The 113,244-nt window shown below is 59.6% G+C and carries 116 protein-coding genes, 1 tRNA gene, 1 pseudogene and 1 riboswitch (2 of these 119 running past the window's edge); of the genes and pseudogenes, 56 read left to right on the forward strand and 62 right to left on the reverse strand.

Annotated features, from left to right (window positions below; genetic code table 11):
• Positions 1-15: the 3' end of a YciI family protein gene (locus tag IE087_RS06765; protein WP_189368550.1), read on the forward strand. 288 nt of this gene lie to the left of the window's left edge; only the last 15 of its 303 coding nucleotides appear in the window; its start codon lies beyond the left edge, outside the window; its stop codon occupies positions 13-15.
• 67 nt (positions 16-82) lie between these two features.
• Here IE087_RS06765 and IE087_RS06770 read toward each other — a convergent pair.
• Positions 83-157, reverse strand: a tRNA-Val gene (locus IE087_RS06770).
• Between the two features lie 60 nt (positions 158-217).
• Positions 218-520 (reverse strand): HU family DNA-binding protein, encoded by a 303-nt coding sequence (locus IE087_RS06775; RefSeq protein WP_229801298.1) that lies wholly within the window; start codon positions 518-520, stop codon positions 218-220.
• Here IE087_RS06775 and IE087_RS06780 point away from each other — a divergent pair.
• Positions 519-773: a hypothetical protein gene (locus IE087_RS06780; RefSeq protein WP_189368551.1), complete on the forward strand. Its 255-nt coding sequence runs from the start codon at positions 519-521 to the stop codon at positions 771-773. The genes IE087_RS06775 and IE087_RS06780 overlap by 2 nt on opposite strands.
• 152 nt (positions 774-925) lie before the next feature.
• Here IE087_RS06780 and lon read toward each other — a convergent pair whose 3' ends face one another.
• Positions 926-3,334 (reverse strand): endopeptidase La, encoded by a 2,409-nt coding sequence (lon, locus tag IE087_RS06785; protein ID WP_189368552.1) that lies wholly within the window; start codon positions 3,332-3,334, stop codon positions 926-928.
• 552 nt (positions 3,335-3,886) lie between these two features.
• Complete coding sequence (gene tgt / locus IE087_RS06790) at positions 3,887-5,014, reverse strand: tRNA guanosine(34) transglycosylase Tgt (protein WP_189368553.1); 1,128 nt, start codon at positions 5,012-5,014, stop codon at positions 3,887-3,889.
• 193 nt (positions 5,015-5,207) lie between these two features.
• On the opposite strand from tgt, the gene IE087_RS06795 reads away from it, so the two are divergent.
• Entirely contained in the window at positions 5,208-6,119 is a 912-nt protein-coding gene (locus tag IE087_RS06795; protein WP_189368554.1) for a hypothetical protein, read from the forward strand.
• 200 nt (positions 6,120-6,319) lie between these two features.
• Entirely contained in the window at positions 6,320-7,696 is a 1,377-nt protein-coding gene (gene rimK, locus IE087_RS06800) for a 30S ribosomal protein S6--L-glutamate ligase (RefSeq protein WP_189368555.1), read from the forward strand.
• A 2-nt stretch (positions 7,697-7,698) separates the two neighbouring features.
• Here the strand turns inward: rimK and IE087_RS06805 are convergent, their stop codons facing one another.
• Positions 7,699-8,739, reverse strand: coding sequence for an SH3 domain-containing protein (locus tag IE087_RS06805; RefSeq protein ID WP_189368556.1), 1,041 nt, complete (start codon positions 8,737-8,739; stop codon positions 7,699-7,701).
• Positions 8,740-8,959: 220 nt separating this feature from the next.
• Between IE087_RS06805 and IE087_RS06810 the strand changes: the two genes are divergently transcribed.
• The 5 genes from IE087_RS06810 (at position 8,960) to IE087_RS06830 (ending at position 12,518) form a co-directional block, all read left to right on the forward strand.
• On the forward strand, positions 8,960-9,322 hold the full coding sequence (locus IE087_RS06810; protein ID WP_189368557.1) for an SUF system Fe-S cluster assembly protein: 363 nt from the start codon (positions 8,960-8,962) through the stop codon (positions 9,320-9,322).
• A gap of 87 nt (positions 9,323-9,409) precedes the next feature.
• Complete coding sequence (locus tag IE087_RS06815) at positions 9,410-10,615, forward strand: glycerophosphodiester phosphodiesterase family protein (protein WP_189368558.1); 1,206 nt, start codon at positions 9,410-9,412, stop codon at positions 10,613-10,615.
• Positions 10,616-10,928: 313 nt separating this feature from the next.
• The gene (locus IE087_RS06820; RefSeq protein WP_189368559.1) at positions 10,929-11,798 is read left to right on the forward strand and encodes a LysR family transcriptional regulator; all 870 of its coding nucleotides are present in this window, start codon (positions 10,929-10,931) and stop codon (positions 11,796-11,798) included.
• A 14-nt stretch (positions 11,799-11,812) separates the two neighbouring features.
• Complete coding sequence (locus IE087_RS06825) at positions 11,813-12,193, forward strand: HesB/IscA family protein (RefSeq protein ID WP_189368560.1); 381 nt, start codon at positions 11,813-11,815, stop codon at positions 12,191-12,193.
• Between the two features lies 1 nt (position 12,194).
• Complete coding sequence (locus tag IE087_RS06830) at positions 12,195-12,518, forward strand: TfoX/Sxy family protein (RefSeq protein ID WP_189368561.1); 324 nt, start codon at positions 12,195-12,197, stop codon at positions 12,516-12,518.
• An 11-nt stretch (positions 12,519-12,529) separates the two neighbouring features.
• On the opposite strand, the gene IE087_RS06835 is transcribed toward IE087_RS06830, so the two are convergent.
• Both IE087_RS06835 and IE087_RS06840 read right to left on the reverse strand, forming a co-directional pair.
• Positions 12,530-13,162 carry an HD domain-containing protein gene (locus IE087_RS06835; protein ID WP_189368562.1) on the reverse strand — a complete coding sequence of 211 codons (633 nt, stop codon included), beginning with the start codon at positions 13,160-13,162 and terminating at the stop codon, positions 12,530-12,532.
• The gene (locus IE087_RS06840; RefSeq protein ID WP_189368563.1) at positions 13,159-14,064 is read right to left on the reverse strand and encodes an isopenicillin N synthase family dioxygenase; all 906 of its coding nucleotides are present in this window, start codon (positions 14,062-14,064) and stop codon (positions 13,159-13,161) included. Before IE087_RS06840 ends, IE087_RS06835 begins: the two co-directional genes overlap by 4 nt.
• Positions 14,065-14,150: 86 nt before the next feature.
• Between IE087_RS06840 and tpiA the strand changes: the two genes are divergently transcribed.
• Positions 14,151-14,897, forward strand: a complete 747-nt coding sequence (tpiA, locus tag IE087_RS06845) for a triose-phosphate isomerase (protein WP_189368564.1) — start codon at positions 14,151-14,153, stop codon at positions 14,895-14,897.
• Between the two features lie 105 nt (positions 14,898-15,002).
• Here tpiA and IE087_RS06850 read toward each other — a convergent pair whose 3' ends face one another.
• The 5 genes from IE087_RS06850 to IE087_RS06870 form a co-directional block, all read right to left on the reverse strand.
• The gene (locus tag IE087_RS06850; RefSeq protein WP_189368565.1) at positions 15,003-16,541 is read right to left on the reverse strand and encodes a TRAP transporter large permease; all 1,539 of its coding nucleotides are present in this window, start codon (positions 16,539-16,541) and stop codon (positions 15,003-15,005) included.
• Between the two features lie 4 nt (positions 16,542-16,545).
• A complete protein-coding gene (locus tag IE087_RS06855) occupies positions 16,546-17,235 on the reverse strand; it encodes a TRAP transporter small permease (RefSeq protein WP_189368566.1) in 690 nt (229 codons plus the stop codon).
• Between the two features lie 75 nt (positions 17,236-17,310).
• On the reverse strand, positions 17,311-18,309 hold the full coding sequence (locus IE087_RS06860) for a DctP family TRAP transporter solute-binding subunit (RefSeq protein ID WP_189368567.1): 999 nt from the start codon (positions 18,307-18,309) through the stop codon (positions 17,311-17,313).
• A gap of 244 nt (positions 18,310-18,553) precedes the next feature.
• The gene (locus IE087_RS06865; protein ID WP_189368568.1) at positions 18,554-19,783 is read right to left on the reverse strand and encodes a sigma-54-dependent transcriptional regulator; all 1,230 of its coding nucleotides are present in this window, start codon (positions 19,781-19,783) and stop codon (positions 18,554-18,556) included.
• Positions 19,780-21,513 (reverse strand): sensor histidine kinase, encoded by a 1,734-nt coding sequence (locus IE087_RS06870; protein ID WP_189368569.1) that lies wholly within the window; start codon positions 21,511-21,513, stop codon positions 19,780-19,782. The genes IE087_RS06865 and IE087_RS06870 overlap by 4 nt, the downstream gene beginning before the upstream one ends.
• Positions 21,514-21,578: 65 nt before the next feature.
• Here IE087_RS06870 and IE087_RS06875 point away from each other — a divergent pair, with 65 nt between their 5' ends.
• Positions 21,579-22,745: a cytochrome P450 gene (locus IE087_RS06875; protein WP_189368570.1), complete on the forward strand. Its 1,167-nt coding sequence runs from the start codon at positions 21,579-21,581 to the stop codon at positions 22,743-22,745.
• 222 nt (positions 22,746-22,967) lie between these two features.
• On the opposite strand, the gene IE087_RS06880 is transcribed toward IE087_RS06875, so the two are convergent.
• A complete protein-coding gene (locus IE087_RS06880; RefSeq protein WP_189368571.1) occupies positions 22,968-23,435 on the reverse strand; it encodes an Lrp/AsnC family transcriptional regulator in 468 nt (155 codons plus the stop codon).
• Positions 23,436-23,575: 140 nt separating this feature from the next.
• Between IE087_RS06880 and cysG the strand changes: the two genes are divergently transcribed.
• The 10 genes from cysG to IE087_RS06930 all read left to right on the forward strand — a co-directional run bounded on the left by cysG (position 23,576) and on the right by IE087_RS06930 (position 33,221).
• Entirely contained in the window at positions 23,576-24,991 is a 1,416-nt protein-coding gene (gene cysG, locus IE087_RS06885) for a siroheme synthase CysG (protein ID WP_189368572.1), read from the forward strand.
• The gene (locus tag IE087_RS06890) at positions 24,991-25,290 is read left to right on the forward strand and encodes a DUF2849 domain-containing protein (RefSeq protein WP_189368573.1); all 300 of its coding nucleotides are present in this window, start codon (positions 24,991-24,993) and stop codon (positions 25,288-25,290) included. The genes cysG and IE087_RS06890 overlap by 1 nt, the downstream gene beginning before the upstream one ends.
• Complete coding sequence (locus IE087_RS06895) at positions 25,290-26,954, forward strand: nitrite/sulfite reductase (RefSeq protein ID WP_189368574.1); 1,665 nt, start codon at positions 25,290-25,292, stop codon at positions 26,952-26,954. Before IE087_RS06890 ends, IE087_RS06895 begins: the two co-directional genes overlap by 1 nt.
• 120 nt (positions 26,955-27,074) lie before the next feature.
• Positions 27,075-27,773: a phosphoadenylyl-sulfate reductase gene (locus tag IE087_RS06900; RefSeq protein ID WP_189369291.1), complete on the forward strand. Its 699-nt coding sequence runs from the start codon at positions 27,075-27,077 to the stop codon at positions 27,771-27,773.
• Positions 27,770-28,180 (forward strand): DUF934 domain-containing protein, encoded by a 411-nt coding sequence (locus tag IE087_RS06905; RefSeq protein ID WP_189368575.1) that lies wholly within the window; start codon positions 27,770-27,772, stop codon positions 28,178-28,180. Before IE087_RS06900 ends, IE087_RS06905 begins: the two co-directional genes overlap by 4 nt.
• 114 nt (positions 28,181-28,294) lie before the next feature.
• A complete protein-coding gene (locus tag IE087_RS06910) occupies positions 28,295-29,146 on the forward strand; it encodes a ferredoxin--NADP reductase (RefSeq protein WP_189368576.1) in 852 nt (283 codons plus the stop codon).
• A gap of 374 nt (positions 29,147-29,520) precedes the next feature.
• On the forward strand, positions 29,521-30,513 hold the full coding sequence (locus IE087_RS06915; protein ID WP_189368577.1) for a TRAP transporter substrate-binding protein: 993 nt from the start codon (positions 29,521-29,523) through the stop codon (positions 30,511-30,513).
• Between the two features lie 58 nt (positions 30,514-30,571).
• On the forward strand, positions 30,572-31,069 hold the full coding sequence (locus tag IE087_RS06920; protein WP_189368578.1) for a TRAP transporter small permease: 498 nt from the start codon (positions 30,572-30,574) through the stop codon (positions 31,067-31,069).
• Positions 31,066-32,340, forward strand: coding sequence for a TRAP transporter large permease (locus tag IE087_RS06925; protein WP_189368579.1), 1,275 nt, complete (start codon positions 31,066-31,068; stop codon positions 32,338-32,340). Before IE087_RS06920 ends, IE087_RS06925 begins: the two co-directional genes overlap by 4 nt.
• Positions 32,341-32,348: 8 nt before the next feature.
• Positions 32,349-33,221, forward strand: coding sequence for an isocitrate lyase/PEP mutase family protein (locus IE087_RS06930; RefSeq protein ID WP_189368580.1), 873 nt, complete (start codon positions 32,349-32,351; stop codon positions 33,219-33,221).
• A gap of 314 nt (positions 33,222-33,535) precedes the next feature.
• Here IE087_RS06930 and IE087_RS06935 read toward each other — a convergent pair whose 3' ends face one another.
• The 7 genes from IE087_RS06935 to IE087_RS06965 are packed head-to-tail and all read right to left on the reverse strand — an operon-like array spanning position 33,536 to position 40,573.
• A complete protein-coding gene (locus IE087_RS06935) occupies positions 33,536-34,315 on the reverse strand; it encodes an HpcH/HpaI aldolase family protein (RefSeq protein ID WP_189368581.1) in 780 nt (259 codons plus the stop codon).
• A complete protein-coding gene (locus IE087_RS06940; protein ID WP_189368582.1) occupies positions 34,312-34,716 on the reverse strand; it encodes a RidA family protein in 405 nt (134 codons plus the stop codon). Before IE087_RS06940 ends, IE087_RS06935 begins: the two co-directional genes overlap by 4 nt.
• A gap of 3 nt (positions 34,717-34,719) precedes the next feature.
• Positions 34,720-36,747: an alpha-ketoacid dehydrogenase subunit alpha/beta gene (locus IE087_RS06945; protein WP_229801299.1), complete on the reverse strand. Its 2,028-nt coding sequence runs from the start codon at positions 36,745-36,747 to the stop codon at positions 34,720-34,722.
• 6 nt (positions 36,748-36,753) lie between these two features.
• On the reverse strand, positions 36,754-38,070 hold the full coding sequence (locus IE087_RS06950) for a TRAP transporter large permease (RefSeq protein WP_229801300.1): 1,317 nt from the start codon (positions 38,068-38,070) through the stop codon (positions 36,754-36,756).
• On the reverse strand, positions 38,070-38,573 hold the full coding sequence (locus tag IE087_RS06955) for a TRAP transporter small permease subunit (protein WP_189368583.1): 504 nt from the start codon (positions 38,571-38,573) through the stop codon (positions 38,070-38,072). The genes IE087_RS06950 and IE087_RS06955 overlap by 1 nt, the downstream gene beginning before the upstream one ends.
• A gap of 56 nt (positions 38,574-38,629) precedes the next feature.
• Positions 38,630-39,637: a TRAP transporter substrate-binding protein DctP gene (gene dctP / locus IE087_RS06960; RefSeq protein ID WP_189368584.1), complete on the reverse strand. Its 1,008-nt coding sequence runs from the start codon at positions 39,635-39,637 to the stop codon at positions 38,630-38,632.
• Between the two features lie 36 nt (positions 39,638-39,673).
• Positions 39,674-40,573: a beta-keto acid cleavage family enzyme gene (locus tag IE087_RS06965; protein WP_189368585.1), complete on the reverse strand. Its 900-nt coding sequence runs from the start codon at positions 40,571-40,573 to the stop codon at positions 39,674-39,676.
• A 121-nt stretch (positions 40,574-40,694) separates the two neighbouring features.
• Here IE087_RS06965 and IE087_RS06970 point away from each other — a divergent pair, with 121 nt between their 5' ends.
• Positions 40,695-41,558, forward strand: a complete 864-nt coding sequence (locus IE087_RS06970) for a LuxR C-terminal-related transcriptional regulator (protein WP_229801301.1) — start codon at positions 40,695-40,697, stop codon at positions 41,556-41,558.
• Between the two features lie 155 nt (positions 41,559-41,713).
• Here IE087_RS06970 and IE087_RS06975 read toward each other — a convergent pair whose 3' ends face one another.
• From IE087_RS06975 to IE087_RS06985, 3 genes are all read right to left on the reverse strand, one after another.
• Positions 41,714-42,847, reverse strand: a complete 1,134-nt coding sequence (locus IE087_RS06975; RefSeq protein WP_229801302.1) for an aldo/keto reductase — start codon at positions 42,845-42,847, stop codon at positions 41,714-41,716.
• A 47-nt stretch (positions 42,848-42,894) separates the two neighbouring features.
• Positions 42,895-43,461, reverse strand: coding sequence for a nuclear transport factor 2 family protein (locus IE087_RS06980; RefSeq protein WP_189368588.1), 567 nt, complete (start codon positions 43,459-43,461; stop codon positions 42,895-42,897).
• Between the two features lie 90 nt (positions 43,462-43,551).
• A complete protein-coding gene (locus IE087_RS06985) occupies positions 43,552-44,439 on the reverse strand; it encodes a LysR family transcriptional regulator (RefSeq protein WP_189368589.1) in 888 nt (295 codons plus the stop codon).
• A gap of 97 nt (positions 44,440-44,536) precedes the next feature.
• On the opposite strand from IE087_RS06985, the gene IE087_RS06990 reads away from it, so the two are divergent.
• The 3 genes from IE087_RS06990 to IE087_RS07000 all read left to right on the forward strand — a co-directional run bounded on the left by IE087_RS06990 (position 44,537) and on the right by IE087_RS07000 (position 46,807).
• Positions 44,537-44,725 (forward strand): EamA family transporter, encoded by a 189-nt coding sequence (locus tag IE087_RS06990; protein WP_189368590.1) that lies wholly within the window; start codon positions 44,537-44,539, stop codon positions 44,723-44,725.
• Complete coding sequence (locus IE087_RS06995; RefSeq protein WP_189368591.1) at positions 44,715-45,461, forward strand: EamA family transporter; 747 nt, start codon at positions 44,715-44,717, stop codon at positions 45,459-45,461. Before IE087_RS06990 ends, IE087_RS06995 begins: the two co-directional genes overlap by 11 nt.
• A gap of 68 nt (positions 45,462-45,529) precedes the next feature.
• Positions 45,530-46,807, forward strand: coding sequence for an adenylate/guanylate cyclase domain-containing protein (locus tag IE087_RS07000; RefSeq protein WP_189368592.1), 1,278 nt, complete (start codon positions 45,530-45,532; stop codon positions 46,805-46,807).
• A 346-nt stretch (positions 46,808-47,153) separates the two neighbouring features.
• Here the strand turns inward: IE087_RS07000 and IE087_RS07005 are convergent, their stop codons facing one another.
• On the reverse strand, positions 47,154-48,086 hold the full coding sequence (locus IE087_RS07005) for a translation initiation factor 3 (protein WP_189368593.1): 933 nt from the start codon (positions 48,084-48,086) through the stop codon (positions 47,154-47,156).
• Positions 48,087-48,264: 178 nt separating this feature from the next.
• Between IE087_RS07005 and infC the strand changes: the two genes are divergently transcribed.
• Entirely contained in the window at positions 48,265-48,837 is a 573-nt protein-coding gene (infC, locus tag IE087_RS07010; RefSeq protein ID WP_229801303.1) for a translation initiation factor IF-3, read from the forward strand.
• A 67-nt stretch (positions 48,838-48,904) separates the two neighbouring features.
• On the opposite strand, the gene IE087_RS07015 is transcribed toward infC, so the two are convergent.
• Together IE087_RS07015 and IE087_RS07020 are read right to left on the reverse strand one after the other, a co-directional pair.
• Entirely contained in the window at positions 48,905-49,210 is a 306-nt protein-coding gene (locus IE087_RS07015; protein WP_189368594.1) for a phasin family protein, read from the reverse strand.
• A gap of 198 nt (positions 49,211-49,408) precedes the next feature.
• Positions 49,409-49,732 carry a hypothetical protein gene (locus IE087_RS07020; RefSeq protein WP_229801304.1) on the reverse strand — a complete coding sequence of 108 codons (324 nt, stop codon included), beginning with the start codon at positions 49,730-49,732 and terminating at the stop codon, positions 49,409-49,411.
• Between the two features lie 209 nt (positions 49,733-49,941).
• On the opposite strand from IE087_RS07020, the gene IE087_RS07025 reads away from it, so the two are divergent.
• Positions 49,942-50,691 carry an SDR family NAD(P)-dependent oxidoreductase gene (locus IE087_RS07025; protein WP_189368595.1) on the forward strand — a complete coding sequence of 250 codons (750 nt, stop codon included), beginning with the start codon at positions 49,942-49,944 and terminating at the stop codon, positions 50,689-50,691.
• On the opposite strand, the gene IE087_RS07030 is transcribed toward IE087_RS07025, so the two are convergent.
• From IE087_RS07030 to IE087_RS07055, 6 genes are all read right to left on the reverse strand, one after another.
• Positions 50,688-50,942, reverse strand: a complete 255-nt coding sequence (locus IE087_RS07030) for a hypothetical protein (RefSeq protein ID WP_189368596.1) — start codon at positions 50,940-50,942, stop codon at positions 50,688-50,690. The two genes, IE087_RS07025 and IE087_RS07030, sit on opposite strands and share 4 nt — an antisense overlap.
• Before the next feature lie 236 nt (positions 50,943-51,178).
• On the reverse strand, positions 51,179-51,970 hold the full coding sequence (locus IE087_RS07035; RefSeq protein WP_189368597.1) for an FAD binding domain-containing protein: 792 nt from the start codon (positions 51,968-51,970) through the stop codon (positions 51,179-51,181).
• 93 nt (positions 51,971-52,063) lie between these two features.
• On the reverse strand, positions 52,064-54,427 hold the full coding sequence (locus tag IE087_RS07040) for a xanthine dehydrogenase family protein molybdopterin-binding subunit (RefSeq protein ID WP_189368598.1): 2,364 nt from the start codon (positions 54,425-54,427) through the stop codon (positions 52,064-52,066).
• Positions 54,428-54,517: 90 nt separating this feature from the next.
• Positions 54,518-55,003 carry a (2Fe-2S)-binding protein gene (locus tag IE087_RS07045; RefSeq protein ID WP_189368599.1) on the reverse strand — a complete coding sequence of 162 codons (486 nt, stop codon included), beginning with the start codon at positions 55,001-55,003 and terminating at the stop codon, positions 54,518-54,520.
• A gap of 117 nt (positions 55,004-55,120) precedes the next feature.
• Complete coding sequence (locus IE087_RS07050) at positions 55,121-56,113, reverse strand: molybdopterin-binding protein (RefSeq protein WP_189368600.1); 993 nt, start codon at positions 56,111-56,113, stop codon at positions 55,121-55,123.
• The gene (locus IE087_RS07055) at positions 56,110-57,078 is read right to left on the reverse strand and encodes an XdhC family protein (RefSeq protein WP_189368601.1); all 969 of its coding nucleotides are present in this window, start codon (positions 57,076-57,078) and stop codon (positions 56,110-56,112) included. The genes IE087_RS07050 and IE087_RS07055 overlap by 4 nt, the downstream gene beginning before the upstream one ends.
• A gap of 163 nt (positions 57,079-57,241) precedes the next feature.
• On the opposite strand from IE087_RS07055, the gene IE087_RS07060 reads away from it, so the two are divergent.
• From IE087_RS07060 to grxD, 3 genes are read left to right on the forward strand one after another with little or no spacing between them, the layout of a single operon-like run.
• Positions 57,242-57,484, forward strand: coding sequence for a BolA/IbaG family iron-sulfur metabolism protein (locus IE087_RS07060; RefSeq protein WP_189369296.1), 243 nt, complete (start codon positions 57,242-57,244; stop codon positions 57,482-57,484).
• Positions 57,484-57,729 (forward strand): hypothetical protein, encoded by a 246-nt coding sequence (locus IE087_RS07065; protein WP_189368602.1) that lies wholly within the window; start codon positions 57,484-57,486, stop codon positions 57,727-57,729. The genes IE087_RS07060 and IE087_RS07065 overlap by 1 nt, the downstream gene beginning before the upstream one ends.
• Positions 57,726-58,088 (forward strand): Grx4 family monothiol glutaredoxin, encoded by a 363-nt coding sequence (grxD, locus tag IE087_RS07070; protein ID WP_189368603.1) that lies wholly within the window; start codon positions 57,726-57,728, stop codon positions 58,086-58,088. The genes IE087_RS07065 and grxD overlap by 4 nt, the downstream gene beginning before the upstream one ends.
• A 102-nt stretch (positions 58,089-58,190) precedes the next feature.
• Here grxD and IE087_RS07075 read toward each other — a convergent pair whose 3' ends face one another.
• The gene (locus IE087_RS07075; protein WP_189368604.1) at positions 58,191-58,583 is read right to left on the reverse strand and encodes a cell division protein ZapA; all 393 of its coding nucleotides are present in this window, start codon (positions 58,581-58,583) and stop codon (positions 58,191-58,193) included.
• Positions 58,576-59,067: a hypothetical protein gene (locus IE087_RS07080; RefSeq protein ID WP_189368605.1), complete on the reverse strand. Its 492-nt coding sequence runs from the start codon at positions 59,065-59,067 to the stop codon at positions 58,576-58,578. Before IE087_RS07080 ends, IE087_RS07075 begins: the two co-directional genes overlap by 8 nt.
• Positions 59,068-59,340: 273 nt before the next feature.
• Here IE087_RS07080 and tkt point away from each other — a divergent pair, with 273 nt between their 5' ends.
• Positions 59,341-61,356 carry a transketolase gene (tkt, locus tag IE087_RS07085; protein WP_189368606.1) on the forward strand — a complete coding sequence of 672 codons (2,016 nt, stop codon included), beginning with the start codon at positions 59,341-59,343 and terminating at the stop codon, positions 61,354-61,356.
• A gap of 76 nt (positions 61,357-61,432) precedes the next feature.
• On the opposite strand, the gene IE087_RS07090 is transcribed toward tkt, so the two are convergent.
• Positions 61,433-62,389 carry a DUF808 domain-containing protein gene (locus tag IE087_RS07090; protein WP_189368607.1) on the reverse strand — a complete coding sequence of 319 codons (957 nt, stop codon included), beginning with the start codon at positions 62,387-62,389 and terminating at the stop codon, positions 61,433-61,435.
• A gap of 205 nt (positions 62,390-62,594) precedes the next feature.
• Between IE087_RS07090 and gap (IE087_RS07095) the strand changes: the two genes are divergently transcribed.
• From gap (IE087_RS07095) to IE087_RS07125, 7 genes are all read left to right on the forward strand, one after another.
• Complete coding sequence (gene gap, locus IE087_RS07095; RefSeq protein ID WP_189368608.1) at positions 62,595-63,596, forward strand: type I glyceraldehyde-3-phosphate dehydrogenase; 1,002 nt, start codon at positions 62,595-62,597, stop codon at positions 63,594-63,596.
• 74 nt (positions 63,597-63,670) lie between these two features.
• Positions 63,671-63,814 carry a hypothetical protein gene (locus IE087_RS07100; RefSeq protein ID WP_189368609.1) on the forward strand — a complete coding sequence of 48 codons (144 nt, stop codon included), beginning with the start codon at positions 63,671-63,673 and terminating at the stop codon, positions 63,812-63,814.
• A 143-nt stretch (positions 63,815-63,957) separates the two neighbouring features.
• The gene (gene gap, locus IE087_RS07105) at positions 63,958-64,962 is read left to right on the forward strand and encodes a type I glyceraldehyde-3-phosphate dehydrogenase (RefSeq protein WP_189368610.1); all 1,005 of its coding nucleotides are present in this window, start codon (positions 63,958-63,960) and stop codon (positions 64,960-64,962) included.
• Between the two features lie 132 nt (positions 64,963-65,094).
• A riboswitch (cobalamin riboswitch) is annotated at positions 65,095-65,309 on the forward strand.
• 104 nt (positions 65,310-65,413) lie between these two features.
• Positions 65,414-65,818, forward strand: coding sequence for a DUF1636 family protein (locus tag IE087_RS07110; RefSeq protein WP_189368611.1), 405 nt, complete (start codon positions 65,414-65,416; stop codon positions 65,816-65,818).
• Entirely contained in the window at positions 65,815-66,597 is a 783-nt protein-coding gene (locus IE087_RS07115) for an ABC transporter ATP-binding protein (RefSeq protein WP_189368612.1), read from the forward strand. Before IE087_RS07110 ends, IE087_RS07115 begins: the two co-directional genes overlap by 4 nt.
• Positions 66,598-66,609: 12 nt before the next feature.
• On the forward strand, positions 66,610-67,545 hold the full coding sequence (locus IE087_RS07120; protein ID WP_189368613.1) for an ABC transporter substrate-binding protein: 936 nt from the start codon (positions 66,610-66,612) through the stop codon (positions 67,543-67,545).
• A complete protein-coding gene (locus IE087_RS07125; protein WP_189368614.1) occupies positions 67,542-68,597 on the forward strand; it encodes a FecCD family ABC transporter permease in 1,056 nt (351 codons plus the stop codon). The genes IE087_RS07120 and IE087_RS07125 overlap by 4 nt, the downstream gene beginning before the upstream one ends.
• A gap of 38 nt (positions 68,598-68,635) precedes the next feature.
• Here IE087_RS07125 and coaD read toward each other — a convergent pair whose 3' ends face one another.
• The 3 genes from coaD to IE087_RS07140 all read right to left on the reverse strand — a co-directional run bounded on the left by coaD (position 68,636) and on the right by IE087_RS07140 (position 70,728).
• Positions 68,636-69,127 carry a pantetheine-phosphate adenylyltransferase gene (gene coaD / locus IE087_RS07130; protein ID WP_189368615.1) on the reverse strand — a complete coding sequence of 164 codons (492 nt, stop codon included), beginning with the start codon at positions 69,125-69,127 and terminating at the stop codon, positions 68,636-68,638.
• 80 nt (positions 69,128-69,207) lie between these two features.
• Positions 69,208-69,642 (reverse strand): CBS domain-containing protein, encoded by a 435-nt coding sequence (locus tag IE087_RS07135; protein WP_189368616.1) that lies wholly within the window; start codon positions 69,640-69,642, stop codon positions 69,208-69,210.
• Positions 69,643-69,816: 174 nt separating this feature from the next.
• Positions 69,817-70,728, reverse strand: a complete 912-nt coding sequence (locus IE087_RS07140) for a LysR family transcriptional regulator (RefSeq protein WP_189368617.1) — start codon at positions 70,726-70,728, stop codon at positions 69,817-69,819.
• A 122-nt stretch (positions 70,729-70,850) separates the two neighbouring features.
• Between IE087_RS07140 and IE087_RS07145 the strand changes: the two genes are divergently transcribed.
• The 6 genes and pseudogenes from IE087_RS07145 to mmsB all read left to right on the forward strand — a co-directional run bounded on the left by IE087_RS07145 (position 70,851) and on the right by mmsB (position 76,247).
• On the forward strand, positions 70,851-72,350 hold the full coding sequence (locus tag IE087_RS07145) for a CoA-acylating methylmalonate-semialdehyde dehydrogenase (protein ID WP_189368618.1): 1,500 nt from the start codon (positions 70,851-70,853) through the stop codon (positions 72,348-72,350).
• A gap of 1 nt (position 72,351) precedes the next feature.
• Positions 72,352-72,786 (forward strand): hypothetical protein, encoded by a 435-nt coding sequence (locus IE087_RS07150; protein ID WP_189368619.1) that lies wholly within the window; start codon positions 72,352-72,354, stop codon positions 72,784-72,786.
• Positions 72,787-72,847: 61 nt separating this feature from the next.
• The gene (locus IE087_RS07155) at positions 72,848-73,990 is read left to right on the forward strand and encodes an acyl-CoA dehydrogenase family protein (RefSeq protein ID WP_189368620.1); all 1,143 of its coding nucleotides are present in this window, start codon (positions 72,848-72,850) and stop codon (positions 73,988-73,990) included.
• A complete protein-coding gene (locus tag IE087_RS07160) occupies positions 73,987-74,337 on the forward strand; it encodes a RidA family protein (RefSeq protein ID WP_189368621.1) in 351 nt (116 codons plus the stop codon). Before IE087_RS07155 ends, IE087_RS07160 begins: the two co-directional genes overlap by 4 nt.
• Positions 74,334-75,284: pseudogene (locus tag IE087_RS23715) on the forward strand (enoyl-CoA hydratase/isomerase family protein); the annotation flags it as partial. The gene IE087_RS07160 and the pseudogene IE087_RS23715, both read left to right, overlap by 4 nt.
• A gap of 90 nt (positions 75,285-75,374) precedes the next feature.
• The gene (mmsB, locus tag IE087_RS23720; RefSeq protein WP_308425455.1) at positions 75,375-76,247 is read left to right on the forward strand and encodes a 3-hydroxyisobutyrate dehydrogenase; all 873 of its coding nucleotides are present in this window, start codon (positions 75,375-75,377) and stop codon (positions 76,245-76,247) included.
• A gap of 3 nt (positions 76,248-76,250) precedes the next feature.
• Here the strand turns inward: mmsB and IE087_RS07170 are convergent, their stop codons facing one another.
• From IE087_RS07170 to IE087_RS07215, 10 genes are all read right to left on the reverse strand, one after another.
• Entirely contained in the window at positions 76,251-76,508 is a 258-nt protein-coding gene (locus IE087_RS07170; protein WP_189368623.1) for a hypothetical protein, read from the reverse strand.
• A gap of 186 nt (positions 76,509-76,694) precedes the next feature.
• Positions 76,695-77,402, reverse strand: a complete 708-nt coding sequence (locus IE087_RS07175) for a head GIN domain-containing protein (RefSeq protein WP_189368624.1) — start codon at positions 77,400-77,402, stop codon at positions 76,695-76,697.
• A 73-nt stretch (positions 77,403-77,475) separates the two neighbouring features.
• The gene (gene uvrA, locus IE087_RS07180; protein ID WP_189368625.1) at positions 77,476-80,358 is read right to left on the reverse strand and encodes an excinuclease ABC subunit UvrA; all 2,883 of its coding nucleotides are present in this window, start codon (positions 80,356-80,358) and stop codon (positions 77,476-77,478) included.
• An 87-nt stretch (positions 80,359-80,445) separates the two neighbouring features.
• Positions 80,446-81,615: an MFS transporter gene (locus IE087_RS07185; RefSeq protein ID WP_189368626.1), complete on the reverse strand. Its 1,170-nt coding sequence runs from the start codon at positions 81,613-81,615 to the stop codon at positions 80,446-80,448.
• Between the two features lie 41 nt (positions 81,616-81,656).
• Complete coding sequence (locus IE087_RS07190; protein ID WP_189368627.1) at positions 81,657-82,055, reverse strand: hypothetical protein; 399 nt, start codon at positions 82,053-82,055, stop codon at positions 81,657-81,659.
• Between the two features lie 78 nt (positions 82,056-82,133).
• Complete coding sequence (lpdA, locus tag IE087_RS07195; protein WP_189368628.1) at positions 82,134-83,531, reverse strand: dihydrolipoyl dehydrogenase; 1,398 nt, start codon at positions 83,529-83,531, stop codon at positions 82,134-82,136.
• A 144-nt stretch (positions 83,532-83,675) separates the two neighbouring features.
• On the reverse strand, positions 83,676-84,254 hold the full coding sequence (locus IE087_RS07200; protein ID WP_189368629.1) for a DUF924 family protein: 579 nt from the start codon (positions 84,252-84,254) through the stop codon (positions 83,676-83,678).
• Positions 84,255-84,351: 97 nt separating this feature from the next.
• On the reverse strand, positions 84,352-85,623 hold the full coding sequence (locus IE087_RS07205) for an MFS transporter (RefSeq protein ID WP_189368630.1): 1,272 nt from the start codon (positions 85,621-85,623) through the stop codon (positions 84,352-84,354).
• 93 nt (positions 85,624-85,716) lie between these two features.
• Positions 85,717-86,769 carry a tRNA preQ1(34) S-adenosylmethionine ribosyltransferase-isomerase QueA gene (gene queA / locus IE087_RS07210; protein ID WP_189368631.1) on the reverse strand — a complete coding sequence of 351 codons (1,053 nt, stop codon included), beginning with the start codon at positions 86,767-86,769 and terminating at the stop codon, positions 85,717-85,719.
• 21 nt (positions 86,770-86,790) lie between these two features.
• On the reverse strand, positions 86,791-90,210 hold the full coding sequence (locus IE087_RS07215) for an AsmA-like C-terminal region-containing protein (RefSeq protein WP_189368632.1): 3,420 nt from the start codon (positions 90,208-90,210) through the stop codon (positions 86,791-86,793).
• Between the two features lie 72 nt (positions 90,211-90,282).
• Here IE087_RS07215 and IE087_RS07220 point away from each other — a divergent pair, with 72 nt between their 5' ends.
• The 6 genes from IE087_RS07220 to IE087_RS07245 all read left to right on the forward strand — a co-directional run bounded on the left by IE087_RS07220 (position 90,283) and on the right by IE087_RS07245 (position 95,856).
• A complete protein-coding gene (locus IE087_RS07220) occupies positions 90,283-90,744 on the forward strand; it encodes a peroxiredoxin (RefSeq protein WP_189368633.1) in 462 nt (153 codons plus the stop codon).
• Positions 90,741-91,562 carry an alpha/beta fold hydrolase gene (locus tag IE087_RS07225; protein ID WP_189368634.1) on the forward strand — a complete coding sequence of 274 codons (822 nt, stop codon included), beginning with the start codon at positions 90,741-90,743 and terminating at the stop codon, positions 91,560-91,562. Before IE087_RS07220 ends, IE087_RS07225 begins: the two co-directional genes overlap by 4 nt.
• The gene (locus IE087_RS07230) at positions 91,559-92,368 is read left to right on the forward strand and encodes a ferritin-like domain-containing protein (protein WP_189368635.1); all 810 of its coding nucleotides are present in this window, start codon (positions 91,559-91,561) and stop codon (positions 92,366-92,368) included. Before IE087_RS07225 ends, IE087_RS07230 begins: the two co-directional genes overlap by 4 nt.
• A gap of 178 nt (positions 92,369-92,546) precedes the next feature.
• Positions 92,547-93,878: a M23 family metallopeptidase gene (locus tag IE087_RS07235; RefSeq protein WP_189368636.1), complete on the forward strand. Its 1,332-nt coding sequence runs from the start codon at positions 92,547-92,549 to the stop codon at positions 93,876-93,878.
• Positions 93,868-94,377, forward strand: a complete 510-nt coding sequence (locus IE087_RS07240; protein WP_189368637.1) for a bactofilin family protein — start codon at positions 93,868-93,870, stop codon at positions 94,375-94,377. Before IE087_RS07235 ends, IE087_RS07240 begins: the two co-directional genes overlap by 11 nt.
• A gap of 12 nt (positions 94,378-94,389) precedes the next feature.
• A complete protein-coding gene (locus IE087_RS07245; protein ID WP_189368638.1) occupies positions 94,390-95,856 on the forward strand; it encodes an MFS transporter in 1,467 nt (488 codons plus the stop codon).
• Between the two features lie 111 nt (positions 95,857-95,967).
• Here IE087_RS07245 and IE087_RS07250 read toward each other — a convergent pair whose 3' ends face one another.
• Both IE087_RS07250 and IE087_RS07255 read right to left on the reverse strand, forming a co-directional pair.
• Complete coding sequence (locus tag IE087_RS07250) at positions 95,968-96,528, reverse strand: peptidylprolyl isomerase (RefSeq protein ID WP_189368639.1); 561 nt, start codon at positions 96,526-96,528, stop codon at positions 95,968-95,970.
• Positions 96,518-97,027 carry a peptidylprolyl isomerase gene (locus IE087_RS07255; RefSeq protein ID WP_189368640.1) on the reverse strand — a complete coding sequence of 170 codons (510 nt, stop codon included), beginning with the start codon at positions 97,025-97,027 and terminating at the stop codon, positions 96,518-96,520. The genes IE087_RS07250 and IE087_RS07255 overlap by 11 nt, the downstream gene beginning before the upstream one ends.
• Before the next feature lie 129 nt (positions 97,028-97,156).
• Here IE087_RS07255 and IE087_RS07260 point away from each other — a divergent pair, with 129 nt between their 5' ends.
• The 6 genes from IE087_RS07260 to IE087_RS07285 all read left to right on the forward strand — a co-directional run bounded on the left by IE087_RS07260 (position 97,157) and on the right by IE087_RS07285 (position 103,395).
• Positions 97,157-98,344 carry a phosphoglycerate kinase gene (locus IE087_RS07260; protein ID WP_189368641.1) on the forward strand — a complete coding sequence of 396 codons (1,188 nt, stop codon included), beginning with the start codon at positions 97,157-97,159 and terminating at the stop codon, positions 98,342-98,344.
• Positions 98,345-98,422: 78 nt separating this feature from the next.
• Positions 98,423-99,196 (forward strand): SDR family NAD(P)-dependent oxidoreductase, encoded by a 774-nt coding sequence (locus IE087_RS07265; protein WP_189368642.1) that lies wholly within the window; start codon positions 98,423-98,425, stop codon positions 99,194-99,196.
• A 93-nt stretch (positions 99,197-99,289) separates the two neighbouring features.
• A complete protein-coding gene (locus tag IE087_RS07270) occupies positions 99,290-99,589 on the forward strand; it encodes an FtsB family cell division protein (RefSeq protein ID WP_189368643.1) in 300 nt (99 codons plus the stop codon).
• A 125-nt stretch (positions 99,590-99,714) separates the two neighbouring features.
• On the forward strand, positions 99,715-100,704 hold the full coding sequence (gene pdhA / locus IE087_RS07275; protein ID WP_189368644.1) for a pyruvate dehydrogenase (acetyl-transferring) E1 component subunit alpha: 990 nt from the start codon (positions 99,715-99,717) through the stop codon (positions 100,702-100,704).
• A 15-nt stretch (positions 100,705-100,719) separates the two neighbouring features.
• Positions 100,720-102,084 carry a pyruvate dehydrogenase complex E1 component subunit beta gene (locus tag IE087_RS07280; RefSeq protein WP_189368645.1) on the forward strand — a complete coding sequence of 455 codons (1,365 nt, stop codon included), beginning with the start codon at positions 100,720-100,722 and terminating at the stop codon, positions 102,082-102,084.
• Positions 102,085-102,096: 12 nt separating this feature from the next.
• A complete protein-coding gene (locus tag IE087_RS07285; protein WP_189368646.1) occupies positions 102,097-103,395 on the forward strand; it encodes a pyruvate dehydrogenase complex dihydrolipoamide acetyltransferase in 1,299 nt (432 codons plus the stop codon).
• Positions 103,396-103,465: 70 nt separating this feature from the next.
• Here IE087_RS07285 and cysE read toward each other — a convergent pair whose 3' ends face one another.
• The 12 genes from cysE to IE087_RS07345 all read right to left on the reverse strand — a co-directional run.
• The gene (gene cysE / locus IE087_RS07290) at positions 103,466-104,275 is read right to left on the reverse strand and encodes a serine O-acetyltransferase (RefSeq protein WP_189368647.1); all 810 of its coding nucleotides are present in this window, start codon (positions 104,273-104,275) and stop codon (positions 103,466-103,468) included.
• A gap of 196 nt (positions 104,276-104,471) precedes the next feature.
• A complete protein-coding gene (locus IE087_RS07295; protein WP_189368648.1) occupies positions 104,472-108,422 on the reverse strand; it encodes a baseplate multidomain protein megatron in 3,951 nt (1,316 codons plus the stop codon).
• Positions 108,422-108,871, reverse strand: a complete 450-nt coding sequence (locus IE087_RS07300; RefSeq protein WP_189368649.1) for an NlpC/P60 family protein — start codon at positions 108,869-108,871, stop codon at positions 108,422-108,424. Before IE087_RS07300 ends, IE087_RS07295 begins: the two co-directional genes overlap by 1 nt.
• A complete protein-coding gene (locus IE087_RS07305) occupies positions 108,868-109,755 on the reverse strand; it encodes a phage/gene transfer agent baseplate hub protein (RefSeq protein WP_189368650.1) in 888 nt (295 codons plus the stop codon). The genes IE087_RS07300 and IE087_RS07305 overlap by 4 nt, the downstream gene beginning before the upstream one ends.
• Positions 109,755-110,387: a DUF2460 domain-containing protein gene (locus IE087_RS07310; protein WP_189368651.1), complete on the reverse strand. Its 633-nt coding sequence runs from the start codon at positions 110,385-110,387 to the stop codon at positions 109,755-109,757. Before IE087_RS07310 ends, IE087_RS07305 begins: the two co-directional genes overlap by 1 nt.
• 23 nt (positions 110,388-110,410) lie before the next feature.
• Positions 110,411-111,076, reverse strand: coding sequence for an RcGTA-type gene transfer agent tail tape measure protein (locus IE087_RS07315; protein ID WP_189368652.1), 666 nt, complete (start codon positions 111,074-111,076; stop codon positions 110,411-110,413).
• Positions 111,073-111,279, reverse strand: coding sequence for a rcc01693 family protein (locus IE087_RS07320; protein ID WP_189368653.1), 207 nt, complete (start codon positions 111,277-111,279; stop codon positions 111,073-111,075). The genes IE087_RS07315 and IE087_RS07320 overlap by 4 nt, the downstream gene beginning before the upstream one ends.
• Positions 111,276-111,593: a gene transfer agent family protein gene (locus IE087_RS07325; RefSeq protein WP_189368654.1), complete on the reverse strand. Its 318-nt coding sequence runs from the start codon at positions 111,591-111,593 to the stop codon at positions 111,276-111,278. The genes IE087_RS07320 and IE087_RS07325 overlap by 4 nt, the downstream gene beginning before the upstream one ends.
• Positions 111,593-112,012, reverse strand: coding sequence for a phage major tail protein, TP901-1 family (locus tag IE087_RS07330; RefSeq protein ID WP_189368655.1), 420 nt, complete (start codon positions 112,010-112,012; stop codon positions 111,593-111,595). The genes IE087_RS07325 and IE087_RS07330 overlap by 1 nt, the downstream gene beginning before the upstream one ends.
• Positions 112,013-112,024: 12 nt before the next feature.
• A complete protein-coding gene (locus tag IE087_RS07335; protein ID WP_189368656.1) occupies positions 112,025-112,450 on the reverse strand; it encodes a DUF3168 domain-containing protein in 426 nt (141 codons plus the stop codon).
• Positions 112,447-112,785, reverse strand: coding sequence for a head-tail adaptor protein (locus IE087_RS07340; protein WP_189368657.1), 339 nt, complete (start codon positions 112,783-112,785; stop codon positions 112,447-112,449). The genes IE087_RS07335 and IE087_RS07340 overlap by 4 nt, the downstream gene beginning before the upstream one ends.
• Positions 112,782-113,244 carry the 3' portion of a head-tail connector protein gene (locus tag IE087_RS07345; protein WP_189368658.1) on the reverse strand. It continues 134 nt past the right edge of the window, so only the last 463 of its 597 coding nucleotides appear in the window; its start codon lies beyond the right edge, outside the window; the stop codon is at positions 112,782-112,784. The genes IE087_RS07340 and IE087_RS07345 overlap by 4 nt, the downstream gene beginning before the upstream one ends.

Raw genomic sequence — 113,244 nt, forward strand, 5'->3', positions numbered from 1 at the left:
CCAAGGGCGGTCTGACTCGCCGCAACTGAATTCTACCGAAAAACAGGTCGTGAAAGATCAACTACACCCAAGAAAGGTGGGATGGTGGGTGATAACAGACTCGAACTGCTGACATCTTCGATGTGAACGAAGCGCTCTACCACTGAGCTAATCACCCAAAGTCCGCGCGTCTTAGCCAACTGCACCAGACCATGCAAGGCCCCCCGAACGCAATTCTCTATTCGGCAGCGGCCTTGTCCGCGGCAGTCGTTGTGTCCGCGACTGCAGGCGCATCATCACCAGCCGTCTTCGCATCCGAAGGGTCATTTTGACGAATGCGCGCAATCAGCAACCGGCCCGAGGCCAGCTTCTTCTCACGATTGATCTTGACCTTGCCCATGGGCTGCAGGTTCAGGGCCCGCCCGTCTCCGAGGGCTTCACCAAGCACAGCAAGGGTCGCTTCAACGGCTGGCTTGATGTCCTTTTTCTTCATGCCGCTGCGGGCAACCACAGCGTCAATAAGTTCCTTCTTGCGCATCATGGGCCCTGCAACCACCGGCGTGGGCGCATCAACCACAACCGGTGATGCCGCTGCCGGCGCTGCCTTGGTCGCCGTCTTGGCCGGTGCCATGCGTTTGGACGCCGTTTTGGCTTTTGAGGTCGTCTTCGGCTTCGCAGCCGTTGACTTTGACGTGGTTGTCCGGCTTGGCGCCGTTGTGCTCTTTGCTGCGGATTTGGTGGTGCGAGTTGCCATTGTGGCCTCTTCCGTTCTTGGGTGCTCATCGCTTGCATAGCGCGGAAAACTGACTCAATCCACAAGTTCGCAACAAATCGATTAAAACAACTTTGATTGTCGCGGTTTTGGCAACAGGCAGGTTTAAATAACAAACAATAAGAAAAAAGGCGCAAAAGCAAATTCTTGCGCGCCTTTCTTCATTTATTTTTGTCAGTGAGCCGTTGCACTGGCACCGCTGTCACGCGCCGCCGCCGCAGCCGCCGCTGCCGCTTCCTCCGCTGCCTCGTCCCATTCGATAGAATCCGGTTTTGAGACCAATGCGCGTTCCAGAACCTCGGTCACGTGGGTGACAGGGATGATCTCCAAGCCCTCTTTCACGTTGTCCGGGATGTCGGCCAGATCCTTCTCGTTCTCTTCAGGAATGAGAACGGTCTTGATCCCACCGCGCAGGGCCGCAAGCAACTTCTCCTTCAATCCACCGATCGGCATGGCATTGCCGCGCAAGCTGACCTCGCCCGTCATGGCGATATCCTTGCGCACTGGAATTCCGGTCAGAACAGACACGATAGACGTCACCATCGCCAAACCGGCACTGGGCCCATCCTTTGGCGTCGCACCGTCCGGCACGTGTACGTGGATGTCGATCTTGTCGAACTGCGGCGGCTTCACTCCGATTTCGGGGCTGATCGACCGGACATAGGACGAAGCGGCGTCGATGGATTCTTTCATCACATCGCCCAGTTTACCGGTCGTCTTCATTCTGCCTTTGCCGGGCAGCTTCAGCGCCTCGATATGCAGCAGGTCACCGCCTACGGATGTCCAAGCCAGACCAGTGACAACGCCAATCTGGTCATCCTGTTCAGCCAACCCATAGCGATGCTTACGCACACCCAAGAAATCGTCTAGATTTTCAGAGGTTACAACTACTTCTTCAACCTCTTTCTTGACGATCTTGGTCAGCGATTTCCGCGCCACCTTGGCAATCTCACGCTCAAGGTTCCGCACGCCAGCCTCGCGGGTATAGTAGCGAATGATATCGCTCAGCGCTTCATCGGTCAGCTCGAACTCTTTGGCCTTCAGACCGTGGTTTTTAACCTGCTTCGCGATCAGGTGCTGCTTGGCAATCTCGGATTTTTCATCCTCGGTGTAGCCCGCCAGCGGAATGATTTCCATCCGGTCCAACAACGGCCCAGGCATGTTGTAGCTGTTCGACGTGGTCAGGAACATCACGTTCGACAGGTCATATTCCACCTCCAAGTAGTGGTCGACAAACGTGCCGTTCTGTTCCGGGTCCAAGACCTCAAGCATGGCTGATGCGGGATCACCACGGAAGTCCTGCCCCATCTTGTCGATTTCGTCGAGCAGGATCAGTGGGTTCGTGGTTTTCGCCTTTTTCAGCGCCTGAATGATCTTGCCAGGCATCGAGCCGATGTATGTCCGGCGGTGACCGCGGATTTCCGACTCGTCACGCACACCGCCCAACGAGATGCGAATGAACTCGCGCCCCGTGGCCTTGGCAACTGACTTGCCGAGCGAGGTTTTGCCCACGCCCGGAGGGCCGACCAAACACATGATCGGGCCTTTCATCTTCTTCGATCGCTGCTGTACAGCAAGGTACTCGACGATCCGCTCCTTGACCTTTTCAAGGCCATAGTGATCGGCATCCAGAATGTCCTGCGCCCGGCCAAGGTCCTTCTTCACGCGGGATTTCACACCCCACGGGATCGACAGCATCCAGTCCAGATAGTTGCGCACAACCGTGGCTTCTGCGGACATGGGCGACATGTTCTTGAGCTTTTTCAGCTCCGCCTCAGCCTTGTCCCTGGCCTCTTTCGACAGCTTGGTTTCTGCGATTTTCTCTTCAAGTTCAGCAACTTCGTTCTTGCCGTCCTCGCCATCACCCAGCTCTTGCTGGATCGCCTTCATCTGTTCGTTTAGGTAATACTCGCGCTGCGTCCGCTCCATCTGGGACTTCACGCGGGTCTTGATCTTCTTCTCGACCTGCAGGACCGACATTTCGCCCTGCATCAGGCCATAGACCTTCTCAAGCCGCTCGCTCACTGCCAGCGTCTCAAGCAGGTCCTGCTTCTGATCAACCTCGATGCCCAGATGCCCGGCCACAAGGTCAGCCAGCTTTGCAGGCTCGGTCGTCTCTCCGACAGCGGCCAGCGCCTCTTCGGGAATGTTCTTCTTCACTTTGGCATAGCGCTCGAACTCGTCTGCAACAGACCGCAGCAGGGCTTCGGTCGTGGCAACGTCACCCGGCATCTCAGTCAGATACTCGGCACGCGCCTCAAAGAAGTTGTCATTGTCCAGATATTCGGTGATGCGCACCCGCGCCTGCCCTTCAACCAGCACCTTCACGGTGCCATCGGGCAGTTTCAGCAGTTGCAACACATTCGCCAGCACCCCGGCTTTGTAGATGCCAGAGGCTTCCGGGTCGTCGACGGACGGGTCAATCTGGCTCGACAGCAGGATCTGCTTGTCGTCGGCCATGACCTCTTCCAGCGCGCGGACCGACTTGTCGCGGCCCACGAACAGCGGCACGATCATGTGGGGGAAAACCACAATATCGCGCAGCGGCAGCACCGGGTAAGAGGCGTTCAAAGGCTCTTGCATGCTCTTTTCCTTATCATTGGCAAGACAACGTGGCCCCGCTCTGCGGCAACCGTTTGCTGTCTCCGTGCTTCGGACTGTCTGATCTGTGATCCCAGCCCCTCGGTTTCAAGGTGTATCCTGACGTGCGCAGACCAAGGGTGCAATGGGGCCAAGCAAACTGTCCCCAGATTTTTGGCACAATTTGTCGCGGAAAGACGGTCTGCACCCCCAAGATACGGGCCTGCCCAGCGCACTGCGGCAATCTGCACAAACACATTTACTTGATCCTTCAGCATCAAAACCGCTGTGCGTGCAAACTTGGGCTGCCGTTGGTGCGACTTGACCGTCGCCGGGGATGGTGGGCGGGGCGTCGTGGCGCTCCAAGCGACACGCGCGCCGTCAATCATCAGTCACACCAGAGTCAGGACCGCCAAAACGGATACAGAGAACCAAACAAACGAAAAAACAACAAATGGCATGGCGGTCCCTCCCCAGGGTGCGTGACTGCCATGAATATAAGCCACACATGCCATGCACACGATGGGGGAATTCCTGACCATCGCTCCCCTTTTGTCACAAAGGGTCGATATCCCCCTCGGCCCGCATGGCATGGAAATTGGCTTGCCACGCCTCGAACGTCCCCGCCGCAATCGCGTCACGCATACCCGCCATCAGCTCCTGGTAATAATGCAGGTTGTGCCAGGTCAGCAGCATGCCCGAGATCATCTCCTGCGCCCGGAATACATGATGCAGATAGGCCCGCGAATATCCCCGGCAGGCTGGACAGCTACAATCTTCATCCAGGGGGCGCGGATCATCGGCGTGACGCGCATTCTTGATGTTGACCACACCGCGCCGGGTAAAGACCTGCCCGGTCCGCCCGGACCGTGAAGGCAGCACACAATCCATCATGTCAATGCCACGCGCCACGGCACCAACGATGTCATCCGGTTTGCCAACCCCCATCAGGTAACGCGGCTTGTCCTGCGGCAGCTGCTCCGGCGCATAGTCCAGACAACCAAACATCGCCTCCTGCCCCTCACCCACGGCCAGACCGCCAACGGCATAGCCCTCAAACCCGATCTCCTTCAGGGCGTCCGCACTCTCGGCGCGCAGGTCTTCCTCAAGCCCACCCTGCTGAATACCAAACAAGGCGTGGCCCGGACGGTCCCCAAAAGCATCGCGCGACCGCTGCGCCCAGCGCATCGACAGACGCATACTCTCGGCAATCCGGTCCCGATCGGCTGGCAAAGCGGGGCATTCGTCGAAACACATCACGATGTCTGAGCCCAGCAGGCGCTGGATTTCCATCGACCGCTCCGGCGTCAAGGCATGCTTGGACCCGTCGATATGGGATTTGAAAGTCACCCCTTCCTCGGTCAGCTTGCGCAGGCCAGCCAGGCTCATCACCTGGAACCCGCCGCTGTCGGTCAGAATGGGCCGATCCCAATTCATGAATTTGTGCAAACCGCCCAGACGGTCGATCCGCTCAGCGGTCGGGCGCAACATCAGGTGATAAGTGTTGCCCAGCAGAATATCGGCCCCAGTGGCACGGACACTCTCGGGCAGCATCGCCTTGACGGTCGCGGCTGTCCCCACCGGCATAAAGGCAGGCGTGCGGATGTCCCCCCGCGGTGTGGTGATGGTTCCGGTGCGGGCACGGCCATCTGTGGCGTGCAAATCAAATGAAAATCGGGTCATGGCCCTTCATGCCGCGCAGACGCAGAAATTCCAATACCCCGCGAAACAGACGCAGAAAGACCCCGCAATCGCCCAATGGCGGCGCGTTTCGCGCCCGGTTTTAGACAAATTGTATGGATACGCCTCCGTCCTGAACATTTTTATCCCGTGCCCGATCCCGGGCATGGCCCATTCACAACGACGAGGCCTCGCCATGAGCAGCGCAGGACAGCCCCCAACAACGGTCACCATTGACGATACCGGCAACGACCAGAATTGGACCACAATCACGAACAGCTACGACTGTTCCGGCTTTTTGGTGGCCACAAACACCATCATGGACAATGGCAGCACGGTGTCTGAAACGTTTTTCGGCCCCCAGCGGCTCAGCCTGACCGTCACGGACACCAGCGCCAACAATGCAAACTGGGCCTCGCGCACAACCGAATGGAACTGGCAAGGTCAGAAAACAGCTCGAACAATTGAATACGATAATGGCGACGAACGGATCGAACGGTTCGACGCAGTGACGGGCACGCGCACACAACGCACCGATATCGATGGCAACGACGACAAACCCTGGACTTCGATCACAACTAGCTACGATGCAGCGACCGGCGCACGTATCGGCTCGGAAAAAGTACTCGACAACGGCCGCATTGAAACCCTGACATTCGATGCCGATACCGGCGTTCGCACCAGCCGGACACTGACCGATGGCGGAAACGACAATCCCTGGCAGTCCAAATCGTTGACCTATGACGCCAACACGGGGCAACTGACGGAAAGGGAAACCGTTTTTGATGACGGTCGTACCGACACCATCACTTACCAGAACGGCAAGAAAGCCTCTCAGGTTCTGACGGATGGTGACAATGACACGTTCGACTGGGTGACGCGCGAAACCACCTATGATGCCAACGGTCGCCTTGCCCTGGCCCAAGAGGTGCGCGACGATGGCGATCTTGTTGTCGAAACCTATGCCGGTGGCCGACTGACCGGGCAGACTACGTTTGACAATTCTGGAAACGAGGCCTGGCACGTTGAAGAGGTGACATTCAACACTGCAGGCGATGTCGTAGACACAACCTACTACGATGAATCGGGCAATCTTCTGATCTTCTGATCTTGCACGCGCGCCGGCCTTCCGCCGGATTGGCAAGGACCACACGCCGCCTCGCGTCGAGGCGGCGTTTCGTGTTGTGCCCACCCATCTGACCTACGCACTGGTCAGCTTTTCGCCCTGCGCGCAGCCTGTCCGTTGTGGGCGGCCACCACCCACGCTACGGTGTCAGAAAAATAAAGACACGAGACTACGGGGACAACATGGACACACTGAATTTCGGCTGGGAAGAATGGGTGTCACTGCCCGAACTGGGATTGCCCGCACTCAAGGCCAAGATCGACACCGGCGCGCGTACCTCGGCGCTCCATGCGCACGATATCGAAGTGTTTGGACCCGCCAAGCAACCCAAGGTCCGGTTCAACGTCCACCCCATCGCAGGCAAGGACCACGTGTCGATCACCTGCTCAGCGCCGATCCTCGACCGGCGTGAGGTCACGTCTTCCAATGGTGAGGCAGAACTGCGCTACGTGATCGAAACCCGGCTGGATGTGGGTGGTCAGTCCTGGCCCATCGAGGTCACGCTGACAGACCGCTCTTCCATGACGTCGCGCATGCTCCTTGGGCGTCAGGCCTTGCAGGACCACATTACGATCACAGCCTCGGAAAAGCGACTGCAGCCCGAACTCAGCTACGATGTTTACCATTCATCGGCGATGCGGAAAGTGGCCCCGGCCCGCTCCCTCCGCATTGCCGTCCTCAGCCGCGAAAATAACTACTCGACACGCCGTTTGGTGGAAGTGGGTGAAGCGCGCGGCCACACGGTCGAGGTGATCGACACCACCCGCTGCTACATGGCGATCAACTCAATGGCGCCCGAGGTGCACTACGATGGCAAGCGCCTGCCCCGCTACGACGCCGTGATCCCCCGCATCGGCGCCTCCATCACCGCCTATGGCACAGCCGTGATCCGGCAGTTCGAGACCACGGGCACCTATTGCGTGAACGGCAGCGCCGGGATCACGGCCAGCCGGGACAAGCTGCACGCCCACCAGATCCTCGCCTCGAAAAAGATCGGCATGCCCACCACTGCCTTTGCGGCCTCGCCCAAGGACACGGCCAACATCATGGGGCTCGTTGGCGCCGCACCCGTGATCGTGAAACTGCTGGAAAGCACCCAAGGCAAAGGCGTTGTGCTGGCAGAAACCAAGAAAGCGGCGGAATCGGTGATTGACGCGTTCCGTGGCCTGCGCGCCAACTTTCTTGTGCAGGATTTCGTCAAGGAAGCGGCAGGCGAGGACATCCGCTGCCTCGTCGTGGACGGCAAGGTCGTGGCCTCAATGAAGCGCACCGGGGCGGAGGGCGACTTCCGCTCGAACCTGCATCGCGGCGGCAGCGCCACATCCGTACGGATCAGCAAGGCAGAGCGTGATGCCGCCGTCCGGGCCGCTCGGGTCTTCGGGCTGGGCAAGGCGGGCGTTGACCTGCTGCGGTCCGAAAGCGGCCCCAAGGTGCTGGAAGTGAACTCAAGCCCCGGCTTCGAAGGGATCGAAAACGCCACGGGCAAAGACATCGTGGGCAAGGTTTACGACATGATCGAAGCGCGGGTGAAACCCAAGCCCGTGCGACGACGGGGATAAGGTCAACCGACGCGCCGCAGCTTTTCTGTCAGAACCCAACCCGTCGCGTACTCGCCTTTGTGGTCAAGGTATCGAACTTTCGAATACCCGGTTCCAAGCTCCCCGTATTGCACGATGTGTACACGTGTGCCTTCCGTAAGGGCATACAGCAACTCGGATGCCTCTCGCGGCTGAGCGCGCACATTCAACCCCGTCTTTTCGCCGTCCAACGTGTCAAAGACTTCGACCTCGACAAGCTCTTTCAATGTGACTGTCGGTGTCCCCAAGGGTGTGACAATCACCACAGGCGGTGCCGGCAAAACCTGTTCAGAGATCGCTGTCTCGGCGACGGGCGCGGTCGCGCCTTGCGCCACATAAGGCTCAACAGTTGTGAACAAGGCGCAGGCGGCAGATATTGCTGCAAATGCCCACAGGCTTTTTTCCTTCCAGGTCCAGCTCCGTTTCCGCAACTCTTCCTCGACGGCTTGTTTGATAGAATTTTGAAGTGCATCAATTGGCACTGGCGCGTTGCCATCATTGGCCGCACCGCGTTCTCGGACAGCCTGATGATACGCCGCGAGATGCGCCCCAAGGGCGTCCGGGTTCAGCGTCGCCTGCAAAACCTCTTCTGCACCGTCTTCCGCCGACAGAATGCGCTGGCTCGTGCCCAGATCTCGACCAAACACAGAGGTAGCGGGGTCGGACATCCGTGACGGTCGTGCGCCTTCGCTAGGGACCTCGCCAATATTGCCGATACCTTCGGTCGCCAGAACGGCTGGAGCTTTGGCCAATATCCGTTGTGCGGCACGCACAAAATCCCCAGCGAGCGCGTCAACTGCCGCAGCAACGCGGACCGAAATTGCGGAAACAGACTCTCGCAAACGCCGATGCAATGGTACGGGTGCCGTGGCGGCAGCGGCGGACGTAACCCATTGCTCACTGATCCAGCCCAAAATTGCCAATTCAACATCAGGTCGCACAATTGGCATCTGACGCATGGCAAGAACATTCGGAAAAGCGCGCACCATTTCATTTCGGAAATCGCTTAAAACAAATTCAGTCATATCAATTCAACTTGCACTTTTTTTCTTGATATTCTCGCAAGGGGCATCCGGCAAACGATAATGCACAACTCCAGTCCCAGACCGCACCGGCAATTGATCAACTCATAGCTTTGTCGAAAGTCACCCATAAACTGATGGCTCGAATGCAAACCATGGGCGACCCTTTACCGCCCTCGCCGCGTTCCCTATATAAACACTCAGGAACAAATCCGGGGATCCCATGAACCAGCCCACCGAACAGATGGAAGGCACGCCGCTGATCGCGCCCTCGTCCACCGATCACCCGCTGCACGAGGCGGTTGTTGAAGCCTGCCGTACGGTCTATGACCCCGAAATCCCCGTGAACATCTTTGAGCTTGGCCTGATCTACACAATCGACATCAATGCCGAGAACGAGGTGAAGGTGATCATGACACTCACCGCCCCCGGTTGCCCCGTCGCGGGCGAGATGCCCGGCTGGGTCGCAGACGCCATTGAACCCCTTCCAGGTGTCAAACAGGTCGATGTGGAACTGACATGGGAGCCGCCCTGGGGTATGGAAATGATGTCGGACGAAGCGCGGCTCGAACTCGGTTTCATGTAAGCGTCACAAAACCATCACGAACGCATTGGGAAACCGTCATATCGGCGCTTCATCCTGAATGGGTAAAGACCGCCGAAGGATTCTCAAATGCGCCTTACTGCAGCCAGCGTTCTGCTTGCCATGGCCCCCGCCACGGTGATGGCCGAAACCATCACCATCGACTACGGCCCACGCCCCGCCTACCTGATCGACAAGCTGCCCGAGGGCGATCTGAAGACAAAACTGCAAAGCTGCCAGGGCCAGACACCGGCCAAGACTGACTTCTCCATTGGTCATCGCGGTGCCCCGATGATGTTTCCCGAACATACGGTGGAATCGAATGTGGCGGCGGCGCGCATGGGGGCCGGTATCCTGGAATGTGACGTGACCTTTACCAATGATCATGAACTGGTCTGTCGGCACGCGCAAAACGACCTGCACACAACCACCAACATCCTGCTGACCAATCTGGCCAGCACATGCGCCACCCCCTTCTCGCCCGCCAGTGGCGATGCAGAGGCGACTGCCGAGTGCCGCACATCCGACCTGACACTGGCCGAGTTCCAGACGCTGACACCAAAAATGGACAGCGCAAACAAGGCCGCCACCACACCAGAAGAGTATCAGGGCGGTGTCGCGGGCTGGCGCACCGACCTTTACACCAACGGCGCACAACTGATGACACATGCCGAGTCGATTGCACTGTTCAAATCACTCGGCACCAAGTTCACGCCCGAGCTGAAGTCACCCTCGGTCGACATGCCCCACAACGGCTTTTCCCAAGCCGACTATGCCCAAAAGATGATCGACGAATACAAGGCCGCGGGTGTCCCTGCGACAGACGTATGGGTGCAAAGCTTTGACCTAAACGACGTGCTCTACTGGATTGAAAACGAACCTGAATTCGGAGCGCAAGCCGTCTATCTCGACGACAGCTACAACGTTGATGGCTTCGACCACAACGATCCCGCAACCTACCCGGACAGCATGGTCAGCCTCTATGACCGCGGCGTGCGCTACATCGCGCCGCCCATGTGGATGCTGGTGACGATGGAAAACGGACAGATCGTGCCCTCGGCCTACGCCAAGGAAGCCAAGGACGCCGGCCTGAACATTATCACGTGGACGCTGGAACGCTCTGGCCCATTGGGCAATGGCGGAGGTTGGTATTTCCAATCCATCGCGGACGCGACAACGCATGACGGCGTGTATTACGAACTGCTGGATGTGCTGGCACAGGATGTGGGCGTTGTTGGCGTCTTCTCCGACTGGCCAGCCACGGTAACGTACTACGCCAACTGCATGGGCCTGTAACCCCGTACCCGGCGCCATCCCCCCGCGCCGCCACAGGTCTGCAAAGGGCCGCCGATCCCCCGGCGGCCCTTTTTTGCTGGTGTCACAAACGGCGCAATATCCACATCAAAACCCGGCGGCGGCGCTGACTGCGCTTGCGAATTCGCTCCTCCTCTTGCATTTTTGCAAACAGGTCTTGCTCCTTTGCATAAAGGCTGTTCATTTCCAGTGACTTGTAAGGGTGCAGCATAATCACTCCTTTCGTTGACAATGCCAATATGGCAGGGGTTGTACGGCATTGTCAGACCTCGGATTCGCACCTACATTTGCAATCATGCAAATCACCGACTGGACAGATTACGGACTATTCGCCTCCGTGGCCCGCCACGGCTCGCTCGCACGCGCAGCCCGGGAAACCGGGCTGAGCCAAGCGACTCTGTCGCGGCGCATGACAGCTTTGGAACAACGCACAGGCCGCAGGCTTTTTGCCCACGGTGCCGCGGGCTATACCCCCACGACCGAGGGACGCGCCCTACTCGAACAGGCCAAAAAGATGGAGGCCGCCGCCCGCGGCATCGCCCATTGGTCCGCCGCACAATCCGGCGCACCTCGCGTACGCATCTCTGCTGGCACGTGGACCACGCTCTACATCTCGCGGCACCTTGCCACCTACTGGACTGACGGCGATCGCTGGACGCCGGAATTTGTCAGCTGCAACCTCGACATGGACATCGAACGACGCGAGGTCGACATCGGCATCCGAAATCGCCGCCCCGACCACGACTGGCTCGCCGGCCGACGTACCGGGCACGTTGAACACGCCGTCTATGCCATGTCCGAGGACATTCAGGGCTGGATCGGCCCCAGCGACGATACCGCCACCCTGCCCTCCGAGGCATGGACGGTGGCCAATCACGGCTCCGAACTTGTGGCTGTTTCAAATGACCCACTGGTCCGCATGGCATTGGCACAAAGCGGCGTGGGACGCGTCGTACTGCCCACTTTTGCGGCTGATACCGCCCCCGGCCTTGTCCGCGTGTCTGGCATCATCGACGCCCTCACGGCCGAAGAATGGCTGGTCTGCCATCAGGACACCCGCCACGACCCGGCGATCCGCGCCGCACTCGATGCCATCAGCGGTTTTCTCAAGCGTCAGCGCCCCTTGCGCGAAGATGCCCAAAGCCCTACTTTAAAAGTCGGATAAGCAAAGAGGCTCCCATGTTCTCGATCCCCGGCAAAAACGCCGTCAGCATCACCCCACGCGCCGCCGCGCAAATCTCCAAACTGATGGAGAAAGAAGGCCATTCAGGCCTCCGTATCGGCGTGAAAAAGGGCGGCTGCGCAGGCATGGAATACACCATGGAATATGTGGAAGAGGCTGATCCCAACGACGAAACCGTCGAACAGGATGGTGCCCGCGTCATGATCGCGCCCATGGCGCAGATGTTCCTCTTCGGCACCGAAATCGACTATGAAACCTCGCTGCTCGAATCCGGGTTCAAATTCAACAATCCCAACGTGACAGACGCCTGCGGCTGCGGCGAAAGCATCTCGTTCAAGGACGTGGACGAGTTGGCAGCAGAGCAGAACGCGGGCTGACATGGCCCTGACCGACGAAGAGGTCGAGCACGTGGTCGATCTCTTTTCCGGCGTCGGTTCCCTCTCTGCCCGCAAGATGTTCGGCGGAATTGGCGTTTATTCCGATGGCACGATCTTTGCCGTGATGATGCGGGACGGTCGCCTCATGCTGAAAGGCAAAGGCGACATGATCCCCCGGTTCGATGAGCTTGGAATGGAAAGATGGACCTACCAGCGGCCCGGCAAATCCGAAACCGCGATGCCCTATTGGATCATGCCTGACAGCGCTCTCGAAGACGCCGAAGAAGCCTCCGCCCTAGCGCGCGAGGCCCTTACGCACCTGTAAGGCGATCCCCTCTATACACGCGCTTCCCGCGCCAGGGTCTCCTGAAACACCCGCATGAACGCCACCCGCTCCTCAGCCATGGCACGAGCTGGCGCCGTGTTCAATGTCTCGGCCACGCCGAACAACTTCACCTGGAAATGATCCAGTGCATAGGCGCGGTCATCCAGTTCCCGATCTGCGGCCAGCGGATCCAGGCCATGCACCAACCCGGCGCCCATTTGCCCCGCCACGTTGAAACAGCGCGCAATGCCAAGCGCTCCCAACGCCTCCAAACGGTCCGCGTCCTGTAGCACCTGCGCCTCAAGCGTCTCACACGGCACGGCAGCCGAATAGCTGTGGGCGCGAATGGCATGGGCCACCGCGTCCTGCCCTGGCAGACCCCGCGCCGACATCCACGCGACCGCATGATCCGCTGACAAGGCCGCAGCCTCAATCCGACGTGGATCATCCTTGGGCACATTCACGATATCATGCAGATAGGCTGCGATCGTCAGCACATCACGGTCGACAGATGTGTCCAACCCATCCGCGATCCGCTGGCAATTTGCCCAAACGCGCCGCACATGCCAGATGTCATGCGACCCGTCATTCTGCGCTCCCCAAACGCGTAGGACTTCCGCTTCAAGATCACCCTGTAAGCTCATGATTTTACTTTCAGATGCACATAGGTTTCTTCAAACCGCGCGCTCAGATGATCCCCCGCAAGCATCACCTCACCGGTACCTTCCGGAGCGACATTGGTGTCATAGGTCGGATTGAAAAACAGCGGGATTGAGATGCGCTCGGCCAGGCCACCGACAACCCGGTGCGGTGTCGCCTTGACCTGCCCGCCGGTCCAGAATTCCAGCATCTCACCGAAGTTGATGATGAACTCACCGGGTGGCGCGCTGACCGGAATCCACCCGCCGCCCCGCTTGCGCACCTCCAACCCCGGCGACCCATCGGTTGCCAGCAAGGTCAGACAGCCATAATCGGTATGGGTCGCAATCCCGAAATCCTTGGCGCCCGCCCAATCGGGACGCGCCGGATAGAAATTGCCGCGCAACAACGCCATGGGCGTCTCGAACGCCCCATCAAAATGGGCTGGATCAGCGCCAATGGACCGTGCAATGGCAGTCAACAACCTCTTCGCGACACTCAAAGCATCGTCATAGTACTTTGAAATTACGCCCTTAAACGCAGGATCATCCGGCCACAGGTTCGGCGCATAGAACCGCTTGCCCCCAAGGAGATGTCCCTCAGGCAACTGGAACCCCACATCGAAAAACTGCTTGTAGTCAGGGTTCGCATCAGGATCGACCTGCTCTGACCCCGGCGCGCCCCAGCCCCGGTTCGACCCGGTGCGGGCCATATCCACCGCCCGCTTCTGCGCCTCCGGCAAGTGAAAGAACGCGCGATAAGTCTCAATCGCCTCCTTCACACGTGCCGCCGACAACGCGGTATTGTGCACCGTGGCAAAGCCCACCCCGGTCGCGGCCTCACCCAAGGCTTTCAGGCTTTCTGCATCTCCGGCAGCCAGTGCCGCCGCATCCAAACGTGGGATCATGTCATGCCCTCCATGCTGCACGTGCAGCCCTAGCGCAGCCAAACCCGCGATGCTAGGACCAAGGCACCAAAACCGGAGAGAGACATATGCGGCGCACATTGGCAGCAGGCAACTGGAAGATGAACGGCACCCCCGAGATGTTGGCGGAGCTGGCCACACTCACCGGCGGTGCATCGGACACCGCACCACAGATCATCATCTGTCCCCCCGCGCCCCTGCTCACCCGCGCCGCAGAAGCGACAGCAAACAGCCCCGTCGACATCGGCGGCCAGGACTGCCACGCCAATGCCAAGGGCGCCCATACAGGCGATGTCGCCGCGTCCATGCTCAAGGACGCAGGCGCCAGCGCCGTGATCGTCGGCCACTCCGAACGCCGCGCCGATCATCACGAGACCAACGCGCAAGTCCGGGCCAAGGCCGAAGCCGCCTACGCCGCGGGCCTCACCGCCATCATCTGCATCGGCGAAAGCGAGGAAGAACGGCTGGGCCCTGACTGCCTCGACATCATCGCAGCCCAACTTGATGGCTCGGCCCCGGACAGCGCCACAGCCGAGAACACCGTGATCGCCTACGAACCCATCTGGGCCATCGGCACCGGACGCGTGCCAACCATGGAACAGATCGTGGAAACCCACGACATGATCCGCGAAAAACTCATAAACCGCTTTGCCGACCAAGGCGAAAACATGCGCGTCCTTTACGGCGGCTCGGTCAAGCCCACCAATGCCGCCGAAATCTTCCAGGCCGAAAACGTAGATGGTGCCCTCGTAGGCGGCGCGTCCCTGAAGGCGGCAGACTTCCAACCCATCATCGACGCCCTCGCGGCTTCCTGATCCATTTCATCTTGCCAGATAAACTCCGGGGGGTTTGGGGGCAGAGCCCCCTATCAGCACAAGTGAATCGCGTCGCCGCAAGGCGTCCTTTGGATTAACGCTCCGTCACTGCACGATAATCTCCGGCCCCATCATCAAGGTCGGCAACCAGATCGAGATGGCCGGGATATAGGTCACCATGATCAGGAAGACGAAGAGCACGGCCAGGAACGGCAGTGCCGCCCGGACGACCCGCATCATCGGCATCCCCGCTACACCCGAGGTGACGAACAGGTTCAGACCCACAGGCGGTGTGATCATCCCGATCTCCATGTTCACGACCATGATGATCCCGAGGTGAATGGGGTCGATCCCAAGCTCAATGGCGATGGGAAACACCAGCGGAGCCACGATGACCAACAGGCCCGATGGCTCCATGAACTGCCCGCCAATCAGAAGGATCACGTTCACGATGATCAGGAACACGACGGGGCCAAAGCCCGCATCCAGCATCGCCCCGGCAATTTGCTGCGGGATCTGCTCATCCGTCAGAACATGCTTCAGGATCAAGGCATTGGCGATGATGAACATCAGCGTGACGGTGAGCTTGCCCGCCTCGAAAAACGCGTGCTTGGTATCACGGTGCACCAGTGCCAGAGGCATCCGGGCAAAGTCGGTAGCAATGGAAACTGGGTTCAGATCCAACCCACGCACGACCCGCTCCGCAACGGCGCCCACGGCCGCCAAGGCAAAGCCGATCAGCACGGAGGTGGTCAGGTCCAGACCGCCCGACACCAGCCAGATGAGGATCCCAACCGCCAGCCCGCCCATCAGCGTGATGCCGGTGAAATTACCCGCTCTTGGCGCGACCTTCGAAAACGGCCCCATGTCGCGATAGATGAAACTCGCAATCAGGAAGGAATAGACCGCCGCCACGGCCGCCGCCTCGGTCGGGGTAAAGATACCGCCATAGATACCACCCAGAATGATGATGATCAGGAACAGACCGCCAGATGCCGCCCCGGCGGAAGAGGCAACTTCGCCCCAGCCCAGCCAGTCGCCTTTGGGCAGATTCTTGATCTTGGCGATGGCATAAATCGTGACCATCAGCATGGTGCCTGCCATCAGCCCCGGAATGACGCCCGCAAGGAACATACGCCCCACAGAAACATCCGTGGCCGAGGCATAGACCACCATCACGATGGATGGCGGGATCAGGATGCCCAGCGTGCCCGCATTGGCGATAACGCCCGCCGCAAAGTCCTTGGAATACCCCACCTGCCGCATGCCCGCGATCACGATGGAACCGATGGCAACCACCGTGGCCGGAGACGATCCGGACAGGGCCGCGAACATCATGCAGGCGAACACGCCCGCGATGGCCAAACCACCGGGGAAATGGCCCACGACTGCGATGGAAAACCGGATGATCCGTTTCGCCACCCCACCTGTCGACATGAAGGTCGAGGCGAGGATAAAGAACGGGATCGCCAGCAGTGTGTAGTGCCCCGCCATCGCCTGAAACAGCGTCTGCGCAATCGAGGCGAGCGACGTGTCACTCAGCACCAGAAGGAACACGATCGACGACATGCCCAGGGCCACGGCGATCGGCACGCCGATCAGCATCATCCCCACGACGAGGGTAAAGAGAATTGCAACTTCCATGGTCTCAGTCGTCCTGGTTCAGGTGTTTGACGTCTTCGATGGCCTCTTCGGCCTCGTGACTGACGATCAGGCTGGTGGTCTTGCCCTGCCAGACTCGCACAGTCGCCTGCACGAAGCGGAACAGCAGCAGGCCCATGCCAAACGGCAGAATGGCGTAGGGAATGAAGCGCGGAATTTTCTCGTAGGCTTCACCCTCGTTCATCAGGGGCTCGATCCACTTCAGCCACGTGGGATGCGGGATATCGACCGTCTCGTACCAACCGCGATAGGACGAGCGCTTCATCTCTTCGAACCCCGTGGGGAACCAGCGACCCGTTGTCTGTGGCAGGTTGGCGAAGTTCGCCCAATAGTCCCACGCGCCCTTGAAAACGAGAAAGGCGTAGGCGATGCAGATCACCCCCGCCACCAATGCAATCACACGACGGACCGGTGCAGAGAACAGGTTGATGACTGCATCAACGCCAAGGTTCGCGGTGATCTTGACCGCGTAGCTGACACCGAACAGGACCAGCCACGCAAAGAGGAAGGTCACCATTTCGAGGCCCCAGATCAGGCCGGTGTTGTAACCGTAGCGCAGCACCACGTTGATGAAGGTGATGAGTGTCATCAACGCCAGCAGGATCGCGATGGCCGTTTCTTCGATTTCATTGACCCAGCGGCCAAAGCCCGAGCCGGGATCATAGGCGCTTGCCATGGTCCTGCCCCCTTCCCAAATTTTGCGAAAGAATGGGCCCGGCGGTCAGAGCCGCCGGGCCGGATCGCGTGACCTTTAGTTGGTCGCCGCGTTGATGGCTTGCGCCGCGTCGATGTTGTCCTGGCCCACGTCGTCCTTGAACTGCTCCCAGACGGGCTTCATCACGGCAACCCACGCTTCGCGCTGTGTAGCGTCCAGCTGACGAACGGTGCCACCGGCGTCGATGATGGCCTGCTTGGCCTCTTCATTGACTTCGAAGGCTTGCGTATTGCGGGTGGTTGTCACCTCTTCGACGATGGTGGCCAGTTGGTCACGCGCGTCGTCAGGCATGCTGTCCCAGAAATCCGTGGACGTCACGACAAGGTAGTCGATGATGCCGTGGTTGGTTTCGGTGATGCCGTCCTGCACCTCGAAGAACTTCTTGCCGTAGATGTTGGACCAGGTGTTTTCCTGACCGTCCACAACGCCGGTTTGCAGCGCACCATACACTTCCGAGAAAGCCATGGGCTGGGGCGAGCCACCGATGGCCGCCATCTGCGCCTTGAGCACGTCGGAGTTCTGCACGCGGAACTTCAGGCCGTTGGCATCCGCAGGTGTCATCAGCGGCTTGTTGGCCGACATCTGCTTCATGCCATTGTGCCAGAACGCAAGGCCCAGCAGACCGCGGCGGGTCATCGATTCCTTCATCGCCTGACCGGTTTCGGACGCCTGGAACGCATCAACGGCGTCGATGTCCTTGAACATGAACGGCAGGTCGAAGATGCGGAATTGCTTGGTGAACTGCTCGAATTTCGACAGCGACGGCGCGGCCATCTGAACGTCGCCCTGCAGCAGTGCCTCGAGCACCTGATCGTCGTTATAAAGGGTCGAGTTCGGGAACACTTCCATGCAGGCGGTGCCGTTCATTTCCTCGTTCACCCGCTCTTGCAGCAACGTGGCGGCGATGCCCTTGGGGTGTTTGTCGGTGTTGGTGACGTGGCTGAACTTGATGACGATTTCGCCATCGTCACAGGCTGCGGCCACGGCGCCTGCGCTTACGGTCAATGCCAGGGCGGCGGCGGTCAGGAATTTCATTGTCTGTCTCCTCCCAGAGATCGTGTTTTTGGTATGTGTCCCCGCGGGGACAGCGAATTGGATAAAAGCAGAGCGTACGGTGGGGTACATAGAAGGAAGTTCTTAACTTCCTTCAGCTCTCACTAATCCATTATTCTTCAATATCTTAAAGGACATTCTGAAAGCAACTGAGGTGTTGCGTGTCGCCTACGTGTGCGGATTTTCGCACGACCCCACGCAACACTGTGTGGAAACCCGCACAGTGTTAGCGCCGATAGTCCTCAGGCCGAATCCCGTACTTCTTGAGCTTGTCGTAGAAGGTCTTGCGTGGAAGCCTGAGCGCTTCGGCAGCCGCGCTGGCGTGTCCGTTCTGTCGCCCCAACGCCGCAACAAGCAAGGAGCGCTCAACCCGCGCCATCTGCTCGGCCAAGCCGAGATCAACCGCCTTGGACGCATCCTCGGGCATACCCAGTACAAAGCGCATGGCGGCACTCATCAAGGATCGCGCGTTGCCGGGCCAATCCTGCGCCATCAGGGCGGCCATATGGTCAGGGGCCAGTTCCGGCGGGGTCAGGCCCGCCTGCTCTGCCGCCTGAGCCACATAGTGGCGAAACAGAATCGGGATGTCTTCGGGTCGCTCGCTCAGCGACGGGATGCGGATCGGGAACATCTCAATCTTGTAATAGAGATCGGCGTTAAGCGCGCCCTCTTCAACGGCTGTGCCAAGGTTGCGCGTACTGCCTGCGATCAGTCGCGGGCCTTCGCCCACCTCAAGCGCTTCGAGTAAGGCCAGTTGGCTGGCATGAGGCAGCGCGGTGATTTCGTCCAGAAACAAGCTGCCCCCCTTGGCCTTGTCCATCGCCTCGGCCAGAGCGTTCGGGCGCAGATCGGCGGCAGCGCGTTTGACAAAGGGTGCCTTGGACCGAAGAGAGCTGAGATGAATGACCTCGGCGACCTTGGAAATCCCTGTGCCGGGCGCGCCAGTCACAAGCACCTCGGTCTCAAGCGGGGCCAGCAGGCGCACGCGGTCACGCAAGCCGTTGGCCAGATCGCTTTCGCCAAAGAGCATACGGGCAGCGGGATCGCCACTTTCCACCAGTTGCCGCAGGCGGCGGTTTTCAAGAACCAGGGCACGGGTTTTCAAGGCACGTTCAAGAACGGCCAGTAACTCACTGGGCGCGCAAGGTTTTTCGAGGAACCCGAATGCGCCATCGCGCATCGCCTGCACGGCCATCGGAATGTCACCTTCGCCCGTCAGCAGGATCACCGGCAGGTCCGGGTCGATCTTGCGCGTGTGCGCCAACAGGTGGAACCCGTCACGCCCCGGCATCCGAATGTCCGACAGGATCACGCCGTCAAAGTCGCGTGTGATGTGATCCTTGGCGACCACGAAAGAGCCCGCCGGGATCGGTTCAAGATCTGCAAGCTCCAGCGTCTGGGCCAGCGCGTCACGCACAGCGGCGTCATCATCGACAAGCAGCACTTGGGTGGTCACGCGGCTACCTCTTGTGTCCAGGGTTGCAGATCGACTGTGAACACCGCGCCGTCCGGGCCATTGGCACCGTGGATTTCACCGCCAAAGCTTTGCACGATGCCATACGAGATCGAGAGGCCCAGCCCCATCCCTTCGGATGCGCCAACCTCTTTGGTGGAATAGAACGGGTCGAACACGCGGTCCGGCGTTTCGATGCCCGGGCCGGTGTCAGAAATGATGACGGACGTGTTTTGGATGTCGATGGTCAGCGCGCGCGTGTCGCGCCCCGCCATCGCGTCGACCGCATTCGAGATCAGGTTGACGAAGACCTGGCCCAGCCGCACCTCACCCCCTGACACCCAGACGGGTGCGTCGGGCAGATTGAGCGTGAGCGTCACATCTTCGTTCCGTATGCGGGGCGTGGTCAGTTCCACAGCGCTTTGCACAACGTCCACAAGGTTCACGCGCAGGGCCGGTTCGCTTTCCTGCCGAGCGAAGGCGCGCAGGTTCTTGATGATGCGCCCCATGCGGCGGGCCATGTCGGCGATGCGGCCCAGATTGTCTTCGGCCCGGTCAGGTTTGTCGCGTTGCAGAAAGGCCTGCGCGTTGTCGGCATAGGTCTGGATCGCCATGAGCGGTTGGTTGAGTTCATGGCTGAGACCCGCGCTCATCTGCCCCAAGGCGCTGAGTTTGCCCGCCTGGACAAGGTCGGCCTGAGCGCGAGCCAGAGCGGCTTGCGCCTCTTCCCGCTCCTCCGCCTCGCGCCGGAGCTGGGTGTTGGTCTCGGAGAGGGCGGCGGTGCGTTCGGCCACACGTTGTTCCAGTTGCGCGTTCGCTTCCGCCAATGTGCGGCGCCGTTCCGTGGCAAGGAACAGCAGCGCGCCGAAGGCAAGGCACAGTCCGGCCACTGCCGCCGCCTGTAGCGTCGCAAGGCGGCGCGCCGGGGCGACATCCACAAGCGCCTCGCCCGTCATGCCGATCACCGGCAAGGGCCGCACAAGGTGCAGGGCGTTTTGCGGCAGGTACGGCCCCCACCCCAGCCGCCAGACCTCGTGCCGCCCCAGTTCGTAGCTGTCGAAAGGCAGCGCAGGGCCCGTGGCCGGTTTCAGGCCCGGCCCCTCGTCCGCGCGCTGCCAATAGACGATTTCGGACCGGTTGGTGATGAACACCCGGTCCTGTGCATCCGTGAAGAAGACCGCAGGGTTGGAGCCGACCCAATCCCATTCAATCCCGGCAAGGTCTGCCGTCACAACCACAATGCCAGTTATCCGCGACCGGGCATCAAAGACGGGTGCCGCATATGCAAAGACGCGTGTGCCCTGCGCCGTGCGCCCGTTGCCCCAGCCAAGTGCCCCTTGCGCCGCACGCGCCACCAGCGGCGCGATATCAAGACCGGGTTGATCAGAGCGCGCAGCGGCCAGCACGAGCCCCTCTGCATTGGTCAGGCGGATATCCTGCGCTGCTGTTTTGTCAGCGATTTCAAGGAACAGCGCTTCGACCTGGCTGACATCTTCCCCCGCAAGTGCCGCACTGACACGCGGGTGATCCGCCACCAGCACCGCCAGTTCACGGTAGCGCTGGAGCTGCCCTGTCAGGCGGTCCGAGGCGAGCGCAAGGTCCGATTGCCCCTGCCGCGCCAGTTGATCAAGTGCCTGGAAGTACCCATAGCGCCACACGCCAGCGGCTGCTGCCGCCACAAGCGCAACAAAGCCCAGCACCACGCTGATCCGTCTGAGGTATCCGTTTCCCATGACGGCCACCCTACCCGTGCGCGCGAAGGCTTGCCAAGGCGCGGTGGGCCTGAGACATGTGCGCCATGTTGATCCAGTCCCCACATGACCCCGCCTTTGTTCAGGACCCATACACCTTCTATGACCGTGCGCGGGCCGACGGCCCGGTGCTGTTCTGGCATGATTACGGGATGCACGCGGCCTTTGACCATGCCACCGTGCATGCGCTGTTGCGCGACCGGCGTTTGGGCCGTGCCGTGCCGGGGCGCGGGGCCGCCCCTGCCCATCTGACCGATTTCGATGCGGTGGAGCGCTATTCGCTATTGGAGCTGGAGCCTCCGGAACACACCCGCTTGCGTCGGTTGGTTCTGCACGCCTTCACCTCGCGCCGCATCGGGGGCCTTGAAGGCGACATTCGCGCCATCTGTGCTGATCTGCTGGCGGGGCTGTCCGAGGGACAATTCGACCTGATCCCGACTTACTGCCAGTTGGTCCCCGTCCGCGTCATCGCGCGCCTGCTGGGTGTGCCAGAGGAGATGGGATCGGACCTGTTGCGCTGGTCATCCGCCATGGTGGCGATGTACCAGGCAGGGCGTGATCGGGCGATCGAGGATGCGGCAAATGCGGCGGCCAGGGAGTTTTCGGCCTTTCTGCGCGGCTATATCGAGGAGCGGCGGAACGATCCCCGCGATGACCTGATCACCGAGTTGATTGCTGCAGACGAAGACGGCCAGACGCTGAGCCATGACGAGATGATCGGGACGTGTATCCTGCTCCTGAACGCGGGGCACGAGGCGACGGTGCACAGCCTCGGCAACGCGGTAAAAGCGCTCATCGAGACAGGCCAGACCAATGCGCTGGCGCCTGACCGCGTGGACCGAACGGTGGAAGAAGTCATGCGCTTTGACCCGCCGCTGCATATGTTCACCCGGCACGTCTATGAGCCTATCGAAGTGGGTGGGCACAGCCTTGGCCCCGGTGATGAGATTGCGCTGATGCTGGGGGCCGCAGGCCGCGACCCGGGCGTGTTCGACACCCCTGACCAATTCAATCCAAGCCGCGTGAAGAACACCCATGTCGCCTTTGGCGGCGGGTTGCATTTCTGCGTGGGCGCACCGCTCGCCCGGCTTGAGATGAAGATCGCCCTGCCTGCTTTGTTCGAGGCCATGCCCAAGCTGCGCATCACCGAAACGCCAGCCTATGCCGACAGCTACCACTTCCACAAACTCGACCGGCTGATCGTCTCAGCGTGAGTCGGGACCGGGTCAAGGATGGCCAAAGGCCACCGCCAAAGGCGGCGTGTCCTTGATGCGGGCGCGACTCACACCACCCTCGAACAGGTCTGCTTGAGACGCAAAGCGCCTTAAGCGACCTCTCAGCAAAACATTCCACACCGCCCAACCCGCGCGACGCCAAAAGCATAGCGTTGCGTCTCCACTGGCTGAATGTGAAATGCGCGGTAGCGCGCCTTTGGATCACGTTTCCAAGGGAAGCATCGTAGTGGACTTGATCTCTTCCATCGACAAAAGCGCGGTCACGTTGTGCACCCGCACCTCGGAAATCAACGCCTGATAAAACGCGTCATAGGCACGGGCGTTTTTCACCCGCACTTTCAGAATGTAATCGATGTCACCCGCCAGCCGATGCGCCTCTTGCACCTCCGGCCGCTCCTGAAGCGCGCGCAGGAACTTGGCCTGCCAGTCGGCCTCGTGCTCGGATGTGCGGATCAGGACAAAGAAACAAGCCTCGAACCCCAGCGCCTCCGCATCCAGCACAACGGTCTGCTGACCCACCACGCCTGCCTCGCGCAGCTTGCGAATCCGGTTCCAAACGGGTGTCTTCGAGGACCCCACCGCCTTGGCAATATCGTCAAGAGACTGGCTGGCATCGCGCTGCAGCTCGGCCAGAATTTTGCGATCCACGTCGTCGATGCGAACAGACATTCCAAAGCGCTCCAAATCGGGAAACAGGCGTTCTGCACCTGCACAGAGATAGAACAATCATCCTTATCTGCGCCGTTGTCTAGCGGAAAACCGGGATAATTTCCTATATTGAAGGTCAGTTTCACGGGATCGAGGCCGATATGAACCATTTCCCCATCTTCCTGAACACAGCCGGACGGCGGATCGTGCTGTCGGGCGGCGGTGATGCGGCGCTGGCCAAGCTGCGCCTGCTGATGAAGACAACGGCCCACATCACGGTCTTTGCGGTACACGCCGATGATCAAATCAAGGCGTGGGACGCCGACGGCAAACTGCGCCTGATCGACCGCGCGATGGAACCCGGCGATGCGATGTGCGCCGCCCTCTTCTATGCCGCCGATGAAGATGAGGCCGAAGACAAGCGGACCGCGGCCATCGCCCATGCAGACGGCGCACTGGTTAATATCGTCGACAACCTCGCCGACAGCCAGTTCATCACCCCCGCCATCGTGGACCGCGACCCGGTCACCGTTGCCATCGGCACTGAAGGGGCCGCCCCAGTTCTGGCCCGTGCGATCAAGGCCGATCTGGAGGAGCGCCTGCCCACATCCCTTGGCACCCTTGCCCGCATTGGCAAGGTATTCCGCAAAGCGGCAGACGCCCTGCCCTTTGGCCGCCCGCGCCGCGACTTCTGGCGTGATTACTACTTCAATGCCGGTCCCAAGGCGATGAGCGATGGCGAAGAGGCCGTGCAGCCCGCACTTGACGATCTGCTGGCCGACCACCTGATGCGCGAAACCCGTAAGGGCCATGTCTCCTTTGTTGGCGCAGGACCGGGTGATCCCGAATTGCTGACCCTCAAGGCCCGCAAAGCCTTGGATGAAGCCGATGTCGTGATTTATGACCGCCTGATTTCCAAGGAAATCCTCGAACTGGCCCGCCGCGAGGCGACCATGATCGATGTGGGCAAAGAGGCTTTTGGCCCTTCCACCCCGCAAGAGGTGATCAACGAATTGATTGTCGAACACGGGCTGAAAGGCGCACAGGTCGTGCGGTTGAAATCCGGCGACGCCACTGTCTTTGGACGTCTGGATGAAGAGATCGAAGCCGTGACCGAGGCCGGTGTCGATTATCACATCGTGCCGGGCATCACCGCCGCCTCTGCTGCGGTCGCCTCCATCGGCCAGTCGCTGACCCGCCGTGGCCGCAACTCCTCTGTCCGGTTCCTGACCGGCCACGACACGCGCGGCTTTGCCGATCACGACTGGAAGGCGCTGGCCCAACCCGGTGAGGTCGCAGCCATCTATATGGGCAAGAAGTCAGCCCGCTTCATCCAGGGTCGCCTGATGATGCACGGGATTGATCCGTCGACACCCGTGACCTTCGTGGAAAATGCAAGCCGGGCCGACCAACAGGTCCTGTCAACCACTGTGGCTGAGATGGAGCCAACCCTGACCGAAGCTGGTCTCGGTGGCCCTGCTCTAACTTTCATTGGCCTGGCGCCCCGTGCCGCGTTGGCCGCCATCCCCGAGATCCCACTGCCGCAGATGCAAGAACAGATTCAGGAGGCGCACTGATGCCCAAGGCGTTCACCCCCAAAGTTGTCACAGCCAACCACCTGCTGGCTGGCGATGTCATCTACCAGACCGCCGACGGCTGGACCCGCACATTGGATGAGGCCGAGGTGCTGACCGATGAGGCCGATGCCGATTTGCGTCTGATCGAAGCCTCGCAACAGGTCGACGAAGTCGTCGGCGCCTATCTGGCTGACGTCGCCGTTGAGGATGGCAAGCCCGTCCCGACCCATTTTCGCGAAACCTTCCGGGCCACCGGCCCCAGCAACTACGCCCATGGCAAGCAAGTGGAGCTGTCCTGATGTATAGCTATTCCGAGTTCGACACCGCCTTTCTGGCCGAGCGCAACGCCCAGTTCCGTCACCAGGTCGAGCGCCGGATTTCCGGCGCGCTGACCGAGGACGAATTCAAGCCCCTGCGCCTGATGAACGGCCTGTACCTGCAACTGCACGCCTACATGCTGCGCGTCGCGATCCCCTATGGCACGCTGTCCTCGGCCAAGATGCGCAAGCTGGCCGACATCGCCGAACGCTGGGACAAGGGCTATGGCCACTTCACCACGCGCCAGAACATCCAGTACAACTGGCCCGAGCTGAAAGACGTGCCCGATATGCTGGACGCGCTGGCCGAGGTAGGGATGCACGCCATCCAGACCTCGGGCAACACGATCCGCAACGTAACGGCGGACCATTTCGCGGGTGCTGCGGCAGACGAGATTGCCGATCCGCGCCCTGTGGCAGAGCTGATGCGCCAGTGGTCCACCGACCACCCTGAGTTTCAGTTCATGCCCCGCAAGTTCAAGATCGCCATCACCGGATCGCCGAATGACCGTGCCGTGACCAAGGCACATGACATCGGTATCCGCATGGTCGAGCGCGACGGCGCACGCGGCTACGAGATCATCGTGGGCGGCGGCCTGGGCCGGACGCCAATGATTGGGAAGGTCATCACCGACTTCCTGCCGGAAGCGGACCTGCTGCCTTACCTTGAGGCCATCGTGTCTGTCTGGAACCAAATCGGGCGCCGCGACAACAAGTACAAGGCGCGGATCAAGATCACTGTGCACGAACATGGCATTGATGAAATCCGCCGTCTGGTCGATGAACGGTTTGTCGAGACGCGCAAGGCATTCTCGGGCGTGGATGTGCAGATGTTGCGCGAGATCGAGGGGCATTTTGCGCCACCGGACTTCGTACAGGCCGACACAGCGCCCTACACCCAGGCATTGCAGCACTACCCGGCCTTCCGCGCCTGGACTGACACCAATGTAACCGAACACCGCGATACAGATCACGCCATCGTCACCATCAGCCTGAAGAAACATGGAGCCACGCCCGGCGATGCGTCGGCAGCACAGATGCGCCTGATTGCGAACCTGGCCGAAACATATGGCTATGACGAGATCCGCATCAGCCACGAGCAGAACGTGATCCTGCCGCATGTGCACAAGGCGTCACTGCCGTCGATCTATTCTGCCCTGCGCGCCGAAGGGCTGGCGACAGCGAATATTGGCCTGATCAGCGACATCATTGCCTGCCCCGGCATGGACTATTGTGCGCTGGCCACCGCCCGCTCGATCCCGATTGCGCAGGAGATTGCGACCGCCTTTGACGATCTGAAACGCGAGCACGAGATTGGCGCGCTGAAGATCAAGATTTCGGGCTGCATCAACGCCTGTGGTCACCACCATGTGGGCCATATCGGCATCCTCGGCCTCGACCGAGCCGGTGTAGAGAACTACCAGATCACGTTGGGTGGCGATCACACCGAAACGGCTGCTGTGGGAGACCGGGTTGGCCCGGGCTTCTCGGCGGATGAGGTTGTTCCGGCCATCGAGCGGATCGTCGACACCTATCTTGAGCTGCGGACGGGCGAGGACGAAGAGTTCATCGACACGTATCGCCGTACCGGCCTCGCCCCGTTCAAAGCGGCCCTGTATCCCGAAACCAAGGTGGCCGCGGAGTAAGCACCCATGCTTCATTTCGCCAAAAAAGGGCTCCGCCCGTTCGCGACTAAAACGCTCTCCCAGAGCGTTTCCGGGACGTCGCTCATCCCCGGAGGGTCGGCGAGCCCCGACGCCTCCGTGATGGTCAGCGCGCTGAATGCGCGGCTGACCCATCACGGGGCCACGGATGTGTTGCGCGCCGCGTTCGAAGCGGTGCCGGACATCGCGCTGGTGTCCAGCTTCGGGGCGGAATCAGTGGTGCTGCTGCACCTTGCGGCGATGGTGAAGCGGGATGTGCCGGTGATTTTCATCGATACAGAGATGCTTTTTGCCGAGACTCTGGTCTATCAGCAGGATGTCGCCGAACGGCTACGGTTGCAGAACGTGACCGCAATCCGTGCCGATGACGCCCATGCACAGGACCCGGACGGCACATTGCATCAGCGCGACACCGATGCGTGCTGTGCCTTGCGCAAGACGGTGCCTCTGCAAAAGGCGCTGGCACCCTACAGCGGATGGATGACAGGCCGGAAGCGGTATCAATCGGGCACACGCGCCAAGCTGGAGTTCTTTGAAGTCGAGGCCGCCACGGGGCGCATCAAGGTGAACCCGCTGGCCCGCTGGGCCCCTGAGGACGTGCGTGATTACATGGAAGAAAACCGCCTGCCCCGGCATCCCCTGGTGGCCCAGGGGTATCCGAGCATCGGCTGTGCGCCCTGCACGTCCCCGGTGGCGGAAGGCGAAGACCCGCGCGCGGGACGCTGGCGGGATCAGGACAAGGACGAGTGTGGCATCCACTTCGTCGATGGGAAATTGGTGAGAACTGGAGCACCGACATGACAATTGTAGTGACAGATCAAGGCTTTGGCCCCGACACATGGGACCGTGGCTATACCCCTTTGGGCGAGGCGGCCAATGATGCTGCAGCGCTGGATGTGCCAAGCGATGCGGACCCCGACCAGATCCCGCTGAATGCGGATATCATCCGCGTGGATTTCCCCAGCTTCGCCGATGGGCGCGGCTTCACCATTGCCCGGATGCTGCGCCTGCGCGGCTATCAGGGTCGGCTGCGCGCCAAGGGGCACGTCATCTCGGACCAGTACGCCATGGCGCGCCGGTCCGGCTTTGACGAGGTTGAAATCAGCCAGGCGTTGGCCGCCCGTCAACCCGAGGACCAGTGGCAGTTCCGCAGCGACTGGCAGGCCCATGATTACCAGGCGCGACTGCGCGGTGCATCAAACCACTAAAACCCTCACCATCTGACCCAGATCAAGGTCCCGCGCGGCGTTGTGCCGTATCGCGGGTTGAAAAAACCCTTCCTAAATTGAGAGGCGCGGGTCTAAACCTGCGTTGACACACATATGACCGAGCAAACACCCGTGAACGAAACAACCGCCGTCAAGGCCACCCCGACCCTGCCCGATGCCCAGACGGTGACGGAGATCGAACACTACACCGATCGCCTGTTCCGTTTCCGCTGTACGCGCCCCGCATCGCTGCGCTTCCGCTCGGGCGAGTTCGTGATGATCGGCCTGATGGGTGATCCGCACCCTGAGACCGGCAAGCAGAAGCCGCTGCTGCGCGCCTATTCCATCGCGTCGCCATCCTGGGACGAGGAACTGGAGTTTTACTCGATCAAGGTGCAGGACGGTCCCCTGACCTCGAAGCTTCAGCACATCCAGCCGGGTGATAAAATCATACTGCGCCCCAAACCCGTGGGTACGCTGGTGCATGACGCCCTGCTGCCTGGCAAGCGCATCTGGTTCTTTGCCACCGGCACGGGCTTTGCCCCCTTTGCAAGCCTGCTGCGCGAGCCACAGACCTATGAAGACTATGACGAGGTCATCATCACCCACACCTGCCGCGAGGTGGGTGAATTGACTTATGGCCGCGACCTGATCGAGAGCCTCAAGCATGACGAACTTCTGAACGAAGTGATTGGCGAAGGGTTCTGGAAGAAGATCAAATACTACCCGACCACCACCCGTGAAGAGAGCCCCAAGATGGGCCGCATCACAGACCTGATGAAATCCGGTGAAGCCTTCAAGGATCTGGACGTGGAGCCGCTGAACCCTGAAAGCGACCGCGCAATGATTTGCGGTAATCTGGCCTTCAACCTCGAACTGAAAGAGATGTTCGAGGAATATGGGCTGGAAGAAGGCGCGAATTCCAAGCCTGCGCACTACGTGGTGGAAAAGGCGTTTCTGGACTAGGCGCATTCAAATGGTCACATGCGGTCGACAAGACCGCGTGTGCCAGGCGGTTGGCCACAGCAGCCCATGCTGCGGTGCAGCCTTCCCTAAGGCAGACGATGACTGCGCCCTAAACCCGCAAACTCTTTCCTGCAACTTCAGTCAACTCATGAACGCTTCGCGCCATATCCCGTAACGCACGCGAAAGCTGGGCGGCACACCCGACGGGGTCGCCTGATCGTCAATGAGGCCGGAGAAAGCAAGTCATCCGCCGAAGGTGTTTTCCACACTCGGGGGCTGTCCACAAATCGGCATCAATGCAAACAAACGAATATTCGGTTGCCAATTTCAAGCCACTCGGGAATCCTGATCGGTACTGTTTCTGGGAGGATACAATGTTTCACAAAGCAATAATCGCTGCCGCTGGCCTGTCTTTGCTGGGCACTGCCGCCATCGCGCAAGAGAAGATGCGGATTTCGTTGCAGCTTCCACTGACCAGCCATCTCGGTGAGAACCTTGTCCTTTTCGAAAAGGAAGTTGAGGAACGCACGGGAGGTGCGATCGACGTCGAAATCTACGACAGTGCAACGCTTTACAAGGACAAGGAAGTGCCTGCCGCCGTTGGCTCTGGCGCGATTGAGGCCGGTGTTGCGTCGCTGACCCGCTACGTGGGCGATGCACCGGTGGTCGACGTGTTCTACATGCCGTTCCTCTTCAACACCGAGGAAAAAGTGCGCGACGCCGTTGCCGAAGGATCGCCCGTGCGGAACATCCTGGAAACCGAGATCGCCAAGACCGGCGGCTCTGTTCTTTATTGGCAAGCCTATGGTGGCGCGATCATGCTGTCGCAGGATGAACCAATCCGCACTCCTGCGGACATGCAAGGCAAAAAGGCACGTGTATTTGGTAAGACACTGGGTGATTTTGTAACAGCTGCAGGCGGTGCGCCGACACTTATCTCGGGTTCGGAGCAGTATTTGGCCTATCAGCGTGGCACGGTCGATGTGGGCATGACCGGCGTTTCGGGCGTGAAATCCCGTAAGCTGTGGGAGGTCATGGACACCATCACCAAGACCAACCACGCAAACATCGAATTCGTCGTTGTGGTCAACAATGACTGGTGGGCCGGTCTGGATGCAGAAACGCAAGGCCACATCCGCGATGCGGCCAACGTGGCGCAAAGCGATGTGCGCGACCGCATGAGCCAAATCGAGGCGGATGCCTACGCAGCAGCCGAAGAAAACGGCATGAATATCGTCGAACTGACCGACGAAGAGCTTGCCGCATGGCAGGCAGTTTCGCAGCCAGTGATCGATGGCTATCTGGCCGCCACAGGTGCGGCCGGGCAGCAAGTGCTGGACGCGCTTGGCGTGGACTCCGGATCCTGATCCCAATGGCACAACAGATTGTGACAGGCGACCTTCGGGCCGCCTGTTTGCCTGCGACATGAAGGCCATAACATCATTGTCACAAGCGGCCTGCGCCCTTGGGGCGATCATGCTGGCGGCGACCGGCGTCATGCTGACCTACGAGGTCATCGCGCGCTATTTCTTCATCCGCCCCACGATCTGGGCTGCGGAGCTGAGCCAGCTTTGCCTGATCTGGGGCTGCTTGCTGGCCATGGCGTACCTGTTGACCCTGCGGCGGCATATCACCGTGAATGCGATCACGACCCTCCTGCCGCCTATGGCCCAAAAGGTTTGCGCTTCTGTAGCGCTGGCAATCGTCGTCGTCTTTTCGGCAATTGTCGCCTTCTGGGGGTTCGACATCTTTTTTGACAGTTTCGTTCGCGGTCGCACAACGGGCTCGCTTCTGAACCTGCCAGTGTGGATCGCAGAGGCATCTGTGCCCGTCGGTTTCGGACTGCTGGCACTGCAGGGCGTTGTCGAACTCATTCGGTTGCGAGGTTCTGACGCGACCCAGCTCGGAACAACGCACGAATGACCATCGTTCTGATCCTCGCCTGCCTTTTTGCCTTGCTGCTTCTGGGCGTGCCGGTGGCCTTTGCGCTGGGAGGCATGGGGCTGGGTATGTTGCTGTTGGGCGGTTTTTCTCCGCTGATGGCACCGCAATCCATCCTGTCCACTTTGGACGGTTTCATCCTGCTTGCAGTGCCGCTGTTCCTGCTGATGTCAAATCTGCTGTTGAAAGGCGGCGTCGGGCGCGATCTCTTTGCCGCCGTTCAAGCCTGGGTCGGGCACTGGCCCGGCGGCCTTGCTGTGGCAACCATCATCAGTTGTGGTCTGTTTGCTGCGATTTCCGGGTCGTCAGTGGCGACGGCCGCCACCATCGGAACGGTGGCGATCCCCGAGATGATCAACCGTGGCTATGAAAAGCGCTTTGTCTACGGGTTGCTAGCTGCTGGCGGCACGCTGGGCATTCTGATTCCGCCCTCAATCCCGATGATCGTTTACGGCTTCGTCACCGAACAATCGGTTCTCGCGCTGTTTCTCGCTGGCATCGGACCGGGGCTTGTGCTGGTCATGCTCTTCATCCTGTTTGCGATGCTGCATGCGAAGCTGTCGGACAACTTTGAAAATGTGCCCAAGGCCAGTATGTCTGAACGGATAGACGCCTCCAAGCGTGCTCTGCCTTCGGTGTCCCTCGCCGCTTTGGTGATCATCGGTCTCTATTCAGGTGCTTTTACCCCGACAGAGGCCGCAGCGGTCGGGTCGGCGGCGGCCCTGTTCATCGTGACCTTCTGGCTGCGCACATTGACCTGGGCGACATTGTGGGAGGCGGTGCGCGAGTCCGCCATCACCACCGCGGCGATCCTGCTGATCGTGGCGGGTGCCAAGGTCTTTGGCAAAGCCATCGCGCTCTACCGCATCCCTCAGGACATCTCCGCCTTCCTGACGCAAACCATCGACGGGCCGATCATGTTCATTCTCGTGGTGTCCGTTGTGCTCTTGCTGATGGGACTGGTGTTCGAGGCACTCTCGATGATCCTCATCATGACGCCGGTACTGTTGCCTGCGGCCCTCGGGATGGGCTTCGATCCGATCTGGTTCGGGATCTACATGGTCATCATGGTGGAATGCGCACTGATCACGCCGCCCGTTGGTTTGAACCTCTACGTCATTCAATCGGTCGCTCGAACCAGCCTTTCGAACGTGGCAAGGGGCGTGTGGCCGTTTCTGGCCCTGATGCTTTGCACGGTCGTGTTGCTATATGTCCTGCCGGACCTCGCCCTATACATCCCCTTTAAATGGTAGCCAGCCCCATGACCCCAACCGAAACCCTGCGCCACCTGCTTACGCAGGATACATGCCACATCATGCCCTGCTGTTTTGACGCGCTGTCGGCAAAGCTGATCGCGCAGGAAGGCTATGCACTGACTTTCATGTCTGGCTTTGCCGCGTCGGCCAGCCGCATCGGCGCCCCTGATCTGGGCCTGATGAGCTACGGCGAGGTTGTCGATCAAGTGCGCAACATCACCGATGCGACGACCATTCCGTTGATCGGTGACGGGGACACCGGATACGGCAACGCCATGAATGTGCGGCGCACCGTGGCGGGCTTTGCCAAGGCCGGGGCAGCAGCGATCATGATCGAAGATCAACTGGCACCCAAACGCTGCGGACACACACCAGGCAAGGCTGTGGTGGCGCGCGACGAGGCCTTTGACCGGGTGCGTGCGGCGGTGGATGAACGCGACGCGCTGCGCGCCCAAGGCAGTGATATCCTGATCCTCGCCCGGACGGATGCCCGCCATGAACATGGCCTTGGCGAGGCGATCGAGCGCGCCGCCACATTCGCTGATCTTGGCGCGGATATCCTGTTTGTAGAGGCCCCGAGGTCCGAACAGGAAATGCGCGAGGTCTGTACCTCCCTCCCGGGTCCGAAAATGGCCAACATCGTCGAGGGCGGCGAGACCCCGGATCTGCCGAATGCTGTCTTGCACGACATCGGCTACAGCATTGCCGCCTATCCACTGTCGCTGATGGCCGCCGCAATGCAGGCGATGGTCACAACCCTGCGTGCCATGCGTGATGACGAACGTCCGGCCCAGATGGACTTTGCCGACTTGCGTAGGCGGATTGGGTTCGATGACTACTACGCCGCTTCCGAACACTACGCGTCTTCGAGACGGTAGTATGTGGAGGCCCTGTCAGGCTTGGTTTGACGCAATGGCAAAGGCGGCCCATAACCGACATGCTCAATGTATGCGACGATGGTGAATTCACGATCTGCCGGAAGTAACCGTCCTTGATGGCAACCAGACCAATAGCGCGTTGGCTGACCGAAACATTGCGGTTTCATACGGATGCAACATGGCCGATGTGTTGCGACGCAATGTCATGAAGTGGGCAGCAATGTCGTCGGGAACGGCGCCCGATGAAACTTGGAATTGGCTTCGATCTTGGAAGGCAATGGTTCAATGCTTGCCTGATCGCAGTCGTGCTTCGCTCACTTTGCCAATGTTGAGGACCATTGCGCGAACGCTTCGGCAACGATGATCTTGTCGGACCCAATGACAAATGAAGACAGCCCCCGCGCCGTCCATTTGTTGATCAGTGCACGGCATTCGTCGGGATCAGGGGCGAACACGGGCATCATAACCGGAAGCCCTGCCGCTTGCGCCGCGGTCACGATGTCGGACACGGCTTGCGAGACCGTATCGTTGCGCCAATCTCCGCCAAAGCCCATGGAAACTGATAAATCAAACGGGCCAACCATAAGCGCCACCAGACCTTCGGTTGCGCAAATGGCGTTGATGTTGCGATGGCCATTTGCGGTTTCCACAAGGGCAATCGCCCCGGTGCGCGCTTCTTCGGCCAGGACGTAGTCCTGCCAATTGCGGATAAAATGCCCGCCTGACCGGCAACATGGGCACGCGCCGCGCAACCCGGCGGGCCCGAACCGTGTGGCTGCCACGGCCTGCGCGGCCTCTTCAGCCGTTTCCATGTTCGGCACCACAACGTGACGGATCCCGGCATCGAGGGCTTTCATGATCTCAACCGGATCGTTGCGTGACACGCGCAACGCAACAGCGATATTGTTGGCATCCGCCGCGCGAGCGAGGTTTTCAGCGGTCTCGATCCCGAAAGGCCCGTGTTGGCAATCGATGATCGTAAACTGGAACCCGTTGAGACCAATCAGGTCCACCATTTCCGGCGCGGCGATCTGGGTCCATGTGCCCAGAACCGTGGCCTCCGAGGCCAGCAGAGATTTCAGATCGCGGGTCATGCGTCAGACAGCCCAAGGACGGCCTTGCATTTGATTTCGACCAATATGCCGGGCATGGAGAATCCTTTGACGGCAAACCCCGTCCAGGTGGGGTAACGCTTGGTGAAGTAACGATCCTTGACCTCAAGAAAGATTTTCAGATCGGCCATACTATCGGCAAACCAGGTCTCGAGCTCGACCACATCGTCGAAGCTGGCGCCTGCGGCCTCCAGCACTTTTCTGACATTCTCAAAGGCCTGTACGTACTGCGCTTCGGTGCCTTCAACGACGTTGAGGTTTTCGTCGCGTCCCACCTGCCCCGACAGATAGAGTGCATCACCGACCTTTATGGCAGGTGCATAATGATAGGTGTCATAGATGTTCTCCATCCCTTTGGGGATGATGACTTTGCGCTTGGTCATGCTTCAACTCCTGTAACAGACGGATTTGATTGCTTCAGCGATGCGGCGGGCGTCGGGCATGTATTCCCGCTCAAGCCGGTCGTTGTAGGGCACCGGCATCTCGGGCGCCCCAATCCGGGTAACCGGCGCGTCGAGCCAGTCGAAGGCCTGTTCCTGAATGGCGGCGGTGATTTCCCCGCCGAACCCGCCGAAAAGAGGAGCCTCATGGACGATAACGGCGCGGTTCGTTTTCTTCACGCTCTCGCAGATCGTGTCGATATCCAGCGGTTTGATCGTACGGGGGTCGATCACTTCGACACTGAGGCCGTCACGTTCCAGCCGCTCGGCGGCTTGCAACGCCCGTTCGACCATCGCAAGCGTGGCGACGACGGTGCAATCGGTACCGGTGCGGACGACGCGCGCACGGCCGGGTTCAATCAGGTAGCGGGCTTCGGGCACCGGCTGCTCTGCCCCCAGATAGAGCAACTTGTGCTCCAGAAAGACGACCGGGCCGTCATTGGCGATGGCCGAGGCCATGAGCCCCTTGGCATCATAAGCGGTGGAGGGTGCATAGACCTGCAGACCCGGCACATTGGCAAAGAACATCTCGAGCGATTGGCAATGCTGTGCAGCCAGCCGAATGCCTGCGCCTTGCGGCCCACGAAAAACGATAGGCACCTTTGCCTTGCCGCCTAACATAAACCGCGCCTTGGCCGCCTGATTGACGATGGCATCCATCATCAGCGTGACGAAATCCCAAAGCTGCGCTTCGACAACCACGCGCTTGCCGCGCATCGCAGCCCCCACCCCACAGGTGGATATCGCCCCTTCGGAGATCGGCGTGTCGCGCACCCGGTCGGCGCCGAAGCGGTCGTAAAGCCCGGGGGTCAGGCCAAAGATACCACCGGTGGCACCCACGTCTTCTCCCAGGATAATGACGTTTTCGTCCGCCTCCATCTCCAGCGCGAAGGCTTCGGTGATCGCCTTGCGGTAGGTAATGCAGCGGGCGCCTGGTTCTGGTTCCGCATAGTTCAGTTGCGCGGGCGGCAGGACATTGGCCATGGCAAGGTCCATATCTGGTTCGGCCTGCTGTTGTGCCCAATCAATGGCGGCCTCGATCTCTTCCTCAACCTCGGACACGAGCGTGTCATAACCTTTGGTCTCAAGCGCGCCTGCATCGGCCAGCCGATCCCGCAAGCGCGTGATCGGGTCGCGGGTTTTCCATTCATCTTCCTCTTCTTCCGAGCGGTAAGACGGCAGGTTGGCGCGCATGGAATGATCATCCCAGCGGTAGGTCAGCGCCTCGATCAGTGTTGGCCCATCGCCCGCGCGGGCGCGCAAAGCGGCACGTTCGACCACCTCGAACACTGCTGCTACATCGTTGCCATCGACGCGCTCGTTTGGAACGCCGTAGGCGTCGCCCCGTGCGGCGATATTGGGGCCTGCGGTGACGGTTTCGGTTGCGGTGGTCAGGCCGTATTGATTGTTTTCACAGAAGAAAATCAGGGGTAAGTTCCACACGGAGGCGAGGTTCAGCGCCTCGTGAAATATCCCCTCATTGGCTGCGCCGTCGCCGAAAAACGTAATGCCGATATTGCCAGTGTCGTTCAACTGTTCAGCCAGTGCTGCCCCGGTGCCCAGCCCCATGCCTGCGCCCACGATACCGTTTGCCCCAAGGATGTTCCGATCGAAATCAGCAATATGCATCGACCCGCCCAAGCCTGCACAATAGCCTGGCGCACGGCCCATCAGCTCGGCGAACATCAACCGGATATCGGAGCCTTTGGCGATCGTATGCCCGTGACCCCGATGATGGGTCAGCACGAAATCGTCAGGTCCAAGGGTTGCACAGGCTCCAGCAGCGATTGCCTCCTGCCCCACGCTGGAATGAGCAGTGCCCTTGATCACGCCTTTCAGGAACATCTCTTTCGCACGCGTCTCGAACCGGCGGATGCGCAGCATCATGGTGAGCGCTGCGCGCAGCTCGTCCGGCCCCATCCGGTTGCCCGGCGGGGTTTGTGACACGGTATCCAGAATGTGCACACGTCCCATGGTCGGTTACCCGTAAACCAATTGCGGCAGCCACAACGACAAGCCCGGCCACATCACAACGATGATCAGCGCCAGAATCTGCAGCCCGATAAAGGGCCACTGCGCCGCGAAAATTTCAGACAGTTCCAACGTGTTCCCCGCCGCGCCTTTCAAATAGAAGCAGGCGGGCCCAAAAGGCGGCGTCAGATAGGCGATCTGCATCGAGAGGTTAAAGACGATGCCAAACCAGATCGGGTCATATCCCAGCTGGGTCAGCACCGGCAGAAAGATCGGCATCGTCAGAAACAGGATGCCAATCCAGTCGATGAAGAAGCCCAGAAGGACAAACACGCCGATCATTACGGCCAGAATGATCGCCGGCTCCTGACTGACGCCCGCCAGCATGTTCGAGGCGAACGTGATCCCGCCCATAAGGTTATAGACCCCGATCAGCGCATTGGTGCCGAAGACCAGCCAGAAAACCATGCCACAGGTTCTGAGCGCCTGAATCAATACATCGTTGAGCATGGCAAAGCTGAATTCATTGCGAACCCATGCAGCGATGGCGGCCCCAAACGCGCCAAGAGCCGCGCTTTCGGTGATGGAGGCAAAGCCCGCATAAATCGACACCAGCACGCCACCTGCAACGGCCATGGGCAGGGCCACACCTTTGAAAAGCGAAAGTTTTTCCAAAAGTGGCATATCGCGTTCTTCCGGCGGCAAGGGTGGGCCAAGATCGGGATTCAACCCGCAGCGGATCAGGATATAGGCGACATAAAAGCTTGCCAGCATCAGTCCCGGCACCAGCGTGGCGAGAAAGAGGTGTGAGATCGAGACCTCCGCTGTCAGCCCATAGAAAATCAGAATGATCGAAGGCGGGATCATCGTGCCCAACGACCCACCAGCCGTGATCGTGCCGATGGCCAGCTTGCGATCGTAACTCAGCTTGAGCATTTGCGGTAAGGCGATCAGGCCGAGCAGCACGATCTCGCCCCCGATGATGCCCGTCGTGGCTCCCAAAAGCACCGCAACGCCAGTTGTCACAACACCGATCCCGCCGCGCACCGATCCCGCCCAGACGTGGAAGGCGTGATAGAGATCCTTTGCCACGCCGGAGCGTTCCATTATTGACGCCATCAGCACGAACATGGGCACGGCGATCAGGGCGAAACTGTCCAAAAAATCGACCGTACGCGACCCCACGATGAACAGCGCGTTCAGACCAAACTGGCTGACCGCAAGAACAACGGCAATCGCGCCCGACACGAACGCGAGCGGCACGCCCAGGATCAGCAACGTTGCCATGGTCCCTATGATCAGGAAGGTGACGGTGCCGATATCCACTAGTCGACACTCCGGCTTCGCCGCTGAAGAAGGGCTGCTGCCTGTTTCAGGACCAGCAACAGAAATAGCGCGGACCCCAGAAAGAGCAGTGCCTTAAGGTAAGACGGCAATGGTGAATTCAGCGTGCTGCCAGACCGTTCCGGATCCCATGCGCCGTTCAGCGAAAACCGCCAGATCGCCCGTTCGGCCATGCGCCACGCCGCGTAGGACAAACCGCCCAGATAAATGATCCCGGCAATCAGCGATAACGCATCCGAGAACCGCGCAAACCGGGGCCGCTGTTCAACCAGGAGGGTGATGCGCATATGCGTGCCTTCTGCCATGCAAAAGGCCCCTCCAAAGATGAACCCGAAACTGGCCAGCAGGATCGAGGTTTCATGCGCCCAGGTCGTGGGCGCGTTGAACGCGTACCGAGCCACCACCTCATAGACCATGATCAGGACAATGGCGGCAAAGCACCACGCGGTGGTCCGGCCCAGCCAAATAGCAAGTCGATCAAGCATGTCTCACATCCAGGGCATTTGCGGGCCGTGGCTTGGCACGACCCGCTCGACTGCGTTCAATTGGACAGCCCGAGAGAAGACAAGAATGCGGTGTGACTGTCCACAATCGCTTGCGCATCTGGGCTTTTGGCACCCCAGTCTGCCCAGACCTCTTTGGTCAATCCCCGGAAGGCGGCGGCATCGTCATCCCCGAAGACAAGGAAGGTCACGCCCATTTCATCCTTGGCCTGCGCCTCGGCGGCGGCGTCTTCATCGCTGAGCGTGGTTTTGAGACCTTCGGACATGGCGTAGCAAGCTGCCTCGAACTTGGCTTGGTTTTCTGCCGAAAGACCATCCCATTTGGCTTTGGAAACGCTCATTTCCGTGGTTGCCATGGAGTGCCGCGCGAGCACCGAGTACTTCGCCTGATTGTGCATGCCCAAGGCCACGTTCAACGCCACATTGGCAAGGTCCGTGGCATCCAGCACACCGGTTTCCATCGCCGTGACACTTTCACCCACACCCATGGTTACAAGGGACGCCCCTGCCCGGCTCAGCAAGTCCGAGGCAAGGCCACCCGGGGCGCGCATTTTGAGCCCCTCCAGGTCTGCCACACCGTTGATCTCAACCTTGGACGGGATCTGTTCCGACGGCCAATAGACTGGGCAGATCATGTGTAGGTCGTATTTGTCATAAAGCGCGCGTGCCAGTTCCAGCCCGCCGCCTTCGGTGAACCAGCGGTCGCGGGTTTCACTGTCTGGATACGCGCCGATCGTGTCACCCAGAACGCCCATCGCCGGATCCTTACCTGCGAAATAGGTTGGAGCGGTGTACTGCCCATCCAGCAGGCCGTTTCGGATCGCTTCAATGGTTTCGGCCGCGCCCACAACGGCGCGGCCCGGCAACACCTCGATCTGGATGGCACCATCCGTGTCTTCAGCCAGTTGCGCAGCCATCCCTTCGAACGCCTTGGTGGTCGAAGCATTGGCGCCCAAGAATGTCTGCATCTTGAAGGTCTCGGCGCTGACCGCGCCTGCCATCAAGGCCAACGCGGCAGCTCCGGCCAGAAGTTTGGTCAGTTTCATGAATATCCTCCCGTTGGTCTATTCTGAAAACGGCCTTCAGGCCGCAATTTTGACTTTGGGCATGTCCAGGATGGCGCGGGTTTCGGTCACGGTTGCCGGCTCCCGGCCCATAGCGCGGGCCTGCGCGGCGACCTTTGCGATCACCTCGGCATTGGTCATGTGCCGTGCACCGTCCCTATAGGCGTAATCACCCAGCCCGATTGAGATATGCCCACCTTCGCGAATGATCTTTTCAGTCAATTCAAAAAGATCGCCCTTGTAGTTCACGACCGTCCAGACACAGCGGAATCCTTCGGGCAAAAAAGCAGTATGGGCATCCAGCCCCGCGACCGTTCCGGGATGGCCGGCAAAGATGATCTCGTCAGTCATGCAAAAGCAGATATAGGCCGGGTCGCTCAGCACCCCCATCTTCAGAAATTGTTCGATCTGGCGGGTAAAGCTGACGTTCCAGCTGACAAGATAGGGTTTCAGACCGTGATGTTTGATCCGTTCGGCGAAATGCATCAGCGTGCCAGTCGAATTTTTGTAAATCAGCTCGGTCGTGTCGTATCTCCCGTCATCCGGGTTCCACCAATCGACATTGACGCTGCCCGTGTCCATCGGCGCGAAATCCGGGGCTGTTTCGGGCGCTTTCATCATCTCTTCAATGGCCGCGAAGCGGCCCATCGCATCGGTGTCATTGGCGACATACCCCAACGTGGGGTGGATCAGGATATCGGACTGGGCGCGGATACCGGCATTGGTTTCCAGATAGAATTCGGGCGCGTGCTCCGGCTCACCTTCGGCGGTGCGGCCGTGATAATGGAATACCGATGCGCCTTCATCATAACAGGCCTTGGCGTCGGCAATAATCTCGACGGGCAGGAACGGCACATGCGGATTTTCGCGACGAGTAGCAAGCTCGTTTACACGGGCTTCGATGATGATCTTATCCAAATTGTCCTCCCGTACCGGTTTTCCGGATTGGGATTGGATATATATCTTTTTGCCCCAAGGTGATAGAAAAAGTTATATATTTCTTGTATTGATGCGAAATATATATTACTTAAGTAATACAATGACAGATGCAGACACCCCTATCCCGCGACCCGATGTTGCCGATCTTTTGGCTGATACTTTCCCTGGCCACACCATGCAGCGCATGCGCACGCCGGACGGAAAATACCGTTATATTTACGTAAGTTCAGGCGTCGAAAGCTCGTTTGGGTTAAACCCATCGCAGCTGATGCAGGCCAAAGAAGTGGACCATGCCTGGGTGCATCCGGAAGACCGCGAAAGGTTTGTGGCCGAGCTTGAACGGTCAGCGCAAGATCTGACCCCACTGGATACCGAAGTGCGGGTCGAATCATCTGGCGGCGGGTACCGCTGGGTACGGTCACTGGGCAAGCCCCGACGGCAGCAAGACGGCACCGTGATTTGGGATGGCGTGGCACTGGACGTAACAGACCGCCGCGAGGCCCTCGGCGCGTTGGAACGTGCCTTGTCAGAAGCACGCCGCAGCGAGGTTGCAGAAGGTCGTTTCAACTACATCGCTGCGAAAGATCTCGCCCCCCCTTTGAACGCACTTCGTGACGCTGTTGCAGCCGTTGCGGCGGTCGACAGGCAAGACACAGCCATGGTCGATACCCGCGTTGCCGAACTCACCGACTGTTTTGCAAACTTCGAGAAAGCGCTTCTTGCCACGCGGGGCCTAGTATCGTCAGGTAATCCAAAAGAAACCGATGAAAGTACACCTACGAAATCAAACCTGACGAAGCGACAAAGGGAAATCCTCGAAATGGTCCGAAACGGGGCCTCAAATCGCGAAATTGCGGCGAATTTGGCGATCTCCGAAGGGACCGTAAAGCTGCATGTCAGCGCCGTTCTCAAGCGTCTCGGCGTCAGAAACCGAACAGAAGCAGCACGCCTCAAGTTCGACTGAATTGGCAGTGCTCTGCCCGATCCATGTTGCGCCAACCGAAGGCGAAACCAAATTCGAACCGTTCCACCACAGTCGAAGCCTGTGCAGACATAAAAAAGCGGATGCCAAGACCCAACAAGCATTGGCATCCGCTCGGATCATTTCTGTTTCGCTCTTCAGTTCCGCACGGGTGCCTCGACGTTTGACCATTCAGCGACCATCGCTGGCATCCGGGCGCCCTGTACTTCTATGGCGGCAACCTGGCCATTCAATTCAGCCTGCTCAGCCGAACTGAACCTGAGATCTATAGACGCGATGTTCTCCAACAGATGTGGCATCTGTGTTGTACCGGGAATGGGGACAATCGACTGTCCTTGTGCCATCAGCCATGCCAAGGCGATTTGTCCGGGCGCCGCGCTCTTCCGTTCACCCCAGGCCTTTACCAGTTCGACCAGCGCCATATTGGCCGCGCGGTTCTCGGGATGCATGCGCGTTGTGTTTGCGCGGAAGTCACCGGGGGCGAAGCTGGTGGCCATGTCGATGGCACCAGTCAGGAAGCCGTAACCCAAAGGGCTGAACGGAACAAATCCAATACCCATTTCATCGCAGAGGTCCAGCAACCCGTCTTCCGGCCCACGCCACAGCATCGAATACTCATTCTGCACGGCGGCCACGGGCAGTTCCGCATGGGCGCGGCGTAATGTGTTCGGTCCCATCTCGGACAGGCCCCAGTGCAGCACCTTGCCTTCGTCCATCAGGTCGCGCACAGCGCCTGCCACGTCTTCAATTGGCACCGTCGGATCGACGCGGTGCTGATAAAGAAGGTCGATCCGGTCCGTGCGCAGTCGGCGCAACGAGCCCTCGACAGCTTGTTTGATGTGGGACGGATCGCTGATCAGACCGGGGGCCCATTGGCCGGTTTCAAGGTCAACGTTAAAGCCGAACTTGGTCGCAATTTGGATCTGGTCACGGATCGGTCCTGCGACTTCGCCAAGAATGCGCTCCGACTCATGCGGACCATAGACCTCGGCCGTGTCGATAAAAGTGACCCCCCTGTCCACTGCTGTGCGGATGATATTGTGCATCTCGGCGCGGTTCGGAATGGTCGTGTGGAATGTCCGGCTGTGGTTTTGCACGCCAAGCCCAATTGCGGACACCTCCAGCGCGCCCAGCATACGTCGCCCTTGTGGCACGGTCACAGATCCCATGGCCTGTGCGACGGTACGGGTTGGCGACAGACTACCAACGGCAAGTGCAGCGGCCGCTGCGGTCAAAATGGAGCGGCGGGTCGGATTGATCGATTTGGACATTGGATGTCTCCTCGGAGTCATGGTTTGGGAGGGATTTCGGTTGCAGTTCAGCTGCCGGGCGTATTGCGCACAAATGCGTTGCCGCGCTCGGCCGTGGCAGTGAAGGTCATGGCATCAACCTTCCAACCTGCTTCTGTCTCGACAAATCCATGCACATAAGTGCCCCAGACTTCCCAAAGGGTGTTGCCTCCATTCTCAGGCAACGCCGCCCTCTCCATCCGGTTCCAAGCATAGCCGTGGGACAACATCGTGGCTGACCCGTCGCTTTCAAATGTCACGCGATGATTGCCGCGGAGATGAAAGGATTCCTTCTCGGCCGTGAGGTTAGCGGACCAACCAGAGATCAAGACATCCGCGGGGATCGAGGCCGGTTCACCCCCCACCAATGAAGTAAAATCGACATCAATCGTGTCGGCAAAAAACGAGCGCGCCAGCGCCCAGTCCTTGGCATCGACGGCTGCATCGAGGGCATCCGCAATGCGGATCATCTCGGTTTGCGAGACGATCGTCTCAATCGTAATCGGTGTTCCCGCTGTCTGCGCGACTTCGGCAGAAACTGGCATAGGCGTTGCCAGAACTGTGGCAAGTAAGGGAGCGACGAGTGTGCGTTTCATTGTATGTCTCCATCAGTTCGTGTGATGGGACCAATCTGACGTAAGCCTCACATAGTAAAAAATTCTATAAAGGTATAAAAATGATATCTATCAGGCATCAACTTCTTCTACGATCGTGCGAAGCCTTTTGGTCAGCCCCTGGACGCTGTTTCGTGTCACGAACAGAAACTCGATGGGCACCGACAACCCTTTGACTTTATGAAACCGCACTTGCCGCGGCGGGCGGTGCGTATTGGCCGAATTAACAAAGGCGCAGCCAACCCCTGCCGATACGAGGCTCAGCATGGTCGTTTCGTTTTCGGCCTCCTGCACGATGACAGGATCAAACCCGATACCAGCAAGTGCAGCGTGCAGCGCATCGTGATAGGCGGGCGCGACCGCACGCGGGAACGAAACAATGGGCAGCCCGTCAATGTCATCAAGGTCCAGCGCACCTTCTTTTCCAAAATCGAGATCGGCGGAAGCCGCAAGCATCACACTGTCCACGCGCAGCGGCAGGATCGACAAGGCGTCCACTACGAGGTTTTCCTGCCGGTAGACAAATCCCGCGTCCAGTTCCTCCGCCAGCACAGCATCGATCTGTTCGACGGACCCCATGGGCACGACCTCCATGCGCACATCCGGGTAGGTACGGGCAAAACGGTTCAATGCCAGCGGCAAATGACCCGACCACGACGCACTTTCCAGCAAGCCAATCCGCAAGTGCCCCGCTTCACCCCTGCTGATGCGACGCGCCTCGTCCGCTGCGTCACTTGACGCGGCAAGCACGGCACGCGCCCGGATCGCAAAGGCGCGCCCTGCGTCGCTCAAAATGACGCGACGCCCTTCACGGACAAGCAGCTCTACCCCCAACTCCGCCTCAAGATCACGGATCTGACGGGAGACTGCAGGTTGAGCAATGTTCAGCCGCTCTGCCGCATGGGTGATCCCGCCGTAATCAGCGACGGCCACAAAGTAACGTAGATGCCGTAGCTCCATGATCTATATCTTTTTGCTATTGATACACGCCAAAACTAGTATTGGCGGATATGCCTATCAAACGCAATTCTTGTCCCAACTGATGATGGAGGCGAGAATGATGGTGAAACGCCACGCCGGATCACTGCTTGGCCTCGTGACGGTCTTGTGTTGGTCGGGATACAATGTCGCCGCCAAACACGGCATCGATACGGGTCTGTCTCCACATGCGCTCGCCTTCCTGCGTTTTGTCGTGTCAGGGCTGGCCGTTCTGCCCCTTTCTCATCCTCCTGCACATGCGCGGTAAGACTTTCGACATTCCATTCCGCCGCCTGTCGGTGCTTGTGCTTCTTGGCGGCCCGGCATTCGGGCTGTTCGCCGTCAGCGGATATGTGCATGCTCCTTTGTCGCATGGATTGCTTTTTGCCCCCGTTGCCGTGTTCGTCACCGGAACCATCCTCGGCCAACTTCTTTTGCAGGAACGCATCTGTTCCTACCGCCTGACGGGGGTCGCGATCATGTTTGCAGGCCTCGCCACGCTGGTCGGCCTCGACCTTGGTGGGCTTGGGGCAAACTGGGTGAAAGGTACGGCGATGTTCGTTCTGGCAGGCACAATGTGGGGCGGCTACACCGTTCTGCTGCGCCTGTGGCAAATCCCGATGATCCAGGGAACACTGACGGTCGCCAGCGGATCAGCCATCATCGCAGTGCCTTTGTTGGGCGTGACAGCCTCCGAAACACTGCTGACGGCACCCCCATCTGTGCTTGCATTGCAAGTCGTCATGCAGGGGCTTGTCGGCGGGATCCTCAGTGTCGTCGCCCTTATCGGGGCCGTGCGCACGCTACCGGCCCATGTTGCGGCACTGCTGCCTGTCTTCACACCGGTTGTAGCCCTTGGCATCGCGAGCGCTCTGTTCGGCACACTCCCCAAGACGGCAGAGATATTGGGGGCATTGATCATCGTCGTCGGGTTCGTCGTGAGCGTCGGCCACGTGCCCGGCAAAAGGTGGTCGCCAGCGCAAACAGCCGCGGGTCACTCCTGAACATCTGGCACATGCGGGCCAATGCGACACACCGAGGCATTGGAACACAGACCAAACAGAGACACACGATGACACCAACCGACACAGATCAATTCGCCAAAGAATCAGCAGCTCGTCTGATCCGGGCGGAACAAAAAGGTCTGCGCCTGGCGATCGGCTGTCGCACCCTCGTGACAGGCCTTGCGTTTGCTTGGTACGTCGGCGCGCCTTTCCTCTTCTCTGATTTCGAGCCTCGGCTTCCCGCCATCGTCGTTCTGCTGCTCTTCACAGCCGTCGGGGTGGCGCATCTGGCAGTTATCGGGACCCGCTTTGACCGCCGATGGATCAAATACGCAGTCTATGCCCTGGACACGCTGTCGATCTGCGCGTTCTTTGTGTTGATCCCGATCAGCCGTTCAGACGAAGTACCCCAGATCGTCGCCTTCCGCGCCTATGGCATCTACTACCTCTTCCCGATGGTCGCGATTTGCTGCCTGACCCTGTCTTGGCGGCTGGTCATATGGACGGGTGCAATGTGCGTGGTGGGTTGGTGGGGGGCGTTCCTGTGGGTGGTGTCGGGAATGGAGCGGACGCTGTCCTGGGCGGACATCCCGCCAAACGCGACGCGCGGTGACTATGAGCAGGTGTTCCTGTCCATCGACTTCATCGGGCGTGGCAACCGGATTGAGGAAACCGCTATGCTTACGTTTGCTGCCCTCGCCCTGGCGGTTGCTGTCTACCGCGCGCGTGGAGTGTTCTTTGCGCAAGTTGCCTCTGACCTGGAATGGCACCGCGAACGCAGCGCTCGGGAACGTGTAGCCACACTGTTCGGCAAATATCTACCCGCTGAAGTCGCGCAAGAACTGATGGCCAACGATGGCCCGCTGCGCCCGCAACGCGCAGTCGGCACAGCACTGGTCATGGACATCGAAGGGTTCACGAAATTCTCCGCCGCACACCCGCCCGAATACGTCATCGGCAAACTTGACGCTTTTTTGGGTGACGCGACAGATGTCGTTTCCGATCACGGCGGAATCGTAATGTCCTATTTGGGCGATGGCTTTCTGGTCAAATTCAATGCGCCCGTTGGCGTTGCAGACCCAGCGGGCGCGGCTATACGCACGGCGCGCGCTTTGCTGCAAACGGCCCCAAAGCATGACTTCACGATCCGGATCGGCATCGCCAGCGGTGACTTGGTGACAGGAACGATCGGCTCTTCCGAGCGTAAGTCTTTCACGGTCGACGGGGATGCCGTAAACCTTGCTGCACGTCTGGAAAGCCAATGTAAGACCATGGGCGTCCAGGTTCTTGCCGATCAATTGACACAGGAAGCCTACGCCACGTCAGCATCTCTGGAACCTGAATAAGGCTATTGGTCTTCCGCATTTTCGCAGAGCACAAGCTCGTGTTCTCATCACCAGATCGGACATGCATAGGCGCGTCAGCATTGTTTGTTGTGGGGTCGAAGCGGCCTTTGGCCCCGTTTTCAATGTGAGTTGTTTGATTGGTGGCCCGGTTCTCATCCCGGCCAGTTTTTTCCGCGTTTCTATGCCGCGCACCGCCGAAGCTGTTGTGGCCAGTGTTTTGACGACCACGAACATACGTCGAAGGGCCATTGGACGCAGTTTCGACCCACTGAACACGACCCATAGCACAAAAAAACCGCGCCCTGTTTGATCAGGGCGCGGCTCTGTCATTGAGCGATAGGACAGATCAGAGACCCATAGCAGATTTCAACTGATCCAGCAGGCCCTGCAGCACTTCGGGGTTGTTTTGCGCTTGCTCGATCCCGGCTTTGAGAGTGGTTTTCTGCACGACGCTCAGTGCTTCGGAACTGTCGATCATTTCCGCGACTTTGTCGAAATCGAAGCCATCGGTTGTCAGCAAATCTGCGATACCGCCATCTGTCGCTGCCGCGGCATCGGTTGTCGCGTCTTCCGCAACGGCGCTGGCGTCGCTTGCTGCGTCTTCGGCAGCGTCGGTCGCCGCCTCTGTGGTGTCAGTTGCTGCATCCGTGGCCGTTTCTGCAGCCTCGGTTGCACCTTCCACAACATCCGTTGCCGTGTCTGTGGCCGTGTCAACGGCGTCTGTTGCAACATCGGTTGCAGCATCCGCTGCCTCTGTCGCGGTTTCCGTTGCAGCATCCACTGCTTCTGTCGCCGTATCGGTGGCCGCTTCAGCGGCATCTGTTGCAGCATCGGTCACAGCGGTTGCCGCGTCTGAGGCCGTGTCTGTCGCAGCATCCACGGCGTCGCCGGCTGCTTCGGTGGCGGCCTCCACAGCATCTGCTGCCGCATCCGCCGTGTCTTCTACCAGTGACTGCGCACCTTCCACCGCGTCGGTCGCCGCATCTGCCACACCTTCGGCAGCTTCTGTTGCGGTATCGGCCACGGTATCCACTGCGGCCTCTGCACCTTCGGCCACAGCTTCGCCCGCATCGGTTGCCGCATCCACCGCCTCGCCCGCAGCGCTTTCTGTCGCCTCAACCGCATCGCCAACCGCATCGCTTGCGCTTTCCAGCGCTTCGGGAGCGTTCACGGCATCCGCGGCTTGCGTGGCCACCTCTTGCGGGGTCTGACCGGAATAGAGCAGGTATGCCCCGCCCGCGATCACGACCGCCACGATAATCCAAATGAGATTCCTCATTGTCCTCTCCTTCATTGCCTCGCGGTCACCCCCTGTGACCGTGTCTTTGGTTCCGGGTGTCAGATGCGCAGGCCGGTGAAAAGGTGCAAGGGGGAAAATTCCTGATTTCGGCGCAGGATGGCCGATTCTGAGGGTTGTAGAAAACCCGGCCAAAGGGTACGTTCTGGCCTCAGATTTTTTGAACGATCAAAGGACGACCACCATCGCTCGCAGACCCCACAACGCGCCGCCACAGAGAGACACCGGCCCGCGCGTCAACGACAAGATCCGTGCTAATGAAATCCGCCTGATTGGCGCCGACGGCGAAAATGTCGGTGTTGTCACCCCTGCCCGCGCCATGGACATGGCTGACGATGCCGGGTTGGATTTGGTTGAAATCTCGCCAAACGCCAATCCGCCCGTGTGCAAGATCATGGATTTCGGCAAGTTCAAGTACGAGACGCAAAAGCGCGAAGCCGAGGCCCGCAAGAAACAGAAAATCATCGAGGTGAAAGAGGTGAAGTTTCGCCCCAACACCGACACCAATGATTACGACGTGAAAATGCGCAACGTCTTCAAGTTCCTTGAGAACGGCGACAAGGTGAAGGTTACCCTACGGTTCCGCGGGCGCGAGATGGCCCACCAGAACCTTGGAAGAGAGCTGTTGGAACGCGTGGCCGAAGACACCAAGGAGATCGGCAAGGTGGAGAACTTTCCCAAGATGGAAGGCCGCCAGATGGTCATGATGATCGGGCCGCTGCCGCAGAAGTAACGACCAGTTCCGACTGGGAGTCTAAAGGGCGTCGCTTTCGAGGCGCCCTTTTTTGATGTCTGACTGCCTAGACGTTCACATTGTCATTCGTTTCTTTATCTGCAGAGGGTTCGAACAGTTTCGAACTCAACTCGATCATCTTGCCGGTTTCCGCCGTGTACTGATCAATCGCCTTTTGTAAAAAGGCCAGTTGCACCTCCTGCACCTCGGCAGGTGTCTTGGCATGGAGCAACGAGTGCTGCAAGGCAACGTCCTCGCGCACCCGTTCGGCAACGAAGGTCATCCATTCAGCGCCCATGTCGCTCATCCGTTCGATGGAAGAGACCCCGAACCAATTGAGCGCGCCAAGGCCCGCTGCCTGCCATTGTGACATTGCGTCCGTCACGGTGGGTTGTTTTGTTTCCTTCGGGTGTTTGTCTGTACATTGCATCGTGCGCAATCCTCCCTTTGGCGGGATTATGCTAACACGGGTGGTGCCCATGTACCTTGATCACCATCAATAATGACGCCCGCACGCGGCCCATTGCCGAAAAAAGAGGCCAACTTCCGTTGGCCTCATGCTGCGACAGGATCAGGTTTGTGGATTTGCCGCCGTATCGGCGACCACAACGGCCTGAACAAAGCCACTGAACGGGTCGTCAATGTTGCCTGAGCCATCGCGCAGAAGGAAATCTGCCGCCACAGTCACGGCATTGCCCGATATGCGGGTGATATCCAGATCAACCTCCTGCTCTAGTACGTGGTGATCACCGTTGTTATACCGCAGGCGAAAGCCTTTCAGCATCGCTTCGGCCTTTTGCACCGTGGATCCAAAGGTGACGGTCTGGGATTCCCGCTGTTTGCGCCCGCGGGTAGGATCGAAATGGATCGTCAGTTGGCGAAATTCGACAGCCATAATAGTAACTCCTTGAATAAAATAGTTTTTCAAATCACTGCTCAATATGCAGCGACACTATCATAACACGAATCCCTCAGTTTTACCTGACCTAATCTGTGTCGCCCTATCGAACTTGTGACGGCCTGCATGTGAGTGCTCCCAGACGCGGCCTTGACCTTGCCCGGGGTGCATTCGACAAGGGGCCGTCACCAACGGAGCCAGAAACCATGCCTGATTTTGCCCGCTACCCGAGCCTTGAAGGCGTACCTGTCCTTGTCACTGGTGGTGCATCCGGCATTGGTCGGTTGACGGTCGAAGCCTTTGCCGAGCAAGGGGCAAAGGTTGCGTTTCTAGACCGGGATGCGGATGGCGCGGCGGAAGTGACGGAAGCGACCGGTGCTATCCACGCCTTGTGCGACTTGCGCGACATTGCAGCCACGCGGGAAGCAATCGCGGATCTGGCCAGACAGGTTGGCCCCTTTGCGGTTCTGGTCAACAACGCGGCACGTGATGATCGGCACAACTGGCAAGACGTGACGCCCGAGTATTGGGACGAAAGGATGCAGACCAACCTGCGCCACATGTTCTTTGCCATCCAAGCCGTCGCCCCCGGCATGATCGAGGTCGGTGGCGGGTCGATCATCAACCTCGGCTCAAATTCCTGGTGGGAAGCCGGCGGCGGGTTCCCTGCTTACACCACGGCCAAGGCTGCCGTGCACGGGTTGACCCGCACCATGGCACGCGATCTGGGCGACCACCGCATTCGGGTGAACACGGTTGTACCCGGCTGGATCATGACGGACCGGCAAAAGGAGTTGTGGGCGACCCCCGAGGCGCTTGAGGCGCATCGTGCGCGCCAATGCCTGCCCGACCTTATCGACCCTGTCTACGTGGCACGGATGGTGCTGTGGCTGGCCTCGGACGATGCTGCCATGTGTACGGCCAACAACTTCATGGTCGAATCGGGTTCGATCTAGGGCAACGTGACATTCGCATATCTGGCGGCGGTGAACACGTCGCTCAGCCGCGCAAACGCTGCAATACTAGAGCAGAGAGTTTGGTCGAATGCCTTGCTATGTTGGTGCGCACATCTTTCGGTGGCGTCATCCGGATTTTGCAACCTGTCCAGGGTCCGGAGATAGAAACTCGGCCGGAAACCCACCCCTTCAATGACATCGGGCAAATGTGGAAGAGCTTGAGCAACGAACGTGTTCATGTCGCGCGTCATGTGCGCGAGGCACTCAAGAATTGGACCGCTCGCAGGTGCTTCGCATATATTTCCAGCTATGACGAGACAATGGCTCTGCATCTTATTCCGCATAATGTCTTCGAGACCGTCAACGGCTCGAACACAAGAAACGATGTCCGCACGGGGAAGCTCAGTATTCTGTGCTATGCTTGGCAATCCACACATCAAAAGGGCCGCCAAAAGGCAGCCCTTCCATAGTTGAGTAGAAGCGCAATTCACGCCGCCGCCGCAACCGCCCGCTTGGTCATCACAGCGCACAGATGCGCGCGATACTCACCCGTGCCGTGCAGGTCGCTGATCATGTCGTCGCCGGACAGGCTCAACCCATCAATGGCATCCGCCGAGAAGTTGGACGACAGCGCCGCCTCGGCCTCGGTCCAGCGGAATACACCATCGTTGCTGGCTCCGGTGATCGCCACGCGCACACCGTCCGCGTATTTGGAGACGAACACGCCCACGAGCGCAAAGCGCGAAGCGGGTTGCACGAACTTCTGGTAATTCGCTTTCTCCGGCACAGGAAAGCGGACCTCTGTGATGATCTCGCCCTCGTCCAGCGCCGTGGCAAACATGCCCTGGAAGTAGTCGTCCGCAGCGATCTCACGCGTGTTGGTCTTGATCGTGGCGCCCGAGCCCAATGCAGCCGCCGGATAGCAGGCCGAGGGGTCGTTGTTGGCAAGGCTGCCACCGATGGTGCCGCGATTGCGCACGGCGGGATCACCGATATGGGCCGCTGTGGCCGCGAGCGCCGGGTAACCTCCAGCCTCTGCCGCGACCGTGGCGTGGTTGGTCGCGCCACCCACACAGATTGATCCGTCTTCTCCGGTGCAAATACCACGCATCTCGTCGATGCCCGACAGGCTCACCAGCTTGTCCGGGCTTGCCAGACGCTGTTTCAGTGTCGGGATCAGGGTTTGACCGCCCCCAAGCGGCTGGCTTTCTGTGCTATCCGACAACTCCTTAACAGCATCTGCGATCCGGGTCGGTTTTACGACGTCAAAGTTGTACATCTTTGGTCCTTTCTGTTGGCAGGATGCGCTTCTTCATCTTGCCAGATAAACTTCGGGGGTCCGGGGGCTGGCCCCCGGTCCCTTACTTTCCATTCAGCCGTTCATTGCTGTCCAAACCCGGTCGGGTGACAGCGGCATGTCGATGTGGGTCACATCCTTGCCTGCCGATTGCAGCGCATCTACCACGGCATTGACCACCGCGGGCGGTGACCCGATGGCCCCGGCCTCGCCACAGCCCTTCACGCCCAACGGGTTGTGCGTACAGGGTGTCTGGCTGGAGTGATCCACCGCGAACATCGGCAGATCGTCCGCCCGTGGCATGGCATAATCCATGTAGGACGCGCTCAGAAGCTGGCCGTTTTCGTCATAGGCACAGTTTTCAAGCAGCGCCTGACCAATCCCCTGCGCTATGCCGCCATGGACCTGACCGGTCACAATCATCGGGTTGATGATGTTGCCGAAATCATCGGCGGCGGCGAACCGTTCGATGCTCACCTTGCCGGTGTCCGGATCCACTTCAACTTCACAGGCATAAGCCCCTGAAGGATATGTGAAGTTTGCCGGATCGTAGAAGGCCGTTTCCTCAAGCCCCGGCTCGATATCCTCAAGCGGGTAATTGTGCGGCACGTAAGCAGCAAGGGTCACATCGCCCCAAGCCACCGACTTGTCAGTGCCCGCGACGGAGAACGCACCGTCCTTCAGCTCGATATCGGCCTCGGAGGCTTCGAGCAGGTGGGACGCGATCTTCTTGGCCTTGTTGATGATCTTCTCGGTCGCACGGACCATGGCCGAGCCGCCCACTGCGATGGAGCGGGAGCCATAGGTGCCCATGCCCATCGGCGTGTTGGCGGTGTCGCCATGCACGATCTCGACCATCGACTCGTCGATGCCGATCATCTCGGCCACCACTTGGGCAAAGGAGGTCTCGTGCCCCTGCCCGTGACTGTGAGAGCCGGTCATCACAACAAGACCGCCTGTGGCATTCACGCGGACGGTGGCACTTTCATAAAGCCCAGCGCGTGCCCCTAGTTGCCCCACGAGGTTCGACGGCGCGATGCCGCAGGCCTCAATGTAGCAGTTCACACCGAGACCGCGCAGCTTGCCGTTCTTTTCGCTTTCCGCACGGCGGGCCGCGAATCCGGCGAAGTCGCCCATCTCTTCGAGCTTGTCCATGGTGCCGTGATAGTCGCCGGTGTCGTATTCGACGGCGACTGGCGTGGCATATGGGAACTCCGTAATGAAGTTCTGGCGGCGCAAGGCGATAGGATCGACGCCCAATTCGCGCGCAGCCTTGTCCACGACACGTTCAAGCTGGAACGTCGCCTCGGGGCGGCCTGCGCCGCGATAGGCATCGACCGGCACCGTGTTGGTAAAGACGGCTTTGACGTTCACGTAGATCAGCGGGGTCTTGTAGTTCCCCGCCATCAGCGTGCCGTGCAGCCATGTGGGCACGGATGGCGCGAAAGTGGATAGGTACGCGCCCATATTGGCGTGCGTTTCGGTCCGGATCGCGGTGAAGTTGTTGTCCTTGTCCAGCGCCAGTTCGATCTTGGTCACGTGGTCGCGGCCATGGGCGTCTGAGATGAACGCCTCGCTGCGCGAGGATGTCCATTTGACCGGACGGTTGCAGGCCTTGGCGGCGAAGGTGCAAAACGCTTCTTCCTGGTAGTGGAAGATCTTGGTGCCAAAGCCGCCGCCCACATCAGGGGCCACGACGCGCAGTTTGTGCTCGGGGATGCCGAGGACAAATGCGCCCATGAGCAGGCGGATCACGTGCGGGTTTTGCGATGTCGTATAAAGCGTGCTGTCGTCGGTGCCTTTTGCATAGTCACCTACGGCGACGCGAGGTTCCATCGGGTTGGCGACAAGGCGGTTGTTGACCAGCTCAAGCGAGGTCACATGGGCCGCGTCATCAAATGCCTTGTTTACGGCATCCTTGTTCTCTTCGACAAAGCCCCAGTCGTAGCAGAGGTTGTCGTTGAGATCGTCGTGTACCTTGGTGGCACCGCTTTCGAGCGCGGCTTTCATATCAACCACTGCAGGCAGTTCGTCGATGTCGAGCACGATGGCTTCGGCGGCATCACGGGCCTGTTCGGCGGTGTCAGCCACAACGGCAGCGACAGGTTCGCCCACGTGCCGGACCTTGCCCTGTGCAAGGATCGGGTGTGCGGGCTCCTGCATTGGCTGGCCATGACGGTCTGTGACCTGCCAGCCGCAGGGCATACCGCCCACGCCCTCGAAATCCGAGCCGGTAAAGATACGCACCACACCGGGCATCCCGGCAGCGGCAGCGGTGTCGATGCTTTTGATCGTCCCATGCGCGATGTCCGAGCGCAGGAAATGCACATAGGCCTGCCCACGGATGTTGATGTCGTCGGTGTAATTCCCGGCCCCTGTCAGGAACCGCACGTCCTCGCGCCGCTTGCTGCTGGCGCCGATGCCTCCGTCTTTTGGCATGTTGTTATTCCTCCCTGTTGGCGTGACGCGCCTCCCCGCGCGCCTGCTGACTGACAGCCCGGAAGGATATCCGGGCTGCGGAATTTGGTTCTATTCGGCGGCGATGGCCGACACGTCCTGACCACTGGCCGCCATAATCGCTTTGACGATGTTGTGGTAGCCTGTGCAGCGGCAGATGTTGCCCTCAAGATACTCCCGCACTTCCGTCTCGGTCGGCTTCGGGTTGTCCTTGAGCAGGGCCGCCGCCGACATCACCATGCCGGGTGTGCAAAAACCGCATTGTAGGCCGTGATGGTCCTGAAAAGCCTGCTGGATCACGTTCAGCGACCCGTCCGCGTTGGCCTGACCTTCGATCGTGGCCACATCGGCCCCTTCGGCCTCAACAGCGAGCATGGTGCAGGATTTCACGGCCTGCCCATCCACATGCACCACGCAGGCGCCACATTGTGACGTGTCGCAGCCCACGTGGGTTCCTGTCAGCATCAGCTGGTCGCGCAGGAAAGACGACAGCAATGTGCGTCCCTCGACCTCGCCAGACGCAGCCTTTCCGTTCACGGTCATCGAGACCTGTGCCATGGCATCCTCCCTTTTGGCGTTCTTGTTGGGATCAAGTTAAGCATGGGTCGTGGCAGTTGAGAACAGAAATCTTCGCCGCAACCGCGAAATCGCAAGATCGCGCAGTGCCTTAGCGCGTCAGCCTTCGCGGGGTCTGGGGCGCGTCGGGATTTCCTTGAGCAAGCCGCCAACCCCCATCTGCGCGATGTCCTGCGGGGTCAGATCCACACCACAGATCAACCGTTCCAGCACCCAGTCAGCGCCGTTGAGGGCCGGTGAGCGCGCGCATCCCGGCAGGCCGATCACTGGCCTGTTCTGGTGCGTTCCGAAAAAGAGCAGATTGCCCGGATCGACGGGCATACCATAGGCGGTGACGGTCCCACCCGCTTCGCGCACCGCCGCAGGGGCGACATCCTGTGTGTCCGAAGTGGCAGATGCCGTGAGAATGAAAACAACTTCGCCCTCTGCGTCTGCGACGGCTTGGGCCAGCGGGGCGTCGCGATGCGGCACCACCACCCGAGGCGTCAGCGAGACATTAAGGCGGTCGAGCCGGCCGGTCAGCGCCGCGCGGCCTTTAGACGACGGTTCGGCATTGCCAACCTGCGTTTCAATCAACGTTGCGGTTGCGTATTGCGGGTTCAGGATACGGATTGCATTGGCCGCATCCGCGGTGGCCCTGTCCAACGCGTGCTGCGACACGGCATAGGATATGATCTTGATCGTGGCGACCATGGTGCGCGCATCGACGCGATGGAATGGCGGCACCGTGGCGATGGTGATCATGGGATCAACCGCATTGATGCCCGAAAGCCGATCCACATCCAGCAGGGCGACACCCGGGCCCGTTGCGTAAAGGTTCACGCGCCCTGCCCCGGCCGCACTGATACGCAGCCCCTGTTCCTCGGGCGTTGGCACGACGGCAGCGGCCAGAGCTTCGGCGGCGCCGTTTTCTTCGATGTCACCCGGGTCGAGCGCTGCGACCGTCAGCGTATCGTGGCCCGCTGCTGTCAGTTCTGCAATGTCGTCATCGGTCAGCACGGTTCCCTTGGACACGCGACGGGAGTTCCCCGCCAAGGAGTGGGCGAGCGTTGTGCCAAGCGCATCCGCTGCTGGTCTTGGGCCGAACTTCATACGCCTTGCCTGAGCGTTGCGACCATCTGGGCCAGGATAGACACGGCGATCTCTGGCGGGCTGGCAGCACCGATGTCGAGACCAATTGGCCCTTTGATCCGCGCGATCTGGTCCGCGGTGAACCCTGCCTCTTCCAGCCGGGCCACGCGTTTGGCATGGGTGCGTGTCGAGCCAAGCGCGCCCACATAAAACGCGTCGGACTTCAACGCGATGTGCAGCGCCGGATCGTCCAGTTTCGGGTCATGGGTCAGCAAAACCAGCGCAGTGCGGGCGTCCACGCCGATCTCGGCCAGCGCGTCGTCCGGCCAGTCATTGATGACACGTTCGCCGGGGAAACGATCCGCGGACCCGAAGGCTTCGCGCGGATCAATGATGTAAGGATCGTAGCCCGCAAGCTTTGCCATGGGCACAAGCGCCTGCGCGATATGCACACCGCCGACAATGGCCAGCCGCAAGGGCGGGTTGTGGATGGCGACGAAGGTTTTGCCATCTTCCTCCATCCCCGTGCGGTCCTTGGCAAAGCGTGCTGTATGACCGTCATGGTCCAGCCGTCTGTCCCAGCTTTCAGTGTCGACGACATATGCCGCCCGCTGCCGTGACGCGCGCGCCGCGACCAGCGCATCCAGCGTGTCGGTTGGCATGGCAGTGCCCACAGGTTCCACGAGGATCTTGATCGTGCCGCCACAGGCAAGGCCGACCGCAAAAGCGTCGCCGTCGCTGACCCCGTATTCAAGCAGGCGCGGATTGCCGTCTTCGAGCGCTTCCATCGCCTCGACCACAACAGCGCCTTCAACGCAGCCACCCGAGACAGAGCCCATCATGTCGCCAGCGCCCGACACGACCATCTGGGCGCCTGCGCGGCGCGGCGCGCTGCCCCAGGTTTCGATCACGGTGGCAAGGGCGGCCCCCTTGCCTGCTTTGATCCATTCCAGCGCCTGTTCCGGCGCGGTTTCAACCGACGACATCTGATCCGTCCATTTTTGCTGGTTCCATCCCATGCAAAGCGTATGCGGTGACTTTGCGGGAACACAACCCTGACTTAAGCACAGGGTGTTGCGCGCGCTTATGCTTGCGCGTTCCCCGCCTGCGGCCTACATCCGTATGCAAGACCAGCCGGAGACCAGCCAGATGCCCATGCAAGCCCAAGAGATCGAAGACCTGATCCGCGAGAGCTTTCCCGACGCCAAGATCACCATCACGGATCTGGCGGGTGACGGAAACCACTATTCGGCCGAGGTCATCGACGCATCTTTTGCCGGTATGAACCGCGTGCAGCAGCACCGGGCCGTGACCAAGGCGCTGAAGGGCAAGATGGATGGCAGCCATGGAGAATTGCACGCACTGGCCCTGACGACGAAAGCGCCGGGCTGATGGACTGGACCTTTATCCTGATCGTGTCCGCACTGATCGTGGTGGTTGCCATTCTGCGCGCGGCGCAGTCGATCCGCCACTCACGCGGGACCGAACGGGGAAGCCTGCCCGGCAAAGGCCATCACATCATCGACGCTGCCTATCACTCTGGCGGCGGCGGCGGTGGCCATTCGACACAGTATCGCGTCCCGCGCGACCCGCAGGACTATGCCAAAACCTTTATTCCCAAGGACAAACGCAAATGACTGACGCAAGCAGCCGTATCACCGAAACCAACAACGCCAATGACGTGGTGCTTTATATGAAAGGCACAAAATCCATGCCGCAATGCGGCTTTTCCAGTCGCGTGGCTGGTGTGCTGAACTATATGGGCGTCGATTTCGCCGACGTGAACGTTTTGGCCGACGAAGAATTGCGCCAGGGCATCAAGGACTTTTCGGATTGGCCGACCATCCCGCAGCTTTATGTCAAAGGCGAATTCGTCGGCGGGTGCGACATCATAACGGAAATGACCCTGTCGGGCGAGTTGGACACGCTGTTCGATGAAAATGGCGTGACCTATGACAAGGACGCAGCCGACAAGATTCGCGAAGCGAACGGATAAGCAGAGGGGCGCACGACACGTGCGCCTTACGGTTCAAAGAAAAAAGGCGTGCCAGATCAGCACGCCTTTTTGTGTCCGCGAGACTGCGCGGCAAGCTGCGCGTTACGCTGTCTTTTCTTCCACTTCCGCGGCCAGGGCTTCGGCCCGCGCGGCCAACTCGGCCAGCGTGTCGGTTACCGCTTGCGGCACGACGGGCACCTCGATCCGCTCCGGCTCTGGCGCGCCCATGGTGCGCAACCCTTCCAGCTCCGCTTCGCGTTCGGCCAGTTTGGCTTCAACCTCTGCCACACGGTCTTCGACACTCGCCGTTTTGTCCGCCAGCATCAGACCGGCCATCAACAGCATCCGCGCTTCGGGCATACGCCCGGCCTGATCTGCCAACACCTGTGCTTCGTCATCGAGCATCTTGGCTGCCGATCGCAGGTAGCTTTCTTCACCCTCCTGACAGGCGACTTGAAACGGACGTCCACCGATATTGATTGTGACCTCAGGCATCTGCGTCCTCCTCCTCCGGGGCTTCGAGCTGGTCGAGCAGCGGGGTCAGCGCCCCGATGATGCTGCTCGCCTCGGCCACATCTGCGGCGCGGGCCGCGCGCAGGCCTTCCAGTTCGGCCATCATGGATTTGTTGATCAGATGCGCTTCTCCGACACCTTCTTCGTTCGCTGTGCGCAAGGCGGCGTTTGACTCGCGCAACTGTTCGTTGGCCTTACGCAACCTTTGAAGTTCCACGTCCAGTTCTTCGACCCGGGCTTGCGCCGCATCGGCAACAGCCTGTGCTTCAGATGCAGCGGCTTCCTGACGTTCTGACAATTTGCGCACTCGCTCAGACAGCTGTGCGTTTGCAACACGTTCGTCGTCCAATGCCGCTTGCAAGGCGGCTGTGTCGTCAGCCCCTGCCGTGTCCAGCCCATCAAGACCGGAGGCGATCCTGTCCATCGCGGCGGTGAGCCGCTGCTGCAATCCGTCGATATCGCTCATTTCCTGTGCCTGTCCCCTTTTTTACGCGCGCGGGCGCAATGGTTCCATCTGCCCGGACTGTTCGAATCGATTTAGCGTCCGGTTGCGCCCGAGTTTAGCCAAAGAGGTACGGAAATGCGCCCCCCTTTGCGATCAACCACTTGCGGGGCGGCTTTGATGTAGCAAGACGTCGCTTGCTCCAAGATGCCCCAATTTGCCAAGGCACAGCGCCTTGATCTTTGGTCTTTGCCTGATATGCAGCCTCAAACCTAATTCCAAAGGACGAGCAATTCCGTGGATCTGACAGCCCTTCGCACCGCCCATCCCGACCACTGGTCCAAGGCCACCGCCATCCGTGCCTTGACCCTTGATGCCGTGGCCGCGGCCAATTCCGGCCACTCAGGCATGCCCATGGGGATGGCCGATGTGGCCACTGTCCTGTTTGAAAAGCACCTGAAATTCGATGCCAAGGCCCCGGATTGGCCCGACCGCGACCGGTTCATTCTGTCTGCCGGTCACGGCTCGATGCTGCTCTATTCCCTGCTGCACCTGACCGGGTACGAGGACATGACCCTTGAGCAGGTGAAGAACTTCCGCCAGTGGGGCGCGATCACTGCGGGCCACCCTGAATATGGCCACGCCAAGGGGATCGAGACCACCACCGGGCCTTTGGGTCAAGGCATCTCGAACGCCGTTGGTTTTGCCATGGCCGAAGAGATCCTGCGCGCCCAATACGGCAAGAAGGTTGTTGATCACCATACATATGCCATCGCGGGCGACGGCTGCCTGATGGAAGGCGTGAGCCAGGAAGCCATTACGCTTGCCGGGCGTCACCAGCTGGGCAAGCTGATTGTCTTCTGGGATAACAACAACATCACCATTGATGGTCCTGTCACACTTGCGGACACCACGGATCAGCCGCAGCGCTTCAAATCTGCAGGCTGGGCGGTGATCGAGATTGACGGGCATGACCCCGAAGCCATCGACGCCGCAATTGCCAAGGCCAAGACCCAGAAAAAGCCGACAATGATTGCCTGCAAGACGCATATCGCGCTGGGTCACGCGGCACAGGATACGTCCAAGGGCCACGGCGCGTTGACCGACCAGACGCAGCTGCAAGACGCCAAGGCGGCCTATGGCTGGACCACAGGACCGTTTGACGTGCCTGCCGATGTCAAAGCCGCTTGGGAGGCCATCGGCACCCGCGGCGCCGAGGCCCGCGCGGCTTGGGAAGAGCGGTTTGCGTCGATCTCGGGCTCGAAACAGGCACAGTTCAACCGTACCCTCGCCCGTGAAGTACCCAAAAAGCTGTCGGCCACCATCAAAGCGTTCAAGAAGCAGATGTCGGAAAGCGCGCCCAAGCTGGCAACCCGCGCTGCATCTGAGAAAGCATTGGAAGTCATAAACCCCGTGATGCCCGAAACTGTAGGTGGATCGGCCGACCTGACCGGGTCGAACAACACCAAGACGGGTGATCTGGGTGTGTTCGACACCGACAACCGTGGCGGCCGCTATGTATATTGGGGGGTCCGTGAGCATGGCATGGCCGCAGCGATGAACGGCATGGCGCTGCACGGCGGCATCCGCCCCTATGGCGGTACGTTCATGTGCTTCACTGATTATGCCCGCCCCGCCATGCGCCTTGCGGCCCTGATGAAGATCCCCACGGTGTTCGTCATGACCCATGACAGCATTGGCCTGGGCGAAGATGGCCCTACCCACCAGCCGGTCGAACATCTGGCGATCAGCCGGGCCACACCGAACACCATGGTGTTCCGTCCCGCCGATGCAGTGGAAACCGCCGAAAGCTGGGAAATCGCGCTGTCTTATACCGACGCGCCATCGGTTCTGTCCCTGACCCGTCAGGGCCTGCCCACCGTGCGGACCGACCACAAGCTGAAGAACATGACCGCACAAGGCGCTTATGTTCTGGCCGATGCCGAGGGCAAGCGTCAGGTCATCCTGATCGCCTCTGGATCAGAGGTATCTATCGCCATGGACGCCCGTGCCAAGCTGCAAGACGCTGGCATTGGATGCCGTGTGGTGTCCATGCCCTGCATGGAGCTGTTTGCGCAGCAGGATGAAAGCTATCGACGCAAGGTGCTGCCAGCGGGCCCTGTCCGTGTCGGTATAGAAGCCGCTGTGCGCCAAGGCTGGGATCAGTGGCTGCTGGGTGAGCGTGGCAAGGCAAACAAGGCCGATTTCGTAGGCATGGATGATTTTGGTGCCTCTGCGCCAGCCAACGTGCTGTTCGAAAAATTCGGCATCACAGCAGATGCTGTTGTCGAGAAAGCCAAAGCGCTTCTCTGAAAAACTGTGTAGCTAAAGAAAGGCCCGGACATGTTCTGCATGTCCGGGCCTTTCTTTTTGAACGGGTCAAGTGCGTCTAGATCGCCTTGGGGGCAACGGCCCGCCAGATGGGCGTGATCACTTTTTCCCCAATCGGTATCAGGACAAAGCCCCAGGCCAGACCCAGCACACCGTGCAGAGCCGCCTTGACACCCCAAACTGCGACGTCCGAAGCGCCACCGACCGATTTTGCAATGCCATAGACAATCTCTTCGGGCGTATGCCAACCCATCTGCGCCAAACCATGGACAATGATCTCTCCGCCCACCCAAAGCATGGCGGCCGTCCCAACAATGGTCAGCAGTTTCAAAAAGCCGGGCATGACTTTCACGATGCCCCGCCCCAAGGCACGGATCGGTCCAATGCCGCCACGAGCCGCCAGCGCCATCCCGGCATCATCGGCTTTCACGATCAGCGCAACCGAACCATAAACGGCAACCGTAATCATCACAGCCACTGTTGCCAGAGTCGCTGCCTCCATCCAAAAATTGCTCTGCGGGATGGCCGCCAGAGCAATTGTCATGATTTCGGCTGACAGTATGAAGTCGGTCTTGATTGCGCCCTGCGCCTTTTGCTCTTCAAGATGCGCAGGGTCCTGCACTTCCTCAGACTTACCTTCATAGTCCTCGTGCCCATGGCCCAAGCCCAGCACATGCGCGACCTTTTCGGCACCTTCGAAACACAGGTAAGAACCGCCCAGCATCAACAGCGGTGGGATCGCCCAAGGGGCAAAATTCGCTAAGATCAAGCCCACGGGCAACAGGAACACCAGTTTGTTCTTGAACGACCCTTTGGCAATCCGCCAGATGATCGGCAGTTCGCGATCAGCAGAGAAGCCATGCACGTATTTCGGTGTGACCGCCGCATCATCAATCACAGCACCTGCCGCTTTCGAACCCGCCTTGGCCGCCTGACCGATGACGTCATCCACCGATGCCGCCGCCACTTTGGCGATTCCCGCAACATCGTCCAAAAGAGCCAAAAGTCCGCTCATTTCGCCCGTTCCCTCGTTTTGTCCTTACGTTAGCGCATAACACAGTGTGACGCATGCGCATACTGTTAGCGCGAACTGCATACAATGGAACACGTTTATCGCTAACATACTGATTGTTCATCTCTTTTCCTCTTCTCACGCCGCGGCGCAGCGGCTATCACACCGGCGACATTCAAGCTGCCCCAGCGGAAGGACGACCGGAAACATGACCATCAAAGTCGGAATTAACGGGTTTGGACGCATCGGGCGCTGCACCCTCAGCCACATCGCAACATCCCTGCGCAACGATATCGATGTGGTCGCGGTGAATGCCACAGGGCCGCTGGAGACCGCCGCCCATCTGATCAAATATGACAGCGTGCATGGCCGTTTCCCAAACGAGGTGAAACTCACCAACGACACGATGGATCTGGGCCGTGGGCCGATCCGCATGATGTCGACCTATGACATGAACGAACTGGACTGGACCGGCGTGGACGTGGTGCTTGAGTGCACGGGCAAGTTCAACGACGGCGAAAAGGCCAAAGTGCATATGGACCGCGGCGCCAAGAAAGTGCTGCTGTCTGCCCCCGGCAAGAACGTGGACAAAACGGTCGTCTTTGGCGTGAACGACGAACAGCTCGCGGCCAATGACCGGATGATTTCGAACGGGTCATGCACCACCAACTGCCTTGCACCTCTGGCGAAGGTGCTTGACCGCGCTTTTGGCATCGAACGCGGCGTGATGACCACGATTCACAGCTACACAGGCGACCAACCCACGTTGGACCGTCGCCACAACGATTTGTACCGGGCCCGCGCTGCCGCAATGGCGATGATCCCCACCTCGACTGGGGCCGCCAAGGCGCTGGGAGAAGTCCTGCCAAACCTCGCGGGCAAGCTGGACGGCACCGCCATGCGTGTCCCTACACCGAACGTAAGCGCCGTCGACCTGACATTCGAAGCGGGTCGTGATGTCACTGTCGAAGAGGTCAACGCCGCCATGGCCGAGGCCGCCGCCGGCCCCATGGGGCGCGTGTTGGCCTATGATGACGAACAGAAGGTCAGCGTTGATTTCAACCACACCGAACACTCGTCCATCTTTGCCCCCGATCAGACAAAAGTGGTGGGCAACCGGATGGTGCGCGTGCTGGCATGGTATGACAATGAATGGGCGTTTTCGGTCCGCATGGCCGACGTGGCCGTTGCCATGGGCCGGTTGACCTGAACAACACGACAGGTTGCAAGCATCGGGTGGGGCTGTCACAACAGCCCTGCCCTTTTTCTTGGTGACGCAGACCTATGACCAACCGCATCGCTCTTGTCCTTGCCCTGCTGATCATCGGCGCGATCACCCTGGACGTGATGCTGTATGGCAAAGAGCACCTCATTTTCCTGGGCAAGAAATTCGCTGAGCTGCTGGAGTGGATCGCGTTTTGGCGCTGACCCCTGCCCGACATGTCGCACCGATTTGACCGGCATCCCCGGTTGACAATCGCTCCGCTTTGCATTTGTTAGCGGTAACGGCGCACCCCAAACCTTCGGGGCAGCGTTCAGACATTATTCTGACACCAGACATGGGGGATACCATGGCCATCAAAGTTGCAATCAACGGGTTCGGGCGCATTGGGCGCAACGTGCTGCGCGCGATCGTCGAAAGCGGTCGTACGGATATCGAGGTGGTCGCGATCAACGACCTGGGCCCCGTGGAGACAAATGCGCACCTGCTGCAATATGACAGCCTACATGGTCGCTTTCCTGCCACGGTGACAGTCGCGGGCGACAGCATCGACGTGGGCCACGGCCCGATCAAGGTCACGGCAGAGCGCAATCCGGCGGACCTGCCCTGGAGCCACGTGGACATCGTGATGGAGTGCACAGGCATCTTCACCTCGAAAGAAGCGTGCCAGGCGCACTTAGAGAACGGCTCCAGCCGCGTTCTGATCTCGGCCCCCGGCAAGAATGCCGACAAGACCATCGTATATGGCGTGAACCACGACACCCTGTCAGGTGACGATGTGGTTGTGTCGAACGCCTCGTGCACGACCAACTGCCTGACGCCCGTGGCCAAGGTTCTGCACGACCAGTTCGGGATCAAGCGTGGCTTCATGACCACGGTGCACAGCTATACTGGTGACCAACCGACGCTGGACACGATGCACAAGGACCTCTACCGCGCCCGCGCAGCGGCGCTGTCGATGATCCCCACCTCGACCGGGGCAGCCAAAGCCGTTGGTCTGGTGATGCCAGAGCTTAATGGCAAGCTGGACGGTGTAGCGATCCGCGTCCCCACACCGAACGTATCCTGTGTCGACCTCACGGTTGAGGTGAATGGCGACGTGACTGTTGAACAAATCAACGCAGCCATGACCGAAGCCGCCGCCGCTGGCCCACTGAAGGGCGTGCTGGGTGTCACAGATGCCAAACTGGTATCGATGGACTTTAACCACGATCCGCACTCATCAATCTTTGCCACTGACCAGACCAAGGTCATGGACGGCAACATGGTCCGTATCCTGAGCTGGTATGACAACGAATGGGGCTTTTCGAACCGGATGGGCGACACTGCGATCGAGATGGGAAAATACCTCTGACACGCACCACATCATAGATTTGGAAAGGCGCCCCGCACGGGCGCCTTTTTTATTGTGGTCACCGTCGCGCAACGTCACGCTTGGTCTGCGCCACCTCTCGATCTTTCCAGCTTGACGCGACCCTGTTTCTAGCAGATCGTTTCCGTCGATGGTTTCTGGATGCCGACGGCTACCCAGGATGAAAAGGGAATACGGTGAGGCTGCCGGAAGGTGCCAAATCCGTAACTGCCCCCGCAACTGTGAGCGGTGAGCGACCCCGATGATCACCACTGAACGCATGCGTTCGGGAAGGATCGGGCGAGCCCGGACCCGCGAGTCAGGAGACCTGCCATCATCGATGTAACTTCAACCCGGACGGGGTGTTCGGACAGGAGGCCATGATGGTTTTTGCGGCAACGCCCGCTGAAAGTGACATGTCTGCCGTACGCCCCGCACGATCGCGGAGGGCGACATGGGCCAACCACAACAAAAGATCACGATCTGCACATCCTGTCGGCACAAGGGCAGCAACTGCCGACCCGGCTATGAACTGATTGCCAAGCTGCGCACCGCAATTGCAGCCGCGGGCGACAGCCTCACGGACGAGTTCGAAATCTCAGGCGTTGCCTGCATGGCAGGATGCGATCGCCCCTGCACCGTCGCCTATCACGGCACACGCAAGGCCACGTATCTGTTTGGAGATATTGAGGCGGACACAGACATAGATGACCTCGTGGCCTTCGCGCAGCAATATACGTCGATGGAAGACGGCTGGTGTTCTTCTGTCGACCGCCCCGGCAAGCTGCGCACATCCACACTTGCCCGTGTGCCCGCCGCCATCATCGCGCTGGAAGACAGCGACGTGCGCGTGTCATGAGCGCCGCTGACGTCGTTGCCGAAAATACCAGTTGGACACCACAGCGGGCCACTGCCCCGCTGCTGAAACCAACAAGCTTTCACGTCAAAGCCGGGCAGGTGCTGGGCGTTGTTGGGCCAAACGGGGCTGGGAAATCGACATTGTTGCGGATGATCTATCGCTACTACCGCCCTTCGACCGGCCAAATCCGCATCGCGGGCGAGGACATCTGGTCTGTCCCACCGCGCATGGCGGCGCGCCGTGTCGCAGCGGTCTTGCAAGAACAGGCGTCGTCCTTTGGACTGACGGTTCGCGAGGTTGTAACATTGGGTCGTACGCCGCACCGGTCCGGGTTTTCATCCGCTGGCGCGAGGGATGCGGAAATTGTCGCCAGAACGATCCAGCAACTGCATCTTCAGGATCTCGCAGACCGGGACGTCGCCACATTGTCCGGCGGCGAACGGCAACGGGTCATGGTCGCCCGGGCGTTGGCGCAACAACCGCAGGTCTTGGTACTCGATGAGCCGACCAATCACCTTGATATCCGCCACCAACTCGAAGTGCTGGCTCTGATCCGCCAATTGGACCTGACCATCATCGTCTCGCTGCATGACCTGAACATGGCCGCACAAACATGTGATGCCATCCTGCTGCTTGAAAGCGGCGAAACCAAGGGTTTTGGCCCTCCTGACCAAGTGTTGACCGAGACCCAAGTGTCATGCGCCTTCCGCGTCGACGCCCGGCGCGAGCGGCTCAGCCCAAGCGACACTCAACACTTTTCATTCCATTTGCCGACATAAGGATCCCCGCAAATGAAACGTCTCCTCACAACCCTCGCCGCCACCTTCTGCGCCACGGGAGCATTGGCGCAAACCACAGTGCAAAGCTGTGACCGCACCGTGACCTTCGACGCTCCGCCACAGGCCGCAATCTCGAACGATGTGAACCTGACCGAAATGATGCTTGTTCTTGGCCTGGCTGACCGGATGGTCGGGTATACGGGCATCTCCGGCTGGAAAACACTGGATGAGGAGATGACGGCAGGTGTTGAAGCGTTGCCAGAATTGTCAGCAAAATACCCCAGCAAGGAAGTGTTGATTGGCGCAGACGCAGACTTCTTCTTTGCCGGTTGGAACTACGGCATGAAGGTCGGAGGCGACGTCACACCCGAAACGCTCGCCCCCTTTGGCATCGAGGTATACGAGCTGACGGAAAGCTGCATTCACATCGGCGAGAAAGAAGCGGCCAGTATGGACGACATGTATAATGATCTGCTGAATCTTGGGGCGATTTTTGATGTGACGGACAAGGCAGAAGCACTTGTCGCCGGTTACCGTGCTGATCTGGAGAGTTTCACGGCCGATTTGGCGCCCCTGGACAGCGCACCTCGCGTCTTTGTCTATGACAGTGGCGAAGACACACCGTTTACGGCAGGCCGCTACGCTATGCCAAATGCTCTGATCGAAGCGGCAGGCGGCGCCAACATCATGAATGACTTTGAAAAAAGCTGGGCGACAGTGGGCTGGGAAGCTGTGGTTGAACGCAATCCCGAAGTGATCGTGATTGTAAACTACGGCGAGGTCACAGCAGAAGAAAAGCGCGCCTTCATGATGTCCAACCCTGCTTTCGCCGATATCGACGCGGTCAAGAATGACCGCTTCGTCACCCTGGAATATGTCGAGGCGACCCCCGGTCCGCGCAACATCAACGCGGTCAAGACCCTCGCCGCTGCATTCCGAGCAGAATGACTGACGTGGAAAGGATTGGCACAGCCAAAAAAGGCCGCAAGCTCAGGCGCCCGTTCGTGATCGGAGCTGGCGTGGCTGTGCTGATCCTTTCCATTTCCGCTGCCGTTGGCCTTGGCGCGATCCAGATTCCCATGAGCGTTGCCTGGGGCGTGGTTGCCAACAAGCTATCGCCCGGCTGGGTGCCGGTTGTGTGGTCCCCCGGTCGCGAAGCGATCGTGTGGGACATCCGCTTTCCGCGCGCGCTTCTGGCCTGCTGTGTGGGGGCCGGATTGGCTATGGTGGGCGCAAGCCTGCAGGCCGTGACCCGGAACCCCCTGGCTGACCCGCATCTTCTCGGTATTTCCGCCGGCGGCGCATTTGGCGCGATCCTGGCCCTACTCCACACCGGGTTGTTCCTGGGGCTGCTGACCGTACCCCTTATGGCCTTTCTGGGTGCTCTCGCGGCAACCCTACTTGTGCTCGCGGTCTCGCAGTTTGCCTCTGCCACAACGGCAGACCGATTGATCCTGGCGGGGGTCGCTGTGTCTTTCATCGTCATGTCACTGGCCAACATGCTAATTTTTCTAGGTGATCCACGCGCCACCCACACGGTCGTGTTCTGGATGCTTGGCGGGCTGGGCCTTGCGCAATGGGGTCAGCTTGTCTTCCCCTTCGCAATCCTTGTGGCAGGTGGCGCGTATTTGTGGCTGAACACAAGCAGCCTGAACGCAATGACGATTGGCGACGAAACTGCATCCACACTGGGTATCCCAGTGGCCCGGTTTCGCCTGTCCGTCTTTGTGGTGGGGGCTCTGATCACCGGAGTCATGGTGGCGTTTTCCGGCATTATCGGCTTTGTCGGACTGATGGTGCCCCACATTGTTCGCTTTATTGTTGGCGGTGATTATGCTCGCGTCCTGCCTGCCTCGGCTTTGTTGGGGGCTGTATTCCTGATCTGGGCGGATGTTCTGGCGCGCATATTCATGGCCCCGGACGAAGTGCCAATTGGAGTCATCACAGGATTGATTGGCGGTGTGTTCTTCGTATGGCTGCTGCGTCGACGCCTGAGTTGAACATCTGTGTCGCGACCAAGTTCTGGCACACCGGGTGTCTAGCCGAACCGCTCTTTCAACGCATCATTAACCAGCGGCGTCACGAATTTGCTGACATCGCCCCCAAGACGGGCGATTTCCTTGACCAGCTTTGATGCAATGGCCTGATGTTCGGCTTCGGCCATCAGGAACACGGTTTCGATGCTGTTATCAAGCTGGCGGTTCATGCCAACCATCTGGAATTCATACTCGAAATCAGCCACAGCGCGCAGACCCCGAAAAATGAACTGCGCGCCGACATCACGGGCGCAATCAATCAACAGATTTTCAAAGGGATGTGCGACGATTTCGGTGCCCGTTTGCGCGCTCAGCTTGGCGCATTCGGCCTCGATCATGCTCACTCGTTCTTCCAGTGAAAACAGCGGGCCCTTGTCACGGTTGATCGCGACGCCGATCACCAAACGGTCGACCATCGGACTGGCCCTCCGAATGATATCGATGTGCCCCATCGTAATGGGATCAAAGGTGCCAGGGTAAAGGCCGATACGCATTGGCGGCTCCGTCAGTCATCTTGGCCGCAATGCAGCATTTCAGTGATGTGAATGCAAGCAATCAGCACGCTACCGTCTGGTCAATGCCCCATAATCATGCCCTGCAACGCTTCCTTCTCCATCGACAGTTCGCTCAGGCGCGCCTTGACCACGTCGCCAAGGGTGATCAACCCTACCAATTGCCCATCTTCAACAACCGGCATGTGCCGAAACCGGCCCTTGGTCATCTGGGCCAAAACATCATCGGCCTTGTCGTCGCGCCTGCAGGTCACCAGTTTCGAGGTCATGAAATTATCGACCGGGTCGGTCAGGATCGCGCCTCCCCGCTTGGCCAACACACGCACGATGTCACGCTCGGACAGAATGCCGGCGGCGGTCAGCCCATCAGGTGAGACAACCACCGTCCCGATCCTGCGCTCGGCAAGGATTTTAGCCGCCTCAGAGACCTGCGTGCCGGGTTTCACCGTCACAACAGCGTCATCGGATTTGGACTTGAGAATCTGGTGCACAAGCATGGATCTGGACCTCGTCAATACTGCGGCATGTCTCAGCGTCCGCCGCCAAGGCCCTGTCTGTCAAGTGTACGAACGTCGCCCGGCAATCCACTGCCGGTTGAAATTCGCCCGCGAGCGCGACCGGGGCGCATCAAAATACAAGTTGAACATCTGCCAGCAAGCGCCTGATTTTACTCACAGGCAGCCTTCCAATCTAGAGATTTCGGATCGAACACCTTGCACCAAAAGCTCGGCAAATGCGTTCAACCGCCGGTCGCGGGTATCAGACTGGTGCCGGATCAGGAAAAAGCTGCGCGCCAGAGACATCTGGTTGGTCAGCACACGGCACAGACCAGGCGCGAATGGCAACGCAAAGTCGTGCACCACGCCGACGCCCGCGCCTTGCCGCAGCAGGTTCAGCTGCACCGCGACCGAGTTGGACGCTAAAGCAACCCGTTCCACCCCCGCGTCGGCCAGATAGTCCAGTTCCCGATCAAAAATCATGTCTGGGATATATCCGACAATCCTGTGCGCGGTCAGATCAGCCCTCTTCGCAAGCGGCGGCGCACCGGCCAGATAGCTTTCACTGGCAGCCAAATGCAGTCGGTAGTCCGTGATCCGCTGCACCGTCAGCTGCCCTGCCGTGGGCGCGCTCACGCCGATGGCCAGATCAGCCTCGCGCCGGGACAGGTTGAAGACCCGCGGCAAGGCAACAATCTGAATATCAAGCGCCGGATGCGCCTGCCCCAAGGCGGCGCAAACCTGCGGCAACACGTAATTTGCGCATCCGTCCGGCGCACCGATCCGTACCTGACCCGTCAACCCCGTTTCGGCTTGGGTTGGCCCTGCTCCGGAAATCCCCTCTGTTGCGGCGCGCATGGCGGCCTCGGCTGTCTCTGCCCGCTCCAGCAACTGCGCCCCTGCATCCGTCAGCGCATAGCCTTGCGGGGATTTGCGAAACAGGACCACATCCAGATCCCGCTCCAGCCGGGCCACACGCCGCCCCAACGTCGCGGCATCCTTACGGACATCCTTGGCCGCGGCAGAAAGCGTTTCGGCACGCGCGACGGCCAGAAACAGGCGCAAATCATCCCAATGTGGCAGCATCAAGCCCTCTCCAATCTGCAAAAATGCAAAATGGTTTTGCCCACTTGCCTCTTTTCCCGGATATTTTGCAAGACTATCCTGCCCCCAACTGTGACATTCAACACCCTCCGGGAGGACGCAAAATGCAGGAACTGACTCACTACATCGATGGTGCCCACGTCAAAGGAACATCGGGCCGTTTTGCGGATGTGATGAACCCCGCCACGGGTGAAGTGCAGGCGAAGGTGCCGCTCGCCTCTGAAGCCGAATTGGCGCACGCGGTCGAAGTCGCCGCCAAGGCGCAGCCGGCATGGGCTGCAACCAACCCCCAGCGTCGGGCGCGGGTGTTGATGAAGTTTGTGGATCTGCTCAACCGCGACATGGACAAGCTGGCCGAGGCGCTGAGCCGCGAGCACGGCAAAACGCTGCCCGATGCGGCCGGCGACGTGCAACGCGGCCTTGAAGTTGTGGAATACTGCATTGGCGCGCCCCACCTGCTAAAGGGTGAATACACCGACAGCGCGGGCCCCGGCATCGACATGTATTCCATGCGCCAGGCCCTTGGCGTGACGGCGGGCATCACACCGTTCAACTTCCCGGCCATGATCCCGATGTGGATGTTTGCCCCTGCCATTGCCTGCGGCAACTCATTCATCCTCAAACCGTCCGAGCGCGACCCATCAGTGCCGCTGATGCTGGCCGAACTGATGGAAGAAGCAGGCCTGCCCAAAGGCATCCTGCAAGTGGTGAATGGTGACAAAGAGGCTGTGGACGCGATCCTGCACCACGACGTGATCCAGTCCATCGGCTTTGTCGGCTCGACGCCAATCGCCGAATACATCTATGCAACGGGCTGTGCGAACGGCAAACGCGTTCAGTGCTTTGGCGGCGCCAAGAACCACATGATTGTCATGCCAGATGCAGACATGGATCAGGCCGCTGACGCGCTGGTTGGCGCGGGCTATGGCGCGGCAGGCGAACGTTGCATGGCTATCTCGGTCGCCGTGCCGGTTGGTAACGAAACGGCTGACCGCCTTATCGAAAAGCTGGTGCCACGGATCGAAAAGCTGAAGGTTGGCCCCTATACCGCTGGCAAGGACGTGGACTATGGACCGGTCGTTACCGCGGCGGCCAAAGCAAACATCGAACGGCTTGTCCAAACCGGCATCGATCAGGGTGCAGAACTGGTCGTAGATGGGCGTGACTTCAAACTGCAAGGATACGAAGACGGATACTTTGTCGGGCCGCACCTCTTTGACCGCGCGACCAAGGACATGGATATTTACAAGCACGAGATCTTCGGTCCGGTTCTGACCACCGTACGCGCCCAGACCTACGAAGAAGCCATCGGCCTTGCCATGGATCACGAATACGGAAACGGTACCGCCATTTTCACCCGCGACGGGGATACCGCCCGCGATTTCGCCAACCGAATCAACATCGGCATGGTGGGCATAAATGTCCCAATTCCTGTGCCACTCGCCTACCATACGTTCGGCGGATGGAAAAAATCCGTCTTTGGGGACCTAAATCAACACGGTCCTGACGCATTTAAGTTCTATACGCGTACGAAGACAGTGACAGCCCGGTGGCCGTCTGGAATAAAGGAAGGCGGAGAATTCTCGATCCCCGTTATGGAATAACATGGCAATACGCTTTCGCATCTTGCCGGACCGCGGCCTTGTCGTGGTTCGGTACTCAGGTCTCGCGACCATTGACGACACGATGGGTGCGACCAGGTCCTACCTGGCCCACCCCCACTACGCTCTAGGCCAAAAGCAGTTGGTCGATTTCAGCGGTATTACGGACTATGAACGGGACTATGTCCGGTTCATGCAGATGCAGGCGACCAAGGTCGGCCGATTTGCAAACTCCGGCGTCCAGTCACTGGTCGTTTATGTCGCGCCGACGCAAATCAGCCAGGAATTCAGCGCGCTGTTTGTCAAATCCTGGGACAACGTAGATGCAGTTGTCCCGATGGTGCAGCATTCGGAATCCGAAGCGCTGACGCTTCTTGGGCAACCGGAAAAATCCCTCGATCTGCTTCTGCCTCCGATCGGAAGGCAGGCCTTGCAATAGTCCTGCAAACATCGGAATTTAACGTGCGTTCAATTCAAGCCATTGCGTGACGGGAGGCAGCATGGATTTCGCACTGACCGAGGAACAGACGGCAATTTTCGATATGGCCCACGCCTTTGGCCAGGCCGAGATCGCGCCCCACGCCCGTGATTGGGAAGCCGCCGGCACCATCCCCAAGGATCTATGGCCCAAGGTCGGTGAACTGGGCTTTGCCTCTCTCTACGTCTCCGAAGATGCGGGCGGCGCGGGTCTGTCCCGCCTTGATGCGACATTGGTCTTTGAAGCGCTCAGCATGGCCTGCCCTTCTGTTGCGGCCTTCCTGTCGATCCACAATATGTGCGCCAAGATGCTCGACAGCTTCGCGGATGACGATCTGAAGGCCCGCGTGATGCCGGACGTCCTGAGCATGAACACCGTGCTCAGCTATTGCCTGACCGAACCCGGCTCCGGCTCTGACGCCGCCGCTTTGCGCACGCGGGCGGATCGCACAAATGAAGGCTACAGCCTGACCGGCACCAAGGCGTTCATCTCGGGCGGCGGATACTCGGACGCGTATGTCTGCATGGTGCGCACGGGCGAGGATGGGCCCAAAGGTGTCTCGACCGTGTATGTCGAAGACGGCACCGACGGGCTGTCTTTTGGCGGGCTTGAAGACAAGATGGGTTGGCGCAGCCAACCCACCGCTCAGGTCCAGTTCGACAACTGCAACATCCCCAGCGGCAATCTGATCGGTGAAGAAGGCCAAGGTTTCAAATATGCTATGATGGGCCTTGATGGCGGTCGTTTGAACATCGCCGCCTGTTCGCTCGGCGCCGCACAGACCGCGTTGAACGTCACCCTGCAATACATGGGCGAACGCAAAGCCTTCGGTCAGCCAATCGACCAGTTCCAGGGCCTGCAATTCCGCCTCGCGGATATGGAGATCGAGCTGCAGGCTGCCCGCACTTTCCTGCGCCAGGCGGCATGGAAGCTCGACAATGGGGCGCCAGACGCCACCAAATTCTGCGCCATGGCCAAAAAATTCGTGACCGAGGCCGGATCAAAGGTTGTTGACCAGTGCCTGCAACTGCATGGCGGCTATGGCTATCTGGCCGACTACGGGATCGAGAAACTGGTCCGTGACCTGCGCGTGCACCAGATTTTGGAAGGCACCAACGAAATCATGCGCGTGATCGTGGCGCGGGATATGCTGAAGAACCGATGACTGACATCAAGCGCTTTGATACAAACAAGAGGATGAGCCAAGCGGTTGTGCACGGTCAGACCGCTTATCTTGCCGGGCAATGCGGCACCGCCTTTGCCCCGATCCAGACTCAAACACGCGAAGCCCTGGCCAAGGTCGATCATCACCTTGCGGCCATAGGCACCGACAAAACCCGATTGCTGTCCGTGACCATCTGGCTCTCCTCCATATCCGACTATGACGCCATCAACGAGGTTTGGGACGCATGGGTGCATGCAGGCACCGCCCCCGCCCGGTCGTGCGGAGAGGTGCAGATTGGTGGCGAAGGGTATGACATCGAAATCATATGTACGGCGGCCGTGCCATGACTGACATCTCCATCCGCATCATCGGGCGCGCGGGCCGGATCACTTTGCAACGCCCCCAAGCGCTCAACGCGATGACCTATGAGATGTGCATAGCCATCGAAGCGGCACTGGACACCTGGCGTAGCGATGACAGTGTCGAAGCGGTTGTCCTGGATGCCGAAGGTGAGCGCGCCTTCTGTTCCGGTGGGGACATTGCCGAACTCTACGAAACAGGCACCAAGGGCGACTATGCCTACGGCCAAAAATTCTGGGCCGACGAATACCGCCTGAACCACAAGATCTTTCACTACCCCAAGCCGGTGGTCAGCTTCCTGCAAGGGTTCACCATGGGGGGCGGAGTTGGCATCGGTTGCCACGGGTCGCACCGCGTTGTGGGCGACAGCAGCCAGATCGCCATGCCCGAATGCGGCATCGGACTTGTTCCGGATGTGGGCGGATCGCTGATGCTCGCCCTCGCCCCCGGTCGCTTGGGTGAATATTTGGGCACCACGGCCGCGCGGATGAATGCAAGCGATGCGATCTTTGCTGGCTTTGCCGATCAATATGTCGACGAAGCGCACTGGCCCGCCCTGCTCGCAACGCTTGAGGCGACGGGCGACACATCCTGCATCGCCGCTGCCGCCACGGACCCAGAATCTGGACCGCTTCAACAGGCAATGCCAGACATCGACAGGCACTTTCATGGCGCGTCGCTCAGCGACGTGTTGACCACGCTGAGGGGTGAAGACAGCGAGTTTGCCCGCGACACGCTCAAGCGGATGGGCCGCAACAGCCCGTTGTCTATGGCCTGCACGATCGAGGCCCTGCACCGTCTGCGCGGCCCCTCCCTGACCTTGGAAAAGGCACTGGACCTCGAATACCGCTTCACTGCTCGCGCGATGGAGCATGGCGATTTCCTTGAAGGGATCAGGGCTGCAATTATCGACAAGGACCGCACGCCGAAATGGCAATTTGCGGACCAAGACGTGCCTGCCGCGGCCGTTAGCAAAATGCTGATGCCGTTGGGAGATATAGCACTCAAATTGGGAGGAACGGGCATTAAGATCGGATTTGTTGGGCTGGGCAACATGGGCGCGCCCATGGCCGCAAACCTCGCCAAGGCCGGGCATAGGGTGACCGGGTTCGATGTGGCTGGAACCACAGCCGACGGCGTCACGAACGCCCCAAGCGCGGCAGAGGCTGCCGCTGATCAGGACATCGTCATCACGATGCTGCCCAATGGCGACATCCTGCGCGCCGTCGCAGCCGAAGTGATCCCTGCGATGAAACCTGGTGCTACGCTGATCGACTGTTCAACGGTCGACGTGGAAAGCGCGCGCGAAGTCGCCGCACAGGCAGATGCTGCCGGGCTGGGCTGTGTCGATGCGCCCGTCTCGGGGGGCATCGGCGGCGCGGCTGGTGGCACGCTGACCTTCATGGCGGGCGGCAGCACGGCGGCTTTCGAGGCCGCAAAACCACTCTTCGATATCATGGGACAAAAGGCCGTGCATTGCGGGGATGCCGGTGCCGGTCAGGCGGCCAAGATCTGCAACAACATGATCCTGGGCGCAACGATGATCGCAACCTGCGAAGCCTTTGCCCTGGCCGACAAGCTGGGCCTCGACCGGCAAAAGATGTTCGACGTGGTCAGCACATCCTCGGGTTACTCGTGGACAATGAATGCCTACTGCCCTGCCCCCGGCGTTGGCCCGCAAAGCCCGGCAGACAATGGTTATACCCCGGGCTTCGCCGCAGAGCTGATGTTGAAAGACCTCGGACTAAGCCAACAGGCGGCAGAGGCCGTGAACGCTGACACCCCAATGGGGCAACGCGCACTCGAACTCTACCGCCAGTTTGTCGAAAACGAGGATGGTCTGGGCAAGGATTTCAGCGCCATGCTGCCACGGTTCGAAACCCGCGGGCGCGGCTAACCGCTATTTCCCGACCGTGATCAGCATCAAGCCTGCGAAAATCACAAACACAAGGAACAGGGCCACGATGATCAGGGCTGGGTACCCCCATGTGGCTATGGCGAGCCCCCATGCGACCACAAAGGCCAATACCCCCAGCAGGACGTAAAACTCCGGTCCAACCACAGCAGAGAACATGGTGCGCGCGGCATCCGATACGGTCCGCAACCCGGTCCGCAGGACACTCGATTGTTGCGTCGGGTTGGTGGTTGTCGTGGTCATGTTTGGTTAGCTCCATCAAAGGTTTCCCATCAGATAAGAGACTTGGAACCGCTTTGAATGCGGCATTCTGACCAAAACAATCGGACTTACCCGGCGCCGCTAGTTTGATGACGTAGGGCACGGATGCGTAGAACACTCGCCCAGCCCCAGCCCGTTCTGCGGCTTGAACACTGATCAAGCGTCAGATCAGGACCCCGGCAGGCTCACTTCCCCACCTGAGCTTTCCTTCACTTTCACATCCATCGGCGCACCCTCCACTTTGATGTCACCACCGCTCGAGGCGCGTGCAAACAAGGTTCCAGAGACATGGATTTCAATGTCCGACCCGCTGGAGGCGCGTGCCTGCACGTCCCGACATTCCAGGTCCTCACCATCAATGTCCGATCCGCTGGAGGCCTCGACCACAAGAGACCCGCAAGAGCCGCGCACGTCCAGGTCCGAGCCTGAACTGGCCTTGAGGTACACGGTTTCGGAATCCAATCCGTCAATGTCGACATCAGCACCGCTGCTGCTCATCGCCTCAAACGAGTCTGTAAACGTACCGGATGCTTCGACATCCACGCCGCGGCTGCCGATGATTGACGTCAATTCCGGCATGTGCACGGTGACGGTATAATAGTCTGCCATCCCCATGAGGATCATCGATGACCCACCCTTGCGCTTAATCGACAAGGTATCGCCATCCTGTTCCACCACCAGTCGTCGTTCGCGCGCGGTGCCAGAGACATCGGACACTACGCTGTAATCCGAACCAGAAAACACCCGGACCGTTACCCCGTCGGCGGCCACAATTTTTGTAAATCCAGAAAAGTCATGAACTGTTTCGCCAGCAGCCAGCGGTGTCGCCAAGGCGACCGCGCAGACAGCCGCGACGACGTGTTGTGATTGTCCCATCTTCACTCTCCCGATGTGAATATGAAGATGAGATGGTGTTAATCAGATTAACATTCAAGACGGCAAAGGCGATTTACTCCGCCGCCACCCTGCGCTGCGCCAGCATCGGCTTCAGGTACCGACCGGTATGGCTTTCGGCCACCTCAGCCACTTCCTCCGGCGTTCCGGTTGCAACAACCTGACCACCACCGTCGCCGCCCTCGGGACCAATGTCGATGATATGGTCAGCGGTTTTCACGACATCCAGATTGTGTTCGATGACCACGACCGAATTGCCCTGATCCACCAATTCATGCAGCACTTCCAACAGCTTGCGCACATCTTCGAAGTGCAGACCGGTGGTTGGCTCATCAAGGATGTAAAGCGTCCGCCCCGTCGATCGTTTCGACAGTTCCTTGGACAGCTTCACCCGCTGCGCTTCGCCCCCTGACAGGGTTGTCGCCTGCTGGCCCACCTTGATATAGCCCAGACCCACGCGCATCAGCGCATCCATCTTCTCGCGGATAGACGGCACCGCCTGGAAAAACTCCTGCGCGTCCTCGACCGTCATATCGAGCACATCGGCAATGGACTTGCCCTTGAACTTGATCTCAAGCGTTTCACGGTTGTACCGCGCGCCCTTGCAGGTTTCGCACTCAACGTAAACGTCGGGCAGAAAGTGCATTTCGATCTTGATGACACCATCGCCCTGACAGGCCTCGCAGCGCCCGCCCTTCACGTTGAAGCTGAAGCGACCCGGCTTGTAGCCGCGCGCCTTGGCCTCCGGCAACCCCGCAAACCAGTCACGGATCGGGGTGAATGCCCCGGTATAGGTCGCAGGGTTTGACCGCGGGGTGCGACCGATGGGCCGCTGGTCAATGTCGATCACCTTGTCCAGATGCTCCAACCCCTTGATCGTCTCACAAGGCGCAGGTGTCTGGCGCGCACCGTTCAGCGCCATCGATGCCGTCTTAAAAAGCGTTTCAATGGTCAGCGTGGACTTGCCCCCGCCCGACACGCCCGTTACACAGACAAACTTGCCCAACGGGAAGTCGACAGTCACGTTCTGCAGGTTGTTGCCCGTCGCCTTGACAACAGTGACCTTCTTCTTGCCCTTCTTACCCTTGCGGCGCTCGGTCGGCACAGCGATCTCACGTTTGCCGGACAGGTAATCTCCGGTGATGGACCCGCTGCCGGCCAGTACATCCGGCGTCCCATGCGCCACAACCTGCCCACCGTGCACACCGGCACCCGGCCCGATGTCGAACACATAGTCCGCTTCGCGAATGGCCTCTTCGTCATGCTCAACCACAATGACGGTATTGCCTTGATCCCGCAGGTTCTTGAGCGTGCCCAAAAGCCGGTCATTATCGCGCTGGTGCAAACCGATAGATGGCTCATCCAACACATAGAGAACACCGGTCAAACCGGACCCAATTTGCGAGGCCAAGCGGATACGCTGGCTTTCACCACCGCTTAACGTGCCACTTGAACGTGACATCGTAAGATATTCAAGACCAACGTTATTCAGGAATCCAAGCCGCTCGCGGATTTCCTTCAGAATGGCCCGTGCAATCTCGTTATTCTGGTCCGTCAAATGCTCCGGCACGGTCTGGCACCAGTCAAAGGCTTCGCGGATCGACATCTCGACCACCTGCCCAACATGCAGCAGCCGGTCCGGGTCATCCCGCGGCCCGATCTTCACCGCCAATGCCTCTGGCCGCAGACGGAACCCGCCGCAATCACCGCAGGGACGATTGTTTTGATACCGCTCGAATTCCTCGCGAATCCAGTTTGAATCCGTCTCACGATAGCGGCGCTCCATGTTCGGGATCACCCCCTCGAACACGCGCGTCACCTGATAAACGCGGCCACCCTCGTCATAGCGGAACGGAATCTCCTCATCACCCGAGCCATAGAGGAACACCTGCTTCACATGTGCCGGCAGGTCCTTCCACTTGGTCTGCGCATCGAACTCATAGTGGGCCGCAATCGCCTCAATGGTCTGCAGAAAATAGGGTGACTTCCCCTTCCGCCACGGCGCCAAAGCCCCGTCATAGACCTTCAATGTCTGATCCGGCACCACCAACCGTTCGTCAAAGAACAGCTCATGCCCCAACCCGTCGCAGGACGGACACGCCCCGAAGGGTGCGTTGAAGGAAAACAGGCGCGGCTCAATCTCGGGAATGGTGAAGCCACTGACCGGACAGGCGAATTTCTCAGAAAACGTCGTGCGTTCCGGCTCACCTTCGCTGGGTGCAGTCTCAAGGATCGCAATCCCATCCGCCAGGTCCAAAGCGGTGCGCAGCGAATCCGCCAACCGCGTCTCCAGCCCTTCACGCACCACGATCCGATCTACCACCACATCGATGTCATGGCGGTACTTCTTGTCCAGCGTCGGCGGCTCGTCCAATTCGTAGAACGACCCATCCACTTTCACCCGCTGGAAGCCCTGCTTGCGCAGCTCCAGAAACTCCTTGCGGTACTCACCCTTCCGGTCGCGAATGATTGGCGCCAGCAGGTAGGCGCGCGTCCCCTCCTCCATCGCCATGATGCGGTCGACCATGTCCTGCACCTGCTGCGCCTCGATGGGCTTACCGGTCGCCGGGGAATACGGCGTACCAACGCGGGCAAAGAGCAGACGCATGTAGTCGTAAATCTCGGTCACGGTGCCGACGGTCGACCGGGGATTCTTCGACGTCGTCTTCTGCTCGATGGAAATCGCAGGGCTCAGGCCGGAAATATGATCCACATCCGGCTTCTGCATCATGTCCAGGAACTGCCGCGCATAGGCCGACAGTGATTCCACATAGCGGCGCTGCCCCTCGGCATAGATCGTGTCGAAGGCCAGTGACGACTTGCCCGACCCGGAAAGCCCAGTGATCACAACCAGTTGGTCGCGCGGGATATCCACGTCGATGGACTTGAGGTTGTGCTCGCGCGCGCCACGCACCTCGATATTCTTCTGCTCGGCCATGTCAGCCCCCCGGATTAACGGTTTGTACATAGGTCAGATGGCCGGATGAGCCAACGAAAAAATGAGAACATGTCGTGAACATGCCGCTTACTGCCGGATGGTGTCAGTACGTCGCCGCGCAGCCATCCACGCATGGATCGCAATGCCGCACCCAAAGACAGCAATGCAGGTCCAAACCAGTCCGGGAAAGCCGGCGATACCCAGCACCGCCAACAACACCGGCGTGCCCAGCGTGTTGCCCAGATTGCCGGTCTGCGCCAATCCTCCATAGGCCTGCGATTGGTGCGCCGCCGTCTCGTTCAATTGTGGCACCGCCGCAAAGCTGGCACCCTGAACCAGCCCCAGCGCCCCCGCCAACGCAAGACACGCCGCAGGCAGGCCTGGAGCCACCCAAAGCCACAACAGCGCCGCGATGCACAGAGTGAACCCGATCTGCACCAGCATGACGGCCGAGATGAAGCGCAGCGCAAAGACACCCAGCGTGAGGGACACGGCAATCGAGGCCAACGGCATTGCCCCCATCACCCATGCCCGCCATTCAGGCGCGATATAAGGCGGCAGAACGGTCAGGATCGCCAGAAAACAGAACGTATAGAATATCCAACCCGCCCCGGGGGCCGCGATGCTGGGGGATCGGTAAATGGCTGCATGATTCCGCAGAATACCACGCAGGGACAGCGCGCCGTCTGGCGGCACTTCAAGCGGGCGCAGGAACAAGCCAAGGATCACGGCGAATACCGCCAGCCAAATGGCATGGGCCACAAACAAAGCAGGCACGCCCATCGCGTCCACCAAGGGTAACCCAAGGGCGACGAGCAGCGTGAATGCGACAGAGAAGAAGGTGCTCCAAAGTGTCAGGGTGAAGCCGCGGTGCCGCTCGGCGCTCAGTTGCGCAATCAGGGTCGGCGCCGCAACAACCAACGCCAGATGCGACACACCTTCAAGTGCGCGGCTCAGCAACATCAGGGGCAAGCTCGGCAACGTCGCCTGATACAATGACAGCAGCGCCCCGGCCCAAAGTCCCCACAGCATCGCACGGCGATACCGGATGCGCGCGACAACCAGCCCGGCCGCGACGCCCAAAAGGATACCCAGAAATCCAACAAGGGAAACGGTGAACCCGAGCGCGGCACCAGCATCGGGATAAACAGCAGGCAGCCTGTCAAAGATCACCGAAATCTTCGCGTACTGCCCGGCTGCCCCCAGCCCCGCGCCCCAAAGGGCAAAGACAAGAGGGAAGGATGTACGGTCGCTCATACCCGACGCTCATCACAAGCGTCGGGGAGGTGCAAGGTCCATTAACCGGCGGCTTCAAAGATTTGTACGCGGGTCACCGTGTTGCCGCTTCCAAAGACCAGAACACGAACGTAGCCGATGAACTGAGTCCGGATACGTTCGACCGTATGATAGGATGGATCATATTCGCATCGACCGGTGATCATCGCCCGCCGCTCTGGCGTCGTAAAGAACAGATCAACCGTGTCCGCAGAGTCGCGTTTGCCGAATTTGTGCACGTTTGCGCGGTCCTGCTGCACGATTCCACACACGTCATTCAAAGGCTGGCCACGCGAGTTGTAAGTGTCCTGTGGCGACAGCACCGCGTAGTACTCAAAAGTAAACTGCTGTGCAGAGGTCGGTGCGCCGGTCAGCCCCAATCCAAAGAGGGCAGCGGCCAGTATCATTAAATTTCTTTTCATCAATCATTCCCCAGAATCAAAAAACCGATGACCGCAGGATAACGATCATCGGTTTTTTCAGGCAATAAATGTCGTGCCTTACATGTGGATCACACGGTCATAGGCATCCAGCACGCTCTCGTGCATCATCTCGGACAGTGTCGGGTGCGGAAAGACGGTGTGCATCAAGTCTTCTTCCGTGGTCTCCAACGCCTGCCCCACGACATAGCCCTGGATCAGCTCCGTCACCTCGGCACCGATCATGTGAGCGCCCAGCAACTCGCCCGTCTTGGCATCGAACACGGTCTTGATCATGCCCTCAGGCTCACCCAACGCAATCGCCTTGCCGTTGCCGATGAACGGGAACTTCCCGACCTTGAGTGTATAGCCCGCCTCTTTGGCCGCCGCTTCGGTCAGACCAACAGACGCGACTTGCGGGTGGCAGTAAGTGCATCCGGCGATGGAGTTGGGTTTGATCGGATGAACATCGTTCTTGCCGGCGATCAGTTCAGCGACCATGACGCCCTCGTGTGACGCTTTGTGTGCCAACCACGGCGCGCCGGCGATGTCGCCAATTGCATAGATCCCTTCGACACCGGTTCGGCAGTATTCGTCCGTCACGACGTGGGTGCGATCCACTTTCACGCCGAGTTTTTCAAGACCAAGTCCCTCGACATTCCCGACGATACCAACGGCAGAGATGACCGTGTCGAAATCATGTTTCTCGACCTTGCCACCCACCTCGATATGGGCCGTCACCTTACCTTTGGCGCGGTCAAGCTGCTTGACCATAGCCTTCTGCATGATCTTCATGCCCTGCTTTTCGAACGCCTTCTTGGCGAAGGCCGAAATGTCGGCATCTTCGACCGGCAGCACACGGTCCATGACTTCGACAACGGTCGTGTCAGCCCCAAGGGTGTTGTAGAAGCTGGCAAATTCGATCCCGATTGCGCCCGAGCCAATGACCAGCAGCTTTTTCGGCATCCGCTTTGGTGTCAGGGCTGCCTTGTAGGTCCAGACCAGATCTCCATCCGCCTCAAGCCCCGGCAGCTCGCGCGCCCGCGCGCCGGTGGCAAGGATGATGCTTTTAGCCGTCAGCTCTTCGGTGCCCTTGTCGGTCTTGACGCTGACCTTGCCCTTGGCGGGGATCGTCCCCTCGCCCATGATGACCGTCACCTTGTTCTTTTTCAGCAGGCCTTTGACGCCACCGGACAGCTGCCCTGCAACTTTGCGTGACCGGTCAACAACCGCAGGCAAATCATAGTCAACGCCCTCTGCCTTCAAACCAAATTCCTTTGCGCGGTGCATCAGGTGGAACACTTCCGAACTACGCAACATCGCCTTGGTCGGAATACAGCCCCAGTTCAGGCAAATGCCGCCAAGATGCTCGCGCTCGACGACACAGGTGTTCAGCCCCAGTTGTGCCGCTCGAATGGCCGCCACATAGCCACCAGGGCCCGACCCGATCACCACCACATCAAAGGATTTCGCCGCCATTTCAATGCCCTCGCCAAACGCTGTGCCAAATTTAGTTTACCGTTAAACTATTTTGGAACACTTCACAACGAAAGCATGGCGCGACAAAACGCCTGACGCAAGGGAAGCCTTGCGCCAGACAATCATTTAGACAGGAAAGAAATGTCAGGCGGCCTTGTCGGCCTGCAGTCCTTGCAGAACGGCGCCGTAACCACCGGCATCCAGATGTGTCTTTTCCGCTGCCGTCGTCGCCCGTCCCAGAACCGCATTGCGATGTGGAAAGCGACCAAACTCGCGGATCACTTCACGATGGGCACGGGCGTGCAACAGGAACACATCGTCTTCCATTCGCTCACAAATCAGGCGCACGGCCCGATCCTGGTCACACAGGTTTTCCGAATGCTCAAGCGGCATGTAAAAGAACTGGCGCGCGGGCGGATCAATGCGCATGTCCCACCCTTTCGCAATCGCCGACTTCGCCGCTGCCAGAGCCGCCTTGTCCGTGGAAAAGGCCGCGGCATCATCGCGAAACATATTGCGTGGGAACTGATCTGTCAGGATGATATACGCCAGCGCGCCGGACGGATATGTCAGCCAAAGCGCAAACTTGCCCTCCGTCGCCGCCTTCCACGCCTCACAAAAACGGTCGCGTATCTTTTGATCGAATGCAGCATCAGATTTAAACCAATCCTCCGGCGTGCACTCATCCAACCAGAAACTCAATACTTCGTCCGGACCAACCATGGTTTGTCTCCCGCTTCCCATGCCCCGTATTTAAATCGTTACATAAGTTTTCCACAGACCCCAATCACGAAATACGACAGGTGCGACACATTGCGTGTTAGGATGCCGCTTGCGCGTCATCTTCTGCCTCCAAATCAGCCTCGATGGCGTATTCTTGCGCAATCTCCATAGCGACCGGCGTGGTCGTGGCTTGGGACATGACAACATACGAACCCGTTTCCTCCACAGGGACAGCCGCCCGCTGTGTCCGGCGATAGGCCGCATAGCTCACAAGGGCGGCAAAAAGCACGCCGGTAAACATGTAGAAGCCCGATGGACCCACGGTTTCCATCAGCGCACCGACAATCAGCGGGCCAAAGACGGCGCCCAACCCGTTGATAAACACCAACCCGCCCGAAGCAGCGGCCATGTCGTCATGATCAAGAAAATCGTTCGTGTGCGCCAGAAGCAGGGAGTAAAGCGGGTTCGACATACCCCCGACAACAAACGCCGACACCAGCAGCATGACAAAGTTGCCGCCCAGCAAAAGACCAAGCACTGAACCACCACCGCCAATCGCCGCGACAATCAGGATCAGGAAACGGCGGTCCATTCGGTCGGAAATCCAGCCAATGGGATATTGCAGCAGCATGGCACCGACAAAAAAGGTCGACACAAATGCCGAAATCTGCGCGACCGTCAGCCCCGCCGCAGTTCCATAAACCGCCGACATCCCGAATTGCGCGGCAAACACACCGCCCAGCAGGAACATCCCCACGCAGCCCAATGGCGATGTCTGGACAAGTGCACGCAGCGACATCGGCTTCGTTGTCTCAAAGGCCGGCACCGGACTGATCGACAACAGGATGGGTGTAATGGCCAACGACACCAGCACGGACGGAATGACAAAAAGGACAAAGCCGGATGGGTCAGCGGTCAGCAGAAGGTACTGGCTGACCACAATGCCAAAGGTCTGGACGATCATGTACAGCGACAGGGCCTTGCCACGGTTCGAATTGTCGGCAGCATCGTTCAGCCAGCTTTCCGCCGTGACGTAGACAGCAGAAAAGCAAAACCCGATGACAACGCGCCCAATGGTCCAAACCCAAGGGTCGGCAAAGGTCGGGTACAGGATCATCACCGCCGATATGAGCGACGCCAGCGCCGCAAAGACGCGCACATGCCCCACACGCTGGATCATCCTTGGGGCCAACCGGCTCCCGCCCAGAAAACCAAGGAAGTAGGCCGACATCACAATCGACATCTCGGCGGTCGAGAAACCCTCGATTTCGCCCCGGATACCCAGCAACGTGCCTTGCATCCCGTTGCCAACCATCAACAGACACATGCCAAACAACAGGGCCCAGGCGCTGGTCAGAACTTGGAACATGATGTGGAACTCCGTGAATATTGGCGGCACCCTGCCCCAATCGTGCAGCCTGTGTCGCAGATATGTGCGACTATCGCGTGTCGGTTTCCGGTGTCACGTTTGCGGCAACAAAAGCGACGCGTCCCCATAGGAAAAGAACCGGTATTCCGACCCCACGGCATGCTCGTAAATGGCGCGAATGCGCTCGTGGCCCATCAGGGCCGACACCAGCATCATCAGTGTTGATTTCGGCAGGTGAAAATTGGTCATCAGCCCATCCGCCACGCCAAAGGTGAAACCGGGATAGATGAAGATGTCTGTTTCGCCCTCCCAAGGGGCGATGCCACCATCCCGCGCCATCGTCTCGATCAAACGCAGCGCCGTGGTGCCGACGGGAATCACCCGATTGCCCCGCGCTTTGGCGGCCGCAATATCCTGTGCGGCTTGGGCCGAAACCTGCCCCCACTCCGCATGCATCTTGTGTTTGGTCACATCATCCACCTTGACCGGCAGGAACGTGCCCGCCCCGACATGCAAGGTGACATGGGTGGTTTCGACCCCATGCGCCGCAAGCGCCTGCATCAGCGAATCGTCAAAGTGCAGCGATGCCGTAGGTGCCGCCACAGCACCGCTGTTTTTGGCCCAGATGGTTTGGTAGTCGGTCTTGTCCCGCGCATCCGCCGGGCGCTTGGCGGCGATGTAGGGCGGCAGCGGCATCGCTCCGGCCTCGGCCAGTGCGGCGTCGAAATCCTCACCCATCAGGTTGAAATGCAAATGCCCCTGCCCGTCAGCGCTGCCTTCGAGCGTCGCAGACAGATCATCTGAAAATCGGATGACCTCTCCCGGTTTCACCTTCTTCAACGGTTTGACCAGCGCCGACCAAGTGCCGTCCGCGCGCGGCTCAAGCAAAGTGGCCTCGATCCGTGCTTCGGTCGGGCCTTGCGCACTTTCCCGCGCGCGGGTGCCGAACAGGCGCGCGGGGATCACGCGCGTGTCGTTCAGAACCAGCAAATCCCCGGGACGCAGCCACGAAACAAGGTCGGTGACCACCCGATCGTGAATTGCATCCCCTTCGGCCACCAGCAAACGGGCTGACGACCGCGGCGACGCGGGACGCGTGGCAATCAGCGCTTCGGGCAGGTCAAAATCGAAATCATCCAGCTTCATGCGCGCCACGTAGCGACGCAATCACCGTTCATCAATGCGTTTTTGCCGTTCAATCCGTCTTTGTTCGGCGCGGCTTGGTCCCGTGTCCTCAGGCGCGAAGGCCTCTGGCACCGCCGGCGCAACCTGCTCCCCCTCGACCCGGGGAACTTCCGGCGCAGGGGCGCGGAAAATCTCGCGGAACACGCCCGGTGTCAGTGCCGATAGCGGATTGACCTGCACGCGCGGGCTCGCCGCCGGGCCACGCAGTCGGTAATTGAAGCCAATCAAACCCTCGCCGCGGCGGGGGGCTAAGATACCACCAATCCCGTTGATCAGAAACAGGGGTGAAATCACGCCCTGCATGTCCAGACGCCCCCCGGCCACATCGTACACACCATCCATGGACAACCCCATCGACGGCCCCGTCGCGCTGGCCTGTGTCAGCGTCATTGTGGATGGGGTCAGGCGAAAGGAGGCTTCGACATTCTGAAAGTGAATACCGCTGCCGCTCATCTGCTCCAGCAAACCCACAACACTCAGCGCGTTCAGAAGCGCGGCAATCGCGGGCGCATCCTGCACCCGCGTTTCCTGGACGTTCAACGTTCCGTCAAAGGCCGCATCCCCGACAGGCAGCAGGGTCAGGGACAGCGACCCGCCGCGCGCCTGTTTCAGAATACCGGCTGAGGCTGCCACCCCGCCCGCATCATCAGCCGTAATGCGGATCGCGCTGCGCCCGTTCTGCGGCAGCACCTGCCCCCGGATCACAGCCCCGCCATTCACTCGGGCGCGGAACTCTCCGTCCAACCCACGTGTCATGTTGAACTCACCCGTCACACCATTCAGTGCAATGGTGTCGGTGATCTGCAACCGATCCAGGGTAAGGCTCAAGGGCCCGCCCCCCTGCTGCCCCCCCGTGCCCGCACCCGAGCCTCCAAAGTCTGCCGCGCGTAAGTCCAAAACGCCGCCGCGCACCTCGACAGCCGGTGCGGCGCCGGACCCGCGCCCCCACAGATCTACAGGCCCATTCATCCAGCTGCCCACCCGCACAGAACTGAAGCTAGCGCGTTCCAGCCCACCGCCTGGAATGAACGTGATAGCGCCCTCGGCCTGCAAGCCGGGCGCATCCAGCGCAATCCGATCCACGCGGGGCAATGGCCCAAGTTGCCCGGCAAGCGTCAGAGACGCCGCCGTTGACGCTGGCTTGGACCATCCCAGCGGCGGCGAAGACAGGCGCACCCCGCGCAGGTTGGTCGACAGAGCAAAAGATGGGACACCGTCACCCGCCGGCAAGTCGATGGTGATGTCACCGGTGCCACGTCCCGTCACCAACCCGGCCGGGAGACCCAGTTGAAATGCGTCAATCGTGCGCTCCGACAGTTCTATGGTGCCCGCGACCTGACTGGGCTGGGGCGATCCGCGGCCCAATGGTTGGGCCCAAGCTGCATCAAATGGCACCCCATCCAAGGTTCCGACGCCAGACACCTCGACCCGGCTTTGCGAGGCGACAACGCGCAATGTGTCAGCCGCAAGACGCCGCCCTTCAATCAGCGTGGTGCTCAAGACGTCTCGGGCAGTCCCGGTTGCGTCATACTCGACGTCCTTTGGCTTCAACCCCTTTTTCATGGCAAAGGCCAACGTACCTGCAGCCTTCAAACGCCCATCGGCAAGCGTGGGAGACAACCCCGCATTCTCCATCACGTTGAGAGGCGGCAAATCCAGCAGCGACAAGCCCGCGGTCACTGTTCCATCCGTTTCCAGCCGAACAACGGCAGGCACAGCGTCACGCGCGCGCACATCCGGAATAATGAACGATGACCCGCTTACATTAATGCGCCCCCCGAGCGGTGCAGTCACAAAACCCTGATCAACGGCTACAACAAAACGACCATCAAGCAATGTGGCACTGCCACGGGCCTGCTCAACCGGCGGCAGGGTTTTCAGGTATCGCACCCGCGCATCTTCATAGGCGAAACCCGCATAGGCGACCGTCGGGGTGCTGGGCGTGTCCCGCACCGCAACATCAACGTCGCGCATATAACCATCCTGTAAATTCTCCAGAACCCACTTGCGGGCCTTCGGAGCGTAGCGATCCGGCCAAAGCTCAAGCAGGCGGTCCGGCATCATACCGGCGACCTGGGCATCCAGTTCGTAGCTCCACCCGTCGCGCGCCGCCAACAAGGCGCCCCGCGCAATCAGGTCTTGCCCCTGATCCTGTAACAATGCCTGCCCGATGTCCAAACGGAATGGGTCAAGGCGCAACCTGAAATCCAGCTGTGCCGCTTCCACCTCGATCGGTTCGGGAAACAGATTGTCGGGATTGGCGGTCAGTGCACTTGCCCGGAACTGACCGACCAGATCATCCAGGCCGCCATCATCATCCAGACCCAAAACCGCCTGACCATCGATCCGCGCGGTGATCCACGCACTCTCGACTGACAATTCATCAAAAGTCAGAACGGTGTCACCGGGATCATAGCTGAAATAGCTGCGCGCAGACTGAAACGGCACGGGTCGCGTTGCATCGGTGGGCTGAATGACACCAGCATCTATATTCAAGGACACATTGAGCGGATCCAAACTGCCATCCGCACCAACGCCGCCGCGCACTGCACCAGATATCGGGGCACGCACAACATCCAGCCATTCAAAAGGCGGGGCGAGAACCGCAATATCCCCGGCATCGACATCGTTGACCAAAACACCAAAGGTTGCAGCCGATTGGCCAACGCGGCCCTCGTAGTTCGCCTCCAGGGTGGCCACATCCTCGCCGCCACTCAACAAAGCAAGGTCGGAGGTTATACGCACCTCGTCTCCGTCGCGCGATAGGCGCATACGCCCGCCGTCGATCGTCCACGCTCTCGAAGACCGGACATCCTCGATCCGCAAGGTCAGCGCCTGAATGTCACCTGACTTCAAAGCTGACAAACCGGGCAAAGTAAGAAGTTCGTCGACGCTTTCGATCAACAGGGCAAGGTTGGCTGCCTGCTGCGTGGGCCCGGTCAGGTCCAGCCCGCCGGACAGAATGACCGACCCGTCAATCTCGCGTCGCAGGCTGGCAAACACACCCGACACTCCAATGTCAGTTGGGCGAAACTCTCCCCTTACGAGATCGGTGATGGACAACCCGATCCGCATCTCGGAAAAACCGACAATCTCATCACCGGCTGTGTTCAGCACCTGCACATTGCTCATGCGAACCCTGGGCTTGCTACTGTCTTCGACAATCAGGTCCAGCGCATCAAAGCGCAGCGACGCCGCGCCCAAAGCCTCTCCTGCCCGCACCTCGATCCGATCGCGCACCCAATTCGGCGCAGCGACCGGTCGTCCAATGAGCACGTAAATGGCTGCACCCAGAAGGACGGCAAAGAAAAGACTGAAAAACAGGCTCCCCAACCCAAGGCGGCGCCACAGGCTTTTTTTCCGCCGGGTGGGCGGTTCAGGGATCGGGTCGGCACTGCTCATGTCTTTATTCTTGTCTGCCCAGCCCTATCATGCCAGTCACAACTTTCCCAAGTCTTATGAAAAGGCCGAAACATGCTCGATATCGCCTCACCTGCCCCTGACTTTACCCTTCCTGACAGCGACGGAAATGATGTGACTCTGTCGGCGATGCAAGGCGGTCCGATCGTGCTTTTTTTCTATCCGCGGGATGACACCTCGGTTTGCACCAAGGAATCGATCGCCTTTTCCGAACACCTTGCCGACTTTGAAGCCGCCGGCGCGAAGGTTTTTGGAATTTCCAAGGACAGCGTCGCAAGCCATGCAAAATTCGCCAAGAAAAGAGAGCTGACGGTGACGCTTTTGTCGGATGAAAACGACTCGGTCTGCGAGGACTACGGCGTTTGGAAAGAAAAAAACATGTACGGTAGAAAGTACATGGGCATCGAGCGCACCACATACCTCATTGACGCAAACGGAAGTGTCGCAATGACCTGGCCAAAGGTAAAAGTACCCGGTCACGTCGAAGCGGTATTGGCCGCCGTTAAAGCCCTGTGACCGGGTGGCATCTGCCCGAACGCTTCCAGACGTCAGCGGGGTTTGTTGCCGCTGGTCGAACCGGCGCAGGCCCCGCTCTGGTGCTGGCCCATGGTTGGCCCTGGTCGTCCTTTTCCTGGCACCGCGTGATTGCACGCCTGTCGGAACAGTACACCGTGCACTGGTACGATATGCCGGATTTCGGCGCTTCGGAACATCGGGCGGACCGTCCGAGCGGGATTGACGCGCAAGCACAAGTCTTTGCCGAGATGCTCGACCATTTCGACCTGCGCGCGCCCATTGTGTGGGCGCATGATTTCGGCGGTGCGATCACATTGCGGGCGCATCTGATGGGCGGTGTCGACTATGCCCGTCTGGTGCTGATGAACGTGGTGATGATGCGCCCATGGGGTTCTGGCTTTTTCGATCATGTGAAACGCCACGTCGATGTGTTCTCTGCCGTGCCGCCGCACATACATCGCGGTATTGTCGAAGCGTATGTCGGCGGCGCTTTCGCAGATGGCATCGCCGGGGACGACATGGAGCAATTGGTGGCACCCTGGCTGGATGCTGAGGGTCAGATCGCGTTCTACGGCCAGTTCGCGCAAGCGGATGAGGGACTTACCGCGGCGTTCGAGGAAAAGCTCGATCAGGTCAGATGCCCCGTTCACATCTTGTGGGGCGCCAACGATCCATGGATACCCTTGGCCCGCGGGCGTGACTTGGCTTTGGCAATGAACCGCCCACCGATGACAGAACTGCCGGGACTGGGACATATGCCGCAACTCGAAAACGCCGATGCAACGCTCCGGGCCGCCCTGCCCGCCCTCGCCCCATGATGCCCCTTGCACAGATGGCCGAAGCCGTGCTGCGCACCGCAGACGGCCGAGAAAAGACGGCCCTGTCGCGTAAGCTGGCTGCCGAGTGGAAAACGGCACGGGCCGACGGGCGCACGCCCGATATCGGCACCGCCTCTCCGCCAACGCACCCGGCGCGACCATCCACACCCGAACTGCTCAGCCCCCGTGACGTACCGCGCCGCCGCCCCGGCAGCCCGCAGGGACGCATCGCGCTGCTGCACGCCGTGGCCCATATCGAACTCAATGCCGTCGACCTGCACTGGGACATCATCGCCCGCTTCACCCATGTGCCCATGCCCATGGGGTTCTATGACGATTGGGTGAAGGCGGCGGACGAAGAATCCAAACACTTCAACCTGATGTGCGACTGCCTCGAAGAGCTGGGCAGCCACTACGGTGCCCTTCCAGCTCATGCGGGCATGTGGCGCGCTGCCGAAGATACGGCAGAGGATTTCATGGGACGGCTGGCGGTTGTCCCCATGGTGCTCGAAGCCCGCGGGCTCGACGTGACGCCGGGCATGATCGACATCTTCCGCAAGGCGAAGCTCGACAGCGCCGTCGCCGCCCTCGAAACCATCTATTCCGAGGAAGTGGCCCATGTCGCTTACGGGTCGAAATGGTTCCATTTCCTGTGTGGCCGCGACAACCTCGACCCAAAGGACGCATTCCACGATCTGGTGCAACGTTACTTCCACAGCCCCCTCAAACCACCCTTCAACGAAGAGAAAAGAGCCGAGGCCGGCCTGCCCCCTGATTTCTACTGGCCGCTTGCGATAACAGACTGATCCGTATGGAAATCATGCGCGGTTTTTCGCCAATTTGATACATTTCGGCACCGGTTTCGCTCAGAACGTAGCGTGAGACTTGCCGCCAAAGCGGTGTGACTTTATGCACAGGCGCTAAGGCGTTGTGTTTGGGGATATGAACGCCGTTGTGGGATGGGAACAAATAGGGACGAGCGTTTTGCGGACACGCCTCGGCATCAAGTGGCACGGACTTCTGGAAAAGTACTTTCCCGAACGCCGCGTCTTTCTCAAGTCAGACAATGATACGCGCTTCATCCGGCTTCGGCCTGGCACACAGCTGCTCGCCTTCGCGGGCAGTTCTTTTGTTGTGGCCTGGGCCATCGTCGCAACGGCCATCCTGCTCATGGACAGTATCGGGTCGGGCAATTTCCGCGAACAGGCCAAACGCGATCAAAGCACCTATCAGGCCCGCCTGAATGATCTCGCCGGGCAACGCGATGCCCGGGCCGAAGAAGCATTGGCCGCGCAAAACCGGTTCAACGCGGCGCTCGAACAGATCTCGGTGATGCAGTCGGAACTGCTGTCGTCAGAAACGCGCCGCCGCGAATTGGAAACCGGGATCGAAGTCATACAGGCCACTCTTCGCGGGACGATGAAGGACCGTGAAGCTGCGCGCGAACAACTCGCAGCGCTTCAGGATCAAGTGGAGACCGGTGGGGCAGGCACAGCACTTGCCGCAAACGCTGGTGGCGCACCCATGGATTTTGTGGCCGACGCACTGGCCAAAACTGCCGCTGAACGGGACAAGATCGAACAAGATGCCCAAGACGCGCTGCTCGCCGCCGACGAAATGGCGACAGAAATCGCGCTGATGCGCGAACAGAACGACCAGATTTTCCGCCAGTTGGAAGAAGCGATGACAGTCTCTGTCGCGCCACTGGACAAGATGTTCCGCGCAGCAGGTATGCCAACAGACCGGATCATCAACCAGGTTCGTCGCGGCTATTCTGGTCAGGGCGGTCCACTGACGCCTCTGTCCTTCTCGACCCGCGGTGAAGAACCCAGCCCCGACACTCTGCGCGCCAACCGTCTGCTCAACCAGATGGACACGCTGAACCTTTACCGGATCGCCGCGCAAAAGGCGCCCTTTGCCACACCGGTCAAGGACGCGTTCCGATTCACCTCCGGCTTCGGATTCCGCCGCGATCCCAAAACAGGCGGTCGCCGCATGCACAGAGGCGTGGACTTCGCCGCATCGGTCGGCACGCCACTCTATGCCACGGCGGACGGTGTAGTCACCCACGCAGGCTGGCAATCAGGCTATGGCCGACTTGTCAAAATTCAACATGAATTCGGAATAGAGACCCGCTACGCGCACCTTTCGAAACTGCGTGTGAAAGTTGGTCAAAAGGTCTCGCGCGGGGATCGTATTGGTGATATGGGAGCCTCTGGACGGGTAACCGGCGTGCATCTGCACTACGAAGTCCGCGTCGGCGGAAAAGCCGTCAACCCGATGATCTATATCAAGGCAGCCAACGATGTTTTCTAAGAGCAAAATCAACGAACCTGGCCCCAACACAGATGCGGCCAAGCCCGCGGCACCGGCCGCCCCTGCCCCCGCAGCGCCCAAGCAAAGCGAATTCAAGGCCAGCGCGCCCAAGGCGAAACCGCCCGCCTCGCTTCTGTCGGCAGACCTGCATATCACGGGCAACATGAAGACAACCGGCGACATCCAGGTTGAAGGCACGGTCGAAGGCGACATTCGCGCCCACCTGCTGACGATTGGTGAAAGCGCCACGATCAAGGGCGAGGTCGTCGCGGACGACGTCGTTATCAACGGCCGCATCGTGGGCCGTGTCCGTGGCCTGAAAGTGCGCCTGACGTCGACCGCACGGGTCGAAGGTGACATCATTCACAAGACCATCGCCATCGAAAGCGGCGCCCACTTCGAGGGATCCGTGCAGCGTCAGGACGACCCCCTGAACGCAGGCGGGAACAAGCCGAAGGCACCACAACAGCCAGCGCCAGCGCCGCAAAACAACGGCTAAGGTCTTTTTCACATGACAGATAAACGGGCGCCCCAGACCACTGCGGCGCCCGTTTTTCATCCTGGGTTCTGCGCAGAACGCAGCCGCCCCTACATCCTTGTCGCTGCGGTCCTCGCCTCTGCCCTTGGCATCATCGACAGCACCGTTGTGGCTATCGCCCTGCCCGCCATGCGCGACAGCCTTGGCGCGGGACTGGTACAGGCGCAATGGATTCACAACGCCTATATGCTGACTCTTGCGGCCCTGATCCTCGTCGGTGGCGCCATGGGCGATCGCTTTGGACTGGGCCGCGTCTTCGGGTTTGGCATCGCCCTTTTTGTCGTGGCGTCGATGTTCTGCGCTTTGGCGCCCACGCCGCTCTTCATGATCATCGCCCGCGCGGTGCAGGGCGTTGGTGCGGCCATCATGGTGCCTGGCTCACTCGCCTTGATCGCACGCGCCTACCCGCGCGAGAGCCGGGGGCGTGCCATTGGAACTTGGGCGTCCGCCTCGGCGATCACCACTGCCGCGGGTCCGATCATCGGCGGGTTGACCCTGACCATCGGCGGGCCGGATATGTGGCGCTGGATCTTTGCCATAAACCTGCCATTCGGTGCCCTGGCCCTTTACCTTCTCTACCGCCATCTGGGCGATGACCCAGTCAAAGACGACGCCCGTGTTGACGTGCCCGGCGCAGTGACGGCAACTGTCGCGCTGCTCTCAATTGCATGGGGCCTCACTTCGCTTGATCACGGTGGCGACGCGACGCTTTGGTTGATCGGTGGCACGATGATGCTGGTGGTTTTCCTTTGGACCCAAATGCGCAGCGACCACCCGATGATGCCGCTCACACTCTTCGCCTCCCGCCCGTTCTCTGCGGCGAATGCGCTGACGTTCACGCTATACTCCGCGCTGTCGATGATGTTCTTCTTCATGCCGATGACCTTCATCGCGGGCTGGGGCCTGACCGAGATAGAGGCGTCCGCAGCGTTCGCACCCATGTCGGTGTTCATTTCGCTCCTGTCTTCCCATGCGGGCAAATTGGCCGACCGGATCGGTCCTGCGCCGCTGCTTATGGGTGGCTCTCTTGTCGTTGCTACGGGCTACGCGGCCATGGCGTTCCTCGCGCCGTATCAGAATTTCTGGGGCCACATCCTGCCAGCCATGTGTCTGGTGGGCCTTGGTATGGCAGCCGTTGTGGCTCCGCTCTCAACCTCCATCATGACAGCCATCGACGAAACACAATCCGGCACCGCATCGGGCATCAACAACGCCGTGACGCGCATGGCGGGCCTCATCTCGGTGGCAGCGGTCGGTGGGTTTGTTGCCGCGCTCTATACAAGCGCAGGCGGGACTGCCAGCTTCGGGATCGAGAGTGATACAGCGGGCCACGGTGCGGCCATGACAACGGCGTTTACAGGGCTCGCTTGGATCGCCACAGGCCTTGCGGTCATCAGCGCAGGGCTCGGCTGGCTGACCCGAAGTGTAAACGGAAATTAACTTTTAACCACTTTTCAATCGTTGAAGATTGCGGGTTAAATCACTGCTCCAAAAGCAAAAAGGGCGCACTTAAAGTGCGCCCCTTCAACCTGTCCCCGCGGGGACAGATTTTTAGTCGGTAACAGACACCTTGGTCATCACGTCCGGCGCCCCTTCGATCGCACCCGACCGCGGGTGCCCCCGCTTGATCTGGTCCAGCACCTCAAGCCCCGAGGTCACACGGCCCACAACGGTATATTGGCCATCCAGAAACGGCCCCGGTTGGAACATGATAAAGAACTGGCTGTTGGCACTGTTCGGGTTTTGCGAGCGGGCCATGCCCACCACGCCGCGATCAAAAGTGATGTCCGAAAACTCCGCAGGCAGGTCCGGCTGATCAGAGCCTCCGGTCCCGGCACGACGGCCATCATAGTCACCGCTCGTGTCCCCGAACTGCACGTCACCGGTCTGCGCCATGAAGCCGTCGATCACCCGGTGGAAGGCCACCCCGTCATACTCACCACCCTCGGCCAATGCCGTGATGCGCGCGACGTGTTGCGGCGCCGTGTCTTCGAGCAGGTCGATGGCGATGGTGCCATTGGCCTCACCGCTCACCGTGATCTCGAGACCCGACGCAAGGGCTGTCCCCGCCGGGACGGCAAGTGCTGCGGCGGCGATCAGGTTACGCCACATCGGCGGCCACCTTCACGCTGATCATCCGGTCAGGCTCGGCAGGTGGCTCGCCACGCGTGATCGCATCGACGTGTTCCATGCCCGACGTCACCTGGCCGTAGACGGTGTACTGCCCGTTCAGGAAATCATTGTCCTTGAAGTTGATGAAGAACTGGCTGTTCGCGCTGTCAGGGTTGGCCGAACGTGCAGCACCCAGCGACCCACGGGCGTGCGGGATCTTGGAGAACTCGGCTGGCAGGTCCGGCTTGTCCGACCCGCCTGTGCCCGCCATGCGGATGTTGAACCCGTCTTCCATGTCGCCGTGCTGCACATCGCCGGTCTGCGCCATGAAGCCGTCGATCACCCGGTGAAACGCGACGTTGTCATACTCGCCTGCCCGTGCGAGCTCTTTCATCCGCTCCACGTGCTTCGGGGCCACGTCGGGCAGCAGTTGAATCGTGACAGTGCCGCCTTTGAGTTCCATCAGGATCGTGTTTTCTGGGTCTTTGATCTCGGCCATGTGTGCCTCTTTCCATTTGGTTTGGGCATCTACCTAAGCCGGTGGGCACGCAGGGACAAGTCACCCGGTTGACCCGAGCTGCATTTGCCGCGATGCAAGGGCCAACGCAGAGGCAAAGGAGTGTGCGACATGGGCTGGAAATCGCTGGATGACATGGATCTTTCGGGCAAGCGCGTGTTGACCCGCGTGGACATCAACGTCCCCATGGAAGACGGTCGCGTCACCGATGCCACCCGCATCGAGCGGATCGTCCCAACCATCACCGACATTCGCGCCAAGGGCGGCAGCCCTGTTCTGCTGGCCCATTTCGGACGCCCCAAAGGTCAGCCCAACCCGGACATGTCGCTGCAACCGCTCGTCCCTGCCCTCGAAGAGGCATTTGGCTGCCCAGTCACATTTGTAGAACGTCCCAGCCGGGACTGGATTGATGCGCAGCCCGCCGATGCGGTGATCCTTGTCGAGAACACGCGCTTCACCCCCATGGAAGAAGTCAACGACCCACAGATGGCTCAATTCCTTGCCACGCTCGGCGACGTTTACTGCAATGACGCGTTTTCAGCAGCGCACCGGGCACATGCCTCGACCACCGGTGTGGCCCACCTTCTGCCCAACTGCGCGGGCCGCTTGATGCAGGCGGAACTCGAAGCGCTAGAGGCGGCTTTGTCCAACCCGAAGCGTCCGGTCGGAGCGGTTGTCGGCGGAGCCAAGGTTTCGACCAAGCTGGACCTGCTGCAGAACCTAGTGAAGAAGATCGACGTGCTGATCATCGGCGGCGGCATGGCGAACACCTTCATCGCGGCCCAAGGCGCCGACCTCGGCGCTTCGCTGCAAGAGGCAGACCTGCACGATACAGCGCGGGACATCATGGCAGCGGCCAAGGATGCAGGCTGTACCGTGATCTTGCCAAAGGACGGACGTGTTGCGCGTGAGTTCAAGGCTGGTGCCGACCATGAGGTGATTGCCCTTGGGCAAAACACCAAGCTGGCGGATGACCAGATGGTATTGGACGCAGGCGATGATGCGGCAGAGACCATCGGACGGTGCTTTGACGATTTGGAAACCCTGATCTGGAACGGCCCCCTCGGCGCCTTTGAAATCGCACCATTCGACACGGCGACGATGGCGGCCGCCAAGGCGGCAGCGACACGGACCAAGGCAGGAAAGCTCGTGACCGTTGCAGGCGGTGGGGACACGGTAGCCGCGCTGAATCAGGCGGGTGTTGCCGATGACTTCACCTATATCTCTACCGCTGGGGGCGCATTCCTTGAATGGATGGAGGGCAAAGAGCTGCCCGGAGTTGCCGCCCTCACTCAATAGTCAGAGCGATCCAGTTGGCGCAGACCCGCCTTGGCCCATATGATGCCCTATCGATCTGCATTGAATGGGGGGCATGACATGGCCTGGACACTGATCACCGGCGCATCCGAAGGATTGGGCGTGGAATTCGCGCGCATTGCGGCCAAGGAGGGCCGCAACATGATCCTGGCCGCACGCTCAAAGGATAAACTGGACGCCGTCGCCGAAGAGGCACGCAACCAAGGGGTTGAGGCCTTGGTGATCCCCGCCGACCTTTCGGACATGGCAGAGGTGGACCGGCTTTGGTCCGAGGCGACTGAGGGGCGTGAGATCGATGTGCTCGTGAACAATGCCGGCCTTGGCTACAACGGCCCGTTCAACGCCGGTCAGGGGTGGGACCGCGAGCTGGCCTCGATCAACGTGAACATGCTGGCGCTGACGCGACTGATGAAGCTGGCCATCCCACATATGCGGGGTTTGCCCAAGGGCCGTATCCTGAACGTGGCTTCTGTGGCCGGGTTCACCCCCGGCCCAAACATGGCGGTGTATCACGCAACGAAAGCCTACGTTCTGTCCCTGTCCGAAGCGGTGGCCGAGGAATTGCGCGGATCATCCGTGACGGTGACGGCACTGTGCCCCGGTGCGACGGCCACCAACTTTTTCGACGATGCAGACATGCACGGCGTGCGCCTGCTGAAAATGTCGAAACCGATGAATGCCAAGGATGTGGCCGAAGCCGGTTGGCTGCAGGCGCGGATCGGCAAACGGATCGTCGTGCCCGGCGCGATGAACAAGGTCTTTGCCTTTTTGCCCCGCATTTCACCGCGCGGTCTGACAACGCGGATTGCCGCGCAAATGATGGGAAAACACTAAACCTTTTAAACAAAAGGGATTCACAGCGCGAATCACCTGTGCCATAGTGCGTGCAACCGCCCAAAGAGGTGGGAACAAAGGCAGTCGTTTCACATGTCCCGTACCGCACGCCCCGCTTTGGGCACATTTATCTTCTTCTCGGTCGCGTTCGCTTTGGCGATCTATTTCACCTTTGCCGCCGTGCAGGGTGATTTTGGTTTGTTCCGCCGTGCCGAGATTGAAGCAGAAGCGCGGGACTTGTCGCGTCAACTGGCAGACGTTCAATCCCAAGTGACCGAGATGGAAAATCTGACCAAGCGTTTATCGGACGATTATCTCGATCTTGATCTGCTGGACGAACAGACCCGCAGCGTGCTGGGCATGTTGCGCAGCGATGAAATCGTTATCCGCTGACCCCCGTAAAACCGGTATTTACAACACAAGTTGCCCTTGCGGCAGATTGGCACTCGCGTCGCGTGCGCGAATCCTGTAGGGAATAGTTTAACGCTAAACTATTCCTTGTCAGGGAGGTCACCACCATGGCCGCGCGCAAAGCCCAAACGAAACCGAATGTTTCAGCGGAGGAGCTGAAGGGCTACTACCGCGACATGTTGTTGATCCGCCGGTTCGAAGAAAAAGCCGGTCAGCTTTATGGCATGGGTCTGATTGGTGGGTTCTGCCACCTGTATATCGGGCAGGAAGCCGTGGTTGTCGGTCTTGAGGCTGCAGCCGAGGAAGGCGACAAGCGCATCACATCGTACCGCGATCACGGCCATATGCTGGCCTGTGGCATGGACCCCAATGGCGTGATGGCCGAGCTGACGGGCCGCGAGGGCGGTTATTCCAAGGGCAAGGGCGGCTCCATGCACATGTTCTCGAAAGAGAAGCATTTCTATGGCGGTCACGGGATCGTTGCCGCACAGGTGCCGCTGGGTGCGGGCCTCGCCTTTGCTGACAAGTACAAGGAAAACGGGCGCGTTACCTTTACCTATTTCGGGGATGGGGCGGCGAACCAGGGTCAGGTTTATGAGGCCTATAACATGGCCGAGCTATGGGACCTGCCGGTCGTCTTCGTCATCGAGAACAACCAGTACGCCATGGGCACCTCGACCAAGCGGTCGACCAAGTCGCCCAGCTATTGGGAGCGTGGGGCGGCTTACGGCATTCCCGGCGAGGAAGTCGACGGCATGGATGTACTGGCGGTCAAGGCGGCGGGTCAGAAAGCCGTTGCCCACTGCCGGGCTGGCAAGGGGCCGTATATCCTTGAGATCAAGACATATCGGTATCGCGGCCACTCGATGTCCGACCCGGCCAAGTATCGCACCCGCGAGGAAGTGCAGAAGATGCGCGATGAGCGTGATCCGATCGAGGCCGTCCGGTCCATGCTGTTGACCGGCAAGCACGCGACCGAGGATGACCTGAAGGCCATCGACAAAGAGATCAAGGAAATCGTGAACGCCTCGGCCGAGTTTGCGAAGGAAAGCCCCGAGCCTGCGCTCGACGAGCTTTGGACAGATATTTACGCCTGAGGGGAGACGAGACTTATGGCAACCGAAATTCTCATGCCCGCCCTGTCCCCCACAATGGAGGAAGGCACGCTTGCAAAATGGCTGGTGAAAGAGGGCGATACGGTATCGTCCGGCGACATCATGGCCGAGATCGAGACCGACAAGGCGACGATGGAGTTCGAAGCGGTCGATGAGGGGATCGTGGGCAAGATTCTGATTGCGGAAGGCACCGAGGGCGTGAAGGTGAATACACCCATCGCCATTCTGGTCGAGGAAGGTGAAGAGGTTGGCGACGTGTCTGCCGCCCCTGCCCCCGCGGCCGAAGCCACCCCCGCGGTCGAAGCACCTGCGCCTGCTGCCGCTGCGGCGCCTGCCGCACCACAGGTCGACCTGACACCGGACTGGCCGGAAGGCACAGCCATGAAGGAACAGACGGTCCGCGAAGCGTTGCGCGACGCCATGGCCGAAGAAATGCGGTCCGATGACACGGTCTTCCTGATGGGCGAGGAAGTCGCCGAGTACCAGGGTGCCTACAAGGTATCCCAAGGGTTGCTGGACGAATTCGGTGCGAAGCGTGTGATCGATACGCCCATCACCGAACACGGCTTTGCTGGCATTGGCGTTGGTGCTGCGTTCGGCGGGTTGCGGCCAATCGTCGAGTTCATGACCTTCAACTTCGCCATGCAGGCAATCGACCAGATCATCAACTCAGCCGCCAAGACGCTGTATATGTCCGGCGGCCAGATGGGTGCACCCATGGTGTTCCGTGGCCCCAACGGCGCTGCCGCCCGCGTGGGTGCCCAGCACTCTCAGGACTACGCCGCGTGGTACATGCAGGTGCCGGGCCTGAAGGTGGTCATGCCGTATTCGGCCTCGGACGCTAAAGGTCTGATGAAGACCGCGATCCGCGACAACAATCCGGTGATCTTCCTGGAAAACGAAATCCTCTACGGTCGCACGTTCGATGTGCCGGACATGGATGACTTCACCGTGCCCTTCGGCAAGGCCCGCATTTGGCGCGAGGGTGAAGACGTGACCATCGTGTCCTTCGGCATCGGCATGCAATACGCTCTGGAGGCAGCCGACAAGCTGGCCGAGGAAGGAATAAGCGCCGAGGTCATCGACCTGCGCACCCTGCGCCCGATGGACGCCGGCACGATCATCAATTCCGTGATGAAGACAAATCGCTGCGTGACCGTGGAAGAGGGCTGGCCCCAAGGCTCCGTCGGCAACTACATCAGTTCGGTCATCATGCAGCAGGCGTTCGACTATCTTGATGCACCGGTCATCAACTGCACGGGCAAGGACGTGCCGATGCCCTATGCCGCCAACCTTGAAAAGCACGCGCTGATCACCACTGCCGAGGTGATCGAAGCCGTCAAGCAAGTCACCTACCGCTAAGGAGCCGCAGACATGCCGACAGAAATTCTCATGCCCGCACTGTCTCCGACCATGGAGGAAGGCACGCTTGCGAAATGGCTGGTGAAGGAGGGGGAAACCGTATCTTCCGGTGATCTGCTGGCCGAGATCGAGACCGACAAGGCAACAATGGAATTCGAAGCCGTGGACGAAGGTGTTGTCGGCAAGATCCTTGTGGCTGAAGGCAGCGAAGGTGTGAAGGTGAATACACCTATCGCCGTGTTGCTAGAAGACGGCGAAAGCGCCGACGATATTGGCAGCGCAAGCGCCTCGCCGACACCTGCCGAGCCAGCTCCCGCTGAAGCTCCTGCCAGCGAACCTACAGCTGCGGTAGCCGCGGCATCTGCTCCGTCTGCGCCTAAGAGCAACGACGGAACCCGTATCTTTGCCTCCCCCCTTGCGCGACGAATTGCGGCGCAGAAAGGGCTCGACCTGAGTACGATCAAAGGGTCCGGACCGCATGGTCGGATCGTCAAGGCGGACGTCGAACAGGCAGAGGCTGCTCCCGCGCAAGCTGCACCAGCGACAGCAGCAGCCACACCGGCCGTAGCAGCCCCGGCAGGCCCCAGCAGCGACACCATTGCGAAGATGTACGAAGGTCGCGAATACGAAGAGATCAAACTCGACGGGATGCGGAAAACCATTGCTGCGCGGCTCACCGAAGCCAAGCAGACGGTTCCGCATTTCTATCTGCGGCGCGATATTAAGCTGGATGCCTTGCTCGAATTCCGCGGCACCCTCAATGCACAACTGTCTGAACGCGGTGTGAAACTGTCGGTAAACGACTTCATCATCAAGGCTTGTGCCTTGGCGTTGCAGCAGGTGCCAGATGCAAACGCGGTCTGGGCAGGTGACAAAGTACTCAAGCTCACACCTTCAGACGTAGCGGTTGCCGTCGCAATTGAAGGCGGTTTGTTCACACCAGTGTTGCAAGACGCTCATCAGAAATCGCTGTCAGCTCTTTCCGCAGAGATGAAGGATCTAGCCGGTCGCGCTCGCGACCGCAAACTCGCGCCGCATGAATACCAAGGTGGCAGCTTTGCGATTTCCAACCTAGGCATGTTTGGCATCGACAACTTTGACGCCGTCATCAACCCACCACATGGCGCGATCCTGGCGGTTGGAGCCGGTACAAAGAAACCCATTGTCGGGAAAGATGGAGAGGTCGACGTCGCAACGGTGATGTCTGTGACATTGTCGGTCGATCACCGCGTGATTGACGGGGCACTGGGTGCCCAACTGTTGCAAGCGATTGTCGACAACCTCGAAAACCCGCTGGCCATGCTGGCCTGAGGCGCGGCTCAAACGTAAAAAAGGCCGGAGCAGTGCTCCGGCCTTTTTTGTTCAATGATGTGAAATACCCTTATTGGTCCTTGCCCAGCATGTGATTCATGGAGACGGACGGCTGATCACAGCCCGCCTCACCCACGATGCGTGCTGGAATCCCCGCGACAGTCTTGCATGGAGGCACCTCTTCCAAAACGACAGACCCTGCAGCAATACGGCTGCAATTTCCAACATGAATGTTGCCAAGAACCTTGGCACCTGCACCGATCAGTACGCCGTTACCGATCTTGGGATGACGATCCTCTTCTTCTTTGCCGGTCCCACCCAGAGTGACAGAATGCAGCATGGATACATTGTCACCCACAACCGCCGTTTCGCCAATCACGATGGAATGGGCATGGTCAATCATGATCCCTTTCCCGATATGTGCGGCCGGGTGAATGTCTACGCCAAATATCTCGGATACGCGCATCTGAAAAAAGTAGGCCAGATCTGTATGACCCTCCTGCCAAAGAAAGTGGCCAACACGATAGGCCTGCATCGCCTGATACCCTTTGAAATAAAGGATGGGCTGCAGCAACCGATGGCAAGCCGGATCACGTTCGTAAACTGCGACAAGATCGGCGCGCGCAGCTTCTACCAACGCCTGCGACTTCTGGTAAGCTTCCTCGACAATCTCGCGAACAACAACCATCGACATTTCGTTCGATGCCAGTTTGGCCGCGATACGGTATGAGAGGGCTTTTTCCACAGATTTGTGATGGAGAATGCACGCGTGTACAAACCCACCGATCAGCGGTTCATCAGTAACGGCTTGGCGCGCTTCTTCTGTGATCTGGTCCCAAACCGGATCAATCGAAGCGACGTTTGTGCGTAGGTCAGCCATAATGTGTCCTTTCGGGTTCTTCCTACCCTACTTAAGACCATTTCTCCAAACGCAAACCCGTGATGTATCCCATGTCGAAATTGGATTGGTCGATCTCGTCGCTGCTGGCCTCAGCCTGACAACAGCCCGGTTCACAGCCCGCACACACAAACCCAGCAAGAGCCGACTTTGAGATGAAACCTTTTGTAGCCTCACATCACTCCGTCCAGCGTGCTGTTGTGAATGGTCCTGGCCCAAATCGGGCCGAGTTTTGAGCAACCGACACGTCAAAGTCTCCAACAAGCCCATCCGCTTGACGCATCGCATCGCTGTATATCCAGAACGGTGTTGAAACGACTGCCTCTCGGACGATCTGGCCCGACACTCCAACACGAACCGTGTAACTCTCGGTCTCTTCGGCCAATGGAACGTCCGGCAACGCCCAATCATCGCCATCCAACCTCGTACGACGAATCCAACTGAATCTAATGTCGGAACCGCTATTTGAAAGAGTTAGATGAACCGGCGCATAAGGCCTCAAGCCATTCCCATTGAAAGCTTGAACTGTCTCCGTATACGAGGGGTTGTCGTAGCTTAGTTTTGATGGCCCAATGCGGAAGGTTTGCGAAACCCGACGCAAAGCCCGGCGAAGATTAATCTGCGACGGAATGCCATTTATGTGCACCAACCATGATCCTGCGGGCCATTCGTCAGGAATGAATGCATCCGTCCCGGCTTGCCCACGCAACCTATCGAAAAGCAGGTATTGGTCTGGCCCCAGCAGCTCGGCATTCTGAAACTGAATGAGCTCCCAATTGTCGGGTGACCCATCACCGATGGCAACGAGATTTCCACCATTCAGAAACGCTGTGTCTGGAATAGACTGCAAAGTCCCATGGATCATTTTAACTTCGAGCGGCGCGCCACGGTCAATTAGCCCGGGCACGGCGCGCAGCAAAGGCGAGGTTAGAAACCCAATACTCGCTCGTGCAGCGACCACAGTATTGAGCACAAAGTCAGAATCAGAAGACGATTGGTATACTGCCACGCCACCCGGCCAAGGTGAGCCTGTTACGGCCAAATGCGGCGCGTGTTCCAATTCATCACCAGCAAGCAGCGGCAAATCCATAAAAACCGAAGTCAAAGGGACAGGAGGAACGAACTCACGTACGCCCGCCAACTCGTCGGAAAGCTCCGATGGTGTGTACACTTCGGGTTCTATCCGTACAGCTTCTATCATCTGCATTTGGCCATGCTCTACCCGATCCACACGGTACAGCCCGGCGCCTTCCGACTGATCTGCCGTTACCTCAATGACATCACCGGCTCCCACCCCGATACGGGACGGTGGCAACGCCAGTTTGATCGCTTCGCGCGCAATCCGCGCCTCGGTCAACCAGCGTTCCGCTACCTGCCGCCCCTCAGGACGGGTCAAGGCCATAGCGACCTCGCTGGTAGACACCGCATGCGTCTCGTCATCCGCAAGAATGGCTTCTTCAGACAGAACATCGAAATTTCCATCGGTCTGCACAAACCGAACGCGTACGCGCCCTGCCAGCTCGGCCTCAGATTCCCGCGACTGTTCCAAACGGCCATTAAGTTCCGAATGAATTGCAAGCGTTTCAGGTGGTAGCTCAATCGCTCCTCTTCCAGAACGGGAGACAAATTTCAGAACACCATCACGCTCAATTGCGTCAAAAGCAAAGCGCAACATCAACGGCTGCAAGGCCCCCCGCGCATCTGTGACGTCGTCGACGACGAACCCACGCACGTATCCGAACAATTCCGACGTATCGTAGTGCCGAAGTCCCGAACGTTCACAAATTTCGCCCACGACCGATGCCAGGGAACGGCCTGACGTGCGGCCATTGATCCAATGGCCACGCGGATAGTTCTCGCCATCGGACCATTTTCGCAGCGAATTCGGGAAAAATGGATATGGCCTTGCATCCCAAGCCCATACAAAGGCCCGCGACATGTCGACCATCGGAGCCCCATACTCTGATGAAACGGGATTATTCCCGGGTGCCCGCCAATACGAATGCATGGCTCTCAGATACTGTTTCTGAATCAGGTCATCCCGTGCACCGTTTGAATACCTTGGCAGACTGCTTTCCGATGACTTCTGATCAAGGAACTTGTTCGGCTGGTTCGTACCCTTGTCGATTGCTGCACAACCAAGTTCAGTGAACCAGATTGGTTTGGATTCCGGTAGCCAAGCGGTGGGAAGTACAGACCGGACACCTCCAATGCGTTCGTGGTGCGGTTGGCTCCACCAATTGCGAATATCCTTGTATCGATAGACCCAAGGCTCATCATATGCACCATCTGTGATCGGGGTCCTGAGTTGTGCAGCACGCGCATCCTCAGACCGATAGTACCAATCATACCCTTCGCCGCCCTCTATATTGGAACGCAAATAGCCGACATCGTAGATACTATTCCATTCCGCATCGGCATGATCATCACCATCGCGCCAATCAGATATCGGCATGTAATTGTCGATGCCAATGAAGTCGATATTCTCGTCTGCCCAAAGTGGATCCAGATGAAAAAAACGGTCATCAGTCCCATCTTGCGGCTGGTAACCAAAGTACTCGCTCCAATCAGCCGCATAGCTGATCTTGGTGCCTGGCCCAAGGATCGCCCGAACATTTGCTGCCAGCTGTCTCAACTTCTGGACGGCATAGAACTGGTTCGCTACGCCACGAATTTGCGTTAATCCACGCATTTCCGATCCAATACAGAACGCGTCCACTCCCCCGGCCTGACGGCACAATGCCGCATAGTGTAAAATGAAACGCGACAACGTCCATTCCTGTGGCCCGGTGTACTGATTGTTGCTGTAAATGTTAAAATGCGATGCGGTCACATTGCCAAAAAAGGCGTCAACTTCAGCCGCGGCTGCAGCGGTCCCGTCCGGTGACCCTTCAACACCCGGCGCGCGTGACAAGGTGATCCTGCCTCGCCATGGCAAGTGAGGTTGCGTTTCGCCCGGTGCGTAAGGGTTGGGAAGCTCATTGCCCTCCAGCTGATCCATCAGAATGAACGGATAAAACATGACTTTCTTACCCGATGCATTCATCGCCTGAATGGCTTGGACAACTGAAGCATCAGCGGGCGTACCGCCATAGATCGGACGGTTATTAATTTGGGCAATCTCGGCAACCCAGTGACGCGGTACACCAGCCACAGACCACGGCATGTTCTCACCCTCGATGTCGCGCCGCTCAACCTTTGGCTGGATCCTGCACGACCCACAGCGCAAGTCATTCCCGAACCACGACACGATCAACGAGACTGCCTCACAATTCGGCAGTTCGTCACGAAGCGCATCGAGCGACACATTGAAATCGGGTTGCCCAGCAGGCGTATTGATGTTCGCACTCCATCGGCCCCGATTGGCATCGACGTAGTTGACCGGCGCAGTCGCCAGCGCATACTCGCCCGTCCCTGGCATGAGCGCGACGGCTTCAACCGCCCGCGCCATCTCCTCATGCGCGCCCTCTTCATCCGGTTGCTCCGGGCGTATCACCTCGAACGAAAACTGCGGAACACGATTGCCAAAGCGACCCAAGGCCAGATTCTCAATCACCACATAAGCTGTCCCGCGATAGGCAGGCACCAGACCCTGGCCCTCAATGGCTTCCATCAACGGATCAGGCAGTTGGTCCTCGGTCCCCTTGTAGACACGCATATTCAGCTCATTGACGGCCACTTCTTCACCATCGGCCCAAACCCGGCCGATGCGCGTAATCTCTCCTTCGCAAACAGCCATCGCCATGCTTACAGAATAGCTGTATTCACGCACTTCCGGTTCGGGAGCAGGCGCAGGGCGACCACCCTTACCGCCCCCTCCTCCTCCGCCGCCGCCAGTCACAGTTACTGTCTCAAGAAAATCCGAAGACCAGATCACCTGCCCGCCCAAGCGCATACGCCCGTAAAGCTGAGAAATTGGCGCACCTTCACCCGAGTTGGAGAGGCGAAAACGGTCAACCTTGCCGTGTTCGACAACCTCAGACCCCTGCCCCATCACACGTTGGTCAATAACACGGCCCAAAGTCGCACCAATGGCACGACCGATGACGGCAGATGACACCCCGAGAACCGAGCCCCCAATCGAGCCGCCGATAGCCGCGCCTGCGGCAGAAAGTACTACGGTCGCCATCAGTCGGCCTCCACATCAGGGAATTGAAAGCGGGCCACGACCCGTCGGGCCCAAGGTGCACTGAGCGGGCTCTCGACAACGCCGTGGCCGCTATAGGCATGAATGAACTTGGGCGTGGTGCCGACCTCGGACTGAATGCCGAGATGTTTGGCCACGCCGCCGTCGCGCATACGAAACAGGATCACATCTCCAAGTGCAGCGTGCGACGCAACCTTTGGGGACAGATGGCGCATTGCCGCTGCCCAAAGCTGCTCTTGCCCCTGTGGTTCAGACCAATCCATACTATATGCAGGCGGACGTTCCGGTTCACTGCCGATCACGGCACGCCAAACACCGCGGATAAGCCCAAGGCAATCTGTACCGGCCCCACGTGCCGCCATCTGATGAATGTATGGCGTACCAATCCATGTGCGCGCCTGATCGACGATCAAAGAAGATTGTACCGTCATCGTAAACTACCCCCGCTGTTAGCCCGTCCGGATGTCGGATACGCCATCATCCAATCATCGCTGGGGAGATCCGGGAAACCTTGAAAGTTCAACAAGTTGGCGAACTTCAGGCGGCAGGTATCGAAGCGTTTGTCGCAACCGGCCGTCAACCGCACTTGGTCGAGTGCACTGACTTGCCCGCGAATTGCTTCCCAAAGCTCGATCCGACGCACATCGTTCTCGATCACATCGCGCTTGATCATCCCCCAGAGGCCGCTTGCAGGGCCAGACACGACGTCAAGGCGCCCACGCATGAACCACTGGGATTCAAAGCGACTCATGTCTTCCCATTCAAAGATGCGCCCTTCGATCACGCGATCAGGCTGTCCTTCGAACCGGTATCCCGGCTGGTCCAAATTGAAGCGGCACGCCCGGTCGCCGAGAACGGCGGTACAAGGTTTTTGGTATATGCGCCCCAGCGGACGATTCAGTGCCTCGGTCAATCCGCGCAGTTCGGCATGAAAGGCTCCACCAGAGCGCCGTAACTCACCGATCGATCCCCGAAACTGCAACCAGCGCACATCAGGATTAGCCCAGTTTACCAACCACGCACGGACCTCCGCATTGTCAAAACGCCCTGCTTCGATTTCATCTTCGCGCACGGACGCATCGGTCAACACGCCCAGCGCTTCGGTGTTGTCGACACTCAAACCAGTACTCTGCGCCAGAGCCGCAGCAGACAAACCAGTGTCGGCGCGAAACTCAATCCCATCAAAGGTCAGCGGCGTGTCATGATCCGTAAACCCAAAGGTCTTGCCGTCCGTGCGCAGAATGGCCCATGCCCGACACAGGGTTGTCACACCTTCAGCGGTGTGCGCCAGGAACTCTTCGCTCTGCCCACTCATCACAAACGCACCTCAACAATGGGCACGTTGGGCACAGTTCCGGCTTGAAAACTCGCCACGGACGTTTGGATCTGGTCCGTGTCAAAGCGTACGGGCACATCAAATTCAAAACCGGCAGTGATCTCTTCATCCAATTCCGGTGGATGCTGAAAGGTGAGAAGCCCAGTGCTCAGTTCGACGTCGTAGTCGACCCCTTCCTGCATCTCGTCACGTCCCAATCCCACACGCACGGTTCCTGCAACAGGCTTGGAGATAGGACGGGAATAGGCAAACTCTCCGGAACGGTAGGTCTTCAGCAGTGGAAACGTTGCCTTTACCCCGTCCCCGGTGGCAATTGTCTGGTCCATGAACGTAGGGTCAACACTGGCGGCACCAGACTTGAAGTCCGCCCAATCCTTCCAGCGAAACCCGTACATCTGCCCCATGCGCGCCTCAAAAAACGCGATCAGGGTCTCCACATCGTCCAGTGACCGCATCCCCAGTCCCGCGTCATAGCGGCGTCGCGAATGCGCCCAGGGCGTGTTGCGTTCCTCGAACCCGTTGGCAAGCGTAACAACTTCTGTCCGGCGCTCCGGCCCGCCGACCGAGCCAAAGCTCAAGGACGCGGGAAATCGAACCTCGTGAAAATTCATGGCCTTGGCTCCCCTTCAATTTGTTATCTGTTGCGGTTCGCGCGGCTCAGCGCGCGGTTCATCTGTGCGGCGATCTGGTTTTGCGATCGGGCAAAGCCCTGCACATCCGGTGTGGTAATATTCATCACGACGGTCGGACCGCCCTGCCCGCCGCCGCCACGCACACCCAGCTTGCCATCAGGACCACGGGCCAGCGGCATGATGGCCTCTGGCCCCGCCTCCCCCATAACGCCCATGCCACCGCGCATGCCAAAGGGCGTCGCAGAACTGACAACTCCGCCAGACGCAAAGGGCATAACGCGCCCCTGACTGAACGGCGCGCCATCGGCAAAGGGCAAGATTGTCTCGAACAATTTGCCTGCGCCCGTAGCCAGCAATCCACCGAAGTGATCGGTGACGGGCTTGATCGCCGCATTGTAGGTCGCGTTGATCATCGAGTTGGCCAAACCATCCAGCGCATCCGACAGGCTCATGCCGTCAAAGACCAAGCCATCGAAGGCCTTGCGCAATCCACGCGACAACCCTTTCTCAAGCGTCGCCACGTCCTTGTTGGTCGCCGCCAGACTCTCACGCATGCTGCGCAATTCGCTGTCGAAACCGGTGACCATGTCCGAGGTTGCGCTTAGCGTGAAGCGCAAGTCTTCGGCGTTCTCGTCAAGGTTCTCGATCTCATCTCGGTAATCAGTCATTCCGGATCCCCTTCCGACCTTTCATCCGGCCAGGCCGCCATCAACGCATCCAGACCGTCGCTCAACAGCGGTGCGGCCTGACCCGGTGTGCCCAGCATCATCTGCAATTCCGCAGGGGTCAGCGCCCAGAACGCCTCTGGCGTCAGGCGCAGCCCCTGCAGCCCGGCCCGCATCAGCGCAGGCCAGTCCAATGTCTTTGTCATGCCTCAGGCACCACGAAGGCGCGCGCGATCAGCTCAGCCGCCGCCCGGGCAGCCCCCATGGGCCCACCCGCAATGTCGGCGTGATCCAACCTATTGGCATCAAAGGCACAGCCGCCTCCAAGCAAACCAGCCTTCAACACGGCCAGAACATCGGCACTTGAAAAGCGGCCCTGCTCGAACCGCTCCACCAAGGCAACCAGCGATGGCTCTGCCAATGCCGCCTCAAGCCCCGCCAAAGCACCAAGGGTCAACCGCATCACCTGAGGCTGACCATCGATCACCAGCGTGACCTCTCCCCTCCACGGATTGGTCATCAGGCCACAAGCGCCGTAAAGGTCAGCGCACCGGCAGAGGCCAACGACACCTCGTAGGTCGCCTCGCCATTGTGGCTGCCGCTGTACTCAAGTGAGGTCACCTGAAACGGCCCCTCGACAATGCCAAAGTCGGGGATGATTACCTGAAAATCCGGCGTCTCACCGTCAAAGAAGATCTGGCGCGCACGCTCATCCGTGCCCTCGTCCTTGAAGACACCCGCACCGGTGATATTGGCCGACCGTACACCAGCACCCGCCAACAGCTCACGCCACCCGCCCTGGCTTTCAAGGCTCGTGACATCCACGCTCTCTGCGTTGAAGCTGACGCGCGTGGCCCGCAGACCCGCAATGGTTTCGAACTGCCCGTCCGAGGTCATATCGACCTTCAGAAGCAGGTCCTTTCCGTTCTGAGCACCCATGGGTTTTCTCCGTTAGATAATGGTTGATGAGTTGTCTTCGGTCCGCGCACGGAACGTCAGGTCGATACGTCGGCCTGTGCCCTTGTCGATCTTGACAGCACGCGCCCGTTCAAATCGCAGGGACACCAGCCGCCCACGATCAAGCATCAGATCAGCGTCATGCAGAACGTCGCAAACCGCACCCGCGACCTGCTTGGCGGCAAGGAAGCCCGGCGCTTCGGTGACGACCGACACGACAAAACTGTGAACAGCTCCGCCACCGGTCTTGTCATCCGCAACACGCACCGTTTCCGGACCAAGGCTGACATACATGTTTGGCAGTGCGCCGCTGGGCAAAGCGTCATAGACGGCGTCTCCAACGGCATTCCCAACCGCGACGTCATCCGCAATGGCCGTAAATACGGCGCTTTGCAGGGCTGCAGAAATGGCATAGCTCATACCGCGACCTCCTCGTCCGCCATGCAGATCAGGTAGCGCCCCTCAGGGTCACGCTCGGCAACACTGCGGATATGGAAGACACGGTTGCCATCCCGGAAGCGCTGCTCGGGCACCGGGCGCTCCGGATGATCCACGGGGGCACCGCGCACAACAACGGCATACGGAACGGCAGACGCCGCCGCACCGGTCACAACGGTCTCACGACCCGTCCGGGCCGTGAGCTCGGCCCACAACACACCCAAGGGCATCCAGCGTTCCGTAAAACCGCCAGCGCCGTCGGGCAGGCGTGACGGGCTTTCCAGGGTCAAGCGCCGGTTCAGGCGCGGCGGTTTCATCGTGCGCCCCCGCCCAAACGCATGGGCTTATACCGCTCAATCAGACTGGTCACACCAAACGGCATGCACCCCTCGCTCAAGGTCGTCTCATTGCGGAATTCATAGTAATGTGACGCCAAAAGCATCACGGCCTGCGCCAAATCCGCCGGAACGTCGGACCACACCGCACCGAACCCGGCAGTGAAAGCCACGCGCATGGACCCGGCAGCCGGGACTGCTGGCAACTCATGCTTAACAGACCGCACCCGAGGCCTGTGTGGATCACGCTCCAACCAGTAAGTATCGGTAGCGACAGCAGTTTCAGTGCCGACACGATCCACCAAACTCACACTGCTCACACCCGTTACCGGAGCGACGGGCACTGCAATCGCATCCGGCGTAGCCAGCGACACAACAGACAAGGTGAAATCACGCTCGATCAACACTTTGCCGGTGCGTGCCTCGACCGCCGCGATCGCC

Origin of the sequence: Tateyamaria omphalii (assembly GCF_014651375.1) — a bacterium.
Taxonomy (GTDB): domain Bacteria; phylum Pseudomonadota; class Alphaproteobacteria; order Rhodobacterales; family Rhodobacteraceae; genus Tateyamaria; species Tateyamaria omphalii.

Bases quoted from the DNA above. Each gene is read 5' to 3' on its own strand.
- IE087_RS07335 (WP_189368656.1), bottom strand. From the start codon at position 112,450: ATGAGCTATGCCATTTCTGCAGCCCTGCAAAGCGCCGTATTTACGGCC.
- grxD (WP_189368603.1), top strand. From the start codon at position 57,726: ATGACTGACGCAAGCAGCCGTATCACCGAAACCAACAACGCCAATGAC.
- IE087_RS07035 (WP_189368597.1), bottom strand. From the start codon at position 51,970: ATGTACAACTTTGACGTCGTAAAACCGACCCGGATCGCAGATGCTGTT.
- IE087_RS07155 (WP_189368620.1), top strand. From the start codon at position 72,848: ATGGATTTCGCACTGACCGAGGAACAGACGGCAATTTTCGATATGGCC.
- IE087_RS07080 (WP_189368605.1), bottom strand. From the start codon at position 59,067: ATGAGCGATATCGACGGATTGCAGCAGCGGCTCACCGCCGCGATGGAC.
- IE087_RS07115 (WP_189368612.1), top strand. From the start codon at position 65,815: ATGAGCGCCGCTGACGTCGTTGCCGAAAATACCAGTTGGACACCACAG.
- IE087_RS07150 (WP_189368619.1), top strand. From the start codon at position 72,352: ATGGCAATACGCTTTCGCATCTTGCCGGACCGCGGCCTTGTCGTGGTT.
- uvrA (WP_189368625.1), bottom strand. From the start codon at position 80,358: ATGGCCGAGCAGAAGAATATCGAGGTGCGTGGCGCGCGCGAGCACAAC.
- IE087_RS06925 (WP_189368579.1), top strand. From the start codon at position 31,066: ATGACCATCGTTCTGATCCTCGCCTGCCTTTTTGCCTTGCTGCTTCTG.
- IE087_RS06970 (WP_229801301.1), top strand. From the start codon at position 40,695: ATGACAGATGCAGACACCCCTATCCCGCGACCCGATGTTGCCGATCTT.
- IE087_RS07125 (WP_189368614.1), top strand. From the start codon at position 67,542: ATGACTGACGTGGAAAGGATTGGCACAGCCAAAAAAGGCCGCAAGCTC.
- IE087_RS07325 (WP_189368654.1), bottom strand. From the start codon at position 111,593: ATGACCAATCCGTGGAGGGGAGAGGTCACGCTGGTGATCGATGGTCAG.
- IE087_RS06855 (WP_189368566.1), bottom strand. From the start codon at position 17,235: ATGGCAAGCGCCTATGATCCCGGCTCGGGCTTTGGCCGCTGGGTCAAT.
- IE087_RS07090 (WP_189368607.1), bottom strand. From the start codon at position 62,389: ATGAGCGGACTTTTGGCTCTTTTGGACGATGTTGCGGGAATCGCCAAA.
- rimK (WP_189368555.1), top strand. From the start codon at position 6,320: ATGGACACACTGAATTTCGGCTGGGAAGAATGGGTGTCACTGCCCGAA.
- IE087_RS07340 (WP_189368657.1), bottom strand. From the start codon at position 112,785: ATGAAACCGCCGCGCCTGAACCGGCGCTTGACCCTGGAAAGCCCGTCA.
- IE087_RS06830 (WP_189368561.1), top strand. From the start codon at position 12,195: ATGGCCCTGACCGACGAAGAGGTCGAGCACGTGGTCGATCTCTTTTCC.
- IE087_RS07255 (WP_189368640.1), bottom strand. From the start codon at position 97,027: ATGGCCGAGATCAAAGACCCAGAAAACACGATCCTGATGGAACTCAAA.
- IE087_RS06905 (WP_189368575.1), top strand. From the start codon at position 27,770: ATGACAATTGTAGTGACAGATCAAGGCTTTGGCCCCGACACATGGGAC.
- IE087_RS07185 (WP_189368626.1), bottom strand. From the start codon at position 81,615: ATGAGCGACCGTACATCCTTCCCTCTTGTCTTTGCCCTTTGGGGCGCG.
- IE087_RS07110 (WP_189368611.1), top strand. From the start codon at position 65,414: ATGGGCCAACCACAACAAAAGATCACGATCTGCACATCCTGTCGGCAC.
- IE087_RS06810 (WP_189368557.1), top strand. From the start codon at position 8,960: ATGAACCAGCCCACCGAACAGATGGAAGGCACGCCGCTGATCGCGCCC.
- gap (WP_189368608.1), top strand. From the start codon at position 62,595: ATGACCATCAAAGTCGGAATTAACGGGTTTGGACGCATCGGGCGCTGC.
- pdhA (WP_189368644.1), top strand. From the start codon at position 99,715: ATGGCCGCGCGCAAAGCCCAAACGAAACCGAATGTTTCAGCGGAGGAG.
- IE087_RS07170 (WP_189368623.1), bottom strand. From the start codon at position 76,508: ATGACCACGACAACCACCAACCCGACGCAACAATCGAGTGTCCTGCGG.
- IE087_RS07145 (WP_189368618.1), top strand. From the start codon at position 70,851: ATGCAGGAACTGACTCACTACATCGATGGTGCCCACGTCAAAGGAACA.
- IE087_RS07245 (WP_189368638.1), top strand. From the start codon at position 94,390: ATGACAGATAAACGGGCGCCCCAGACCACTGCGGCGCCCGTTTTTCAT.
- IE087_RS07175 (WP_189368624.1), bottom strand. From the start codon at position 77,402: ATGGGACAATCACAACACGTCGTCGCGGCTGTCTGCGCGGTCGCCTTG.
- IE087_RS06870 (WP_189368569.1), bottom strand. From the start codon at position 21,513: ATGGGAAACGGATACCTCAGACGGATCAGCGTGGTGCTGGGCTTTGTT.
- IE087_RS06840 (WP_189368563.1), bottom strand. From the start codon at position 14,064: ATGATCCCACGTTTGGATGCGGCGGCACTGGCTGCCGGAGATGCAGAA.
- IE087_RS07045 (WP_189368599.1), bottom strand. From the start codon at position 55,003: ATGGCACAGGTCTCGATGACCGTGAACGGAAAGGCTGCGTCTGGCGAG.
- IE087_RS07280 (WP_189368645.1), top strand. From the start codon at position 100,720: ATGGCAACCGAAATTCTCATGCCCGCCCTGTCCCCCACAATGGAGGAA.
- IE087_RS06900 (WP_189369291.1), top strand. From the start codon at position 27,075: ATGGTCAGCGCGCTGAATGCGCGGCTGACCCATCACGGGGCCACGGAT.
- IE087_RS07265 (WP_189368642.1), top strand. From the start codon at position 98,423: ATGGCCTGGACACTGATCACCGGCGCATCCGAAGGATTGGGCGTGGAA.
- IE087_RS07305 (WP_189368650.1), bottom strand. From the start codon at position 109,755: ATGAGTGGGCAGAGCGAAGAGTTCCTGGCGCACACCGCTGAAGGTGTG.
- IE087_RS07300 (WP_189368649.1), bottom strand. From the start codon at position 108,871: ATGACGGTACAATCTTCTTTGATCGTCGATCAGGCGCGCACATGGATT.
- IE087_RS06795 (WP_189368554.1), top strand. From the start codon at position 5,208: ATGAGCAGCGCAGGACAGCCCCCAACAACGGTCACCATTGACGATACC.
- coaD (WP_189368615.1), bottom strand. From the start codon at position 69,127: ATGCGTATCGGCCTTTACCCTGGCACCTTTGATCCCATTACGATGGGG.
- IE087_RS07050 (WP_189368600.1), bottom strand. From the start codon at position 56,113: ATGAAGTTCGGCCCAAGACCAGCAGCGGATGCGCTTGGCACAACGCTC.
- IE087_RS06850 (WP_189368565.1), bottom strand. From the start codon at position 16,541: ATGGAAGTTGCAATTCTCTTTACCCTCGTCGTGGGGATGATGCTGATC.
- tgt (WP_189368553.1), bottom strand. From the start codon at position 5,014: ATGACCCGATTTTCATTTGATTTGCACGCCACAGATGGCCGTGCCCGC.
- IE087_RS06980 (WP_189368588.1), bottom strand. From the start codon at position 43,461: ATGAAACGCACACTCGTCGCTCCCTTACTTGCCACAGTTCTGGCAACG.
- IE087_RS07315 (WP_189368652.1), bottom strand. From the start codon at position 111,076: ATGACTGATTACCGAGATGAGATCGAGAACCTTGACGAGAACGCCGAA.
- IE087_RS07040 (WP_189368598.1), bottom strand. From the start codon at position 54,427: ATGCCAAAAGACGGAGGCATCGGCGCCAGCAGCAAGCGGCGCGAGGAC.
- IE087_RS07055 (WP_189368601.1), bottom strand. From the start codon at position 57,078: ATGTCGTCGGTTGAAACCGCGCCGGAACAGGCGCTGGAATGGATCAAA.
- IE087_RS07030 (WP_189368596.1), bottom strand. From the start codon at position 50,942: ATGACGCGCGACATGAACACGTTCGTTGCTCAAGCTCTTCCACATTTG.
- cysG (WP_189368572.1), top strand. From the start codon at position 23,576: ATGAACCATTTCCCCATCTTCCTGAACACAGCCGGACGGCGGATCGTG.
- IE087_RS07100 (WP_189368609.1), top strand. From the start codon at position 63,671: ATGACCAACCGCATCGCTCTTGTCCTTGCCCTGCTGATCATCGGCGCG.
- IE087_RS07320 (WP_189368653.1), bottom strand. From the start codon at position 111,279: ATGACAAAGACATTGGACTGGCCTGCGCTGATGCGGGCCGGGCTGCAG.
- IE087_RS07075 (WP_189368604.1), bottom strand. From the start codon at position 58,583: ATGCCTGAGGTCACAATCAATATCGGTGGACGTCCGTTTCAAGTCGCC.
- IE087_RS07160 (WP_189368621.1), top strand. From the start codon at position 73,987: ATGACTGACATCAAGCGCTTTGATACAAACAAGAGGATGAGCCAAGCG.
- cysE (WP_189368647.1), bottom strand. From the start codon at position 104,275: ATGGCTGACCTACGCACAAACGTCGCTTCGATTGATCCGGTTTGGGAC.
- IE087_RS07140 (WP_189368617.1), bottom strand. From the start codon at position 70,728: ATGCTGCCACATTGGGATGATTTGCGCCTGTTTCTGGCCGTCGCGCGT.
- IE087_RS06975 (WP_229801302.1), bottom strand. From the start codon at position 42,847: ATGTCCAAATCGATCAATCCGACCCGCCGCTCCATTTTGACCGCAGCG.
- IE087_RS06935 (WP_189368581.1), bottom strand. From the start codon at position 34,315: ATGACCCGCGATCTGAAATCTCTGCTGGCCTCGGAGGCCACGGTTCTG.
- IE087_RS07065 (WP_189368602.1), top strand. From the start codon at position 57,484: ATGGACTGGACCTTTATCCTGATCGTGTCCGCACTGATCGTGGTGGTT.
- IE087_RS06955 (WP_189368583.1), bottom strand. From the start codon at position 38,573: ATGCTTGATCGACTTGCTATTTGGCTGGGCCGGACCACCGCGTGGTGC.
- IE087_RS07015 (WP_189368594.1), bottom strand. From the start codon at position 49,210: ATGTCACAATGGCAGGCAGCGGGCCTTGGCGCGCTCAATTGGTTCGGG.
- IE087_RS07295 (WP_189368648.1), bottom strand. From the start codon at position 108,422: ATGGCGACCGTAGTACTTTCTGCCGCAGGCGCGGCTATCGGCGGCTCG.
- IE087_RS07000 (WP_189368592.1), top strand. From the start codon at position 45,530: ATGACACCAACCGACACAGATCAATTCGCCAAAGAATCAGCAGCTCGT.
- IE087_RS06915 (WP_189368577.1), top strand. From the start codon at position 29,521: ATGTTTCACAAAGCAATAATCGCTGCCGCTGGCCTGTCTTTGCTGGGC.
- IE087_RS07135 (WP_189368616.1), bottom strand. From the start codon at position 69,642: ATGCTTGTGCACCAGATTCTCAAGTCCAAATCCGATGACGCTGTTGTG.
- IE087_RS06880 (WP_189368571.1), bottom strand. From the start codon at position 23,435: ATGTCTGTTCGCATCGACGACGTGGATCGCAAAATTCTGGCCGAGCTG.
- gap (WP_189368610.1), top strand. From the start codon at position 63,958: ATGGCCATCAAAGTTGCAATCAACGGGTTCGGGCGCATTGGGCGCAAC.
- IE087_RS07020 (WP_229801304.1), bottom strand. From the start codon at position 49,732: ATGGCTGTCGAATTTCGCCAACTGACGATCCATTTCGATCCTACCCGC.
- IE087_RS06895 (WP_189368574.1), top strand. From the start codon at position 25,290: ATGTATAGCTATTCCGAGTTCGACACCGCCTTTCTGGCCGAGCGCAAC.
- IE087_RS07240 (WP_189368637.1), top strand. From the start codon at position 93,868: ATGTTTTCTAAGAGCAAAATCAACGAACCTGGCCCCAACACAGATGCG.
- IE087_RS06985 (WP_189368589.1), bottom strand. From the start codon at position 44,439: ATGGAGCTACGGCATCTACGTTACTTTGTGGCCGTCGCTGATTACGGC.
- IE087_RS07120 (WP_189368613.1), top strand. From the start codon at position 66,610: ATGAAACGTCTCCTCACAACCCTCGCCGCCACCTTCTGCGCCACGGGA.
- IE087_RS06860 (WP_189368567.1), bottom strand. From the start codon at position 18,309: ATGAAATTCCTGACCGCCGCCGCCCTGGCATTGACCGTAAGCGCAGGC.
- IE087_RS07285 (WP_189368646.1), top strand. From the start codon at position 102,097: ATGCCGACAGAAATTCTCATGCCCGCACTGTCTCCGACCATGGAGGAA.
- IE087_RS06920 (WP_189368578.1), top strand. From the start codon at position 30,572: ATGAAGGCCATAACATCATTGTCACAAGCGGCCTGCGCCCTTGGGGCG.
- IE087_RS06780 (WP_189368551.1), top strand. From the start codon at position 519: ATGGGCCCTGCAACCACCGGCGTGGGCGCATCAACCACAACCGGTGAT.
- IE087_RS07330 (WP_189368655.1), bottom strand. From the start codon at position 112,012: ATGGGTGCTCAGAACGGAAAGGACCTGCTTCTGAAGGTCGATATGACC.
- IE087_RS06875 (WP_189368570.1), top strand. From the start codon at position 21,579: ATGTTGATCCAGTCCCCACATGACCCCGCCTTTGTTCAGGACCCATAC.
- IE087_RS06890 (WP_189368573.1), top strand. From the start codon at position 24,991: ATGCCCAAGGCGTTCACCCCCAAAGTTGTCACAGCCAACCACCTGCTG.
- IE087_RS07215 (WP_189368632.1), bottom strand. From the start codon at position 90,210: ATGAGCAGTGCCGACCCGATCCCTGAACCGCCCACCCGGCGGAAAAAA.
- IE087_RS07025 (WP_189368595.1), top strand. From the start codon at position 49,942: ATGCCTGATTTTGCCCGCTACCCGAGCCTTGAAGGCGTACCTGTCCTT.
- IE087_RS06910 (WP_189368576.1), top strand. From the start codon at position 28,295: ATGACCGAGCAAACACCCGTGAACGAAACAACCGCCGTCAAGGCCACC.
- IE087_RS07260 (WP_189368641.1), top strand. From the start codon at position 97,157: ATGGGCTGGAAATCGCTGGATGACATGGATCTTTCGGGCAAGCGCGTG.
- queA (WP_189368631.1), bottom strand. From the start codon at position 86,769: ATGAAGCTGGATGATTTCGATTTTGACCTGCCCGAAGCGCTGATTGCC.
- IE087_RS06995 (WP_189368591.1), top strand. From the start codon at position 44,715: ATGCGCGGTAAGACTTTCGACATTCCATTCCGCCGCCTGTCGGTGCTT.
- IE087_RS07060 (WP_189369296.1), top strand. From the start codon at position 57,242: ATGCCCATGCAAGCCCAAGAGATCGAAGACCTGATCCGCGAGAGCTTT.
- IE087_RS06930 (WP_189368580.1), top strand. From the start codon at position 32,349: ATGACCCCAACCGAAACCCTGCGCCACCTGCTTACGCAGGATACATGC.
- IE087_RS06805 (WP_189368556.1), bottom strand. From the start codon at position 8,739: ATGACTGAATTTGTTTTAAGCGATTTCCGAAATGAAATGGTGCGCGCT.
- IE087_RS06825 (WP_189368560.1), top strand. From the start codon at position 11,813: ATGTTCTCGATCCCCGGCAAAAACGCCGTCAGCATCACCCCACGCGCC.
- tpiA (WP_189368564.1), top strand. From the start codon at position 14,151: ATGCGGCGCACATTGGCAGCAGGCAACTGGAAGATGAACGGCACCCCC.
- IE087_RS07310 (WP_189368651.1), bottom strand. From the start codon at position 110,387: ATGAATTTTCACGAGGTTCGATTTCCCGCGTCCTTGAGCTTTGGCTCG.
- IE087_RS06945 (WP_229801299.1), bottom strand. From the start codon at position 36,747: ATGGGACGTGTGCACATTCTGGATACCGTGTCACAAACCCCGCCGGGC.
- IE087_RS07190 (WP_189368627.1), bottom strand. From the start codon at position 82,055: ATGAAAAGAAATTTAATGATACTGGCCGCTGCCCTCTTTGGATTGGGG.
- IE087_RS07230 (WP_189368635.1), top strand. From the start codon at position 91,559: ATGATGCCCCTTGCACAGATGGCCGAAGCCGTGCTGCGCACCGCAGAC.
- IE087_RS07005 (WP_189368593.1), bottom strand. From the start codon at position 48,086: ATGAGGAATCTCATTTGGATTATCGTGGCGGTCGTGATCGCGGGCGGG.
- IE087_RS07205 (WP_189368630.1), bottom strand. From the start codon at position 85,623: ATGTTCCAAGTTCTGACCAGCGCCTGGGCCCTGTTGTTTGGCATGTGT.
- IE087_RS07200 (WP_189368629.1), bottom strand. From the start codon at position 84,254: ATGGTTGGTCCGGACGAAGTATTGAGTTTCTGGTTGGATGAGTGCACG.
- IE087_RS07250 (WP_189368639.1), bottom strand. From the start codon at position 96,528: ATGTGGCGTAACCTGATCGCCGCCGCAGCACTTGCCGTCCCGGCGGGG.
- dctP (WP_189368584.1), bottom strand. From the start codon at position 39,637: ATGAAACTGACCAAACTTCTGGCCGGAGCTGCCGCGTTGGCCTTGATG.
- IE087_RS06990 (WP_189368590.1), top strand. From the start codon at position 44,537: ATGATGGTGAAACGCCACGCCGGATCACTGCTTGGCCTCGTGACGGTC.
- IE087_RS06940 (WP_189368582.1), bottom strand. From the start codon at position 34,716: ATGACCAAGCGCAAAGTCATCATCCCCAAAGGGATGGAGAACATCTAT.
- IE087_RS06815 (WP_189368558.1), top strand. From the start codon at position 9,410: ATGCGCCTTACTGCAGCCAGCGTTCTGCTTGCCATGGCCCCCGCCACG.
- IE087_RS06775 (WP_229801298.1), bottom strand. From the start codon at position 520: ATGATGCGCAAGAAGGAACTTATTGACGCTGTGGTTGCCCGCAGCGGC.
- lpdA (WP_189368628.1), bottom strand. From the start codon at position 83,531: ATGGCGGCGAAATCCTTTGATGTGGTGGTGATCGGGTCGGGCCCTGGT.
- IE087_RS06835 (WP_189368562.1), bottom strand. From the start codon at position 13,162: ATGAGCTTACAGGGTGATCTTGAAGCGGAAGTCCTACGCGTTTGGGGA.
- IE087_RS07270 (WP_189368643.1), top strand. From the start codon at position 99,290: ATGTCCCGTACCGCACGCCCCGCTTTGGGCACATTTATCTTCTTCTCG.
- IE087_RS06820 (WP_189368559.1), top strand. From the start codon at position 10,929: ATGCAAATCACCGACTGGACAGATTACGGACTATTCGCCTCCGTGGCC.
- lon (WP_189368552.1), bottom strand. From the start codon at position 3,334: ATGCAAGAGCCTTTGAACGCCTCTTACCCGGTGCTGCCGCTGCGCGAT.
- IE087_RS07220 (WP_189368633.1), top strand. From the start codon at position 90,283: ATGCTCGATATCGCCTCACCTGCCCCTGACTTTACCCTTCCTGACAGC.